This window comes from Floridaenema flaviceps BLCC-F50 (assembly GCF_041929275.2).
Classification (GTDB): Bacteria; Cyanobacteriota; Cyanobacteriia; order Cyanobacteriales; family Aerosakkonemataceae; genus Floridanema; species Floridanema flaviceps.
Genome location: NZ_JBHFNR020000002.1, coordinates 1,342,455 through 1,457,797, shown reverse-complemented (window position 1 = coordinate 1,457,797; position 115,343 = coordinate 1,342,455). Strand labels below are relative to the sequence as shown.

Genomic DNA, 115,343 nt, shown 5'->3' with positions numbered 1-115,343 from the left:
TGTATACAACGTCTCTACAATCTTTAACTAAATCAGAGTTGTAATGACAACGAGTAATCGTGTTAAGCTGGATGAAGAACTCCCAATAGTACAGGGAAGTTAGCGGTGTGAACAGAAGCTTGCTTTAAAGAGGCAGCAAAAAGTCTGAACCAAAAATCCATATCCAAACCTAAATTTCTCCTATTAAAGTTTCAGAAATGATATCCACATTACCCAATTCTCCTAATGTAGACTTGTCTCGAATTCGCCTAGAAATTCGACAATTACAGCCTCAGCTTGTGGCATGGCGCAGAAGTATACATGAACGTCCTGAACTTGCCTTTAAGGAAAAGTTGACATCAGAATTAATCGCGAAAAAGTTAACCGAATGGGGAATTGAGCATCAAACTGGGATTGCACAAACAGGTATTGTTGCAATTATTAAAGGGGAAAAAGATAGTTCAGAAATAGCTGGAAAAGCGAAAGTTTTAGCTATTCGGGCGGATATGGATGCTTTGCCGATTAAGGAAGAAAATGAGGTGAGTTATCGATCGCAACATGAAGGCATTATGCACGCTTGCGGACATGATGGACACACTGCGATCGCATTAGGAACAGCTTATTTTCTTCAGCAACATCGACAAAATTTTGCCGGAACAGTAAAAATTATTTTCCAACCCGCAGAAGAAGGGCCAGGTGGTGCAAAACCGATGATTGAAGCGGGAGTATTAAAAAATCCCGATGTTGATGCCATTATTGGTTTACATTTGTGGAATGTCCTACCAATGGGGACAGTAGGTGTGCGGACTGGGGCATTAATGGCAGCTACCGAAGCATTTAGTTGTACAATTTTTGGCAAAGGTGGACATGGGGCAATGCCTCATCAAACAGTAGATTCAATATTAGTTGCTGCCCAAATAGTTAATAACTTACAAAGTATTGTCTCCCGCAATGTTAACCCCATTGATTCGGCAGTAGTAACAATAGGAAAATTTCATGCTGGTACTGCATTTAATGTAATTGCAGACAAAGCAGAAATTGGGGGAACAGTGCGGTATTTTAATCCAGCAGTAGGCGAAATAATTCCCCAAAAACTTGAACAAATTATTGCCGGAATTTGCCAAACTTACGGCGCAAAATATAAACTAGATTACCGCAAACAATATCCTGCGACAATTAATGATGCTGCAATTGCAGAATTAGTTAGGTCTGTAGCTGTAAATGTGGTAGAAACTCCAGCAGGAATAGTGCCAGAATGTCAAACAATGGGCGCAGAAGATATGTCTTTCTTCCTGCAAGAAGTGCCGGGTTGCTATTTCTTTTTAGGTTCAGCTAATCCGAGTTTAAATCTAGCTTTTCCCCATCATCACCCCCGGTTCGATTTTGATGAAACTGTGTTAGGAATGGGTGTAGAAATCTTTGTGCGTTGTGTGGAAAAGTACTTTTCAGAAGAGTATTAATTTTGAGGCGAGATCCCCGACTTCTTCAAGAAGTCGGGGATCTATTCGAGATCCCCGACTTCTTCAAGAAGTCGGGGATCTATTTACATAACTAACTAGGAACTTTCATTCCTTTTTGTACTGCTGGACGTTGCTGCACTGTTTCCACCCAACGTTTAAGATTTGGATGATTATCTAAAGTTAATCCTTGAAATTCATAAACTGCTACCCAAGGATAAGTAGCAATATCAGCAATAGAGTAATCACCGCAGATAAATTCCTTGTCTGCTAATTGTTGATCTAAGACTCCATAGAGGCGCAAAGTTTCTTTTTCGTAACGATCGAGCGCATAAGGAATCTTTTCTGGCGCGAACTTTTTAAAGTGGTTTAATTGACCAAACATTGGCCCAACACCACCCATTTGAAACATTAACCATTCCAAGACCTGAAAGCGATTTTTGCTGTCAGTTGGTAACAATTTCCCAGTTTTTTCTGCCAAGTAAATGAGAATAGCCCCAGACTCGAACACAGTTATATTAGTTTCTTGATCTACAATGGCAGGAATTTTGCTATTGGGGTTAATAGCAATAAATTCTGGTGTAAATTGTTCTCCTTTGGTAATATCAATTTTATGCACATTGTAAGGAAGACCGACTTCTTCTAACATAATAGAAGCTTTGCGACCGTTGGGAGTTGTAAAGGTGTAAAGGTCAATCATATATTTTCCTGGTGATTTGTCATTTGTCATTTGTCATTTGTCATTTGTCAGGAGTAAATATTTATTTACCAATGAACAATGATTAATAACCAATGACTAACATGGTAGTGTAGCGAAAAAGTTTGTTAATGAAAATTAAATTTATTGCAACCGTTGCTTTAGTTAGTTTCATAAGTTTTGCTTGCGCTGTGGGTATTCCAGCAAACTGTAAACTACCTATTAAGCAAGATAATTATTTAGTAGCAATACAGGGGAATTCGGTAACAAAAGAAGAGGCTGCTTTTGCCGATCGCAGTCTTGCCATTCGTCAAAAAATCGCCGCCCTAAATTTAGATGAGTTGGATGCTTGGTGGCGCAGAGAAAAGATTGGTGATCCTCATAAATACTTGTTACCTGTTATTTTAGCGCGGTTGAGTTTGGGGGATAAGTACGATCGCCAACACAGTTGGGATATCTTGCAAAACATGGATAAAGACCAATCCGATCTTTATCATTTTCGCAGCGTTTTTGATATACCAATTTTCTTTTATTTTCGAGATCAAATGCCAGCTAATGTAATAGCATCTTATCGAAGTATGCTGGAATTACCGCGCATCAAAGAATGGCTAGAAACTGGCACAGAAAATCACATGATGATGCAACGTTTATCCGGTTTAGCATTAATAGATGGTAGTGGATGGTCAAATAGCGATCCGGCGACTGCTGCATCTATTGAAGCTTGGTTGCGTACAGAAATTAATAAATTTCTAACTATTGGACAAGGTGAATTTCACTCTTCTACTTATTATGGATATAGTATTGGTGGGTTATTAAATCTTTACGAATTTGCCAAAACTCCCGAATTAAAACAATTAGCGAAAGCTGGTTTAGATTGGTATGCTGCTAATATGGCAGTGCGCTTAAGTTGGGGAACTGCGGGAGGTGCGGAAAGTCGAGGTTTCGATCGCGGAACTTGGGATCAAAAGGGATTATCAGCTGTTGCTTGGATGTGGTGGGGAGATGATGTAAAAGTTGCCGAAAGAATGGATAAAAATGTTGCATCTTTGGCGCTGCTTGCTGGTTTAAGTAGTTACCGTCCGCCAGCAGAATTTAAAGCTTTAGCTAGAAAAGAAATTCCTTTACCTTTTCAACTTTTAGCCAGTCATCCGGCATATTACAGCTATCACCAAGATAACCAATTTTGGGAAAGTTTTTATATTACTAATGATTACAGTTTATCTACTTTATTAATACCAGGGAAATCCTATCAAACCAAAGGCACAATTAATGCCCAATATGCCACTTATAAATTAGTAGTGCGTGACCCAAAAGGGGAGAAAAACGCTGTTATTAGTTTAGGGGGAACTTATCATAATTTAATGGCAACTGGGCGGAGTCCGGGAGATCAATATCTGCAAAAAAATGGTGTTGTGATTTATGAATTGCGATTGAATGAACAGGACAAAAAAGCTGGAGTGCCAAATCGATCGCATTTAGTTTTACCTGCAAGTTTTGGGGAACCAAAGCAATATAAATCTTGGTATATTTGGCGAATTTACGAAGTTTGGTTGTGTGTTCGTCCTTGGGGAGAAATGAGTTTACTTTCTCCAGTATCAACAAGTCGCCGGGAAAAAGATTATCAAGCTTTGGTAGCAAAAGGCGATCGCACAGCTTGGATTACGGATATAGCTAGAGTTAGCGATTATCCAGATTTTCAGCGTTTAACTGCGGCGTTGGATCGGAGTGAGATAGGCGATCGACAATGGGAAAATCTCGGCAAATTGACATACACTAGTTTAGAAAGAAATCGCTTAGAAATGACCTATCAACCAAATGAAGGTATCGGTCACGCTGTTATTAATGGTCAGGAACGAATATTAAAAGATTGGTCAGTTTTAGAAAGTCCTTATTTGCGCGAAAGTTTAAAAAGTGGGGTTTTAGAAATGTTTTCTCCGGGAAAAACCTGGCGTTTACGCAATACTTTAGTCAGTCCAAAATGGGAGTTAATATCAAATCCAAATTAAGCAAACTCTAGATCTTGCACTCAAAGGAGGTTCCACCTCCTTTGTCCTCGTTCCCAGGTTCAACCTGGGAACGAAGAATGGAGGCTCTGCCTCTAGGTGTAAGATCTGAGAAGAAGATAAAGGAGTAGTTTTGCTAATATTAAGAGAACCATTTGAGATAGAAAGGGTAGTTAGTACGATCGCTCTCCTGCGCTGTATTTTCTAAGGGTAATTTAATAGTAAAGGTGCTACCTTTGTTTGGTTCGCTTTGTAGTTGTATGCTACCTTTGTGGGATTGAACTATTGCTTTGGCGATCGCTAATCCTAATCCCGATCCGCCTGTGTGACGAGAGCGATCGCTATTGACGCGGTAGAAGCGATCGAAAATTCGTTTTTGCTCAAAAGCTGGAATACCAATACCTGTATCTTGAATTTGAATTAATGCTTGATTGTCAATACTATCTAATATAACTGTTACTTGACCTTGAGCGGGAGTGTATTGAATCGCATTAATAATTAAGTTAGAAACTAAGCGATAAAGTTGTTCTTCATTCCCCATAACATTGAGTGAATTATTGACTCGGATATCAGCAGTTAAACTCACCGATTTCGAGATTGCTAAAGCGGCAAATTCTTCGACTAAATCGTTAACAATATCATTTAAACAACAATTTTGAAATAGCTTTGGTGTAGCTTGTTGTTCTAAACGAGCTAATAGTAACAAATCAGCGACTAACTGAATCAGGCGTTGATTTTGCCGACTGATTGTTGCGAGGATATCTTGGACTTCTTTTTCATCTAAATCAGGGATGGAATGTGCAGATTCTATTGTTGCTTGTGTTGCTGCTAAAGGTGTGCGTAACTCATGAGCAGCATCAGCAGTAAATTGTTGGATTTGTTGGTATGACTGATAAATTGGTTGCATTGCTAAACCAGCTAACCACCAACTGGAAACAGCTACCAAAATCAAAGTAGTTGGCAATCCCAACTTCATAATCCATTTCACATTATTTAGGTAATCATTAAAATCTTTGAGACTCCGCCCGACTTGAAAGTAACCCCAATCTTGATTATCGTGGGTATGCAAAGATATAGAAATTTGCTGATAAAAGTTGCCTTTGCTATCTTTAAGAGTTTGCCAGGTTTCCTTATTTAATACTAAGGGTAATCCCTCTGGATGAGTACCAGCTATAGCAATCAATTGTCCTGAAGAATCAAAAAACCGGATATAATATTTGCCTTGATTAATGGCGGTGAGAATGTGGCGAGAAGAATTGACTTTGTTTGTCATGCAGCTAGATTTTGCTAAACAAAGATTGGGTAAAAGTTCCTCAACGATCGGTTCTAAACGTCCGGGTTGATTTAATTTTAATTCAATGCTGTCATGGAGAGTTCCGGCTACAGATTCTAACTCGCGGTTAATAGCAACGTGATGAGCGTGAGCGATCGCTTCATACACACCAAATCCTGACAAACTTAAAATTATTCCCATCACTCCAGCATAAGATAAAGCCAAGCGAGTGCGAGTTCGATTAAATAGTTTATTTTGATTCATAATTAACTCAAGTTCCTATTTTTAGATCCCCCTAAATCCCCCTTAATAAGGGGGACTTTGAATCGGGAAGCTTCTGCTTAGATCCCCCTAAATCCCCCTTAAAAAGGGGGACTTTAAATCCGGTTCCCCCCTTGTTAAGGGGGGTTAGGGGGGATCGAACCGACAATATTTGAACTAACAAATTGCCTTTTATATCCCCCTAAATCCCCCTTAAAAAGGGGGACTTTAAATCCGGTTCCCCCCTTGTTAAGGGGGGTTAGGGGGGATCGAACCGACGAGATTTGTAACTAACAAATTGCCTTTTATATCCCGCTAAATCCCCCTTAAAAAGTGGGAATTTCAATCCAGTTCCCCCCTTATTAAGGGGGGTTAGGGGGGATCGAAGATGGGCGATCGAACCGACAATATTTATAACTAACAAATTGCCTTAATTAGGGTTAAAACGATACCCCATACCATGTAAAGTTTCAATCAAATCAGGACAACCGCTAGCAGCTAATTTGCGCCGCAACAAACGCACTTGCGCCGCCACAACATTACTAATAGGTTCTGCACTCATTTCCCACAACTGATTACGAATCTGATCGGTAGTGAGAACAAAATTAGGATGCTTCATAAAATATTCCAACAGTTGAAACTCTTTAGTAGTTAAAGAAATCACCTGCTTTTCGTTCCTAGTATTTTGAAAACAAACAGTGCGAGTGTTGTATTCTAAAGTTAGATTACCAACAGTTAATTTTTGTGGTTGGAGTTGAGGCGATCGCCTTTGCAGAGCCCGCAACCTTGCCAAAAGTTCCGCCATTCCGAAAGGTTTCACCAAATAATCATCAGCACCAGCATCCAACCCAGCAACTTTATCTTGTTCCTGATCTTTAGCTGTCAGCATTAAAATTGGTAGGGGGTTGTGTTGCGATCGAACTTTTTTGCACAACTCTAATCCTGAGATTCCTGGTAATAACCAATCGAAGATAGCCAGAGTATATTGTGTTTGTTTATCTGACAAATAATTCCAGGCTTCAATCCCATTTTGTACCCAATCAACCACATACTTTTCTTGGTGCAAAACTCGCTTAATCGCTGCACCTAAATCTGGCTCATCTTCGACTAGCAAGACTCTCATAAAATCAGAATTTACCGATTAAAACTAAACCGTCCGTCTACCTTTTTTCCGTCAATATCCGCAGTAATTTTCAAATTATACTGTCCAGATGCTGTTTCAGAAAGTACAGCTGCATAGTGTTTTCCTTCAGCATCATAAGTGAGAGGAAGAGTTTTTTGGGCTCCATCAGGCAATTGAACTTGAGCCACTACTTTAGCATTAGGAATAGTTTCGTGATTGTCACCTTTTTGTAAATAAAAATCCAGATGAACACCCTTATTTTCCTTCTCTGGGACAAACTCTAAATGATAAGGGCCAGACTCGACAACTTGACCACCTTTTAAAGGTGTTGCTGCATGACCAGAAGACTCTGTTTTGGTTGCATTAGTTTGTTGTGCAGTTGATTCAGGTGAACTCGCACTTGTTGGACTACTCTTTGGGCTTGTAGCTTGGTTATTATTACTACAAGCTCCTAACAAAATCAAACTTAGGCTGCCTATAACTATTAACAAAGATTTAACAGATTTCATGATTTTTGCTCCTAAAATAACACAATTGAACCTTTAATACTCTCTTCTTCTTCTTTGCGCTCTTTGCGTTCTTTGCGGTTTAAAAAATTTTGAAACCGCAAAGGACGCAAAGGACGCGAAGGAAAGAGAAAGAGATAAGCTATTTCATCAGACCTTAATTTCATCCCTGACGATCGCTTTATCCTCTTGCTGATTTTGTTTCGGAATTAATAATTTACCAAACTGGGAGTAAAGTGCTGGGAGAACTAATAAAGTTAACGCTGTTGAAGTAAACAATCCACCCAAAACGACAATTGAAAGCGGTTGTAAAATTTCTTTACCTGGCCCTCCTTCTACTACTAAAGGTACTAAGCCCAAAGCTGAAGTTAAAGCGGTCATTAAAATGGCATTAAGCCGTTCCATTGAACCTTTAACTATGGCATCTTTAGCAGACATTCCTTCGGCAAACTTGGTATTGTAGTTATCTACTAATAACAAACCATTGCGGGTAGCTACGCCAAATAATGTCACAAAGCCAACTAAAGAAGCTACAGAAATCACGCTTCCAGTTAAAGCTACAGAAACGATTCCTCCTACCAATCCGATCGGCAAATTAATCATAATCATCGCTGTTGAAGCAATAGATTTAACCGAAAGGTACATCAAGACGGTAATGATAATAAATGCGATCGCACTAAACACCAAAATATTTTGTGAAGCTCGTTGTTCTGCTTCAAATTGACCTCCATACTGAATAAAGTAACCAAAAGGCACTTGAACATTTTGCTTAACTTTGGCTTGAATTTCATTGACAACCGATCGCAAATCCCTCCCTTTAGCATTCGCAGAAACGACAATCAATCGAGAAACATTTTCGCGGTTAATTGTATTTGGGCCAGTTCCATATTGAACTCTAGCGACTTGAGCTAGAGGAATTTTATTACCTGTCGGAGTATCAACTAACAAGTTTTGAATTGTTTCCAAATTATTTCGAGCTTCCGGCTTCAGCCAAACAACTAAATCAAAGGTTTGTTGCCCTTCTAAAACTTGGGAAACTACTTGCCCATTCAAAGAAGTTTCAATAATTTCTGATAATTCTCCCACATTTAAACCGTATCTGCCAGCAGCTTGGCGATCGAACTTTACTTGTATTTGTTGAATGGGTACTTGCGGCTCAAGTTGCAAATCTACAATTCCTTCAACTGTTTTCATTTGCTCCTCAATTTTGGCACCAATTTGACGCAGTTGCTCTAAATCAGAACCGAATATTTTCACCGCAATTTGACTCCTCACACCCGATAAAACCTCATCCATCCTGTGCGAAATAAACCCACCGATATTGGGTACTACTCCGGGTAATTTGGCAAATTCTTCTCGCAGCAATTCTAAAGTTTTTGTCCGGTTTTTCATTCCCGCTTCACTAATACCCATATCGATGTGTGCTGAATTGACTCCTGCTGCATCGCTGTCTCCAGGCGCACGTCCAGAACGTACCTGAACATAATCAAAATTCGGGTCATTTTTGAGCGCATCTTCGATCGCAAATGCCGCACTATTTGTCGCCTCAAGAGAAACGCCGGGATAGAGAAGTATGGTATTAACTAATGTTTGTTCTTGAAACTCAGGTAAGAACGATCGCCCAAATGAAGGCAAAATAATTAATGCTGCCACCATTGCCGCACTAGCCAAACCTAAAATGATGCCCGAATGACGCATCGAAAAATTTAAAAAGAAACTATAAACTCGCTTGGAAAATCTCGGCAACCAAGGTTCTCTTGCTCTCATTTTTTTGCTAGGTAAAATGATGGCGCACAATGCTGGAGAAATTAGCAAAGATTCCAGGCTAGAAATTACCACAACTACCAGATAAGTTATTCCCATTGGTGTAAAAATTCGACCTTCTACACCGGGCAATGTAAAAATTGGGGAGAAGACGACAATGCCAATTACCGTAGCACCAATTAAAGAGTCTCGGACTTCATTACTGCCATCAAAAATCACATCCATTATGGGACGGGGATTAAGAGATAGTTTATTTTCTCTCAAGTTGCGGTAGGTGTTTTCGGCATAAACGATCGCATCATCAATAGCTGTACCAATTGCTACTGACAACCCGCCCAAAGTCATCGTATTTAACCCCAATCCCATCCAATACATGAATAACAATCCAAATAGCCAAGTTAGAAAAAAATCTAGCAAAACTACAGTTAGAGTTCGCCAATTCATCAAAAATGGAATCAGGATTACAGCAACAATAATGCTGCCTTCAACTAATGCCGATCGCACATTTTCCACCGAAGATTTAATATATTCTTCCTGACGAAATGTGACAGTAACTTTAATATCTTTGGGAAGAGATTGTTGCACTTCTTTCATTGCCGCTTCTACCGCCCTCGTCACAGTGGGAGTATCAGCATTAGGCTGTCTATTTACCAACACAACAACAGCTTTTTGACCATTTAAACTACCATCACCTCGCTTAATAGCCGCACCAATTTGCACATCTGCCACATCAGCAATTCTGACGGGCGTTCCTTGACGCGAAGTAATGGCAGAATACTTCAAATCTTCCAAAGCTTCAATTCGCCCAACTCCTCTGATTAAAGTTTCTTTATCAGGTGTGATTAAATAACCACCGGGAGCGTTAGTATTAGCCGCTTGTACTGCTTTAGTGACATCCTGCAACGACACATCAAAAGCCTTCAACTTTGCAGGATCAACTAATACTTGATATTGCCGCACATCGCCACCATAAGCTACTACTTGCGCGACACCGGGAACAGCTAAAAGGCGATTTGTTACTTGCCAATCAACGATGCGCCGTACTTCCATTAAAGGTGTAGTTTCGGAAGTAAAAGCATAAGTAAGAATGGTGCCGACAGGAGAGGTAGTTGGCGAAAGTTGCGGTGTTTCCACTGCTTTTGGCAGTTTGCTCATCGCTTGCTGCAATCGTTCTGTCACCAATTGCCGAGCTTGATAAATGTCGGTTCCCCAGTCAAAAATAACTTTAACAACCGAAAGCCCTACAGCGGAGGACGATCGCACTGCTGTTACCCCCGGCGTTCCGTTAATTGCACTCTCAATGGGTAATGTCACTAAAGATTCGATTTCTTCGGGTGCGAGTCCGGGTGCTTCCGTCTGAATTTCCACTTGGGGAGGTGCAAAGGGCGGGAAGACATCCAGCTGCATTTGGGGAATGACGTAAATCGTCCACAGAGTAATGATAACGGTGGCGATAACGACTAGCCATCTGCGATCGATTACCCATCTGAGAATTGTGCTGAACATTTATCAGGTAATGGTGTCAGTACGGAGAATTCCTTTTTTAATCATTCACACAGCCCAATGAAATCAGGATGAAATGCGATCGCCAAAAGGGAAAATTCAGGTAAAGTGCAAATTGTGAACGAGTGAAAGGAAAAGGCAAAATTGAATTACGACAACGCTTGTAAATATTTAGCTGAACAATATCCTAACGAGTTTGTTAGTTGGTTGCTTGCGATTCAGTCCCAAAACATTCAGGTACTTAAAACTGAATTAACTCTAGAACCGATTCGCGCCGATGCAGTTACCTTCCTGCAAACAGCTAACCAAATTTTACACTTAGAATTTCAAACTTTACCTGGATCTAATCCACCCATTCCCTTCCGAATGCTAGACTACTCAGTGAGGTTGAAGCGGCAATATCGCTGTGATGTAGAACAGGTAGTAATCTTTTTGCAAACCACTACCAATGAGATAGTCTTTACTGAAGAATATCAAGACCGAACTACATCCCATCGCTATCGAGTTGTTCGCCTTTGGGAACAAGATCCAGCCCCATTTCTCGCTAATCGAGGTTTATTGCCCCTAGCTACTTTAACGCAAACCAACTCTCCTCAAGGATTGTTGACACAAATAGCCGAACAAGTAGCTAGAATTTCTGATAGGCAGCAGCGACAAAATATTGCTGGTTGTGCTGAAATTTTAGCTGGATTGCGGTTTGAAAAAGATTTAATTCGCCAATTTTTTCGGGAGGACATTATGCGCGAGTCTGTAATCTATCAAGACATCTTGCAACAAGGAAGACGACAAGAGGCACTTTCATTTATAATGCGCTTACTCGATCGCCAATTAGGTGAAATTAACCCAGCAACAATTGAGCGAGTTCAAGCTTTATCGATCGAACAGTTGGAAGATTTGGGAATAGCACTTTTGGATTTTTCTCAAGTCGCTGATTTAATGACTTGGTTGGAACAGCAAGAACTTAGTAATTAATGATGATATAAATATCATCCACCACCGATCCGATCGCCAATCATGTACCTCTACCCTAATTTTTGTGTCTACCTATATTCCTGAAAGGTTAAAGGCTCAAATTGAACAGTGCGATCGCGATCTAACAATTTAGAATGACATTGAGAAATAAAATTAAGATGAAATCTATTGCTCCTCCCAATATTTTTTAGATAAAAGTACATCAGTTTCAATATCAAATATCCAACTTTCAGGAAAATTGGTTTGTTTATACTCAAGTTCAACTTCCTCTAGAGCATCTTCATATACTCCTGAAAATATTTGTGCTAGATAGGGTTTTAAACTAGGAGAATCTTGCAATAAATTCTTAATTTGTCGCCGTTGTTCGAGAATTGTTAATTCCCAACCATTAAAATTTTCAGGACTATTGACATACATTCGCTTGAGAATATGAGCCAACAGTACTGTTAAGCGATTTTTTAATTCTCGTCGATCGCTTTTACCCAAACTTTCGATCTCCTCAATTAAATTATCAACATCTAGATTATCAAACTGCCGTCTTCTAAGTTTAGCCACAGTATCTTCACACCAAGCCACAAAATCTCGATCGTAAAGAGTATCAGTTTTAGGAATTATTTTGGTCATAATCTTACTCCTAATCAAATACAATCCCTTCATACAAAAGCTCGATCGCACACTCAAACTCAATGCTTTCTAATGCGATCGTATCCCCGTTGGTGTAGGCATAGTAAAGCCACATTTTACCTTCCCCTCGCTGATAAATCTCAACAGCTATTTCTTCTGAGTCAACTAAGATATATTCTTGCAAGCTTGGAATCTGGCGATAATATCTCAGTTTTTTCGTGCGATCGTAATTTGCTGTACTAGGAGAAAGTACCTCAATAATAACTTTAGGGTGTTGAACAAAGTCACGGGATTTCAAATCTTCTGGATCGCAAGTGACAACTAAATCAGGATAGAAATAACGACTATTTTGATTTGCCTGAACTTTCACATCCGATACATTAACTCGGCATCCTCTTTGACGCAGATGGGGATACAAAGCCCTATAAAAACTGAGAGCAATGTCGTTATGAGGAATAGTACCCCCTGTCATCGCCAAAATTTCCCCATCAACATATTCATGCCGAAATTCCTGCTGAGATTCCCATTTTAGGTATTCTTCAGCCGTCATTTTTTGATAGTCTTGAGGATTAGCGATCATAATTTTTCCTATTAATTTAAGGGGATTTTATTTGCTCATACTTCTTCCCAAAATTCTTGAATTAAAACTACATCAGCATCGCTACTAAATTGCCATTGCTCAGGAAAGTCAGTTTTCTTGTATTCCTGCTGAACTTCTGATAATGCTGCTTCCCAAACTCCAGCAAAAACTTCTATATAGTAGTTTCTTAAACTAGGAGATTGTTCAAATAAAAGCCTTAATTCTTTGCGTTGTTCTCGAATTGTTCGCTCCCAACCGTTAAAATCTAATGGACTATCAACATATATCCGTTTCAAAATATGTGCCAATAAAGTTTGTAAACGGCTTTTAAGTTCCCGCTTCTGCGATTTTCCCAAAGCTTCGATTTCCTCCAGCAAATTATCAACATCAAGATTACCAAAATCTCGTGCTTTTAATTTTGCTGCCACATCCTCGATCCATAAAGCAAAATCCTGTTCGTAGAGAGATACTTTAGTTTCAGTTTGCATCATTTATTAACCTCTCTAGTATTTGGTGTTCGCTCCTATCTTCTCTATCATACAGATCGATCGCTCTCCCCCTGAACCAAAACACCCAATTCACCTTTCTTATTATTACTACTATAAACTATTGCCTTAGATTTGGCGATCGTAATCTTTCTCTTAATTCAGGGGGAACAAAAAATCAACAAATTCTACAAATATTTGTAACTTTGCAATTAGTATTCTTACTCCATAAAACTTCTTAGTATTCCCATAATTTTACCTATATTACTCAAAAAATATTCATTCGGCTCGATTTCAACTACTTTATCAAATAATTTCATAAATTTCCAGTTAGTTCCAGTGGTTACAGAACCATAAATGCTTTCATTATTTTCATTCTGACGTTGATTATATATTTGCGCTGCTACCATCTCTGCAATACATTGACCCAAACCTGATTGAATATTATCATTTTTGGCTTCGACAATCACAGCTACAGGCGATTTAATCAGCAATTGCGATGGGGATTTACTAATAATAAAATCACAATAACCGATTAATCCCTGTTGAATATCAATATTAAACTCTCTTCCTGAAAACAAGCTAATTGTAGAATTAAATTGTTGTTTAAGTTCAATTAAAATAGGTGTGATAATCATTTCTGACCTTGCTTTCTCTGTAGCAATCTCTAGCGCTAGAGGTGTGTTGTATTCAAGAGATTGCTTTAAGAAATCGCTAATAGGTGCTTCTGGTATATTGCTAAACAGATCAAGCTTTTCTATGATACTTAAACCAAAAGCTTGTTCGACTGTCTCTAAGGTAAACTGGCTATAAGGCATCTGATTACCTCCACTTCATATATCATAAAGATCAATCGCCCTCCCCCTTCCCCAACACAGATAATTTACCTTTCTCATTATTACTACTATAAACTATTGTATGAGATGGTGATGTTAACTGAGGTTTGGTTCTTCTACCTAACCAAAAAGCAGCAAATGCGATCGCACCAACCCCCGGAATCATCCACCAAAAAGGCGCAACATTTTGGATATTAAATTCTAAATTCTTACTCGCAGAAACTTCATCTTTACTTTTAACTTCTTCCTTTTGACTTTTAGCTTTCAAATTACCACCGCGCAAAGATTGAGCATAAAGTTGCGGCGCACGCTGAGTAACTAACAAATCTCCTTCAAATAAACCAGTTTTTACCTCCACCAAATCCCCTGAAGTTTCACCCAAAGTAACTTCTACTCCTTGAAAAGCATCACCATTCTGCACATAAACCAGTTTTTTTCCATTAGCATCAACGATTGCTGAACTAGGAATAGCTGTCACAGGATTCGCTGTTTGGTTTGTGAATACTTCTAACTCTGCAAACATTCCCGGTTTTAACTCTTTGCTCGGATTTTCTAGTTCAATTTTCACAGGCAAAACTCGCGTTTCCCCTTCCACTACCGAGCCAATAACTGTTATTCTGCCGTTAAAAGTGCGATTAGGTAAACTGGCGAATCTTGCCATTGCCCGTTGACCTAATTTAACTTTATCTAAATCTTTTTCATAAATATTTGCAGTGGCAAAAACTTGGCTATCATCTGCGATCGTCATCAGTTTACCACCCGCATCCTCAAAAGCTTGACCCAGCGTAGCTTCCCTATCAACCACCACACCAGAAATCCGCGCCGTCACCACCACCAAACCTTTCTCATTAGCGCGAGTTCCCAGTTGTTGCAACCTTGTCTGATAAGCAGTTTCACTCAACCCCAAGCGCGACTTAGCCACCTCAACCGCAGTTTGCGATCGTTTCAGTTCCGCCTCTGCCGCCAAAACCTCCTGACGACTCATCGCTTTCACCAGTTGCGCCTCCCCTTCTCGCAAATGCGCCTCCGACTCCAACATTGTGCGTCGCGGAATCGCCCCCGCAGTCGCCAAATCTTTATCACGCTGAAACTTTTCCTTCGCCACCCTAACTTCAGTGCTAGCTTGTTGAATCTCAGCCGCAGCGATTTGACGTTGTTGTACTAAATTTTCTTGCGCCAGTTTTAAATCCGCTTGCGCTTTTTGCAAATCCCCTTGCGCCTCAACTTGTTTTTCCTGAGAATTAACCCGCAGTTCCACCAAATCAGGTGCAGCTAAAACTGCAACAGGTTGACCAGCTTTTACAAACGCACCCGGTTCAACCAATAACTCAACAACTTTTGCGCCAGAAATCGGCGTAGTTACCTCAACTTTTTTACTAGGCAAAGTTTCAATTTGCCCAGTAGTTTTAATGCTAACAGCTAACAGTTGGCGTTTCACTGGTTCTACTTTAATCGACAACCGTTTTGCCGTTTCTGCATCAACTTGAATCGCCTCAGAAGATGGCGCAGTTTCATTTCCAGTTTCAAATTCATGTCCACCATGTCCAGCATGAGCTAAAACAACAGTAGGGGTAGTTAGTATCAGCAGACTCAAAAGCGGTGCATAAAGTTGGGAACGGTTAGCTCGGCGCATCATAGGAAATGTTCTTGACTACAAGGGAGCAACTGAACTTTAAGTTTTTCACATAAAAATGAAACCAAGATGAAATAGGCGATCGCAAAACGACAAAATTAACCTCTACTTGTAGGGTGCGTTAGCGACAGCGTAACGCACCATAAGCATACTGGATATAAGCGTAACGCACCATAAGCATACTGGATATATATATCTATTAATATTAACCCGATCGCGGCGATCGGTTAATTATATTTGGTAACATATTGTACCTATGATAAAAACTTAAGTTACTTTCAGGTATGGTCAAATAGGAAAGCAAATAAGTTCAGAAACCACATTACTTTCAACTATTTGATATTTGAACTGTTTAATTTTTACTTTTCGTATAAGTTGAGAAGTTTATTGATTATTATACTGCTAACAGCGTTTTAGATAAAGTCGATCGCCTTAATCTTCTGAGTGACAGGGCTTATTTGTGTTATAAAATACGCTTACGTATTTTTTCTTGACATTTTTTAGATAATTTGGGCTTTCCTGATTATATAATTTGAAATCTGAAATCATATAATACATATCCACCCAGAGATAGTTGTCAACTATGAAAAAAACTACAGCCTTGTTTGCTGGCTTGGCTTTATTCCTGTCAGCCTGCACACAAACTAACTCAAACACACAAACAAGTTCGCTTTCTCAAGGCATTCCCATTGGAGTCGCTTTAGCCCAAACAAGTAACGTCGCCTTATTAGGACAAGAAGGCATTCAAGGTGCCAAAATTGCTGAAAAATATTTTAACGACAAAGGCGGCGTTGATGGTACTCCTATTAAATTAATAGTACAAGACACAGGCGGCGATGAAACAGGAGCAATTAACGCTTTTCAAATTCTAATTAATCAAAATAAAGTTGTGGGAATTGTTGGCCCAACTTTATCCCAACAAGCCTTTAGCTCTGACCCTATTGCTGAACGGGCAAAAGTGCCAGTAATTGGGGCTTCTAATACGGCTAAAGGTATTCCTGAAATTGGTGATTATGTTGCTCGTGTTTCTGCTCCTGTTTCTATTGTCGCCCCCAATTCCATTAACGCAGCTTTAAAGCTAAATCCTAATATCAAAAAAGTGGCAGTTTTCTACGCACAAAATGATGCGTTTAACAAGTCTGAAACCGAAATTTTTCAAAAAACTCTCAAGGAAAAAGGGCTAGATATTGTCACTATTCAAAAGTTCTTAACGACTGATACTGACTTTCAAGCCCAAGCAACTAACGCCATTAACTTAAAACCAGATTTAATTGTTATTTCCGGTTTAGCTGCCGATGGTGGAAATTTAGTGCGACAATTGCGAGAATTGGGTTACAAAGGCATTATTATTGGCGGAAATGGTTTCAATACTTCTAATATTTTCGCCGTATGTAAAGCAAGTTGCAACGGTGTATTAGTCGCCCAAGCTTATAGTCCCCAACATTCCAATGCAATTAATCAAGCTTTTCGTGCTGCTTATCTGCAACAATATAAGAAAGAACCACCCCAATTTAGCGCCCAAGCTTTTGCGGCTGTGCAAGTTTTTGTAGAAGCCCTCCAAGCGGTAGATAAAAGAAGCGATATTGCCAAAATGCCCTTGGAAAAATTGCGTTCTGAGTTGAACAAGGAATTACTGACTCGCAAGTACGATACTCCCTTGGGTGAAATTGCCTTTACGCCTGTTGGTGATGTAATTCAGAAAGATTTTTATGTAGCACAATTGCAAGTTGATGCTAATGGTAGTAATGGCAAGTTCGCCCAGGTGAAAAAATAGTTATCTGTCATTGGTGATTGAGTAAATTTAACCAATGACCAATGACAAATGACAAATAACAAACTAAAAATATGAACTTAACTCTGTTTATTCAACAATTTCTCAACGGTTTATCCATTGGTAGTATCTACGCAATTTTTGCCTTGGGATACACTTTAATTTTCTCTATCTTAGGCATCATTAATTTTGCTCACGGGGCAATTTTTACCCTTGGTGCATACTTAACTTATGCTTTGATGGGAGAAGCTTTTGGTTTTAATGGTTTGTTAGCTAATGCTGCATTACCAATTAAATTACCTTTTCCTGTGGCATTAATTTTAGGTAGTATCATTGCAGGTTTGGTGGGAGTTGCGATCGAAAGAATTGCCTTTCGTCCATTACGCCGTAGAGGTGCAGATCCACTTTTAACCGTAGTTTCTAGCTTAGGTGTAGCCTTAGTAATCGTCAATTTAATTCAGTATTTAGTAGGTGCAGAAAACTACACTTTCCCAGGAAATACTTTTGGTAATTTACCTGCATCTATTAACTTTGGTACTGGGGAAAATCCCATTCCTATTCGCACGGTACAAATAGTAATTTTTCTGGTTTCTGTACTAGTTTTAGCCATCCTTACTTACTTTATTAATTACACAAAATATGGTAAAGCAATGCGGGCTGTCGCAGAAGATCCTACTACTTCTAGTTTGTTGGGAATTAATACCGATCGCTTTATCGTTATAACATTTTTTATTAGCAGTTTCCTCGCTGGAGTAGCCGGAACTTTAGTCGGTTCTAGTGTGAGTATCGCAGGCCCATATTTTGGCATTGCTTTCGGTTTAAAAGGTTTAGCAGTAATTGTTTTAGGGGGGTTAGGTAGCATTCCCGGTGCAGTTTTAGGAGGTCTATTAATTGGGGTAATAGAAGCATTTGTTCCTGGGCAATATTCCGCTTATAGAGATGCGGTAGCTTTTGGCATATTATTTATTATGCTGCTAGTTAGACCCCAAGGTTTATTAGGGCGACGTTTAATTCAAAAGGTTTAATTAATAATGGCTGAATTTCTGAACACTTATGGCCCTTTAATTGTTTCGATGGTACTAGGCGCATTACTAGGACTATCGCTTTATTTACCATTAATGACTGGGCAATTATCTTTAGCTAGTCCCGGTTTTTATGCGCTAGGTGGATATATTGCCGCTATTTTATCGACGCAAGTTTTTCCCAAAAACGACGGTTTATTTCCTCTTCCTTTGTTGTTATTGGAAATGCTAATTGCTGCCATAGTTTCTGGCATATTAGGCATTTTAGTAGGAATTCCGGCATTGCGACTTAAGGGAATATATTTGGCATTAGCAACGATCGCTTTTGTAGAAGTATTGCGGGTTTTATCCCTAAATTTAGAAATTACAGGTGGCGCAGTGGGAATTTTTGGAATTCCTCAACCTTTTGCTTCTCCTATTGAGTATTTATGGGTGGCTTTGCCTTTACTTTTAATTAGTATGTTTTTATTATATCGATTAGAAATTATCCGAGTTGGTCGGGCATTTGTAGCAATTCGAGAAGATGAGTTAGCCGCAGGTGCAATGGGAATTAACCCCACTAATTACAAGGTTTTAGCTTTTACTTTAGGGGCAATTTTAGCTGGGGTTGCAGGGGCAGTTAGCGCTCATTTTTTGAATACTTGGAATGCCAGACAAGGTACTTTTGATGCTAGTATCATCTATCTAACTTCGGTGTTAATTGGTGGTAGTAGAACTTTTGTCGGTCCTGTATTAGGAGGAATGGTATTTACTGCTTTACCAGAGATTTTAAGGGCTGTTGCAGATACTCCGGGCTTACCCCTTTGGTTGGCTCAATTATTAAGAGATGGTCGTTTAATTGTTTTCGGTGTGTTAATCGTTTTGGGAACAATCTTTTTCCCTCAAGGTTTAGTGACTCCCGATTTATTGAAGAAGCTTAAATTAAAAGCATAGTTAACTATATTTTTAATAGGTCATTAGTTAAGGTATGTAGTTGCGCTTCAGCGCCTTTCGTTCGCGCTGAAGCGCAACTACGTACCTATTTTGCTTGTGGCAATTTATAACCAGCTTTTTCCGCTGAAGCAACATCTTTAAAACAGATAGTAGGTTTCACCTGTTTGTAATCTGGATAGGTAGTAGCATGGTAAATTTTGCCCCGTTTTTTAGTATCTACCCCTTTAATTGGTGCATCACTAGGACAGTCATTTCCTTTTGGTGGAACCCCTGCGGTAGTAGCAGTTGTGTTTGCGGCAGGAGTTGCGGCAGGAGTTGCGGCAGGAGTTTCGGCAGGAGTATTTGTTGTAGCAGGTGTTTCAGCAGCAGGAGAAGTTTCAGCAGCTGGTTGATTTCCTTTTCCACAGGCTGTAAGTGCTAAAACTCCTAATAATACCAAAGATGCTGTCAGTTTTTTATGATTGCATGGAAATTTCATTTTTATTCCTCCAGGTTTGAAAATTTTATTTAACAAATAATACTACAGCAGAGTTACTCAAAGTCGTGTTAATTAGCAATATTTTTACACAAGCATTTAGTGTTAGACTGCATCAGTCTTAAGGTATACTTACTAGTTATGAGCCAACAAGATTTAGCGAAAGACAAGCCAATTCTAGAAGCCAAAGGTTTAACTCGTCGCTTTGGTGGTTTAGTAGCGGTAAATAATGTTTCCTTTTCTGTGCAAAAACATGAGATATTTGGTTTAATCGGTCCGAATGGTGCGGGAAAAACGACTTTGTTTAATTTGATTACCTGCTTGTTACCGCCTTCTAGCGGACAATTGATTTATCAAGGTGAGGAAATTTCCCAACTTCGTCCCTACCAAGTTGCCAGTAAAGGTATTTCTCGCACTTTCCAAAATATTCGCTTGTTTGGTGAACTTTCGGCGCTAGAAAATGTGATGATTGGGCGACATATTCATAGTAGAAATAGTCATCCTGTACCTGCGTTAGTTGCGGGAATGTTGGCTTTACCTGTGGCTAATCAGCAAGAGAAGGAAACGAAACAAAAAGCTTTAGAATTGTTAGAAATGATGGGTTTGATCGATCGCACCACCGAAAAAGCCAAAAACTTCCCCTACGGCGATCAACGTCGCTTAGAAATTGCCCGCGCCTTAGCCTTAGAACCACAAATATTACTATTAGATGAACCCGCTGCTGGGATGAATCCTAATGAAAAACATCAACTGAGTGAATTTATTCGGCAAATTCGCGATCGCTTCAACCTAACTATCATTTTAATTGAACATCATGTACCTTTAGTCATGGGTTTATGTGACAGAATTGCTGTCTTACATTTCGGTCAATTAATTGCTTTAGGTGAACCAACTTTAGTCAGAAATGACCCTGCTGTAATTGAAGCATATTTAGGAGATGAGTAAATCTAGATCGTCGAGATCCCCGACTTCTTGAAGAAGTCGGGGATCTGGGGGATCTGGGGCAGATTACATTTAATTAACAGGATTAAATTAATTATGTCAAGACTTTTAGAAATCAACAATCTTTCGGTTAACTATGGCGGAATTCAAGCTTTAAAAGATGTAAATTTAGTTGTCAATACTGGCGAAGTTGTCACTTTAATTGGTGCGAATGGCGCAGGAAAAAGCACAACATTAAGGGCAATTTCTCGGTTAATTAATATTAAAAATGGCGAAATTATTTATGAAGGACGCAACATTAACCGCCGCCAACCTCATGAAATAGTACAACTTGGGATCGCCCATTCTCCTGAAGGACGGCGAATTTTAGCTAGACAAACTGTGTTAGGTAACTTAGAATTGGGTGCATATATTCGTTCCAATAAAGCAGAAATTAAAGCAGACATTAAGCATCAATTTGAAATCTTTCCGCGTTTAGCAGAACGCCGCCAGCAATTAGCAGGAACTCTTAGCGGTGGAGAACAACAAATGTTAGCGATCGCACGCGCCCTAATGAGCCGTCCCAAGCTACTATTATTAGATGAACCTAGCTTAGGACTTGCACCCGCAATTGTCCGAGAAATTTTTACAATTATCCAAAATCTGCGTTCTACAGGAGTCACTATCCTGTTAGTTGAACAAAATGCTAACTTAGCTTTGGAAAATGCCGATCGCGGATATGTTTTAGAAGCTGGTTGTATTACCTTATCAGGAAAAGCTGCTGACTTACTTAAAAATGAACAAGTGAAAAAAGCTTACTTAGGCTAACACTTTTATAGTAGGAATCAGAGGTTAGAAAATAGAACCTAACATCTCTAAATTCCCACTCCTGACACCTACTATAAAGAGAATATAATACAGCGAATTAACTGTCGTAAATTACAGATTTATTATTGTATTTGTCCGATCGCTTTGCTCACCTCGGTCGGAGTTTCATATTCGCGATCGGGTAACTTTTCTAAAGTCGCACAAACCTTTTCATCAGCACCATTTTTCTGAGCGTGCTTAACTAAATTTTCCTTGCTTACAGGGTAATTAATTCCTTTCAAATCTTTTTGTATTTGCACAGGGTTTACTTTAGCCATTATGATTCTCCTCAAGGTATTAAAAAAGCTTTCAAACTTGCTTCTTTAGACTACCTCTGCGATCCCATTGACTCATCATACTGGCGATACACCCCTACATAGAATTTGTCTGTCCAAAGGAATACAAAAAGGCTATAGGCAGTTTTGGGTTTTGAGCTTTGAGTTTTGGAGTTGGGACTAGGGACTGGGAACTAGGCAAGTAGGGGCAATTCATGAATTGCCCCTACTTGCCCCTGGAGCCCTTCTGCTCCCTTGTCCCTTGCAGAGGCAAGGGAAATATTAAGTTTTGTAAAATTTCGAGGGGGGTGAGGGGTTTCACCCCTCAGTGAGTTAAACTAATAATTGTAGATGCACCCTGATGATTGACGCCCCCAAGTTTCGGGCGTTTTTTATTGTCTATTTACACGCCCAAAAAAAAGCACCTGAAAAAAAGAAAGCTACTAGAGTAAAAACTCGATTGTCTTTACCTCTAATAAGTGTTCCTAAATCCCAATAAACCACAGATTTGAGCAACCGGGGTGAGGTGTCATTCCCTACACCCCAGTTTCAGCTTTCAATATTACTCAATTAAGAGAATTCGAGGTTCCCCCTTTGTCTAGCTTCCACAGAAGACTGGAAAGTAAGTTAGTGAAAATGTGAGCGACGATCGGCACCAACAAATTACCTGTGGAGAGGGCGCAGAAGCCTAAAAGTAACCCTACCACTGTTGCCCAAATTGCGTAAGGCCACTGTTCCCAGCCACTTAAATGGAGAATGCCAAAGCAGAGGCTAGAAACTACTAACCCGGAAGTATCTAAACCCAAAGCAGGCAACATTACGCCGCGAAACAACAACTCTTCACTTAAACCGGGCAATAATCCCAGCCAAATTAAATCAGGCCATAATAAGGGTTTTAGCACCAAATTCAAATATAAATCAGCACTTTTGCGATAAGCAGGCCATAGGCGATAAACTAAAGAACTTGCGCCACTAATTAAGCAGCCTACACCTAAGCCTAATAGTGCGTCTAACCCTGTTAGTTTGATGGATAAAAGGGAAACAGAACCTAGTTGCAGCCATAGTTTAGCAACTACTAGTAAGATTACAGCTGTTACTCCCATAGCTACTAGTAGTTGGGAGCGAGTCAAGGGTTCAATTTCCGGTTCGTTCGGTAATGGATCTTTCACACAGTTTTTTTAAACACTACGAATGGACGAGATGGCTGGGCTAAGAGCAGATGGACTAATACCTGCTTTATGAGCGACTAAAACGCCCAGAGCCTCTAAGTATGAGTTTACTCGCAATACTTTCATGCCCAGCGGTTCTGGAGGGACTTGAATCTGGGTTTGGTTTTCTGCAACAGCAATGATTTGCACCCCCAATTGGCTGAAACTAAGTATAGCACTACCCCCACAAGCCGTAGCGGGTATGACTACTGCATCTACTTCGTTTGCCCAAATGTCTGTGGGGGACTGGGGACTGGGGACTGGGGACTGGGGACTGGGGGACAAGGGGACAAGGGGACAAGGGGACAAGGGGACAAGGGGAATTTTCACTCTCTGCTCCCCTGCCCCTCTGCCCCTCTGCCCCTCTGCCCCTCTGCTTACAAACTGCGGGGCGCGACTTAAGCCGACTAAGACGCAAGGTAGGAAGGTGTAGCCTAGTTCTTCGGCGGCGGAACGGGGGGAAAGTTGCGGATCGGGGGGGTAGGAGTTGAGGGCGGGGGCGTGGGCGCAGGGTATTTGAAATGTTCTCACTATTAAATGGCTGATAACGGCTTCGGCACCTGCGATCGGATCTACACCTTTGCCTTGGCGGTAGTTGTCTTGGGCTTCAGTTGCGATATCTTCGGGGAAACGGGCGACAACTGCGATCGCTTGTGCCCCTGCTTGACTAATCAATTTTTCTGCTGCCCTTAATAAACTATCAGGGTTAGCGATCGTCCCCCATGATATCCCCGATCCAGAAATTCGCAGTTCCACACCTAAAGGTGCATCGGTAACTATATATTCTGTAAGATTTAATCCTAAAGTAGCCCTAGCAGCATCAGCGGCTTGTAGTTGTCTGAGTTGGAGTTCTGGTTCTATGGCGCGATCGAGAATTAACCCAACTCGGTTTTGATGTACGGGGCTCAGTCCCCAATTTCCGGCAGCGAACCGATCTAAAGCGTAGCCTTCGACGTAGAAAGCATTAGGCAAAGGCCAATATAACATGGCTCCGTTGAGGACGTTGGGATGGGTGATGAGGCGATCGCAACAAGAAGCGATCGCCCTCGCCACTGGTAAAGCATCCCCCGCATAGCCACCTATTGCCGCCCCAATTCCGGTAGGGACAAGCAATACAACAGTATAAGGACGCTGAAACAATGTTAGACTTTCTCTGATTCGGTGGTTGTGGTGACGATCGCTTCGACAGTCGCTTTCTCTTCCTTAACATCTACATTAGTAATTGCCCAACGTAGAGGTTCCCCACGTTTTTCTAACTCTGCAACAATTTCTTGATGCAGTTTAGCCGGAGATTCTTGGAGATCGATTTCGGCAGTGATAAAGTGCGTAGTCATTACTTTCTATTTCTTCTGTGGCTGTCCAAATTGTAAGTCATAAACTTCGTCTTCTTTCTCAGTCACAATCTTTAAATCCGATCGTGGATAAGCGACACAGAGTAAAACATAGCCTTTTTTCTGAAGTTCGGGACTAACACCCATTCCATCCCCCTGCTCCACTTCCCCTGATAAAATCTGCCCTGCACAAGTAGTACAAACTCCCGCATTGCAAGAGCTTGGCAAGTCTATTCCCGCAGCATAAGCAGCGCGAAGAATCTGTTTATCTTCCGGTACTTCCAGAGTATAAGTCTCGCCTTGGTGTTGAATTTCAACTGTGTAAGTTTTCGTCATTGGATAAATTTGACAATCTTTTTATTATTGACAGGGTAGGTTTTACCCCAAACAAGCATTTTACCCTGGTTTTGGGGACTAGGGACTGGGGATTAGGGATTGGGGATTGGGGATTCGCGATCGAGTTGTAGTTGTAGGGTGCGAAGCGAGATAACGTAACGCACCATAACACTCAGGACTTACGCAAAGCCTAATTCCGTAGGGTGCGTTAACTAAGCGTGTAACGCACCATCCCACCATCCGCCTGGGACTCAAGTCCCAGGCTAATAGCTAAACTCCTCTAAAGAGGACTAAATACTTAGAATTCTTTATGATTTCAGTCCATTTTAATGGACTTGAGCTATTAGCCTGGGACTTGAGTCCCAGGCGGGCTAAAACGCAGCTGCAAGATCTCAGCATAACAACGTCAGTGCGTAAGTCCTGTTCCCCCTTCCCTGTTCCCTAAAACCAGAAATTCTCTACCTAATTACCTGAAAACTGCTGTATCACATTTTGGCAATGTGTTCTTGCAAGATTTCATGGACAAAACGATATTTATTACCAACTCTTTGCAATAAAAAACGCTCGCTGGCATAGTTGTAAAACTGGGAATAGTTCCAGGGCATAGCTTTATTTTTGCTGAGAATTTTGCGTAAAATAAACTTTTTCATTCCCAAAATTCCGCCAAAAGTTAAAATCATCCCTAGTCGATATAAAGACTTTTGACCATAACTTTGCAGCCAAGTTTGGTCTAATTTATCGGGCAAAACTTCAGTTTCTTTAGCAGCATTCATTTTTGTAGCTAAATAAACTAACCAAGGTCTAGCGGTTTCTGGTCTTGGTTCCTTTCCTTCCCGATAGTAAAGAGATTTCAGATTCCAAGTTAACATTCGCCGGATATATGCGTTTAACAAATATTCCCGTCTTTCTTGCTCCGAATTCAGCCGTTTCCAAGCTTGAATTAGTAACTCTTCATAAGCCAAAATCATTATATTTAATAATAGAGGATTTTTGGCTAACTCAAAAAATTCTGGTTCATCTTTGAGGACTTCCCACAGTTCTTTACTTCTACAAGCAACCAGATATTTTTGGATCTGCTGTTCATCTAAAGGGTGTAAAAAAGTAGCGCCATGCAAACGTAACTTAGTCCGGCATTTTTTGTAATCTTCTAACTTAGTGCAAACAGCAATATTTTTCGGTCGATTTTCGGCAGTTAGCCATTGATTAATTGCTCTAAGACATAACTCCTGTTGTCCTAAATCTAGTTCATCTACTCCGTCTAATAAAGGCGAAATTAATTGATTGTTAACTAATAATTTAATGGAGTTGAGAGAAATATTGTATTTAGATTTTATTTCGGCAATTAACCAATCAGCAATAGTTTGTTTACTGTTCTTCCATGAACCAAAATTCAAAATAACCGGAACAGGCTGTTCAAAATCAGCTTGAGCAATTTCTACTAAATCTTGTGCTAATTCTAACAGAGAGGTAGTTTTTCCGGCACCTTGGCTACCCAAAATTAGTAATTTGCCGCTACTCTGTCTAAAGACTTGAGCAATGGTGATTTGAGGCGATAATCTGACAGTTGGACGTTTGCCAATTTTGACATCGACATCCCAAAGTCGCTGTATTTGTTGCGGTTTTTCTTCTTTGAGAATGTGAATCTGGATGGCTTTGTGCAATGATTGTTCCAGCCGTGCTTGGATTTCGGTGTTGACGGTTTCTAGCAACTTATTGCGATCGCGAACGCTTTGCTTAGAATGTTTCATTGCGGTAAGCAGGGGATAACTGGGAAAAGGTAAACGTAAAACTTAGGGATATTTTGCCATGAGTTAACCAAAATGTTACTACCTTAGTCAAAATTAATTTACTCCGATCGATGCCTAACTGATAATGCAAGTGATAAGTAAGACTTTTCTCCATTACCCAAAGCGCCGATCAGGATAAATAGCTAATAGACTTCTCCAGAAACTAAAGTTGCGTTAACTAGAATCCTTGTAGAGACGTTATATATAACGTCTCTACATTATGTTATATATAACGTCTCTACATTATGTGTAATAAACCGAACATGATATGAAAACAGATCACATCTTTTATCGCATTTTCAAAGAGTTACCCCAAACTTTCTTTGAGTTGTGGGGAGAATCACCAGAACTGGTAAACGATTACCGTTTTGATTCAGTAGAATTGAAACAAACTGCTTTTAGAATCGATGGAGTATTTTTACCCGAAAACCTCGAAAATCCGATTTATTTTACCGAAGTCCAATTTCAAAAAGACCCGAAAATTTATCTGCGTTTATTTTCCGAAATATTTACCTATCTCAGAGACAACGACCCAGCTTTAAAGTGGCGTGCTATGATTATTTTCAGGAGTCGTAGCATTGAACCGACAGCTAAACAAAGAGAGTCTGTTCAACCGTTATTAGATTCTCCCCTGGTTAGGCGCATCTATTTGAATGAAATAGAAGTCAGTGAAACCACTCCTTTAGGCGTGCAAATCATTCAATTAGTTGTTGCGACAAAGAAACAACTTTTAGAGAGAGTAACTCGGTTAATTGCCCAAGTCAAACAACAATTTGCCGATGAACCTTATCGATTACAATTGTTAAATTTGTTGGAAGTTATTGTTTTAGCGAAGTTACCCGAAATGAGTCGTCAGGAGTTAGAAGCTATGTTTGGCGTTGAGGATTTGCGAAACACCCGATTTGCTCAAGAATTGATTGAAGAAGGTGCAAAAATTGGGGAAGAACGAGGGGAAGAAAAAGGAATCATTGTAGGTAAATTGCAAACAATTCCTCGCTTATTAGGAAAAGGTTTTTCTGTTGAGGAAATTGCCGATGTTTTACAATTAGATATTGAGCAAGTGCGACAAGCTATTGCTAATTTGAATTGATTTGTAGGGTGCGTCAGAGTTTTTAGGGAAGGGTTGAAATCATTATTTTCTTATTTGACGCACCTTACACCTAACATCTTGGAGTTATCGCCTAAGATACCCCAAATGAGTCATCAGGAGTTAGAAGCTATGTTTGGCGTTGATGATTTGCGAAACACCCGATTTGCTCAAGAATTGATTGAAGAAAGCAAAACTGAAGGAATTGTTGAAGGAAAATTGCAAACAATTCCTCGCTTATTAGGGAAAGGTTTTTCTGTTGAGGAAATTGCCGATGTTTTACAATTAGATATTGAGCAAGTGCGACAAGCTATTGCTAATTTGAATTGATTTGTAGGGTGCGTCAGAGTTTTTAGGGAAGGGTTGAAATCATTATTTTCTTATTTGACGCACCTTACACCTAACATCTTGGAGTTATCGCCTAAGATACCCGAAATGAGTCGTCAGGAGTTAGAAGCTATGTTTGGCGTTGATGATTTGCGAAAAACCCGATTTGCTCAAGAATTGATTGAAGAAGGTGCAAAAATTGGGGAAGAAAGAGGGGAAATCAAAGGAAAATTACAAACAATTCCTCGCTTATTAGGAAAAGGTTTTTCTGTTGAAGAAATTGCCGATGTTTTACAACTTGATATTGAGCAAGTGCGACAAGCTATTGCTAATTTGAATTGATTTGTAGGGTGCGTCAGAGTTTTTAGGGAAGGGTTGAAATCATAAATTTATTGTCTGACGCACCCTACATCTACACCTAAGATTTTGGATTTGTCGCTACAGTCGCCCGGAAATCAATTTTCAGGCTAATAGCTGAAGTAGGGGCGGGTTTTGTTGTAAGGTTATCTGTAAGAAGCAAAGAATTTTTGCTAAACCCGCCCCTACAAGTGGACTGGAAAAAATATTAGAATGATTATGTAAGGACTCGCGCTTGGGCAATTTCTCTGTCTGTGATCGCACGCACTTGAGAACTAAATAAGGAAATAATTGTAATCGTTTTTCCTGTGAGTGTCATAAATTCTACTTCATATCCCAAACCTTCCTGATGTACTAATACGACAGTGCCAATATCGCCTGTTTTTAAGTTATATTCTGGTAAATCAGTGGTTAAAGCAACTCGGTCTAATTCAGTAATCATTTTAGTTAATTTGAGGAATTTTATTCTAGTGGGTAGGCGCTAACAAGTCTGGGGATTTCATCTCCAGTAGCGATGAACCAAACAGAACGAACTTCTGGGTTTCTGTCATCAGGGGTGATGAGTGTACCTTCAACAACGTACCTTGTCCCGAAAGGAGATGCTTCTATTTTAGCTAATTCATGGTCAGCAGCATGATTGATGAAAGCTGTAGCCATAATTTCCCAGTTATCAACTGTAAACCCAAACTTGAGAAAAAATTTGGCTTTACTTTTGCCATCGGGATGAGTTAGCGACAGTAAATATTGTGTAATTTTTTTCTGCGGAACTATGGCTTGCTCATAATTGGGTAATTTCAAGCTATTTCTCCTATATAGTTTTTGAGTAAATTAAATAAATAATATTACTTTTATCATAATTGTTTGGTTTCAATTTACTTATAATATCTTACACCGATCGCCACAGCTGAAGTAGGGGCGGGTTTTGTTGTAAGGTTATCTGTAAGAAGCAAAAAATTTTTGCTAACCCCGCCCCTACAAGTAGATTGGAAGAAAATATTAGTCCGTTTTAACGGACTTTCGCTATTAGCCTGCGATTTGAATCGCAGGCGGGTAGAAAACGCAGGCGCAAGATTTAGTTGCGGCTAGTGACTGATTTTGCTTACCCTACATCTAACTGCTAATTTATACTAACTATTGCCTTTGTTTACGAGGTGCAGCAGCGCCACGTAATAATCCTTCGGTACTAATATCTTCATCTATTTCTTCCCAATGAATCCCATAACCACCGCCACAAATTTCCCATTTTTGTAACTGTTCGGAAGTAGCTTTTAAAAGTCGGGGAAACCAAACTAATGGAACTGTAATAATCCGTCCGTCCATTAATTCCACACTGAAAGAATCTTCATGGATTAGAACATTGTTTACGCGGATATCAGTTTGAATATCGTATGTATGATATATCACCTGGGCAAACTATCTTGTTGTAGCTCTGTACCCGCTTTTATTAGAAATTGAGAATATCTCCCCCTACAGCGAATTTCCATACAAGCGATAATTATAAACCTAGCCTCTGTCATAGATCTAGCATCGTCTTGTCCTCCTAAAGCTCTACTAACAGCAGTTGCAAAATCGGTGGTATCTTGTCCTGAATATGAGCTACAAATATTCTCCGCTAACTGAACTATTTGTCTCGGAGAGAAGTTGTTCCACTCGGTTAAATTATTAATATAACCATACTGCCGTACTTTCCCGGTAATTTTTTCTGCCTCCATTAAAATTGGGTCACTTGGAGAAGAAGTAGATGGCCTTTCAGAAACAGAGGGCTCTGGTGAATAATATGAGGAAGTATTAGAAGATGTACCTGACTGCGAACTACAACTTGGCAATATTCCTACAGTTGCAATAGCTATGGCAATCATTGAAATTATTTTTAGATAAGAATACATTTTTTAACTCATTAAATTGGTTTAGAACTTGCATCGATTATTTTGTTTCGCAACCAAATAGAATATTTGAAGGTAACGAACTAGACACCTGAAATTAAACAGTTACTCTAATATCAATGATGGGGATAATGATAATGACTTGACGAATGTCTTTCTAATTCAAAATGTATTGTATAGTCAGAAGAATTTCCTACATCAACTAAATACCAACCATGAACCCATTTACCTCCGTTAAAAACATTATCAAAAAAACGCTCAAATCCGCCACTTGAGTATTTAGCGTTAGACTTTTTAAAATTACTCTCACTCAACCAAAAACAACTTGAAGCTACTGAATATTGATGAGATAAATGATAATGAACACGAGTAAAGCCAATTCCCGTGTCAAGAGCAAGCATTCCCATATTTTGTTCTATATAATAATAGTAATATCTCTCCTTAAGAGACTGGTTCAAAAGTACTTCAGTAGAGTTTGGCTTTAAATGTGTCCATCCTTCAGAAATCCATTGTCCATTATCGTAATAAGCAATAGCAATAGAAATAGAGTATCCTCGATCAGAGCGACCGAATAAAGAAAGCACGGGAGCAGAAAGATGAGCTTTTAACATAAAAATCAAATGAAATGGTAATAAGCTAATAAAGTGTTGATTATCAGCACTTTTGCAAGCACGATCGCACCTGCTTCCCTAATTTTATTTTCTCAACTTTAGCTTTGCCCACTCAAAATAGTAGTATTTAGCACCCAATTTTCCTAAGTATCCCGAAGAAAATTAGTAGGATTTGGTAGAATTCAGTTGACAAAGTAGGATTCGGTAGGATATATTACATCAAATATCTATTTGTATCTACTTATGGATAATGTTAAAGATGTTTTACAGTGGGCTGATGACTTGATTTTTGACAAAACTGGAGAGCATCTTACATCTGTACAAGAAGCAATATTAACGGGTGTTTGGCAAAGAAAAAAATATCCTCAAATAGCTAAAGATTATAATTGTAGTGAATCTCATATTAAAAAAGAAGCAGCTAAGTTATGGGAAAAGTTGGCTGAAGAATTAGGAGAAGACCTGAATAAATTTAATTTTCGTTCTAAGTTAGAGAAAAGACATAGTGTTTCTCAAGTTTCTAACTTTGTTGAATGTGTACAAGTTGGTAACATTAATATCTGTAATGAATCTCTAAAAAATATTGAAGATACACAAAACCGATCGCACTCTCCCCCCCCCAACATCCCAAACAAAAGATCGATCGCCCATCATCAATCTAACAGAAGCACCAGAAATAACTAAGTTTTACGATTCGCCTAGCGGCGATAGCTTCGCTTCACGCACCACCGAACTCTCCACCCTGAAACAATGGATATTAGAAGCAAACACCCGCTTAATTACAATATATGGATTAAGTGGAATTGGAAAAAGTGCGATCGCCCTCAAACTAATCGAACAAATCCAAACCGAATTCGATTATATTATTTGGCGAACTCTCAATAATCTTCCGACACTTTCCACCCTACAAACTGAACTCAAACAATTCTTTTCCCAACCCCTAGAAAACCCATTACCTACAGTTATTGATTATTTTCGCACCTCTCGCTGTTTAGTAATTATTGATGATGTGCAAAGTATTTTTAAAAGCGGTCAAATAGCCGGACAATATTTAACAGGTTATGAAGATTATGGCAAATTCTTTAAACAAATAGCCACATCATTTCACTATAGTTGTTTAATCCTCCTCTCTTGGGAAAAACCCAGAGAAATTACCGCATTAGAAGCAGAAAACCGACCTGTACAAACATTACATTTGCAAGGGTTGAGAGAACAAGCAGAAGAAATATTGCGAGAAAAACGATTAACTGATGAAGATAAATGGTCAGAATTAATTGCAATTTATCAAGGTCATCCTTGCTGGTTAAATATTATAGCCGCAACAATTAACGAACTATTTAACGGTAGCGTTTTCCAGTTTTTAGCACAAAATGATGTATATTTAGGTGACATAGAACCACTTTTAGAAACTCACTTAGAGCGTTTATCCGAATCAGAAAAGAAAGTGAGTTACTGGTTAGCAAATCAAGCTGAAATTGTAGATATTTCCCAAAAACCTGCTAATCTTGAATTATCAAAATCAGAAATTTGGCAAGCTATCCAATCATTAGGGCGACGGAGTTTAGTTGAGAGAAGGGAAATGGGAGAGCGATCGTACTTTCAAATCAATCCCATATTCCAACAATACATCCAATCCCAAAAAATATCTGCTCACCCACAGTAAATCTATATCTACATCTGTGTTTATCTGTGTTCATCTGTGGTAAAAAAAAGCTTTTTGATTATCAATTATTAATTCCCAGAAAATTACTCTGCCAAATTAGAAATTACTTTCGCTAAACCGCTGACAACTCGCGTCAGTTTATCAAAATTAATTTTATCACTTGTATCTTCTTCTTTGTGGTAGTAAACATAACGGTAAGGAGCGGTATCTGTCACCATAATTGCTGGATAACCTTGTTGCCAAAAAGACCAATGATCGGACCAACCAACACCAGGAACGCTGCTAGGAAGTACAGCACCTTCGGAAGGGAATTGAGTATGGCGACGAAAAGAAGCGATCGCCTTTCGTACCAAATCCCCCGATTTAAGATTGCCAACAAAAGCGATAAAACTACCTTGATTAGGATAAAATAAGCCGATCGGAAAAGGATATTTTTGGCTATCTACGCGATCGGAAAAATATCCCATAGTTTCCAGACTCAACATCGCCACAACATTTTCATTTTGTGCTTTTAATTGCTTGGCAAATACCAAACTACCCATATCTTCTGTCCAGAAAAAGGGAGGTTCTTCATTAGTAAATTCAACAAAGCGAATAGTACGATTAGTTTTCTGTTTAGCAAACATCCGTGCTAATTCTAAAGTAGCCGCTGCACCCGTACCATTATCATTAGCGCCAGGACTACCAAACACGGAATCGTAATGACCACCAACCACTATAATTTCATTAGGCTTTTTAATTCCTATTTTCTTCGCCACTAAATTGTAATAAGAATTACCATTAATTTTGTATTCTTGTTTTTTCACTTCATAGCCTGCTTGACTAAAAGCAGTTTTCAAAAAATCAACTGCTGCATTAAGCCGTTTATAATTATTAGCGTTACGTTCACCTATTTCATCAGCCAACTTTTTGACATCTTCTTGTAACAAGTTTCGCAAAATAATTTCTTGTTGATTTAAAGGTTTCAGTTGTCCGCTATAACTTTTTTCCGGCATCCAAAATAGCGCAAACCAACCCCAAACACATATAACTATTAATGTGCCCAGAAGCACACCTAAGCGAATTAATGCAGATTTATTAATCAGCTGAATTTTGGCTTGACTGTTTCTTGAAGATGACGGCATACTGGCATAATCTTTTTAATACAGAGTAATAACCAGAATATTCCAAGAATTAAGAACTTTCTAATTAAGTAGGTAGATCTAAATAAAGTAAAACTCTCGTCGGGCAAGATGCCCACCCCACAAGATTTTCAGCTTTCTTGTGGGGTGGGCATCTTGCCCGCCCCATTGATAGATAACTATTTTCACTTTATTTATTTGCACCTACTTACCTTGAAGGTTGCTATATCTTTACCAAAAATTTTGTTTTTGAATTATAACTCTTGGAACGGCAACTTCAAGTTAATTAATTTTAAGCCAATCCCGACAAAGCCCAAAACAAAAAAGCGCCTTCTTTTTGAGAAGACGCTTTTTTGTTAAAGATTAATTATCTCAAAGCCTTAGCCATTGATCGCAGGAGCGCTCAAAGCAACAGGAGCAACTTCAGCAGAAGCCAAGTCGAGTGGGAAGTTGTGAGCGTTGCGCTCGTGCATTACTTCCATACCCAAGCCAGCACGGTTGATTACGTCTGCCCAAGTACCAATTGTCCGACCTTGTGAGTCAATTACAGATTGGTTGAAGTTGAAACCGTTGAGGTTGAAAGCCATTGTGCTTACACCCAAAGCGGTGAACCAGATTCCGATTACAGGCCATGCACCTAAGAAGAAGTGCAAGCTGCGGCTGTTGTTGAAAGAAGCATATTGGAAAATCAAACGGCCAAAGTAACCGTGTGCGGCTACGATGTTGTAGGTTTCTTCTTCTTGACCGAACTTGTAACCGTAGTTTTGAGATTCGACTTCGGTGGTTTCACGCACCAAGGAAGATGTTACCAAAGAACCGTGCATTGCACTGAACAAGGAACCGCCGAATACACCAGCCACACCTAACATATGGAAGGGGTGCATCAGGATGTTGTGCTCTGCTTGGAACACCAACATGAAGTTGAAGGTTCCAGAGATTCCCAAAGGCATTCCATCAGAGAAGGAACCTTGACCCAATGGGTAGATCAAGAATACTGCGGTAGCTGCGGATACTGGTGCGCTGTACGCTACGCAGATCCAAGGACGCATACCTAAGCGGTAGGACAGTTCCCACTGACGACCCATGTAGCAGAATACACCGATCAAGAAGTGGAAAATTACCAACTGGTATGGGCCACCGTTGTACAGCCATTCGTCTAAGCTGGCTGCTTCCCAAATTGGGTAGAAGTGCAAGCCAATGGCGTTAGAAGAAGGTACAACTGCTCCAGTGATGATGTTGTTTCCGTAGATTAAGGAACCAGCTACGGGTTCGCGGATACCATCGATGTCTACTGGAGGTGCAGCAATGAAAGCGATGATGAAGCAGGTGGTTGCGGTTAGCAGGGTGGGGATCATCAATACGCCGAACCAGCCAATATATAAGCGGTTTTCGGTGCTGGTGATCCAGTTGCAGAACCGTTCCCAGACGTTAGCGCTAGAGCTACGTTGAATGGTTGTGGTCATTGTTGGATAATTGCGATGATTTGATTTTCTAGGTTCTGAGCGGTTTGTTTGCCCGCCTAAATATACATTAAGGGATTTGTTGCGGTTTGTAAAGGGGGGTAAGGAAAAATTTTTATATTTTAATAAAAGAATTTTTGAGGCAGCTTCAGCTTGACGGGAAAGTGTCAATCGTGGCTAGTTTGCTTTGGAGTCTATACATAACTAGAAGTTGTAATAATTCTTATGAAGAAAGCTCTCAGCTTAGATGGAACTTGGTTTTACTGGATATTCAGAAGAAGTAGATAAATTTAAATTACAAAATTTAAAATTAGTATAGTGTACTACAACTTACCAATCACTCAATACGCTTAACGTTATCTTTTTAAACAAATAATGTTTCAGAATCTATCGTTACGAAATAAAGCTATTGGCTTTGCGATCGCATTAGGCACACTTCCAGTGATACTAATTGGTACTGTAGCTTATTACTTTGCCAACCGTTCCATTACGCAAGACGTGATGCAATATCAAAAAGCATACACAGTAGAAGTTGCGGATAAACTCAGCCGTTTTATGTTTGAACGTTATGGGGACATTCAAACAGTAGCTAACTTAGCTATTATTAACGATCCAAAACTTAGTCAGATTGTTTCTCAGCAACAAAAAGAAGAAACTCTGAATAGTTACCTGAAAGCTTACGGTGTTTACGACAATATTACTATTTTTAATTTGGATGGCAGCGTAAATGTTAAATCGAGAGGATCAGTTGACCAAAACCCTACAGAACAAGATTACTTTCAACAAGCAATCAAACAAAATCGCCCCTTTGTTAGTAATCCAGAAATTTCTCCATCTACCAATGAATTAGTGCTTTATTTAGTTGCACCAGTTAAAGATACAGTAACAGAGAGAACTATTGGCATAGCCCGATCGCGATTACCGCTACATCATATTCAAGAACGCATCAAAAGTTTTGATAATCAAGAAAAGCAAATTCATGTAATTGATCCTACGGGTAAAATATTTATCGCCCAAGATCCCAAGAATTTAGGGCAAGATATATTTTCCGAATATTCTGGGTTAAAACAACTACAAGCGAATAAAGAAGCAGATGTAGAAGTAGCATTTTCGGAGGTTGATAAAACTGATAAAGTAGTAGCTTTTGCTAATACTCCTACATTAGCAGGAATGCCTAATTTAAACTGGCTTATTTTAGTTGACAATAGCACAGCAGTTGCTTTTCAGCCCCAAAGAGAATTACTATTTACGCTGTTAATTGGTAGTGGAATTACGGCTTTAGTCGTTAGTGCGATCGCAGTTATCCTCGCCAATCGTACCACAAAATCTATTAATTCGATTGTGAATTCTATCACCACTTCCACATCAGAAATTGCCGCAACAATTGAACAACAAGAACGAGTTGCTACTCAACAAGCAGCTTCCGTAAATCAAACTACTGCGACAATGACTGAGTTAGGTACATCATCGAGAGTTTCCGCAGAACAAGCAGAATCAGCAGCAGAAAATGCCCGCCAAGTACTAACTTTAGCAGAATCATCCGCAGCCGGATCGCGTCAAGTTTTAGAGTTGGCGGAACGGGGAACGCAGACAGTAGAACGGACTTTAGTAGGGATGTCTACACTTAAAGAAAGAGTTGGATCGATCGCGCAACAAACCTTCCAATTAACCGAACAAACAAATCAAATTGGCAGTATTACTAACATAGTTAGTGACTTAGCTAGTCAAACAAATATGTTAGCTTTAAACGCCGCTGTAGAAGCAGTGCGTGCAGGCGAACATGGCAGAGGATTTGGCGTAGTTGCTACGGAAATTCGCAAATTAGCAGACCAAAGTAAACAATCTGCACAAAAAATTAACGCTTTAATTTTGGGTATTAAATCTGCCATTGATTCTACAGTTATGGCAACTGATGAAGGGAGAAAAACCGCAGAAGAAAGCATCAAACTTTCTCAAGAAACAGCAAAAGCTTTTACAGAAGTAACTCATGCAATTAATGAAATTGTTTTGAGTAAACAACAAACTTCTCTAACTGCAATTAATGATATTGTTGTTGGTTCTCAGCAAATTTCTCTTAATGCTAAACAACAAGCGATCGCCATTGAACAAGTAGTCGATGCCATGAACAACATTAATCAAGGTGCATCCCAAACTGCCAGCGGCATCACTCAAACAAAAGTTGGCATTCAAAAGCTTAATGAAGTCGCCCAAGATCTTAAAGCAATGGTTTAGGGACTGGGGACTGGGGACTGGGGACTGGGGACTGGGGACTGGGGACGGACAAGGGGACAAGGGGACAAGGGGACAAGGGGACAAGGGGACAAGGGGACAAGGTGACTGTTTAATCTTCCCCATCCCCCCATCTCCCCATCCCCCCATCCCCCCATCCCCCCATCCCCCCATCTCCCCATCTCCCCATCTCTTCTAACCGGGAGGCCACGCCATTTGTCTGCCGCCTAAAATGTGTAAATGGAGATGGTATACTGTTTGTCCACCGTCTGGGCCATTGTTAATTACTACTCGATAACCATTTTCTAGTCCAGCTTGTTCAGCAACTCGCTTGACAATTAACAGCAGATGACCCAATACTTTGTGATCTTCGGGTTCTGCGTCAGCAAGCTTAACAATAGGTTTTTTGGGAATGACTAAAATATGAACAGGCGCTTGGGGATTGATATCTCTGAAAGCGAGTGATAAGTCGTCTTCGTAGACGATATCTGCGGGAATTTCCCGACGGATGATTTTGCCGAAAATCGTGTCTTGTGCAGTCATTGATAATTTTTCATTCATCAATTGTCAATGATAAGAGAGGATAGACAAAGAACAACTAAATTAATTGCTAAGGAAAAGAACTGTGTTAGCTAGAGTTTGGAGTGCATCGCTGGTAGGCATTGACGCTGTGAAAGTTGGGGTGGAGGTGGATGTTTCGGGCGGACTTCCGGGAATTGTTGTGGTTGGTTTACCGGATGCTGCTGTGCAAGAGTCTCGCGAACGGGTAAAGGCGACGATTAAAAATGCGGGGTTTGCTTTTCCGATGCGAAGAATTGTAGTTAATTTAACTCCGGCTGATTTACGCAAGGAAGGGCCAAGTTTTGATTTAGCAATTAGTATTGGAATTTTAGCAGCGTCGGAGCAAGTTAACCCGGAATTGTTGGGGGATTTTCTTTTTTTAGGCGAAGTTTCTTTAGATGGTAGCTTACGTCCGGTTGCTGGTGTTTTACCGATCGCAGCTGCTGCCAAACGTTTAGGAATTGCAGGTTTAGTTGTTCCAGCTGATAATGCACAGGAAGCGGCAGTTGTGGAAGATTTGGCGGTTTATGGGTTGGAAACTTTAACCGATGTAGCTAATTTTTTGGATAATCCCAAACGTTATCAACCTGTGAAGATCGATCGCACAAAACAGAAAGATCGATCGCTATTTTCCGGCTTAGATTTAAAAGATGTGAAAGGACAAGCACACGCTAGACGCGCTTTGGAAATTGCCGCTGCTGGTGGGCATAATTTGATTTTTGTTGGCCCTCCCGGAAGTGGTAAAACAATGTTAGCTAGACGTTTACCTGGGATTTTACCGGAATTAAGTTTTGAAGAATCGCTTGAGGTAACTCAAATTTATTCGGTTGCTGGATTATTAAAAAATAGAGGTAGTTTAGTTAGCGATCGACCTTTTCGGAGTCCTCATCATTCTGCTTCTGGCCCTTCTTTAGTTGGTGGTGGCAGTTTTCCTAAACCTGGAGAAATTTCTTTAGCCCACCGCGGGATCTTGTTTTTGGATGAACTCACAGAATTTAAAAGAGATGTTTTAGAATTCCTCCGGCAACCTTTAGAAGATGGATATGTGACGATTTCTCGTACTAGATTATCTGTGATGTTTCCGGCACAATTCACATTAGTTGCGAGTACTAATCCCTGTCCTTGTGGTTATTTTGGGGATACGATTCAACCTTGTACTTGTTCTCCCGGAAAAAGGGAACAATATTGGGCGAAACTTTCTGGCCCTTTGATGGATCGCATTGATTTACAAGTAGCAGTTAATCGATTGAAACCGGAAGAAATTACTAATCAACCTTTAGGGGAAGATTCTACCTCAGTTCGGGCTAGGGTGCAAGCGGCTAGAGAGCGATCGCAACACCGTTTTAAAACCGAAACAAATTTACGTTCTAATGCGGAAATGCAAAGCCGTCATTTAATGCAATGGTGCAAGTTAGATGATGCTTCTCGGAATTTGTTAGAAGCGGCGATTCGGAAGTTGGGACTTTCGGCTAGGGCTAGCGATCGCATTTTAAAAGTAGCCAGAACGATCGCCGATCTAGCAGGTGATGAAGACATCAAAACTCAGCACATTGCTGAATCAATTCAGTATCGCATAATTGATAGAATGCAGTGATTAAAAGGATGTAAAATTATGAGCAAATTACAAACAAAATTACTGACTGATGAATGGGTAATAGCGACTTGGGATGAGTACATTCAAGCTATTGAGACTCAACAATTAGAAAATGCGAAAACCTATTACTATAAAGGACAACTGAGAATTGAAATGGTACCCCAAGGCTACGATCATTCCTACGATAACTTTTCTATTGGTTCTGCGATCGCTATATTCAGCGGTATTACAGGCATTCCCATTAGTGGAGTAACTAACTGTACATTTAGGAGAGGTAATGAAGCAGAAGCTCAACCAGATTTAGCGGTTTATATTGGTGAAAATGCTGAAATTATTCCCCATAATACAACTATTGTGGATCTAAATGTTTATCCGCCACCAGATTTAGTTATTGAAATTGCCAAAACTTCTTTTTCCGATGATATCGGTAGCAAGCGAATGTTATACGAACAATTAGGTGTGAAAGAGTACTGGGTTGTTAATGTAGTGCAGGCTTTATTGATTGCTTTTGCTATTGTTGATGGTGGAAGTAGGCAAATAACACAATCTCAACTTTTACCAAATTTACCTTTTAGTTTATTAGAAGAAGCTTTGCGGCGAAGTCGGGAAAGTGGTAGAAGTCAGTTATATAGTTGGCTGATTTCTCAAATGCAGATTCTTGGTAATTAGTCCCAAAATCTGCCTGCGAATCAATTCGCAGACTAATAGCTCAACTCCTCTTTCATAGGACTAAATACGGAATATTCAAAAGTTTTCAGTCCATTTTAATGGACTTTAGCTATTAGCCCGGAAATTGATTTCCGGGCGGGGTAAAACGCAGGTGCAAGATCTCAGTATAAGTCGCGGTGCGATCGCTAAGATGCCAGCGAACCAAAATAAAACATATCAGTCGATGGATCTACAGCAAAACGAACTCTTTCTAATAAACCACCAAACCCAATAAAAGAAGGAAAATTTCCCCAATATTCCTCACTATCTGGCACAAAAATAGTTGCCTGTACATCCAAATCATTGCCGAATGTAGCTAACAGCTTCATATTAAACCGATATATGTTACCATCTAGTCGCATTCCTCTAATTAACATTCTCTCTCTGGCTATTGCCGAAGCGGTATTTAACTCTATAATTCGGGCAACTGTAGGTGCTAAGACTACATAAGGTGCGCCCGTATCAACGACAGCTTCTATAGGATAACCAGCAATTTCTACTCTTAAAAAAATCCGATTTGTAGCTTCACCAAGAGTAGCTGGCTGGTACTGATAACGAATAGCACCAGTGGCAAAAGAATCGCTGTTAGGAAAGAGCAATAGCATTAATAAATGACTGTGAAAAATATACCTTTTAGATCTCCCACTTGCGCTGCTAATTCGTCAAGGGAAGCTGCATCAGCTAATAGCTGACCATTGCGGAGTGCTACCCAACGACCTATATATTTAAACCGATTTTTGTCCATCCATTCTTGATCGGCTAAGATACTTTGACGGCGTTCTGGGGAACTGGGACTAACTGTTGCTTTGGGAGGGGCAAGAATATGAGCGTAATTCTGAATTTGTTCGCGATCGGGGTATAATTCCAGTGCTCGGAAAGCTAATTGTCTTGCTATGTGTAAACCTCCGCGATCGAAGTCTAATTTGATCGCTCGAATGAAATCTTCAGGTGAGTTATAAGTTGTTGGGAAACCTTTTGCTGCTAATTCAATCTTTAACTTCTCCCAAGGGGTAATTTCTTCAGTTTTCATTGTTAGGTTTGCTAATGGAAATTTGTTTTTACTTGTTATGAGTATATCTCATGATTTTATCTATTTTACTACTACCAAATGACGGAGGTAGTAAAAGCGATCGCTCTAATCAATCCATCATTCTATTAATGGCTTTTCTGTCAAGTTAATTTCTTCTGGCGGTATCCAAACAACTTTGCCATCACGCCAAGCAGCCACCGGATTACCAGTTTGTTTGTGTTTACGTAAAGCTTCTTTTACAGCTTTAGCTAAGGCTTGGGTAACTTTTTCTTCATCGGAAAGGCTGATTAAAAGTTGGTCTTTTTTAGGTTGATCTTCCATAATAGTTTTCCTCTATTTGTTGCCAAGTTTGAGCGTCTGCTATATTAATATTACTTCCTTTTTCACCTGCCGCTAAAAGACGGGGATTTGCTGTATTAGAATTATCGTAGAAAAACCAAGAGTTTGCTAGAGGTCGATACAATTCAAAAAAGTTTCTTATCCCTGCCTCATAACGCCTTTGGATAGTTTCTTCTGGGACGTTATGACCGCCTTGGGTAACTCTTTGCTGGACACGGGCAAGTGCAATTTCTGCACTAGGCAACCACAGGAAAATTAGATTAAATAGATAACCCGTTTGTTGTAAATTAGCAATCCAAGGAGCAAAGGTTCGACTAGCTAAGGTGGTTTCAAAGGCAAAATTTACCCGTTGATTCGCTAGTTGTTGTAATCGTTCTAGCATTATTCTTCCGGCTTGAAAGGCTACTCTTTCTGGTGCAAATGCTGATAATCCTTGCGCGATCGCATCCGCATTGACAAATTCATTTACTCTGAGTGTTCCTTGTAATAATGCCGGGGCTACTGTCGATTTTCCCGCACCATTTGGCCCTGCTATAACAATTAGGTTTGGCATATTATCGGGTTTTTTATTTTACTGGTAAATCGCGGAGGTAGTAAAAACGATCGCACTCAAACCAACACTTCTATTTCTGACACATTTACGATCGAATTTGAGTTAATAACCAAGCTATTACTTGCGAGTGTGGCATTTGGCGACTGCGCCGCAATGTTTCTTCTAATAAACTCATCTCTAATCCTGGTAATCTTTGAGATTGAGTTATTCTTCTACTTCCGCCTGTGGGGAGAATTTCAAAAGCAAATATTTCTGGCTTTTGTACATCTACTATCCAGTATTCTCCTACTTTGACTTCTTCGTAAAGTAACCGTTTTTCACCTTTATCATCTGATAAGCTTGTGTCGGAAATTTCGATCGCAATATCTGGCGGTGGCGTAACATCGAGGTTGACGATCGCACTTCCTGTGGGTGCAAGTTCCGCTCTTTCTCCAACATAATAAGATATATCTGGCTGACACTCCAAAACCCCAGGTTTTCGATAGCTACAATTATCTAAGCAATAGAGAGGTATAGTCTTGATAGCACTGAACAAGTTAACGGTAGTAACAATAATTCCATTATCTTTGGCATGATTTGGGCCTACTGCCATTGCTTCAATCCTCATTTTTTCTTTGTAATAGTAGCCTTTAGCTTTTTGATAAGCTGGGTTTTCGATGGTTCTGATAAACTCATCCCACGTCGCTACTACCCAGGAATCTGTTAATACTTTTGTTGTCAGACTACTCATTGGGTTCTCTGTATATAGGTAGACATTGGATCGGGTTGTTATTTTTCATTCTATTGAAGTTTCTCCTCTGTATCCACTACTAAATTGCGGAGGTAGTAAAAGCGATCGCTCCCATCACTCCCTTTTTTTCGCCCCAAATATCCTGTTAAAGGTGAAGAAAGTTCTACAAGTAAATCGTAAACTAGTTTATCCGTTAGATTAAAACCTGCGGCGAATTTAGCATTGTATTGGACTTTAATTTCTGCAACAGTTGGCAGTTCACTATCTGATTCGCAAAGTTGTTTAACTGATTCAACGATGTGCGATCGTAGCTTAATGCTTTTTTCTACATTGATTATGTAATTATTTACTTTTTTGTCTGCATCCTCACCAAATGGTGAATTTTCCAAGCAGATTTTCAATTCTAATAAATTGATAGAGCCTGGATAGTCTGCTTTTACTTGTACCAACTTTTGCAATGTTTCAGGGCGAATTACGTTCATTTTGTTGCCTACAGCAGTTTGATTAGCATGATCGTTCAATTTACCAGCAGCCATAATTAATTTGATACAATTGTTATACTGATTTTGAAGATGTTTATATCCCAATTTAACAAGCTGTGCTGGTGTTCCATCAGTTACACTTTCACCGCCAGTAGCTTTACACTCTGCCACCACTGGATATGGTTTTTCACAGTACATATCTAAACCGCCAGCGCCCCCTGTGCCATCTGGATTGAGACTAGCTTTAGCATTAGTATCGCTATTAGAAAAACCGAGCTTTATAAAACTCTTACGAACTAACTTTTCAAAGCTGTTACCATCAGGCGACTTACCAATATTAGTAATTGTTTTAATCCACGCTAGATCAGAATCAATTTGTGGAATGCTGCCAACTTCAGACCAACCCAAAAATATTTTAAGTTCTTCATCCAGTTGTTTGGCTTTTGGGTTAGTAATGGCTATTTGGGCAACTTGATTTTGCAATTCTTCCAATTCTGGATATAATGGCGGAATTCGATTTTCTATCTGATGGCGACGTTGAGAGAATGCAGTATCGCTCAAAATTGGCGAATTATCTGTAACACTCAAAGATCGAGGTAAAGCTGTAAATTGTCCTTGAGTATTTGCAGATATTTCCGAAGGTTCAGGTAATAAATAAACCCGTAAGTGAATTAAGAAAATGTAGGGACGCTGCAAGAGCATCTGTTGTAATGCTTCCTTTTTCCAGATTGTTAGCTGAGAAAATATTTCTAACGGCTCCGACTGATCTAACATCTGGCATAATTCACACTTAGCCCAAGCTTTTATTGTGGCTTTTTCCGAATTTAATTGTGAAATGGCACTTTGGGCTATTGGCAAAAAGTTTGAGCGATAGTATTGCTCAGGAGGCAATAAATTACTAGAAACATCGGTGGGACAAAGAGCAAATACCCGCCCCGGATCTATGAACATTTTGGGCATAGCGGTAATCATTCGCCCTTGAATTAATGCTTCAACGTCCGGGACAGGTAATCTAATAGCAGTGTCAAGATTGATTTGCATTGTGGAATATTACAGACAGTACCTTACAGAAACTTATTCTTGTAATTGGATGCTTATTTAAGCACCCAATTACAAGTGTGCCATCTTTATTAGGAGATTATTTTGTTGTCCAAAGCTTCAATTGCATCTAGGTAATCTGAATTAGATACATCAGCTAAAATTGATTCTGCTACAGCTACAGGCTCATTTTTAATTAGTTCTGGAGGCACTTCGTAAGATGGATCGCTGAGAATTTCTTTAAGTAAAGGGTTATTAGCTCCTAGCATTCTTTCAGCACCTTTATCAGCAATAAATTTTAAGATTTGCTCCTCACTTAATTTGTAATCAACTTCGCGTTTTTTGTGAACCTCTCGAATGGCTACCAGTGGTCTTATCTCTTCTTCTTTTAGTTCAACATACTCACCACCTTTCTCTTTAATAAGTGGTACAAGATATTTGTCTTCTAAATAAGAAGTAAGTGTTTTATCTTTGGAACGTACTAGACAGCCACGAGTCAAACCGAAAATTGTATATTCATTTAACCTTTTTAATCCAGCACCCAAACTTTTACCACCAGCATCCTGAAGTACAGCTACTCCAATGCAAATATTGTTTCCATTTTCCTCCTTTCCAATTATCTTAAATTTCATGTAATTATCTTTATCACCCCTTTTCGTTACTTTATTAGTAACTTCTTTAATGGTCACTCTTTCTACTGTTTGACCAATTAAAGCTTGAAAACCAAAGAAAATAGCATCAGCTAAAAAGGAATTATCTTCTAAGTAATTCTTTGGATCTTCCTTTAGTTCTGTGGTAAAAGCATCTTCTACTGGGTCAAGTTCTATTATAAGTGGATTAATGATTCCTGAAGGCTTACAGTTATCTTTGCACCACTTCAAAACTTCTCGAACTGTTGGTTTTCCTTTGCCAAGACTGTGAAGCTGATCTTTACTAAATGGATAGATCGGTTCTGGTGGAACTAAGCTTCGCTGATTGTAGTATTTGTTTAACCAAGAACTTACTAAGTTAACTACAGATTCTCCATCCATGTACTTTAGGTCAAGTGGATTTCCCTGAGCAGAAAGTTTATTATGAACTCCCCCAGGTAGTTGTTTAATTTTATTACTCCACTGAGCAGGCATCATTACACTCAAAATGACACCACGACTTAGATTTTGAAACAAATCTTTAATTAATCCAGCAACAATTTGACTGATGTGTAAGCCACTAATTTCATCATAAGCATCAGGCGTATCTAATTCATCGAAGCAAATGACTAATTCGTTATATTGACTAATCAAATCTAGGATTTGTAGAACTGCATCGAAAGACTGACCTTGGCTAGGTAATCCAAGTTCATCAGCTTTGTATTGAGCTAGTTCTTGACCCTCTAACCATTTGATTGCGTAAAGTGATTGCTCATTTGATAGCGTCCATATAATGGCTTTCACAATATCAGGATCGCTAACATCTTTGGCTTTAAGAAATGCCTTTGTTAAACCGTTAACCCATTTATGTAGTTCCCCCGGTTGACCTGCTTGAAATTTTTCAAACAATTCTTGAGGAGAATATATTTTCGGATTCGATTTGACAGCATTTAAAGCGTCATTGGTCATCGCCGTTGCTAGTTCTTGCCACTGAGTAACTTTTTGACTGCCAATTTTTCCGAGACTTTGGGCTAATAACTTCTGGAATTCTTGTTTAATTGTTTGACTGTCAGCAGGACACTTGTTGGCATAGACAAATAATCCACCACCATTTTTTTGCAACCTATGACGAATGCGGCTAATAATGTGAGTTTTCCCAGTACCGTCCTGAGCAGTTATAGCAATTGAAGTTGTGGAGTATTGACCACTACGAATTTGCTCAAGTGCTTGAAAGACAGCATCAGAAGCATGAGCGTTGATACTTTCAATATCAAAAAATTCCTTACCCCAAATATCACTGGCATTTAAATAAGGAGGTTTAGCAAATGGATTTTGGCTTAAAAGAGCAGCATTAATGTCTTCAATAGAGGAAACAGGTTGATTAGTCATGATTGTTTATCCGAAATAGAGAATTTACAAAAGTAAAGAGGTCATCAGTAAGACAGTAAAAATTCAAGTCAGACGTTTAGTGTAATAACGTAACGCGCCTAATTCAGTTTTGATCGAGTCTTCAGCTTTATCAGGTGTGATATCTGTCATCTCGCCGCCAATGAGTTGGATTAGGTCATTCGCCTGCATTTCCAACATCCAGTCATTAAACTGCGATCGCGTCACCCTCTCGCCAATCTCTCGCCGAATGCGATAAATTGGCACCAAGTTATCTAAGTTGTAATCCCGATTCAAATTGTCGTAGACTTCCAACGCCACTTGCATGAACTCCTCATAAGAATTGATTTGGGTAGACAAGCCGCTAGGCGGCTTCTCCACTGCTGCATTTTGGTTAGATGCAACTGCGGAACTCCCCTCATTACTTATAGTTCCCATTTCCCGAATCCACTTCAACAACGAATTGCCAGTTTTTGCCCCAATTTGGGTTTTAAACTGAAATTCAGGATTGTTGATCTCAGCTGATAAATATTCCATACCCTTAGCAGGCAAAAATACCTTCTTCCCTGAAATCTGCATTAAATCTTCAGTTATCAATTGCTCCAAAACCTCCTGAAAATCCCCGATTTTGCCCCCTTTTGGCACAATCCGCTTAGTCAACACCCCCTTATTTACTTGCTGTCGCGCTGCACCAATATCCCATAAAGCCAGTAAAATCAAAATTTTGGCATGAGGATCTGTCGCTTTTAATGGCATTGTATTGTTCCCTTTAAAAACCTTAAAGTTACGTATTTAATCCAATAATTATGTTGTCCGAATAACTATTATTATCTATTCATGCCAAATCTTCAATTGCCAAAACATTATTTACAGAAAATCCAGTAATTACCGTAGCTTCTCCAAAATTTCTACTGTACTTAGATCAAGTATTACTTAAGAAATTTTGCATAAACCTAATCATTCGCCCTGACAGCATTTAGGGAAAAATACCACTCAAACCTTCCTCTCAAGTGGTGCGATGCCCGCTTGTTAAAATATCTCTCAAGTGGTGCGATCCCGGCTTGTCAAAATATCTCTCATTTAAAAATTCTTAATGGTAAAAAATTAACCAAAACAAATACAGTAAAATTACTGAAAATCTAGATTTATGAGAAATAGGTAATGGATTCCCTAGCAAAAAAAAGGGAAAAAGTCGGTAAGAAGCATTAGCAAATATTGAATAACCGCTCGGCTAGAAAGGTTGTAATACATTATTAATCAATTCTAAACTTCAATTAAATCCAAAACAAACCCAGGCAAAATATCTTTTTTCGATCGACTTAAAGGATGCTCTAACACTTCTACATCCCGATTTTAGCGATAAATTTCTACTTTTTTGTTTTGGCGATCGCTCAATTTGTTTATTCTAGCTGGACAAGGTGAAGATATAGAATTTGAAATTGAACCAGATGGGAGTATTGAACCATGACTAAAGTTAATTATGCTGCAATGAGCGATCGCGAATTAAAGCAATATATTCTGAGTCATCGAGACGATCGAGAGGCATTTTACGCTTATATCGATCGACGACATTCCCGCCCTAATAAACTTACAATCAAATTTGAAGATCCAGCCTGGGAAGAGAAAATAGTATCAGCAATTCAAACACAATTAAATTCAGAACATTAACAGAATTTTATTTATCAATTCCACACTTCAGTTAAATCCAAAACAAACCCCGGTAAAACATCTTCCCCTGATAAAGTTAAAGGATGATCTAACACTTGCACATCCCGATTTTGGCGATAAATTTCTACTTTTTGGTTTTTGCGATCGATCAACCAACCCAAACTAGCCCCATTTTCCAAATATTCCCTCATCTTAGCTCGTAAAGGTTCCATTTTGTCATTTTTAGAACGCAATTCCAGCACAAAATCAGGACAAATAGGCGCAAAAGTTTCTTGCTGTTCTTTAGTCAGTGCATCCCATCTTTCTCGACGTATCCAAGCAGCATCGGGAGAGCGATCGGCCCCATTTGGCAGATGAAAACCACTGGAAGAATCAAATGCTACACCTAGTTTAGTTTGACGATTCCACAACCAAATTTGCCCAGAAATATCAAAGTTTTTGTTACCAGTTTCACTCCCCGTTGGTGGCATAACAATTAACTCTCCTGTAGCAGTTCGTTCCAGTTGTAAATCGCGGTTAGCCAGTGCCAATTCCACAAACTGCTCATGGGAAACTTGCAGCGTTAAATTAGTTGGAATATTGACAGTAAATACTGAGGATAAGTTAGTTTTTATCATTTCAGGTCAACGGATTTGGCTATTACTATACTGAGGGTAACTTGTCATTTGATTCTGGCTCAACATCTGGGACTTTTGCTAAGACAGCCTCATAGTTCGATCGATTTCCTCGCTTTGCTCTCTCTTGTAAATAACTTTCAGTCGTTAACGCAGAAATCTTTTCCGCAACAGCTAGAGCAACAAACTGATCGACTGAAATTCCATCTCGTTCTGCAAGTTCCTGTAAACTTCTATATAGAGAATCTGGTAATTGAACATTAAGTGAACTCATGGCAATGCTCCAATAGATTGTAAAAAATCCGCAGGTGTAATTACTGTTAAACCGAATCGATCGACACCAGCAAAATCACGAATGTTATACGTTACTACGCTATCACACCCTGCTTTGACTGCTAGTTCCAAAATCATATCGTCTTTAGGATCGGGTAAATAAGGTCGCCAAAGAAAAAATATTTGATGATGGGTAGCAACTGAACAATAAAAATCAATTAGATCTTGGACATCCGTTGCGCTAATAGATAAATTTGGCAACTGCCGCAACAAAACTTCTTCGTATTCTAGAACAACTGGTACAGAAAGATGAATATCAAATTGCTCTGATCCAACAAGCTGCAACAGCCGAAAAGCACTACCATTTCTGGAACGTAGCCCAGCGACTATTACGTTAGTGTCGATAACAATTTGTGGAATAGGCATGAAGGCATCATATAAAGCTGATTTGTAAATTGTATCTTTGAAGCAGATGGGAGTATTGAATCGTCAAAAACAGCCGTCTCATGCTTCTGGCTCATCCAAAGACTGACGCAATGCTAAAATCACATCCTCCGCTGACTGCTGGGGAAATTTGCCAGCATGAAAATCGGCTAAACTTTGTTTCGCATCCGCAGCTATTTCTCCACGCCGACTTTCGTGTAGGCGATTTTGCAAAATTTTAATTAGCATTTCCTGCTGTTCATCAGGCAGTTGCAAAGCGGTTTCTAGCACTTGGTCAAGAGTAGTCATAAAATTAGGCTATTATCCAGTAAGTAACATCTCTATAATATTGCCTGAATCACAATATCATCGATCGCCACAACTTTTCGGAGAACCCCACTTTTTGTATACTCACATCTTGGATAAGTCGCAACATCCGCCTGCCTTATCAATTCGCACCGCGAGTAGCGAAACTCCTCTAAAGAGGACTAAATTTTTGCAATTCTTATGCTTTCTTTTAGTCCACTTCAGTGGACTTGAGCTATTAGCCTGCGAATTGATAAGGCAGGCGGGCTAAAACGACAGGTACAAGATATAAGTAAAACTCTGACACAATCTTTTCCTGAAATGTTAGGTAACTTACTCACACCACTACCAGAAAAGTTTCAAAATTTTCTTCAGGAACAGGTAAGCCATCTGATTCTAAAGCAGCAATATAACCCGTAATTGCCTCTTTAATATTTGCCAAAGCTTCTTCCTTAGTCTTACCTTGGCTAACACAACCCTTGAGACTAGGACATTCTGCAATCCAATAACCGTCTTTATCCCGGTACATGATTAGCTGTCTCATTTTCCAGATATTCCCCAATCTTTTTTCTCAATATGTTCTATACCTTTCTAATAAAGTCTCATGTTCCTTTGACCCTGGAGCGGGACCAAAAAGGACTGCTTCAATAAATTCTTCTGGTGGTTTGTAGCTATGCAATACTACGTAGTGGTAAATGAGGCTAGGGGCTGCATAGATAGCAGATTGACCAATGATCCTGATTTCACCATTACCTATGCCCAAACAATAAGTATTCTCCCCGTAACTATTGCACAGTTCAGACCATTGCTGCCGATCTGAAAAGCTGCAGAACTCGCAGGTGTGAAATCCACGGGTTACATTAACGGCATACTTATCTAAACAAAATTCAAATAGCTTTGCCTTAAATTCCTGGGATGTCTCACCTTTGGGAAACAGTTCGCCCTCACCCAGCCAACCTACATTAATCAGTTTTAGTCCCGGTGGATCATATCTTCCAAAGTATGCGTAAGGGGACAAATCTTCATAATAAGTCATTACTTACTCCATTTCCCTTTCTAAATCAGGTACTTTTTGAAACAGATACTTTCATAGGGGGAAAGAAATCACAACTTCCTTCCCCCAACCTACAACTAAATACTCAACCGTTGATAAATCTGATCCAAATGCTTTAAATGCCTTTGTGGATCGAAACACTCCTCAATTTCCTCATTCGATAACCTTTCAGTAACACGAGGATCGCTGCTAATTAATTCTCGGAAATTACCTTCTGGTTTATTCCAAGCTTGGTGAGCACAAGATTGGACGATCGCATAAGCCTCCTCCCGACTCATCCCTTTTTCCACCAAAGTTAACATCACTCTTTGGCTGAAAACTACACCGCCGTAAACATTCATGTTTCGCGCCATGTTTTCGGGATAAACTAACAGATTCTTCACCAAATCAGTTGTTTCTACTAACATGAAATGAGTCAGAGTGCAGCTATCTGGCAAAATCATTCTTTCTACAGAACTGTGGGAAATATCCCGTTCGTGCCACAGCGCCACATTTTCCAAAGCTGCAACCGCATTACCCCGCAAAATTCGCGCCATTCCGGTTAATCTTTCCGATCGAATTGGGTTACGTTTGTGCGGCATTGCGGAAGAACCTTTTTGTCCTTTGGCGAAGTATTCTTCTACTTCTAGAACATCGGTTTTTTGCAAGTTGCGAATTTCTACGGCGAAGCGTTCAATTGATGCGCCAAGTAATGCTAATGCTTGGACAAATTCCGCGTGAATATCTCTGGAAATTACCTGAGTTGAGGCGGTATCTGGTTCTAATCCTAGTTTTTGACAGGCGATCGCTTCTACTCTCGGTTCAATATTAGCGTAAGTTCCCACTGCACCGGAAATTTTCCCCACTGCAACTCGCTGACGCACATTCACCAATCTGTCACGATGGCGCAAAACTTCTGCTAACCATCCTGCCAGTTTAAATCCAAAAGTAATCGGTTCGGCATGAATTCCGTGCGATCGACCAATCATTACCGTGTTACGATGTTGCTGTGCTTGGTAACGAATCGCTTGAATTAAATCTTCCAAACGTTCTAAGAGCACATTGGTACTAGCCACCAATTGCAATGCCAAAGCGGTATCCAGCACATCGGAACTAGTTAAACCCAAGTGAATGTAACGTCCCGCATCTCCCACATATTCGTTAACATTCGTCAGGAAGGCAATCATATCATGGCGGACTTCTGCTTCAATTTCTAGCACCCGCTTGGGGTCAAAGTTTGCCTTCGCCTTAATTTCCTCTACCGCCTCAGTCGGAATATATCCCAGTTCAGCTTGCGCCTCGCAAACTGCAATTTCAACCTGAAGCCACGTCTTTAATTTATAATTTTCAGTCCACAAGTTGCCCATCTCAGGCAACGTATAACGCTCAATCACAGTCTGCTACACAGTACGACTGTCATATTTTATCGCTATCTGCCCCCAGCGAAAGCCGAGAAAACCCCGATTTGATAAAGCTTTGTTAAGCAATGACAACGCCTGTGCAAAGTATATCCGTTGCTTTACCTAACTCCTCGCAAAAAGTAAAAGAAAGTTTCAGGAATCTTACGGAGCTTGTTGTAGTAAAACAATAGTTTGATTTAACAGTTGAATTCTCGATTATGAGTAAGATAGTTAATTTGGGGCAAGCTCTATCAATTATTACTTTGGTATCTTTATCTTTAGCCAGTACCAAGGCTATTTCTGCTACTCAAACTAATTTAAATCCTAGTCAAAATAGCAATGAATTTCTGATTGCACAGCGACGTTGTAACCAGCGATTTATGATGGTAATGACTCCCGAAGGTGGGCCTTTACAAGTGCGCGATCGCAATGACATTAACGCCAAACCTTTCGGTACTATTCCTAATCGTTCAGTCGTGTTGCTCAAGAAGTTCGATCGATCGGGAAATTGGGCAAACATTGTTACCGACAGAGGCAACGGTTACGAAGGTTGGGTATGGGCAAATTACCTAACTTGTGGCGCTGATTGATAGTTTATTGCCTTGAAAACGAAAACTTTTATTTGGTTTACTTAAATTAATAAGATGCTTCTACTCGTGATTAAGAATCGTTATTTTTCACGAGTTTTTATTATTTGCAAACACTTCTATTTTTCCAATCAAAACAATTATTTAAGAGTTTCCCACCAAATGTGACACATCGACCGTAGACTGATCGACCACAGACGTTGACAATTGGCAGATGAACGAATCGAGGAAAAAGATCCTGCGTGCCTTGGGTCAACTTGTCAAGCAGCGGCGAACAGCACTTGGTATCTCTCAAGAGGAACTTGGACTACGCGCTAATTTAGACCGCACTTATATATCAGGTATAGAGCGTGGAGTAAGAAATCCTTCTGTTACTGCGCTTGTCAGTCTTGCTATTGGCTTAGGTATCACAGTTTCCGATCTGCTCAAAAATCTGGAATTAGAAGCGGATAGTATAGAGTGACTGACAAAAATGTAGTAGAAACTATTAAATCTCAAATTAAAAAAGATTCAACTCAATACAAAGTTTTTAACCTTTTATCAGACCAACAATGGCACTGTCGCGAGTGTGAGGGGAAAAAAATAGGTTCAGGGCAATATGCAGGAGGTGGAGGAATCCAAGGCTTACAACGTGGGACAAGAAATCGTCCCGGTCTTGCGATCGAAACAGAAAAGAGATACTGTGAAAATTGTCAGGCGATGCGTATAGGCGATCGCTGGACAGGAGAAATAAAATCAGCGAATTCCGCTGCTAATATACCCGCCTCTTTAGTACAAAAAATTTTAGAAGTCTATTCTTATATAGATGTTATCGAACAAAGGCAAAGACAAGCCCATGAATTAGTAATAGATCATCGCTTTCCAATGGAGCGTTGGGGAGAAAGTGAATCACCACACCTTACTTCAATGAGCAATGATGAAATCAAAAAAAAGTTCCAGTTACTAAAAAAGGATAGTTCTGGCAATCATAATCTTCTTAAATCTAGAAGTTGTGAACGTTGTATCAAAACTGGAAAAAGAGGTACACCTTTCGGCATTAGATTTTGGTATAAAGGAGGAGAAGATTGGCCTTCTGCACATCAGCGAGGTGCTGAGGCTGAAGAAGGCTGTGTCGGATGTGGCTGGTATAATTTTGAAGCTTGGCGTGATGCACTCAATCAAAAGTTAGCGGAATCTGCTCAAAACGATTAACAGAAATTTTAGTTTGAGAATTAGATTCTATTGCATTCAAATAAGGTATCAGTCCATAACTTATACACTCTGCTAATCTTGGTGGCACAGCATTACCAATTTGCCACATAGCTTTTTTCATCGAACCTTTAAAAATAAAACTATCGGGAAATGTCTGCAAACGAGCCATTTCTCGCGCTGAAATAACCCTATTTAAATAAGGGTGAATGTGTGTACCACCATGATTTTCTTTCACAGTCATACTTGGTTTACCAGGGTATTGACGCTTAAAAGCATCGACATAACTTTCATATAAAGAACCACCAGGCGGAACTTTAGCTATTCTCTCCATATATTCTGGCGAATGGCGAGTCCATTCATGATTTATTTCTGGGATAGCTGTATACTCTGGCAAATCGGAAATAGCTGATTCAATAGGTTTGTATTCATGAGGTAATAATTGAATTTTTGGATATGGATTTTCCATGCCAAATCGATTAGCAATGAAAATAGCTCTCGGTCTAATTTGCGGTACTCCATAAGCAGCAGATTCTAAAATTGCAACAGACATATTTGGATAGCCAATGGCAGCAAATTCTTCACGAATAGCTTTCAGAACTGCACCTTTTTTCATGGTGATAATTCCCGGTACATTTTCCATTACCACGTACCAAGGACGAATTTCTGAGACAACACGCACAAACTCTTTAAATAATCGATTGCGAGGGTCGTTAGGATCGCGTTTTCCGGCAACTGAAAAACCTTGACATGGTGGCCCACCAATTACAAGATGAATTTCGGGAGAACCTATTTCATTTAGCCAATTTTGGGGATTAAAATTTGCTATATCTCCGTTAAAATGATGACATTGAGGAAAGTTAAATTTATAGGTTGCTGAAGCGATCGCATTTACTTCTACACTTGCTATTGGTTCAAATCCAGCTTTTACTAAACCTTGTGTAATTCCTCCTGCACCGCAGAAAAGATCGACAAATTTATAGGTTGATATTGCTGTAGGTGGTGTATTTATATCAATAAATATTTTGTAAGGATCGCGATCGCTTTCGTTGAGTTCCTTTTGGATGCGTTCGTAACGTCCTAATTTAGGTTTCTTCTGTTTCTTGGCGGGGTTTTGATTTTCGCGATCGCAAAACAAAGACAGTTGTATTGCTTCCATACTTGGTTGCTTGCTTTTATACCTATAATATTGTGGCATATCTAGTACTTGAGGGCTTATGCAGCAATTAAGTTGATTTTTTGATAAGTTAGATTAGGTTTGCGAAGTGTAATAGCTAAAGGTGTGAAGGAGAGAACTACCAATGAAAGATTTAACTCGTCGGGAATTTATTATTGTTTCTAGTTTAGCTGCTGGTTTTGCTTTAGCAGTTCGCCCCATTTCCGCGCAAGTTATCAACACAGATAGCAAAGGTTTAATAGCGGGAGAAGTGAAAATTCCAGTTGCAGATGGTCAAATTCCAGCTTATCGCGCTATGCCTGCAACTGGAAAGGATTTTCCTACTATTTTAGTGATACAAGAAATCTTTGGTGTTCACGAACATATCCAAGATATTTGTCGCCGTCTTGCTAAGTTGGGATATTTAGCGATCGCACCCGAAATGTTTGCCCGTCAAGGCGATGTCTCCCAAATGTCTGACATCCAAGAAATCATTTCCAAAGTCGTTTCTAAAGTCCCCGACTCTCAAGTAATGTCTGATTTAGATGCTACCGTAAAATGGGCAGCACAGTCAAGTAAAGGCAACATCAAAGAATTAGGAATTACAGGTTTTTGTTGGGGTGGCAGAATTGTTTGGTTATACTCAGCACATAACCCAAATGTCAAAGCTGGTGTTGCTTGGTATGGACGTTTAGTAAGTCAACCTACTCCATTAACTCCTAAAAATCCTATTGATATTGCAGCTAATTTAAAAGTACCAGTATTAGGACTTTACGGAGGTAGTGATAATGGAATTCCTAATGATACAGTTGAGAAAATGCGGCAAGCATTAAAAGCCGGAAGCAGCGGTTCACAAATTGTGCTTTATCCCGATACTCCTCACGCTTTCTTTGCTGATTATCGTCCAAGTTATCGCAAACAACAAGCTGAAGATGGCTGGAAAAAAATGTTAGCTTGGTTTCAGAAACATGGAGTTGCTTAAATAATTACTTGTTTTGTTTAAAAGTTACCTGCAAAGGAGGAAATGAATTATTGTTAATGAAAATGATTCTGTTTTTGAACCAGCGATCGCAATTGTAGAACAAGACATATTAGACTCTACTATTGAAGTAGGAAGTGGTTGCCAATGGAAAGGTAGTGGAGTCGAACCTCAGTGGGATAATCCTAAATCCTACAAAGCTTACGATCATATTGCACGTCATCATGGCCCTAAAAATAAACCAAGTCAATTTCAAGGGAGAGCTAGTAGTACTGGAGATAAACAAGGACAATGGTTAAAAGCTGAGTACTGGATAGAGGCGGAAAAATTAATACCAAAATATTATGGTCGCTACATAATTGATTTTAAGCGACCTATTGGTAGAGTTTATTACCCTAATGGAAGTATTACTGAAGGAGTAACTCGCGCAGTTGTAGTAAGAAATCCTGATGGCACTCTAAAGTCAGCTTATCCTGTAGATAATACTGTAACTTTGAAGCAAATTAAATAGGAGTAAAATCAATGAATTATTCTACCAATTTTAATCTCAAAATAGAAGAACCTTGGATATGGGAGGGTTTAGAAGCACCTGACGATCCACTTAATGAACTTTCGGATTTAGAAATGGGGTTGAGACTTTTTTGTTTTGAATGGAATCATAAAGTTTCACTAGAAGTAGGAGATACGAAAAAAGATATATTTTTAGACCCTGATGTTGTTCTGATAATAGAGGAATTACCAGATAAAATCGCACAACTATCTAAAGGTAAAAAGGGTGATATAGATTTTCCCGAAAGCTATTTAATTCTTGAGTTAGTCCCAATGGGAGATACAATTAACTGCAACCTAAGAAACTTCGGATACTCAACTGAACAGAAAAACTTTCAATTGAATAAATTTCAAGTATTGGAAGTTTTAACCAGTTTTGTGGAAGAAATTATTAGCAAAGCAGTAGCAGGCGGTTACATAAAAGCATCCGAAGGGGAAGAATTTCTCAAACCAATACATCAGCAGGCAATATTGCCACAAAATACCTAAGTAATCAGCTGTTTGGGTAAAAAATCTACTCGATTCAAATAACACAACCTAATTTTGCCATTTTCAAAGTCAATTCTACTAATGGCAGTGTTGTTAAGAATGAAAGAATAACAATGTCCTAAAGGGAAGTTTAAAACCGTTGCTAAAAAGCAATTATAAAAACCTCCGTGACTGACAAAGGCTACTCTGTCATTAGTATTACCATGTTTTTCTAATAGTTCTTGAAAAACCCTTTTTGCCCGAATAAACCATTGTTCTGTTTCTTCAACTTGACCATGCCACCAACCTTTTTCTCCTAAGTAATCTGGGAGGATTAATTCGGGGTAATTTGTGGTAAAATAAGCTCGGTTTTTACCTTCTGTAGCTATAGGTTCATCAGTTCGATCGTCCCGGAAATAAGGGCCTCTACATTCATGAATATCAACCCACGCTGTTAACGGTAAATTTATTGCTTGAGAAATGAAAGTTCCCGTAATAACCGATCGAATCATCAAACTGGAATATAGATGAGTAAAGTTAAAACCTGTAGCATTTTGAAAGTCTCTTTCTGGGACGGGTGTAGGAGAATAATTGTTCCTGAGAAATTGAGCTAAAACTTGAGCTTGTTCTTTACCTGTAGCGGTTAATTCTGGATCGTCCGATCGACCTTTACTTGAACCAGTCACTCGCCTATTGTAATTATTTGTAGATTCGGCGTGTCTAATAAAATAAAGCTGCATACTGGAGTAGATATAAGCAAACAATTAATACCTTTAATTACAGGATATCATAGATGGAAAGGCAAAAAAAATACTTTTGTGAATTAGCGATCGCCTACCCTTCACTAAGTATTTTTACAACCTACCAACAGCTAAAAACAAAGTACCCCGATCGGGTACTGACGAAGCTTTTTTCGGAAACTTAAGATAAACATATTCGTCAGAAATATCTAGAAAGATTTAAAAACGAATTCCAAAATTAACTTCTAAAAAACTGGAGTAGTTTATGAAGAACATTGCAGCCTTGGCTTTAGTTGGTTTAACAGTTAGTTCTTTAGGAATTGGCAGTACAATTGTTAAAGAAAACGCGATCGCACAAGAACAACCCAGCATCCAACAACCAAGTTCACAACCCAGCATTCGCAGCGTTAATCCTAACGTTGCCCTTGATGGAAATTGGCGATTACAATGGCGGTTAAGTGGCATTAACCATCAAGCTAGACTTTCAATGGATGGCAATTTCGGCACAATGACAGTGAATGCCAGAATGCCTAATGGAAATTTAATAGCTGCGGAAGAAAGAATGACACTGACACCAACGCAAAATGGCTTTATATTGCAGGGGAGTAACCCAACTTACCCTGGAAGCAGAAGACCAGTTCCTAACTATAATGCTGACACATTTCGCATTCAACCAGTAGGACGGAATCAATTAAGAGTGACAAATTGTAGCAGTGGTTCCTGTGTACCCGTTAGTATGAGAAAATACTAAGGCTAGAAAAATTGCTGATTGTTTGTGTTGAATAAAATCTGCACTACAGATGTAGAGACGTTTCATGAAACGTCTCTACATTTGATTTAGGGAACACAGATTTATCAATAAAGGAAGAGGCAGGGGGTGAAAAAGCTTGATAAACTGAGCGTTGTAGAATTTCGAGGTGAAACCATTGTTAGACGAACAGGCAAAAAAGACGGTACTGCGGATGATTCCTCATGGCATCTACGTTTGCGGCGTTAAAGAAGGTGAAGAGGTTAACGGTTTCACTGCTAGCTGGGTAATGCAAGCTTCTTTTGTGCCCCCATTGGTAGTAAACTGCGTCAAGCAAGATTCTAAATCCCACGCCATGATTAAAGCTAGTGGCGTGTTTACCCTCAGCGTTTTGGAAGCAGGACAAAAAGAGTTAGCACAGAAATTTTTTAAACCCCAGCGACGGGTGGGTGATAAATTTGAAGATGTCGAATTTTATCTGGGACAAGAAACAGGTTGTCCGATTATTTCCGACGCATTGGGTTATGTAGAGTGTAAAGTCGTCGGTGCAGTGGAACAAGGAGATCACACCGTTTATGTTGGCGAAGTGATTGGTGCAGGTGTGCATCGGGAGGGAAGTCCCCTGTTGCTGGAAAGCACTGGTTGGCAGTACGGTGGTTAGAAAATTTTGAGTTTTAAGTTTTGAGTTTTGAGTTGTGAAGGCAATTAAGTTAACACTCATAACTAACTCTGTCACCAGAAAACGAGCGGGAAGCCCCTGGCTTTAGACATGGGGAGGAACGCGATTAGCGGTTTTAACCGCAGTCAAGTTTTGTGATCTACTCATATTTGTGAGTTTGTTGAGGTTATGGAACAAGTATTGACGCTAGTTGTAAGACTTGATGTATCCGAAGAACAACATAAATTGTTGGCGGATACATCAAATGCTTTTGCGTCAGCTTGCAACTGGATTAACGAAACAGTTAATCCAAACCTAACCAACAGAAACTCGATTCAAGCAGTTTGCTACCGAGATGTAAAGACAAAGTTTGGATTAACGGCAAACCACGTAGTTAGAGCTTGTGCCAGGGTAGGAGCAAATAGACTAACAGCCAAGCAAAAAGGCAGGAAAATTAAGGGTTTTAAACCCACCAGTTTTGATTGTGATGCTCGAACATTCCGTTTTATCGAAAAAGATTGGAGTGTAAGTGTTAGCACAATTGGTAAAAGAGCTACCATCCCATTAAAAGCAAGCAATTATCATCGTGGTAAGTTAACAGGACAAGAGCCAACATCGGCCCAAGTTTGTTTGCACAAAGATGGTAAATGGTATGTCCATATCCAGCTAAAATCAGAATCTCCAGAACCATTAAAAACAAATAATGTGATTGGGGTTGATTTTGGAAGAAGGGATATTGTGCGATTCGTTGACTAGAAACCAGTTCATACCAAGGATTCGGGGGATTAGTCGCTAGGTTAATTATACCTTGACAACTTGATAGACATGAAGGTGAGAGGAAGTATCCTAGAAAACTCAAGTCCTTTCCCACAGGTGCAGTGGTGAAAGCACTTCCCCTACGGTAGCGACTAGCCATCAATCCGTAAAGCGGGGATGAAAGGAGGTAAAACTGACAGCCTAAGTTGGTTCCCTTCGAGCAAGAACCCATGAGTAACATAAGGTGAAGACACGGTAAACATCGTCAGGCTGTAACCAGCGAAATAAGGCTTATGCGCTGGAGCCAAAAGGCAAAGGATAAGGGAAATGGCAGTGATATCCTGACCATTATGCACTTCCAATAAACCCGGTGTACAGTGTCACTCTAAAGGTTCAAACAATGTCTATCAGGAACGAAGTAACCTCTCGTATGCTCTCAGGATGGTCGATTTCCTGAGTAGGTGCTAACCGGATGCCGCGAGTAGGAAAGATAGAGTCAGAAGCGAACGCCTTGGGTAACTCTAAGGATATGCAGACAGACTCACGGTGAAATGGAAGATAGAGGTTCAAGTAGTAATGGAAATGTCAAAAGCACGGGGATTTTCTCCGATGATTGAATGGAAGGCGATACCTTGGCGCAAGCTGGAGCGTAAAGTCTTTAAATTACAAAAACGCATCTATCAAGCCTCTCAACGTGGCGATGTGAAGTTAGTTCGTGGACTCCAGAAGATACTGATGAAGTCCTGGTCAGCAAGAGCATTATCGGTTCGTAGAGTGTCCCAAGATAACCAAGGGAAAAAGACGGCAGGTGTGGATGGGCAGAAGAGTCTAACCCCAAAGCAACGTCTGACTCTAACAGGTGAATTAAAACTGGGGACTAAGGTCAGCCCGACCCGACGAGTATGGATTCCAAAACCGGGAACGGATGAGAAACGACCTCTAAGTATACCTACAATGAAAGACCGTGCCTTGCAAGCGATAGTCAAGCTGGCATTAGAGCCAGAATGGGAAGCGCGATTTGAACCGAATTCATACGGGTTCAGAACCGGACGCTCATGCCATGATGCGATAGAGGCAATTTACAAAAGTATCCACTGCAAGTCTAAATTTGTGCTGGATGCCGATATTGCCAAATGTTTTGACCGCATCGACCATAAGGCACTGCTCAACAAATTAAATACATTCCCCACCCTTCGCCGACAAATACGAGCGTGGTTAAAAGCGGGAGTGATGGATGATATACAGTACCTTGATACATCTGAGGGAACGCCGCAGGGGGGGGTCATATCTCCACTATTGGCAAATATCGCCCTTCACGGGATGGAAGAACGAGTAAAAGAATTTGCCGATACTTTACCCACCAGAGGTGGTTTTGGCAAAAGAGACAACCGAAAAGCTCTCAACCTTATTCGTTACGCCGATGACTTTGTGATTCTCCACGAAGACATAACCGTTGTCCAAAGATGCAGGGAAATTATCTCTGAATGGTTAAAAGGCATGGGACTGGAATTAAAGCCAAGCAAAACAAGGCTTGCCCACACCCTTAGTCAATGTGGGCAAGAGCAACCAGGATTCAACTTCCTCGGTTTTAATATACGTCAGTTTCCAGTGGGAAAATACCATACTGGGAAAACCTCAAGAGGAAACCGACCTCTAGGCTTTAAAACCATCATCACCCCAAGTAAAGAGAAGATTAAGGTACATTACAAAAAAATAGCAGAAGTAATTGAAGCCCATAAGACAGCACCTCAAGCGGCGCTCATCAGTCGAATAAACCCCATCATCAAGGGGTGGGCTAAATATTACTCAACCGTAGTAAGCAGTGAGGCATTTTCAGATTTAGACAACCTCGCCTACCTTAAACTTACCGCTTGGGCAAAACGCCGACACCCAAACAAATCATTAGGATGGGTGGCAAAGAAATATTGGCAAACAATAGGAGGCGTAAATTGGGTATTCGCAACCAGGTCAGAGGGTAAAAACCCAATGCGGTTACTAAAACATAGCGCCACCGAAATCAAGCGCCATGTAAAAGTTAAAGGCGAATCGTCACCATACGACGGAAACCTGGTTTACTGGAGTACAAGAATGGGAAACAGCCCTGAAATACCCAAGAGGGTTTCAACACTCTTGAAGAAACAGAAAGGGAAGTGTACCTGCTGTGGACTAACATTCCGAGAAGACGATGTAATGGAAGTTGACCATAGAATCCCCAAATCGCAAGGTGGAAAGGATTCATACGATAACTGGCAACTTCTACACAGACATTGCCACGACACAAAGACTACCAACGATAGTAGTCTGGGCAAAAAATCCGGTTGCAATAGTACCGAGCCTAAGCCCACCAGGAGACTTGAAAAAGTCGAGGATAAATGGGTAATGAGGTATGCGTGAAAAGCACCATATCACAGAGGAGCGGAATGAAGGGAAACTTTCACGTTCCGTTTTGAAGACCAGTGGGACTGGTGACAGTCTCACTGAGTTTAATGCTGTTACCAGTACAGGCAAATCTTGGTCAGGTAAACATATTCAAAGTGTGCGAGATAGATATAGTCGAGCAAGAACTTCTTTGCAGAAAAAAGCTTCCCAAGGCACAAGAACAACACGGCGTAGATGCCGTCAAATTCTGCAACGGTTATCGGGAAGAGAGAGAAGATATCAAGCTTGGCTAAACCATAACATCAGCAAGGTAATCATTTTAGAAGCTAGAGATACCCAATCCTTTGTAGCCATTGAAGATCTGACTGGGATTAGAGAAGATTTGAATGAGTTGCCAAGAAGTAAAACTGAACGCCGAAGAACTAATTCTTGGGCGTTTTATCAGTTAAGAACTTTCTTGGAATACAAAGGCATTAAAGAAGGGGTAAAAGTTATTGCTGTTAACCCTGCTTACACTTCTCAAACTTGCAACTGTTGCTTGCATATTGGAATCAGAACTGACAAAAAGTTCAAATGCAGCAACAAAGTTTGTGGTTGGATCGGGGATGCTGACGAGAACGGCTCTAAAATGATTGCGCTATTGGGGCGGAGTGTAAGTCTGCCTAGAGGCTCAGAATTACTATCTTGCGATATTAATTCTAGGGCTACTGAAAGCCCCGCGATTCCATCGCTGGGGTAACTTACCTTGTCTGAGCTTTGGTTGGTAGCTTAAAAAATTTTATTGCTGGTAGCGGCTCTATCATCTCTCAACTTTGGTAAAAAAGGGATGGATGGTAGAGTCGAATTTTAATATAAGATTTTAGTTTGTTCGATCGCTTAAATAACCCGTTTGAGATTTAAGTTATGCCTTTAATTAAAGTCCAAACTTCTGTAGCCGCACCAGAGAAAGCCAAAGTAGAATCCTTGCTCAAAACCCTCTCATCTGGATTAGCCAAACACTTGGGAAAACCAGAATCTTATGTAATGACGGCATTTGAACCAGATGTCGCCATGACTTTTGCTGGCACCACAGACCCCGTTTGCTACATTGAAATCAAAAGTATCGGTAACATGACTTCGGAACAGACAAAATCGATGAGCCAAGATTTTTGTCAGCAGATTAATCAAGCGCTGGGTGTACCAGCTAATCGCATCTACATTGAATTTGCCGATGCTAAAGCTGCCATGTGGGGTTGGAATAACTCGACATTCGGCTAATCACTTAGCTACATTGCCAAAGGAAATTAGAAACTAATTTTAGGCTCATCGCTAGAGGCGTGAATCCAGCTGGATGGGAAAAAATGCCCTCGCGAATTTTTTTCACTTATAGAACAACTCAGTTACCCCAGACTAGCTTATAATCTCGGTGAGTAATTCTGAAACCCCTTTGTTCGTGATTGCAATTTATCCCGGCAGCTTCGATCCAATAACCCTTGGACATCTGGATGTGATTTCCAGAGGCAGTAAGCTGTTTGAGCGAGTCATAGTAGCTGTGCTGCAAAATCCTAGCAAATCACCTCTGTTTACCATGCAAGAACGAATCGACCTCATTCAACAATCTATTAGCCACATTTCTAATGTGGAAGTAGATTCTTTTGATGGTCTGACTGTAAATTATGCCCAACTGCGAGGAGCTAGCGTTATTATCCGAGGTTTGCGGGTGCTTTCTGACTTTGAAAAGGAGTTACAAATGGCTCACACTAATAAAACTCTCTTTGAGGAAATCGAGACAGTTTTTTTGGCAACCTCGACAGAATATGGCTTTTTAAGCAGTAGCGTGGTAAAAGAGATAGCAAGATTTGGTGGCTCAGTCGATCATCTTGTCCCTAAGCACGTTGCTATTGATATATACAAAAAATGTTACGCCAAGATACATCCAGAACCGACCCCGACAGTGACGAACCCAACACCGAAGATCAATTAAACCAGCAGGGAACCACAGGTGTAGACATTCAACGAGAACTCAATCGCCTAGAGGAGATGATTCTCGATAGTCCGCGCATTCCCATGTCTCGGCGCACTTTGGTGGATGAGGAACAGTTGCTAGAACAATTAGATTTAGTGCGGCTGAATTTGCCAGCGGCTTTTGCGGAGGCGGAAACTATTGTCCGTCACAAAGACGAAATTATTTTGGCGGCAGAACAGTACGCTCAACAAATAGTGGAGGCTGCCGAACAACGTGCTACCCAAATTTTGGAGGAAAGCAGTGTTGTCAGACAGGCAAAGTCAGAAGCGCAGCAACTCTGGCAAACTGTGCAGCAGGAATGTCAGTCAGCACAAGAGCAAACTTTGGCTGAAATTGAAAGTATGTACCGACAAGCACAAGAGGAATTACAGGAGATACGTGCAAGAGCGATCGCAGAAGCCGAAGCAATTCAAAATGGTGCCGATGACTATGCTGACCAAGTTCTGTCTAATATTGAACAGAATATTGGCGAAATGTTGCGGATCATTCGTAACGGTAGACAACAATTGCAACCACCTCCTAATCTACCTCCTTCCTCTTCAACTCGGTCTTCTCCCATTCCACCGAAGAAGATTTGAGGCTCTCGGAGTCGGATCTAAAGAAGCTAAAGAAGCTAAAGGAGCTAAAGGAGATAATTACAAAACTCTCCTTACGAGAAACTTCCCAAACTCTCTCTAACTCAAAACTCTCCTTACGAGAAACTCAAAACTTTAATATTAACTCTGCTTTATGCTTTGATTGGGAACATTAATAGGGTGCGCGAAGGGATGGTGATGAGGTTACTTTGTTTGAGTAATGGTCATGGGGAAGATGCGATCGCAGCAAGAATCTGCCAACAATTACAACAACTTCCTTCTTCCCCGAAAATAGCAGCTTTGCCGATCGTCGGTGAGGGTCAAGCTTACATAGACCGGGGAATTCCGATTATTGCACCGACCCAAAAAATGCCCTCTGGTGGCTTTGTTTATATGGACTGGCGACAGTTGTGGGGCGATGTTCAGGGTGGTTTATTGCAACTGCTGTGGCAGCAATTTCAAGCGGTGAAAGCTTTTGCTCAACAAGGTGGGGCGATTATCGCCGTTGGTGATATTGTGCCGCTGTTTTTTGCTTGGTTGAGTGGCGCTCCTTATGTGTTTGTGGGTACGGCGAAATCGGAATATTATTTGCGAGATGAATGTAGAGACGTTGCCAGCAACGTCTCTGGGCGCAGTTTTAAACGGCGTTGGGAAGGTTGGTCTGGGTCGGTTTATTTGCCTTGGGAACGTTGGTTTATGAGTCATCCTCGCTGTAAGGCGGTGTTTCCAAGAGATACTTTAACGACTCAAGTTTTACAGCAATGGTCGATCCCAGCTTTTGATATGGGAAATCCGATGATGGATGAATTAGAATCTTTAACTCCTGAGTCGGTGTCTTTAGTGGGGGAAATAGAAAATTGGCAAGGTCGATCGCTTAGTGTTTGTCTTCTCCCAGGTTCTCGCACTCCTGAAGCTTACGAAAATTGGCAGCAAATTATAGAAGCTGTGGCAGGAATTGTGGATACTTTTCGCGATCGCACGGTGTTGTTTCTGGGGGCGATCGCTCCTAGTTTAAGTTTAGAACCATTAAAAGAAACCTTGGAAAGACTTGGCTGGCGATTGAGATCTGCTCAATTTTCCGCTGCCAAATTGCCAATTTCCGATCGGACAGCTTTAGTGTTTAGTCAAGGAAAATATCAGTTAATTTTGACGCAGAAAGCTTTTAATGATTGCTTGCAAGCTGCTGATTTTGCGATCGCAATGGCAGGAACAGCAACAGAACAATTTGTCGGTTTAGGTAAACCTGCAATTACAATTCCCGGAAAAGGCCCTCAATTTACCTACGCCTTCGCTGAAGCCCAAAGCCGTTTACTCGGCCCTTCTATATTATTAGTAGAAAAACCAAGACTGGTAGCTAAAAGCTTAAAGTATCTGCTGAAAAATCCCGATCGTCTCCAATTAATAGCCGCTAACGGCCCTCGTCGCATGGGAAAACCCGGTGCATCCCGTCGCATTGCTCAATGTTTACTGGAAAAATTAGGTTCGTTGTCCCCACTTGGGTGGGAACAGCGCTAAAGCGCAGACAACAAACCATGTTCCAAATTAGGTCTGTTGTCCCCACTCTCGCGTGGGAACAGCGCTAAAGCGCAGACAACGAACTTTTATTTTCCATCTTTGCCAAAGCAAACTAAAATCATTCTCGGAGTTGAAGTCACAGTGCTGATGTCAATTCTGAATTTAATTGTTTCTTAGGCCAACTTATGACCATAACATCTTGGCTACTGGATCTTCCCATCTTGCCCTTAGCATTTGAATTTGCTTCTCCAGGGCCAATAATCGTGAAAATAGGGCCATTGACTTTGCGCTGGTACGGTGTATTAATTGCTTCAGCAGTTTTGCTCGGAGTTGCTCTTTCCGGTTACTTAGCTAAACGTCGTCACCTCAACCCAGAAATTATCGGTGATTTAGCAATTTGGTTAGTGTTGGGGGCAATTCCTAGCGCTAGACTTTATTATGTGTTATTTGAGTGGCAACAATATGCTAACAATCCAGCAGATATCTTTGCTATTTGGAAAGGTGGAATTGCCATTCACGGTGCAATTTTAGGAGGACTTATCTCCGCTTTAATTTTTGCCAGAGTTCGTCAAGTTCCCTTCTGGCAATTAGCAGATATAGTCGCGCCTTCTTTAATTCTCGGTCAAGCCATTGGCAGATGGGGAAATTTCTTTAACTCAGAAGCTTTTGGTGCGCCAACAAATTTACCTTTAAAGTTATATATTCCTCCAGTACAACGTCCCATTGAATACGCCAATTTTGACTACTTTCATCCTACTTTTCTCTATGAATCTGTTTGGAATTTAATGGTTTTTAGCATTTTAATATTTTTGTTTTTTCGCGATCTTCAGGGAAAACCGCGTTTAAAATTGGGTACTATATTTTCAACTTACCTGATACTTTATAGTATCGGTCGGTTTTGGATTGAAGGGCTAAGAACTGATAGTCTAATGTTAGGGCCATTGCGAATAGCGCAAGTAGTTAGTTTAGTCGAAATTACTCTGGGTTTAGCTGGGTTGGCTTGGCTTTACTTGGTTAAACGTAAGTTGCCTGATGTGGTTTCAGCTAACAGAAATAATTTAGAATCAGACTCGGAAAATTACTAAACTCAGTATCAATAGATTTTCTTTCAATTAAGTTTACACGCACTCTCATGACTTATTGCCTTGGCATCATTACCAAATACGGGTTAGTTATGGCTGCTGACTCCCGAACTAATGCCGGAGTTGATTACATTTCTACTTACCAGAAACTTTTTGATTTTTCCCAACCGGGAGAAAGAGCAATTTTATTATGTAATTCTGGTAATTTGTCTTTTACTCAGGGTGTAATTACTTTGATTCGTAGAGATTTAAAAGCGCAGGAAGAATCAAATATTCACTCTTTGCCAAGTATGTATGAAGTTGCTCGTTACCTGGGCGACAAAATTCGCCAAATTCAAGAACAAGACCGCAGTTGGTTACAAAAGGATAATATTGATTACAAATGTAGCTTTCTTTTGGGTGGTCAAATTAAAGGCGAAGATATGGAACTTTATCATATCTATAGTCAAGGTAATTTTATTCAAGCTACTCCCGAAACGCCGTTTTTACAAATAGGAGAAACTAAGTACGGTAAACCAATTTTAGACCGGACTCTTAAGTATGATACTCCTTTGGAAGCTTGCGCGAAATGTGCGTTGCTTTCTATTGATTCCACGATGAAATCCAATATTTCTGTTGGCCCACCAATTAATATGATTATGTATGAAAGGGATAGTTTGGTGGTGGAAAATAAATTAATGTTACGTTTAGGAGATCCCTATTTAGTGAAAATTCGGAAATGGTGGGAAGAGTGTTTGCGAAATGCTTTCGATCGAATGCCGAGTATTGAATGGGAACATTATTCGCCAGAGTGTCAAGAAAATGTGGAACTAGATTAATTGGTCGATCGCACTTGAAAAATTAATCAAAAGAGTTAAAATCAACCTAGTAACTTTTGGGAGCATCGTTCCCTAATGCCACGCAAAAAATCACAACCCAAAAGCAAAACCCCTACCCCAACTTCCGCAGCATCAGCAACATTGGCGTTGTCGGAACTTCATTTTCAGGTTGATGCTTTAGAGCAAGAAAATCAGCGGTTGATGAAACAGATTAAGAAAAAGCGCACAGAGTTGAATAACTTTGTTGAGCAAATGCGATCGGTAGCTACACAGATGTTCCATCGAACTATTCCAATTATGAAACAGCTAACGGAGATCGATCGGCAAATTCATCAGCTATTCGATGAAGTTTTTCAGAGGAAGTTGGGAAAACAAAGTAAGCGAGAAATTGAAGGGGTTTATCAAACACTGCAAATGCAGGGGTTTATCAGTCCCAAATCATCAGAATCTCAGGATATGCCTGAATTAGATGAACTTTTTGGCGCAGCAGCAAAAGAAAAAGGAAAAAGACAAGGACAAAATGACTTTTCTGATGATTTTGCAGGTGGCGAAAGGCAAGAAGAACAACCTCCCTCTCCCCAAGCATCTGTCAAAACTGAAGATTCTAAAAAAATCAGACAAACCTTTTTGAGATTAGCAGAAATCTTTCATCCTGATAAAGTGACAGACAGCGAAACGCAAATGCGTCATACGGAAATTATGAAAGAGCTAAATAAAGCTTATCAAGAGGGAGATTTAGCGAAACTGTTAGAGATTGAAAAACAACATTTAGCTGGCGAGGATATCGCTAATTTCTCAGAAGATGATTTAACGCGAAAAATTCAAATTTTAATCCAGCAAAATTCCTTATTAAAAAAACAATATGAAAATCTAAAACGGGAATTAAGATTAGCCAAAAATACGCCGGAAGGGTCTTTAATTTCGGAATATCGACAGGCAGTTAAAATGGGAATCGATCCGATCGAACTTCTCTTGCGAGAGATGAAAGAAAAAGTCGAAATTAGTGAAGAGATTAGGGATTTTGTGAGAGATTTTCGGGATAAGAAAATCACAATTAAAGACTTTCTGGAAGGGCCGAGTTGCTTAGAAAAAATCGGTCAGTCTCTCCAAGATAAAATGATGGAAGAATTGTTTTAAATGGGAGTAATTAGGTTTTAAGTAGATAAATTAGGTCCGTTGTACCCACTTCAGTGGGTGTAGCGCTCAAGCGCTCACAACGAACCTAATTGGTTTGTTGTACCCACTTGAGTGGGTAGAGCGCTCAAGCGCTCACAACGTACCTAATTTTGGTTGAATTTAATGGAGATTTTGGGTGTCATGGAAAAGGGTGTTCCGGGTGGGGAAAAACTGCCGGAAATGGGTGCAGTGTAGTTGGGAAAGGCGCTGGCAACTAAGGGGATGTGTCGATCGCCAACTGCTAACCCATGCGTCGGATCGTAACCTCGCCAACCTGCTCCCGGCAAGTAAACTTCAACCCAAGCGTGTAAGTCTCTTTCTTTTTGATCTAAGTCTCCTTCTTGATAACCACTCACAAATCTTGCCGCTAAACCAACAGCACGACAAACTTCCATAAATAAAACCGCAAAGTCTCGACAAGAACCAGATTTTTGTTGCCAAGTAATTCCTGCTGGTAAAGGATCGCCTGTTTCTCTAATTACATATTGACAAGTTTCGTAAATTTGTTGATTCAGTTTACTTAAAAATGTAGTTGTTTGATGGGAACTCGCAACTAAAATTTCTTGCGCTAATTGGGTTGCTACTGGGTCTATATTTCCCGGATATTGTGTTTGCAAGTAAGGGGAAAGTTGCGCTAATAGCGATGCTGAATAATCAATTGGTAACTTTAAAGCGTAAGGTTCTAAAAGGTAATCAAAGGGATTTTTTCGGAAAGTTTCTACCTCTGAATTAACTTGTATTTTCAAAAATTCTGTGGGTTCGTTGAACCAAGTTTGCAATACCACATTGCCTTCCAAATCATCATTATAGCAAATTCCTGTTGGTTTTGGGTCAATTTCTAAGGAAAATTTGTGTACTTTTTGTGCCGCATCGCTTCGGGGAATTAATCTAATTGTGTGCGGTCTTAAAGTGACAGCTTGCTGATATTTGTAAGTGGTTGTATGGGCAATGTGGTAAAGCATCCTATCCTGATTCTATTTAAAATTGTTGTTGTAATTCTGCACTGCGAAACTTGGGTTCGGAACTCCTTTCATTAATTGGTTTTAGGGCAAAGAAGGTTTCAAAAATATCGTTGCCTACGCCATAAATTTCTTGCAGTAAGTGAGTGAGATATTCATGTAATCCGCTTTGAATTATATCTTCAATAGTCACATAATCTAATTCAGAACGCAAACGACCTAAAGAACGTTCAGCGGCATTTGTCCAATTACCTGAAGAAATTCCTGTGATGGCGTGAAGCGATCGCTCTCCATGAATTATACAAAACCGGATCGATCGGGGAAACTCCCGGTCTAAAATTAAAAAATCTGCAATACCAAAAGGCGTAATTCGATGTTGACCACGTTTCCGATACATCTCATAAGCACTCGCAGATCTCAGCAATGCCATCCACTGCAATTCATCCAAAGTACTACCTACATCTTTCACCGAAGGTAGTAACACAAAGTATTTTACATCCAAAATCCGCGCCGTCTTATCTGCACGTTCTAAAAATCTGCCAATTCTGCCAAAATGCCACCCTTCATTGTGACTCATCGTAGCATCAGTCACCCCAGCAAATAAATGGCTAGCCATTTTTACTTCCGAAAAAAACTTCTCAGCATCAAAGCTTTCTTGCTGTTGATAAGCATCTTGCACCATGAAGTAAAAAGAGTTGACTTGTTCCCACATTTCCGAAGAAATAATCTCTCGAATTGAACGAGCATTTTCTCTTGCTGCTCGTAAACAAGAAAGAATAGAATTAGGATATTCGCTATCAAATGTGAGAAACTGAATTACACTTTCTGCTGTAGCTTTGCCATATTTTTCTTGAAATTTCGGCAAGTCTCCAGTTATGGTAATTAATGGTTCCCACTGTTGGGTTATTCCTGTGGAAGAATCCAAAATCAATTTTAAATTCACATCAATGAATCGGGCAATATTTTCTGCCCTTTCCACATAACGATTTAACCAGTAAATAGCATCAGCAACGCGACTTAACATAGTTTGGTAGTTGGTAGTTGGTAGTTGGTAATTGGGGGGACTGGGGATTGGGTACTGGGTACTGGGGACTGGGGACAAGGGGACAAGGGGACAAGGGGACAAGGGGAAATTTTTTCCTTCTGCCTTTCTTCTTTCCTTCTGCCTTCTGCCTCCTGCCTTCTGCCTTCTGCCTTCTGCCTTTCTTTTAACAGAGTACCCAGGTATCTTTACTGCCGCCACCTTGGGAGGAGTTAACTACTAAAGATCCTTTTTTCAAAGCGACTCTAGTTAAACCACCGGGATGAACATAGATGTCTTTGCCATATAAAATGTAGGGGCGTAAATCTACGTGACATCCGGTAAATTTTTTGTCTACAATTGTGGGAACTCTTGATAAGCAAATTGTAGGTTGGGCGATGTAATTTCGGGGGTTTGCTTTGATTTTTTCGGCAAATTCTTGCCTTTGTTCTAGGGTGGATTGAGTACCGACTAACATTCCATAACCGCCTGATTCGTTAGCAGCTTTGACTACTAAACTTTCTAGATTTGCTAATACATGACTGATGTCTTTTTCGCGCCAACAAAGATAGGTGGGGACGTTTTGTAAAATGGGGTCTTCTTGGAGATAATAACGAATCATTTCTGGGACATAAGCATAGATGACTTTATCATCAGCTACTCCGGTTCCTAGTGCATTGGCGATCGCCACTCTCCCCGCACGATAAACTTCCATTAATCCCGGTACACCTAAAGTAGAATCTCGCCGGAAAGTTAAGGGATCGATAAAGTCATCATCGATGCGTCGATACACCACATCAACTCTTTTTAAACCCTTAGTAGTTCGCATTTGTAAATAACCATCAACGACTACTAAATCCCTGCCTTCCACTAATTCCACACCCATTTGTTGCGCTAAAAAAGAATGTTCAAAATAGGCAGAATTGTAAGTTCCCGGAGTTAACACTACTACCGTTGGATTCGGTAAACTTTCCGGGGCTAAATTCAATAAAGTATCTAACAAATGACTGGGATAATCATCCACAGGTCTAATTCCCATTGTCTCGAAAACTTTGGGGAAAGCAGACTTCATTACCCGCCGATTTTCCAAAACATAAGAAATTCCCGAAGGACAACGCAAATTATCTTCTAAAACGTACCATTGTCCATCTTTATCTCTGACTAAATCTGTACCAGTAATATGGCACCAAATTCCCCCAGGCGGTTTTAATCCAATACAAGGTTTCAGCAATCCTTTGGATGTGTTAATTACTTCAGCAGGAATCACGCCATCATTGATGATTTTTTGCGCGTCGTAAACATCAGCAATAAAGCAATTGAGTGCATAAATCCGTTGCTTCAATCCCGCTTCTAAAACTTGCCATTCCTGAGCAGAAACAATTCGGGGAATCACATCAAAAGGAAAGATTCTTTCCGTACCTTGATTATCACTATAGACATTAAATGTAGCTCCCAATTTAAACAAAGCTTGCTGTGCTACTTCTTGTCTTCGTAAAATCTCATCTGGTGGTAGAGAATTAATCCTTTCTATTAACGGAATCACCTCCGGGCGTGGTTGGTTTTTGGCAATAAACAATTCATCGTGAAAATCCCCTGGTTCGTAATGCTCAAAATTCATAATCTATTCAGTAGTTTGTTGTTAATTTTTAACTGTCCCCGCCTAAAAAGCGTCCTTTTCTTCCCAGTACCGAGTCGTAGGGGCGATTCATGAATCGCCCCTACCCCAGTCCCCTAATATATTGTTGCTGGTTTGCCCCACAATTAGTATACAGCGATACATTTTTCTCAGGTAAATGTAACATTTTGCTACTTAGTGACTGACCATTTCAGCTTAAGGTCAGAAACGCCAAGATTAGATTATGTTAAAAATGTCTTAGCTTTCTCTAACTGTTGTACCTTGCTGCTTTGGCAATTTAAGGATTTTTGGGAATGACACTGACGCAAGTTTGGGGTGTGCTGTTAATTTTCGTCCTTTGTCCCTTGTTGGGGGGAGTACCCCTTATTGCTTGGATTACTTATGCACTCACGGGACGGAACTTGGCGAGACTGGGTACGGGAAATATTGGCGTACAAGCAGCTTTTTATCACGGGGGAACTGTTGTTGGAGTTTTAGCAGTTCTTTCGGAAGCTTTTAAGGGAATTTTTGCTGTGGTGTTGGCGCGGCTTTTTTTTGCACCGGAAATTTTTGCTAAAGCATCAATGGGATTTTTTGCTTTTTGGCAGGAATTTTTTCAGACCTACCCATCAGAGTGGGAAGTAATTGCTTTAATTGCTTTAGTATTAGGACGTTATGGGATTGGGAAAGGCGCGGGAACTACTAATGTTGTTTGGGGTTTTATTGTCCATGATTGGTTAGTATCTTTTTTAGTGTTTGTCATTGGGGGAATTAGCTTTACAATTATTCGGGAAAGAAAAGCGGGGAAACTTAGTGTTTTGGTTTTACTGCCTTTGCTGGTAATTTTGTTGTATCCCCAGGATCAACCGCGAATTATGGCAACGATCGCACTAGCTATAACGATCGGTTGGATCTATCAGAAACTCCCTGACGATTTAGACCTTCCGACTTCGGAAGGAAGACCTGATTCTCAAAAAGTGTTTCGCTTTTTTCGAGGCGACCGATCGATGATTTCTTTAGACCAAAAACTAAATGCGGCAAAAGTTGGACAAAAAGCTGCCACTTTATCCCAATTAAAACGCTGGGGTTATGCGGTTCCTGATGGTTGGGTATTGTTACCAGGAGACGATCCTGAAGTAATAGTTGATACGCTGCAACCAAGTTTAGAAAAACCTTTAGTTGTGCGTTCTTCTGCTATTGGTGAAGATTCGGAAACTGCTTCAGCAGCAGGACAATATGACACAATTTTAAATGTTAGCGATCGCACCACCCTAAGACAAGCAATTATTAGTTGTCAAACTTCTTACGATCGACAAAGCGCAGTGCAATATCGCTTAGACCGAAATTTGCCGGAAGCAGCAATGGCGGTGTTAATTCAAAAACAAGTGCGCGGCGCTTTTTCCGGTGTTGCTTTTAGTCGCGATCCGATCGCGCGATCGGGTAATGATATTATCATCGAAGCTTTACCAGGTGGTGCTTCGCAAGTAGTTTCAGGACAAATTACGCCGGAACAATATCGCGTCACAATTAGCGATTTAGCAACCGCACAAAACTCGGATTTATCATCGATTCCCGTCCAAGGAGAGGGAGACGTTCCATTAGGATTAATTCGCCAAGTGGCAATTTTAGCCAGAGAATTAGAGAATCGTTATCACGGGATTCCCCAAGATATTGAATGGAGTTACGATGGCGATCGCTTATGGCTCTTACAATCTCGCCCCATTACTACTTTAGCGCCAATTTGGACAAGAAAAATTGCCGCCGAAGTGATTCCCGGATTAATTCGCCCCTTAACTTGGTCGATTAATCGTCCCCTAACTTGTGGCGTTTGGGGAGAAATTTTTACCATAGTTTTGGGCGCAAGATCTCAAGGATTAGACTTTAACGAAACTGCGACTTTGCACTATTCCCGCGCTTACTTTAACGCTTCACTTTTAGGGCAGATTTTTCTTAGAATGGGTTTACCGCCTGAAAGTTTGGAGTTTCTAACTAGAGGGGCGAAATTTAGCAAACCGCCTTTAAGTTCCACCTTGCGAAATGTGCCAGGTTTACTCAAATTATGGGGAAGGGAAAGAGCTTTAGAGGTGGATTTTGCCAAGGACGATCGCCAACACTTCACCCCTGGTTTAACTAGGTTGAAAAATCCCGAAAGTTCCCCTGACTCGCAAGCTTTGTTAAACCGGATAAAATTTATTTTGGAATTACAACGCAAAGCAACTTATTATAGTATACTTGCTCCATTAAGTTTCGCCCTCAGAAAAGGAATTTTCCGGGTAACAGATGCCGAATTAAATACAGGAAAAACGCCGGAAGTTGGTTCTTTACGAACTTTGAGTGCACTCGCTGCGATCGCCAGAAAATTACTAATTAATCAAGGCATTAACCCGGAGGAAACTTCCAATATATTCACCGTTTTAGCAACAACTGAAGCTGGACAAGGAGTTTTACAAGAATTTGAGCAAATCTTGCAAAAATATGGTTATTTAAGTGATGTCGCCACAGATATTGCTGTTCCGACTTGGAAAGAAGAACCAAATCATGTCAGAGAAATTTTCGCTCAATTTATTGTTAATCCACCGCCAGCAGTAAGCTTACCAAAAAATCAAAATTGGCAAGCAAAATTAGTGCAACGTCGGTTAAATTTAAAAGGCAGAGTTACGGAAATATACAGCCAATTGTTAGCTCAATTAAGATGGAGTTTCCTAGAATTAGAAAAAATCTGGTTGTCATCAGGGTTACTTAAAGAAGCAGGTGATATATTTTTCTTGGAATTGTCTGAAATTGAGTGGATTATTAATGGTAAAGACCAAGAGTTACTCAATCAAGTAACTCAGTTGATTGAAAAAAGGCGATCGCAATTATCCCAAAATCAACAATTAGAAACAACACCCTTTGTCGTGTACGGAAATGCACCAGCTATGACGATTCTCAAAACTGCTTCCTTACTACCAACAGAACTTTTACAAGGAATAGGTGCAAGCGCCGGACAAGCAGAAGGAAGAGTCAAAGTGCTGCGAAATTTGCAATCTGTACCGGAAATTAATCGTGAAACTATACTCGTTGTGCCCTATACTGACTCTGGTTGGGCACCACTTTTAGCTAGGGCGGGTGGACTAATTGCCGAAGTAGGAGGGCGTTTATCTCATGGTGCGATCGTCGCTCGTGAATATGGTATCCCAGCGATCATGGATGTGCAAGATGCGACTCGTCTGTTAAAAGATGGTCAGCTAGTGCGAATTGACGGTCAACTCGGAACTGTGGAAATCTTATAATCTAGATTTAGCATTTTTAATTAATCATGGCTAACGATAACATATCCCTGCAAAAAACTTTACCAACAACTTCAGTAAGTGACTCAAAAACGGAAACCGAATTAACGGTAAAAGACCCAAATATTTTAAAACAAGCATTATTAGAAAAAGTCAAAAGTCTCATGAGTGTTCGCGGGGAAATTGCATTACCCTGTGTGCCAACAATGTTAGATGAATACTTACAGTTAGTGCAGAATTTACTCAAAACATTAGGGCAAAATTTAACAGGAGAAAATTATGATAATTTAAAACAATTAATTATTAAAGGTTTGGCAGAAGGATATAAACTTTCACCCCACGCACGTTTATTAGTGAGCTTTTTACCTGCGGAAGAAGCCAAAGGATTGGCAAGTGGGATTACAATTAATACCAAAGTTTTAGTAGAATCAGTTGCCGATAAATATCAAAAATGGCCGGAAATTCGCCCAGAACCTTTATTTGGGAGTCATCCTGATGCTAAAATAATGGCAATTGCTGCCCAAATAGGCGAGCCAAAAACTACGACAATTTTAGATATTGGTGCGGGAACAGGTCGCAATACTATTCCATTAGCAAAGTTAGGTCATCCAGTAGATGCGATCGAACTTACACCCGCATTTGTGGAAAAATTGACCGCAGAAGTAAACAACCAAAATTTGCCAGTAAAAGTGTTTCAAGGAGATATCTTAGAACCACTTTTAAGAATGAAGGTAGCACATTATAAATTAGCGATCGCCTCAGAAGTATTATCCCATTTCCGTTACACAGATCAAGTCCGCTTATTCTTCGCCAAAATGTGCGACACTTTACGCAGTGGCGGGTTACTTTTATTCAGCGTCTTTTTAGCAGTTGATGATTATGAACCAGATAACTTTGTTAAAGAAATGTCCGAAGTTTCCTGGTCTTATATTATCACCAGAAAAGAACTACAAACAGCAATGGAAGACTTACCATTAGAGCTTGTTTCCGATGAATCAGTAATAGAATACGAACAAAAACACTTACCCCCTGAAGCATGGCCTCCAACTACTTGGTATGTTAATTGGGCAATGGGACGCGATTTATTTCCTATTAGTAAAAACCCACCAATGGAACTTCGTTGGATACTTTTAAAAAGGATTTGAGGGAAGGCAATTTAGAGCAATCTTGATTTGGAAAAAGACTTCAGGACTATTCAATCTCTCGATCGAGATTGGACAAAATACCTTCTAAATCCCTTGCACCATGCAAAACACGGATAATTTCCACCCTATCGTCCTGAATCCGGTAAAAAATCAGGTAATCCTGAAAATCTTTAATTCGCCACTGACGAATCTCTCCCATGCGAGAGGAAACTAATCGCACGACTTTGCCAATGCCTGGTGTTGTTGCTAACTGGGAAAAGGTAATTTCTGCCGACTCAAAAAACCGCAAGGCAGCATCAGAATCTCCATTAATCAGAATATAGTTTGCCAGTTGCCTGAGATCCTGAGTTGCTCGATTTTGGACGATTAACTGATAACTCATGTTTCTTGCTGATTTGCATTCAACACTGATGCCCGCAAATCCTGCCAATAAGCAGGTGTTACTAATTCCCTATCTGAGTCTAAGCCCTCTTGCAGCAAGCTTTCTAGTTTTTCTTGTGCCTGTTTTCGCAGGCGGTCTTGTTGAGCTAAATCTAGAAAATACTCTCCCGCACTTGCATAAGTTCCAGCTTGAATCTGAGCCTCAATATATTTCTGAAGGTCTTCTGGTATATCAAGAATAACGTTCATGTTCCTAGCAGCGATGAAATTGGGGATGACTCGATTGTATCAATATGCTACCCCAGTTTTGGTATGACAAAAAAATCACCTGAAAAAGGTGATTTTAATGGCAAAAAGGTTTGATTGACTTGGCAAACTTTGCTTGATAAATTACTTTATGGATTGTAAGTGCCATTGTAAGTACGAGGACTACGAGCACCTACAGCTGCTCCACCCATTGATGCTAGTAAACCTAACAATGAACCAAATAAAAATGACCAACCAGCTTTAGCTGCATTAGCTGCAATTGCACGAGCTTGTTGAGCACTTACGCCTGGTACTTGATTGGGAACATTGCCAGTTACACGCGCTTGGTTAATTACTTCTCCAGCGTTAGAAGCAGCAATTCCAAATGTACCTGCTACACCATTTGCTATTAGCCAAGAACCAATTGCTAGGGTTGCTGCCCAAAGAATTGCACCGTTTAAAAGGGCTGTATTTCGATTCATTGGGCCACTAACACGGGCTGCCATCCAACCGCCTACAAATAAGCCAATTAATAAACTAATAATTGACCAAATACCAACACCACCTGCCACATCACCTGCATTCGATCTGGGAGCTCCTGAGTTAGCTATACTACTCAAACCAATAGCTGCACCCAAAGAGCTTAATACTAATTGAGTTGCTAAGGCAATTAAAATACCTGCAATTATGGGACCCCATCTAACGCGATCGTGATAATCAACTACTCGATTTGTTACCACTGGTTCCACAACATCAGGTCGATTTCCATAAGCCATAATTTATTCCTCCCTTCATTCCTTTGTGATAGAGTTTTAATCCAGAAACTATCAGCTAATTTAGTTACACTTTAGGCTCATCAATGCTAAACAATATCTATCAGGAGTAGGAATTAGCCACTCTATCGAAAGAAGTAGGAAAAAAGCCATAGATTTTCAGGAGCTTGTTAATAGTAATTAACAACACTATTTATCAAACTCCTGAGAATTTAAAAATTTAATTGTGAAGAATTATTCAGCAAACAGGTAAAGTTTATCGCAGTTTAACGGCAGTACCGATCGCCGTAATCAGCAGCAAAGCTCCTCTTTGATCGACATTAATTGTACCTGTATCCACTTCCACACCGATCACCGCATTAGCGCCCATACTTTGAGCGCGTTTTTGCAGTTCTGCGATCGCCTCCCGCTGACCTTTCTCAAAAATCTGCTCATAACTACCAGTACGTCCCCCAACAATATCGCGAATTCCCGCAAAAAAATCACGCAAAGCATTAGTGCCATAAACTACTTCAGCCGTTACAATTCCCAAGTAAGCATCAATCTGAGCGCCTTGAATTACATCAGTTGTAGTAATAATCATTCTTTTACCTCTGCAAGCAAAATGATACAATAAACGGTTTTGGTAGTTGCAATAATTAAAATTAATTCCTTCTTTAGGGTATCAAATTTGCCCAATTTCTGATTCAATATCCCAAAGTGATATAAACTCTCTCGCAATGGCAGAAGCCCAGGAAAAATCTACTATGCAAAAGCAAAAGCAGAACTACTTGATAGTCAGTCTCTTGCTATTGGGAGGGTTAGCGGTAACGACACCGCTATTAGCAAAAGCAAATGAAGACCCCCCAGTTCCAAACAACCAAACTTCCGCAGATAGCGAAGTGGAACGACTGTTGCGTGAAGCCCAAATGTTGCAAAGGACAGGGCAAGTCGATCGCGCATTAACCACATACCAACAAACCGCCAAACTAGATGAGAGAAATCCCCAAATTTATGCGGCAATGGGTTTTATTCAGGCGCGACGGGGAAATTTCCCAGAGGCGATCGCACATTATCGCCAAGCAATTTCTTTAGATAAAAAAAACCCACAATTACACTCAGCACTCGGATTTTGTTTAGGTAATTTAGGCGACAATAAGGGTGCAGCCGAAGCTTACCGACGCGCCACAGAATTAGACAAAAATAACGTCAATGCTTATGTAGGATTAGCAACTGTGTTGTTCCGTAAAAAAGATTTTTCAGGAGCAACAGCAGCCTATCAACAAATAATTGCTCTTGACCCCAGAAACTGGCAAGCTTACAAATTAATGGGAGCAATGCTAACAGAGCAAAACCGTTTACCAGAAGCAGTGGAAATTTTACAGCGAGGTGTTGCTTACGCCCCCAATAATCCAGATTTACAACTTAAATTAGGGTCTGTATTATTTAAACAAGGCAATCAAAGTGGAGGAATCGCAGCATTACAGCGAGCAACGCAACTAGCCAAACGCGATCCTAACCTTCATTTAGAAATAGCTGATGTTTTCTTTGCCAATAATCAATGGGCTCCAGCTTTAGCTGCTTATCGGCGCGTCTTAGCCATTCAACCTAGATCGGTAGCAGCACTTTCTGGAGTTGGTGACATTTACTTACAACAAAATAAACTTCCCCAAGCCATTACTATTTATCGGCGCGTCATCACTTTAGACAAACAAAATGCCAACGCTTATTACAATTTGGGCGTAGCTTTCAGCAAACAAAGAAAGCTCAAAGAAGCACTCACATTTTTTAACCATTCCCGCAGTCTCTATTTAAGCCAAGGCAACAACGAAAAAGCCCAACAAGTTGAAGCTGCTATTAAGCAGTTACAACCTTGAAGATCTCTCGGAGATGGGGAGATGGGGGGATGGGGGGATGGGGAGAATTAAATTGTCCCCTTGTCCCCTTGTCCCCTTGTCCCCTTGTCCCCTTGTCCCCTTGTCCCCTTGTCCCCTTGTCCCCTTGTCCCCTTGTCCCCTTGTCCCCTTGTCCCAGTCCCCAGTCCCTAGTCCCCATTCCCCTGGCGTTGGTGCAAAATGTATTGGGCGATCGCTAAATCTACAGGCGTTGTCACCTTCAAGTTTGTCTCTTCTCCCTCGACAATTCTTACAGGTAAGCGGCACTTTTCAAATAAAGCCGCATCATCGGTAACTTCCCAACCTGATTTCAATCCGATTTCGTGGCATTCTTTTAACAATTGAACATCAAAACCTTGGGGAGTTTGGGCAGCCCAGAGGTTACTGCGATCGGGAGTATCTTTAACTAAACCAGCTTGATCCACAACTTTAATCGTATCCTTCACGGGCACAGCGGCAATCAAACCCTGACATTTTTGTAAAGCTTGGGCGCATCTGTCCAACAAATCAGGCGTGGCTAAACATCTCGCGCCATCGTGAATTAAAACATGACGAGCATTCTGGGGTAATGCTTGTAAACCGTTGTAAACTGACTCTTGGCGGGTTGTTCCGCCTTGGATAAACTGCACTGGCTTACTTAAACCCATTTCTGCGACAATAGCCTTTAAATCGGGCAAATCTTCCAATTGGCACATTATCCCAATCCAGTTAATGTGGCGAGAGGCACAGGCGGCTTGCAGAGTCCAAAAGATTAACGGTTTGCCTAACAACGTCAGGAGGAGTTTGTTTCGACTACTCCCCATCCGACGACCCATTCCGGCTGCTGGAATCAATAAATGCACTGCTTTCTCGATTTTTGCTCTACTTTTTACTATCTTCCTCTAAAATGAGGTGCGGATAAGCCTATCTAAATAAATATGCGAATAGTAGCCCTTGTCCCTGGCGGGATTAGCGATCAAATACTGTTTTTCCCCACTCTCGACGACCTCAAACAAAATTACCCCGAAGCTGAAATTGATGTGGTCGTCCAACCTAAGTCAGTGGGTGCCTATCGAGTCTGTAAGTCTGTCAAAGATGTGTTTGCCTACGATTTTACTGACCGCAATAGTTTGGCAGATTGGGGCAATATCTTAGGTACGATCCGCGATCGCGAATATGATATCGCCATCTCTTTGAATCAAACTTGGTTATCAGGTCTGTTACTCTGGTTGACTGGTATTTCTAAACGGATTGGTTTTCGTAGTCAAGGTCAACTCTTTTTCACTACTTCTGTTCCCAAAAAGTCAGAACAATATGCTGCGGCAATGTACCATGATTTGCTACAAGGATTAAGCATTACTTCTGCTTGTCCACCAGTAGAAGTTAATGTACCAAAGCAAGACATTCAATGGGCAGAAGCAGAACAGAAACGGTTGGGAATTTCTGATAGTGGCTATGTTTTAATTCAAATTGGTCAGGGTCAAAATTCTTACCCGGTGCAAAACTGGCGGCAAATTATTCAAGATTTTCAACAACGTCAGCCTTCTTTGCCAGTGGTGTTAATCTTGGATACTGATAGCCAAGCTGTAGTTAGTCAATTGTTGCAATCTTTCCCAGATTTGAAGGTAACAGCCCCAGAAGATTTGGGTAAACTGGCAGCAATGATTGCTGGATCGAGTTTGTTGCTTTGTACTGATAGTGCAGCAATGCAGTTAGGAGTAGGAGTACAAACTTATCTGATCGCTTTATTTGGTGCTAGCGATCCAAAAAAAGTGTTGCCTTCGAGCGATCGCGTTCTCGTCATTCCATCCCCTAGTGGCAAAATAGCCGATATCTCACCAAATACCATTTTGGAAAAGGTTTGGGCAGGATAAACTGATTTTTGATATCGGTTCTGTCGCCCTTGCGACTAAAGTCGCGGGCTATACAGACAAAACCTGCATCGGCAGGTTAAGAGTCCTTGTCAAGCGGACTTTGTTTGTGTAGTCGCGGTTTTAACCGCCAAAACCTTTTCAAGCATCTTCATGAATCCCAAGTCCGAAAGCCAAAATTCCCACCCCTCTCAACCAGCTGTTTTTCTCGATCGCGATGGCGTATTAAATGTCGAAGCAGGTTACATTCACAACGTTACCGATTTACATTTAATTCCCGGTGTCGCTAGCGCAGTCCGTCGCTTAAACGATTTAGGCATCTTTTGCTGTCTAGTTTCTAATCAATCTGGCCCTGCTAGAGGTTATTATCCAATTGACCACGTAGAAGCATTACATCAGCGATTGTGTCAATTATTGCAAGCCGAAGCAGGTGCTTATTTAAATGCTTTGTATTATTGCCCTTACCTGAGTCCACCAGAAGGCGGAACTAACCCAGAATTTAGCCTTTGGAGTACCTGGCGCAAACCCAACACTGGAATGTTAGTCGCCGCAGCTTGGGAACACAATTTAGACTTGGGTCAAAGTTTTATGGTTGGCGACAAAGCTACAGATGTGGATATGGCGCATAATGCTGGTTGTCGTGGAATACTGGTACAAACTGGCTTTGGTCGCAGCGTGTTAAGTGGCGCGTACCAACACCATACTCAACCGGATTATATCGCTCCAGATTTACCTGCTGCTGTGGTATGGATCTGCGAGCAATTGGGTAACTTATAAGTATAGGCATAATTAAATAATTTCCCCATGAATACTACCACAAATCTTCATAAAACAACTCCTGCTGGTACTTGGACAATTACAGCAGCAGAAACGATCGATCGAACCCCTTATTCCGGTACAGTCCAAATTCAACAGATGGGGCAACTTTATAGTATGTCTTGGTTGACTAGTTTGGGCGATTATCCGGGTATGGGATTTTTTGAGAATGGCAATCTTTACGCCGCTTGTAGTGCTCATCCAGCTTACGGAATTAGCCTTTATCAGATCAATTCTGATGGCACTTTAGATGGGAAATGGGCTGCTGCTTATAATCCCCGAATTGTGGATACAGAAAAGGCTGTTGGTGGTACACCTAACCAAGTTGCAGGTACTTATAATGTTCAGGGTACTTTTAACAAAACTGGCAGTTACGAAGGTGTTCTCCAAGTAACTCCATTAGGGGAAATTTATCAGATTTCTTGGTTGGTGGGAACTGAGTATAAAGGTGTAGGTTTGCAAGTGAATGACCAGTTAATTGTCGCTTGGGGTGAAGGTAGCGTTTTTGGTTTACACTACCAAATTCAAGGCGATCGAGCTATCGGTAGTTGGGCAATGCGTGAACATTCTACCCTGGCTACAGAAACTTTATACCGGATTTGTTGAAATTAAATCAAAAAAGGCATCATCCATTTCAATTCCAAATGTTAATGCCATTGCTTTTAATTTGGATTTACTCGGTATGCCTTGACTGTTTAACCAATCTGTTAACACAAAGATTTTTTGGACGATAAAAAGTTCTAAGGCTTGAGGATTATATTGAATTTCATGGCTACGGGGATGGAATTCATGGGGTACTAGCATAGCAGTGTAACGTGCTAGTTCTCCATTTTGCCAGTTTAATAAAAAGGGTAGCCAAGGGTAAAGGGTATCTAAACGAATAAACCACAATCTTACTTCGTCAATTTCAGAAAGTTCTCTCGGATCGTCATCGGGGCGATCGTAGTTGATTTGAAACGAAAGTTGTTGTTCGGAAGTAGCGATCGCACCTGTTTGCAATATCTCTTCGATCGCTCTTTTGGCGGGTGACAAGTCTAATTTATTTATTTGATCGGTGTTGATGGTAATGGCGATCGGCATAACAATAATTTACCTAAAATTTTACTCCAAAATTTATTATCTATCATTTATCTTAATGGAGCTAGAAGACTCCGGTTACAACGTAGTTTAACGGGAGATGAATGGCGACCAACGTTCCTCAGACCTCGCTGTGCGAATCCTTAACATTCCATTGAATGTATGCTAAGATGTCGGAAATAGATTTTCGGAATGATATGTTTAAGGCGTTCAAGTACAGAATCTACCCAACAACCGAGCAAAGAGACTTACTAGTTAAGTCTTTTGGTTGTTGCCGTTGGTTCTACAATTACAGCCTTAATTTGACAACCGAAACTTACAAACAGACCGGGAAGGGATTGAGTAGAAATGATTTAATCAAACTGCTCCCACAACTCAAGAAAGAGTATGAGTGGCTAACAGAAGCACCTTCCCAAGTTTTGCAACAGGTAGGATTAGACTTGTCGAGTGCTTTTCTCAACTTCTTTGAGAAAAGAGCAAAGTATCCTAATTTCAAAAAGAAGCATCAAAGGCAGTCAATTAGATTCCCTCAAGGGATGAAGCTAAACGGCGACTATTTAACACTCCCTAAACTAGGAAAAGTTTACTCTAAAGTATCCAGAATTCCAGAAGGTGAGTTTAAATCTGTCACAGTTTCCATGACTCCGGCGGGTGAATTCTATGCCAGTTGTTTGTTCGATGACGGGAAAGACTTGCCAGAATCAATCAAGGAAGGTAAAGCGGTAGGAATTGATCTAGGAATTACTCACTTTGCCATTACATCAGATGGGAATAAACTTTGTGAGGCATCGTTCTGTGAAGGAAGAATCACACCGTAAAGCGTCAGCTTAACGGGAGAGTGTCAAAGTGTATAACGAATCCCAGTCCCCAGTCCCCAGTCCCCAGTCCCCAGTCAAGAACTTTGAGAATTAATCGTAAAATAAAAAGTTGTTCCCTCACCTAACTGCGACTCAACCCAAATCCTACCACCATGAAGTTCTACAATCTTTTGACAAATTGCTAAACCAATACCAGTACCAGAATATTCTTCAGGAGTATGCAAGCGTTGAAAAATCTGGAAAATCCTTTCAAAAGATTTAGGAGCGATCCCAATTCCATTATCCTTCACCGCTAATAAATATTCATTTTCCCTCGATTCCACAGTAATCTCAATTTTCGGTGATTCTTCTCGACGATACTTAATTGCGTTATCAATTAAATTTTGAAATAGTTGCACTAACTGAGAACTATCACCTATTACCGTTGGTAAATTATGATAAATAATTGTTGCTTGATTTTTGCGGATTGTTGAATCTAAGTTGCTACAAACAATCGCTATTATGCTATTCAAATCTACTGGGTAAAAAGTTTTGGGATTTTTATTGAATCGTGAATATTCTAATAAATCTTCAATTAAATTTTGCATTCTTAAACAAGCATTAATTATATATTGAATATATTGATTAGCTTGGGTATCGAGTTGATTTCCGTAGCGTTGCTCTAAAAGTTCCGCGTAAGTAGTAATAGTAGCTAGAGGTGCTTGTAAATCATGAGAAGTCACATAAGCAAATTGTTCTAATTCAGCATTAGATTGCGCCAATTCTTGATTAGCTTTTTGCAATGCTTCTTCGGCTTGTTGACGAATGGTAATTTCTTGTTTAAACAAGACATTTTGTTCTTTTAGCTGTTTTTGTAATTTGCGTAAACTTAAATGATTTTCAATTCTGGCTAACACTTCATCAACATGAAATGGCTTGGTGATGTAATCTAATGCTCCTAAACCAAAAGCTCTAACTTTATCTATTGTTTCATCTTTCGCACTAATAAAGATTACAGGAATCTCACGAGTTTTAGGATCGGTTTTGAGTAGTTCGCAAGTTTCATAACCATCCATTTCTGGCATCAGGATATCTAACAAAATCAAATCTGGTTGACTTGATTTAGCAGCTTTGATTGCCATTGTGCCGTTAATTACCCCGCGAGGTTCATATCCTCGTTCACTTAACAAAGCTGATAAAAGCCGTAAGTTGTCCGGTTGATCGTCAACGAGTAAAATATATTCTTTATCTGCTGCTGTTTGATTGTCCTTCATTATAAATTGTCTCGGTTAATTAGCTATTTTTGGTATTTCTATATCTATCTAATTGAAAGTCGGATTTAGCAGTTTTCTCATCTTGGTGGACATCTGGATGAAAATTAAGCTAAAGTGGAAATGAGTTTGTTTTAGTTGAGCAAACGCCTTAACCAAGCCAAGGACAGCAAGCAGAGTTGGCAGTTGGCTGGTTATATTAGCATAAGTAAAGTAGAAGACATAGAGTAGATATGAGTGATTTACCCAAAGAGGTAAGATCGGAAAATATGCAAAATCAAGCGACGGTTAAACCAATTCGGTCTTTAGAGGATGCCCTAGACAAGTGTCAAGCAATGGGAATGCGCTTAAGTCGTCAGCGTCGCTTTATTTTAGAATTGCTTTGGCAAGAGCAGGAGCATTTATCAGCCCGTGAGATTTACAATCGGTTAAATCAACAGGGTAAAGATATTGGTCATACTTCAGTTTATCAAAATTTAGAAGCGTTATCTGCCCAAGGGATTATTGAGTGCATTGAGCGATCGGACGGTCGTTTATATGGTAATGTTAGTGATTCTCATAGTCATGTTAACTGTGTGGACACTAATCAAATTTTGGATGTTCACATTGAGCTACCAGAAGAGATTATTAAATTGGTAGAAGCACAAACTGGTGTAAAAATCATCGATTACACAATTAACTTTTTTGGTTATCGTTCTGCTGAGTCTTCCGAGTCTTAATAACTAACAAAGTTGACTGAGTAGTTGATTTTTATTCCAAATACATGGTTTCATCGTTATCGTAGTCTCTTTCTTTGGGGATCATGGTCCGATCGCCTGGATCGTCATTAATTACCAATAAAGTTGAGTCAGGCTGTGCAGGTTCAAAATTCACATTAGCATTAGGAGTGATATTGCGTCGCATTCCTGTATCTAAGTTAGCCAAAGCTAGTTGATAAGCGCGATATTGCTGTAGGGAGAACAAAGCACCACTTTTTTCTGCTAAATCTTCAGTTTCTAGATCCATTTTGGCTTCAAAGACACAAGCATTAGTTAAACTTGCCAAATGAAGATTTGCGCCTAACAAATTTGCGCCTGAGAGATTCGCGCCTGTGAGATTTGCCGCTGAGAGATTCGCGCCAGAAAGATTAGTTCCAGAGAGATTTGCCCAAGATAAATTAGCTTCTTGTAAGTTAGCTTTGGATAAATCTGCGCCGACTAATTCGGCACCAAAAAAGTTAGCTTTCCAAAAGTTTGTTTCCGAGAGCATGGCATTTTGCAGACAAGCTCCGGCGAGATTAAGTAATATTAAGCTATGGCGCGATCGCTCCCAGAATGCGATCGGAGATAACACCGCAGTCCGACCGATTAATGTGAGTAATTGATCTGGATCGAACTCTTCAGGAATTGCGGGATCTCCACAAGGCCAAAATGGGATTTGTCCTTCTCTTTGACAGGTAGATAACAAGAGAAATACATTCAATCCCACAGCAGCATCGATTTGCAGGACATTTAAAGTATTACCTAAAGATTGAAAATGGGAACGAGTATTGTGAGCGATCCCTTCATCTAACCAGCGACCACGACTATAGTAACGGTAGAAAGTGTAAAGACGTTCTGCAAGTATTTGAAAAGAAAAAGATTGAGGATCTCGAGCTTCTTCTCGACGCAAACGTTCCCCGATCAATTCTTCTATTTCGGTGCTGAGAATCCCGAAACCTAATAAGTTGTAAAGATGTTGAGCAAGGCTAACGGGTGAGTTGAGGGTAAAAATAGTTTCCCCATAAGCATCGGCGACTTTTTGGGTTATCAATTTTAACTGTTGGGCGATCGCTTCGGCGCAGAGATAATCTCCTAATTTGGCATGGGAAAATTCCACCGAAATCTCTGGCTCTTCCTGACTCGAATTACTCGAAAATTGCGGATTAAAGTAATTAAAATAAAAAGGTGGTAAGGGGTAATTAGGAAGTAAGTAATTAGATAAATCTGTAATATCTTCTCCTTCTATCTTTTCGGCTATTTGGCTTTTCAATTCCAGGGTAACAGGATGGGAGTAACGACCACTTTGGAGCAAAGTTAAAGCGCCTGTTTGCATTAATTGACGCACTTGTTCAGGAGTACGACCTTGGAGTAAATTAGCGATCGCTTCTGGAGAACGACAAATGGTAGCCAAACGATCTCCTGATTGGATCACCTGATCTCCGGGAGACATTCCATCGGGAGATTCACCTAACAACCAACGACAAAGGCGATCGTAAATTTCAAACCGTAATTGAGACATCCTACCTATTGGTAGCAAACTTTCATTAATTCTGCCACTGCGATACAAAATACCTATTAATAATAACTTTAAAGGTTGATGCACTAATGTAGCAAAAGCTTTGCTCTCCAAGCGAAACTGAAACACTCCATTTTGCTTTAAAAAACTAAAGAAAGCTTGAGCTAATGATTTAGATTGCAATTTAGACCAACGCTTAAACCATTCTTTGAGTTGTTCTTGGTCTAATTGAGTAATTGCCATTCGCTCAAAAGAAGCAGGCAAACTATGAGCTAAATTGCTCAGAATTAAAGAACGACAAGTAATAAAAATTTTGTGACGCGAGCGACCAGAAGCACCCGAAAACTGTTTTTGAAATTCCTGCACTTGGTCAAAAAAAGCGGAAAATTGTCGTTCCGCCACTGGCGTTGCTGGTAACTCATCCAAGCCATCTAAAATTAACAAACAAGGTGGATTTTGTGGCGAAAACCCAACCATCAGCACTAGTGAATTTAGCTAAAGGAAAAGCACTATCCAGGGTTTGTACTAAATTTCTCCCCAAAGTAGCATCGCGCAAGCGAATTACGATCGGCATCCAAGAAGGATAAATTTCTTGAGCAATTTTTGCTGCCCAAATTTGACAGAAACTAGTTTTACCCGTGCCGCTTTCACCTTCGATAATGGCAACGCTATCCAAATTAGACAGCTGATTCATTGCCCATTCCATTAAATCAACAGCTGATACAGAATTGGTTGGAGGATTAAAAGAATTTCCTCCGGTTGTGTAGCGCAACTTAGTTTCTAATTCTGCTTCCACTGGTGTGGCTTTAGGATTAACAAAAATATCCTTTAAAGCAAACAGTTCTCCTAACAGAGGTTCTGATAAAATTTTTAGTAGACTAGCTCGGTAGTTTTCCCGCCCAAGATTAATTGTGGTAGTAACAGCTGGACTTACAGAAGGAACCACAGAGAAAGTATGATCTTGTTCCAGGATTTCTAATTCTTCGCTCTCAACGATATCACTGCTTTCTAACTTATTCGATAAATTACCCAAACGGACAAATCTTTGTAATTGTGCCAGAGGTAAAGGATTTTCGGCAATTACTGTGAGCAAATGTCCGGGAAGCGCGTGGATTAAACGTTGGGCGACGAGTTTAGCGGGAGTTTCTTCTAAACCATTGCTGACAAACCAAGCGATCGCTAAATTATTCATCTGCTGTACTAAAAAAGACTCCCCAATTAAGGTGAGTGCTTGTTCTGCTTGCGTATCTGTCAATCTCCCCGGACGCAGAGTTTTAATTAAAGCTTGCAACTGGGGATCGGAGATAGTAGATAATCTGGTATTATCTCCCGTCGCCGTAATCGGAACACTTGCTCGGTCTAACCAAGGTCTTTTTTGGATATTTTCTTGTTCTAAAATCTTGCCAAACGATTTAATATAAGCTATTTGGAAAGCTAACCATGTGCCCTCATTGCGCTTTAGTGCGCGTTTGCGGCTCCAATTTCGTAGCAGTTGAACGCTCAACTCAGAAATTGGCTCAATTTGTTGCCAAACAATAGTTAACGGCAGTTCCAGAAGTTCCGTTAAAGGACTAATATCAAAAGGCGTGAGGCTTTTCACCTCCATATCCTGCACCATGCGAAAAGCAATACCTGCGGTTTGCGCTTCTGGAGTTTGCAGTTGAGAAAGTTCAATATTGTGTTCTGTCAGCCAGTAACGAATGCTAAAGCTCATCCAACTCCTACGCCTACTCGGAAACTGCTCGCTATGGTTAACGTTAATAGATGAGATATCTTTTTCAAAGATAAATGCTAACCATAGAACCATTTAGTATGTTAGAAGCCTGGAGTCTCAAACAGAATCCAGACCGAATGAAAAGAAGAATCGGAGAAGTGCCAAGTATGAGATTTCATTTCTCTAGATTCTCCCAATCCATCGCCCTATCCAGTTTAGCCTTTAGCCTTGGGAAAATGGCAATTAAAGCATCATGACCGAACTGGCACCTGAGCTGACATCACCCGATCGCCAAATTAACTTAATACTGGTAGATGATGAACCAGTCTTTCGTACCGGACTGCGCGTTGTTATAGAACGGTTTCCCGATCTACAGGTAGTTGCAGAAGCTCAGTCGGAAACCCAATTAGGGGAAATTTTGGCGCTTCCTAGCACATCAGTTGATTTAGTCATTTTAGATCTAGACTTGGGTCGATCGCTACCCCCTGGACAATCAGGGTTAGAACTTTGTCAACAGTTGAAAACTTTATATCCTCAGTTACCAATTTTGTTGTTGAGTTCGTTTCAAGAACCCGTATTACTGGAAGCGGCGCGACAAGTAGGTGCAGAAGGTTTTTGTCTCAAGGGAACGGCTATTTCTGAGTTAGTCAATGCCATTCGCTTAGTAGCAGGGGGTGGAACTTACGGTTATTCGTCCCCTGTTATGGGGCAAGCACCTACCTTCGGAGCTCCAGAGAGGAAAATTAGCCCAAAACCGGGTTTGTTCACTAGTTGGTTTGAGAGAATGCGCTTGTCTGGAGTGCAACAAATCGAAGCGGCTTTGGCCCAAGTCAACGAAGAGTTAAAAGATTCTCGCTTGTCGGTTTTGGATCGGGCAATTTTGGCGGGAAGGCGGCGAGAGTTGTTGGCAGCAAGGCGGTTAGTAAATAGGTTGTTAGCGCCTAGAACACCCGCTAGTATCCCACCAACGCCAGCACCGAGAAGCCGGGGAGTAGCACCGCAGCCGGGTGGGGAACAGCGCCGGGATAAGAGTTCGGCTATAGTGCGTCAGGAGATCAGTTTGTCGGCTGGGCGATCGCAAATCTTTGAAAACGTTTTCGCCAAAATTCAATATGGTTTAAAAAATCTCACAGGCGCTCCTTTAGAAATCGACATTTTTCGGGAGGAAAAAAGGCGCGAATTACTCAACATTGTGTTGCATAAATTAGAAGATATCGTCGATGAATTAGGGTTTTCTCAAGTCCAACTTAGTCAATTACCAGAAAAACGTTTTGTGATTTTGTTGGATTTATGGCGCTTGTCGGCTACAGAGTTTTTTGGTAAATACTATACGCTGCAACTGGGAAATCAAGATTTTGAACTTGTGCAGGTAATTCTACAAGATGCCGCAATTGTCGAGTTAGAGATTTTGGCAAAAATTCCCCTATTGACCGATCTATTGTCCCATTTACTGTTTGACATACCCTTAATAATTGATGGGATTCCCTATTCTGTGGGAACAGTGGAAGCAATGGTGAGAGCCGAATTGTTATTGCAAAATATAGTCATTCAAGTGGCTAATGCAGTGGTACAACCTCTGTTAAATCATTTAGCTGATATGGAAGAAGTAAAACAAAACTTTTATGACCAAAGATTAGTTTCGACAAGGCAAATTGAAAAGTTTAGAAATGAATTGTCTTGGAAATATCGAGTAGAAAAATACGTAAATGAACCAACAGCAATTTTTGAAAGTCGCTATAATCTGTTAGTTTTGGATGGTTATGGCATCATTAAAGTTTTTATTTATGCCCCTCGTAATTATGAGTTGCGGGAACTTTCAGGAATTCCTTATGCGGTGACTTTAGCATTAGAAACTAGAGATGCGATCGCCCCCCGCGTGCGATCGGTTGTTTCCCTAGTTGGGAGAGGTGCAGTTTATGTTTTAACCCAAGTAGTTGGCAGAGGTATCGGTTTAATTGCCAGGGGAATTCTCCAAGGAATTGGTAACGCTTGGGATGAGACAAAGGTAGGGAGAAATAGCGATCGAGGGAAGTAGCGCAGAGGGGCAGGGGGGCAGGGGGGCAGGGGGGCAGGGGGGCAGGGGGGACAGGGGGACTCTTGGGACAAGGGGACTCTTGGGACAAGGGGACTCTTGGGACAAGGGGACAACTCAAAACTCTCTCACTCTCCAGTCCCCAGTCTCCTTTTAGAAATTGCCGGGATCTTCTCCCAACTCTCTTAACCTTGCGGCTAGTCGTTCGGCGCGTAAACGTTCCGCTTCGGCGCGTTGAGTTTCAGCTTCAGCACGCAGACGTTCGGCTTCGGCTTGCTGTTGGGCGACTTCGGCTTGCTGTTGGGCGGTTTCTTCTGGTAACAGGACGAGGTTGCCAGAAGTATCATAAAAGCGTAGCCAAATAGCAGTTTCTCGATCGATTGTTCCTTGCCAAGTTCCTAACCAAAAATTCAGCGTTTCACACCAAAGCCAACCTTGCTCATTTGGTGTTAGTTGCTGATATTGAAACTCACTATTTAAACGCCATCCTTGCAGGGAGTCGGGGTTAAAAGGATCGTAAACGAAGTAATCTCTAGTTCTGAATGTTCGCTGATAGATATCTTTTTTAATTCCTGTATCTATCTGAGCAGTAGAAGGCGACATTAGTTCCACAATGACATCTGGGTAACGACCTTCTTCTTCCCAAATTACCCAACCTTGACGTTCTCTGATTCCATCAACATCAAGGACGGCAAAAAAATCTGGCCCCCGAAATTCGCGGTTACGTGCTTGCGTGCTGCTATAGTACACAAACATATTGCCACCTGTGTAAAAGTCGGTACGATCGCGCCAAGCTTGCTGTAGCGATCGAATTAAAACATTCATCGCAATACGATGGCGGTTGCTTTCCAAGGGTTCTCCATCATCAAATATTAAATCAGTGGGAGGCTTATGAAGTTCCCAAGTATCAGCCACCTCAGTTTCGATGATTGTTTCTTGTGTGGCTTCAACTGTCATGGTGCTTTTCTCCCTAATGGCGATCGATACTCTTTAGAGTAGCTTTTTATATAAAACATTCTAGTTACCTCGATATGTAGAGGCGAAACCAGAGCAAAATTAGTTACCATGACTTACTACAATGTACGATATTACCTAGAGAATGAGTTTGCCAATCAAGAAAAATCGCCACAAAATTCAAATGGAGATGGTGCGATCGCTCACCAAATCTTCTCAAGAATACTTCCGGGGCGTAGTTGGTGGCGTAATGTTTAGTTTGCCAATTCTCTACACAATGGAAGTTTGGTGGGCGGGTTTTTCTATTGAACCATTGCGGATGTTTCTTTATGTCCTCGCCACATTTTCTCTACTACTTGGTTATAACCGCTATGCGGGTTTAAGAAGAGATGCTAGCCCATTAGAAATAGTAATCGATTCTGTGGAAGAAATGGGATTAGGATTAATTGTGGCAGCTGTTTTCTTGTGGTTATTAGGACGCATTACCGCAGAAATGACCTTTAATGAAATTGCGGGAAAAGTGATTGTTGAAGCCATGACTGTTGCGATCGGAGTTTCTGTAGGAACCGCCCAACTTGGGGATAACAATAATAATAAACCTGATACGGGAATGCACGGCGACCAAAACGATCCAGGTATCCCTAGTCCAGGAGAAAAACATATTGATTTTTGGGGACAAGTGGTAATTTCTTTATGTGGTGCAGTACTATTTGCCGCTAATGTTGCACCCACAGAAGAAGTAATTGTCATTGCTACACAAATTACTTCGGAAAGATTGCTTGCTTTAGCATTAGTCTCTATAATTTTTGGAGCAGTAATTTTATTTTATAGTAACTTCGTGAATGCCGAAAAGTTTACTCGCTCTTATAGCTTATTTACTATAGTTTCAGGTACTATTGTTACTTATGCAGTAGCCTTAGTTGCTTCCGCATCAATTCTATGGTTTTTTGGGCGCTTTGATGGACTTCCACCAATTATAAATTTAGCAGAAACAGTAGTTTTAGCATTACCAGCTACATTAGGCGCTTCCGCAGGGAGGATATTACTACAATGAGTAAACTAGAAAAAAATTGGTTAGAATGGCTCATTTTTGCAGTGGGTTTTGTTTTGGTTGTCAGCACTTTAGGATATTTAATTTATGATGCTAAAACTACTAGCGAAGCACCGCCTAATATTGAAATTAAACTAGGAGAAATTCAGCCCCAAGGACAAAATTTTTTAGTTCCTGTTGTCGCGGAAAATAAAGGGAAACAAACTGCGGAGACAGTGCAAATCGAAGTAGTATTAGAAAAGGGTGGGAAAGAAGAAGAAAGCGCCGAGTTGCAGATTCAATTTTTACCCAGAGGTGCAAAGCGATCGGGTTGGGTTACATTTGAAACAGATCCCCGCACTGTAGAAAAAATTAAAACTCGTGCTGTAGGATTTGAAAAACCGTGATTTCTTGTCAAATGCCTGGATTATGAGAACGCTGATCATTGATAATTACGATTCCTATACTTATAATTTGTATCAGGCGATCGCACAAGTGAATCAAGAACTTCCTTTAGTAATTCGCAACGACGAAATTTCTTGGGAAGACCTGCCAGCATTGAACTTTGATAATATAGTAATCTCTCCAGGCCCCGGTCGTCCAGAAAAACCCTCAGATTTTGGCATCTGCAAACAAGTAATTGAAAACCTAAAAGTACCCTTATTAGGAGTTTGTTTAGGACACCAAGGAATAGGTTACTGTTATGGTGGTAGTGTCATTAATGCCCCAGAAGTTAGACATGGTAGACTCAGTAAAATTTATCATAATGGATGCGAATTATTTCGCGGAATTCCTAATACATTTAAAGTAGTGCGCTATCATTCTTTACTAGTTGCCAATAATCTCCCAGACTGCTTAGAAAAAATAGCATGGACAGAAGAAGGATTGATAATGGGATTGCGCCATAAAGATTTACCATTGTGGGGCGTACAATTTCATCCAGAATCAATCTGCACAGAATATGGGCAAATTTTACTCCAAAACTTCCGAAATATCACCCAAGAATTTACCAAAAAATTCAAAATTCCAAACCCAAAATTTTCCCAATCTTGTAGGACAGGCATCTTGCCTGTCATTCCCAATACCTTGCCTGTCATTCCCAATACCTTGCCTGTCATTCCCAATACCTTGCCTGTCATTCCCAATACCTTGCCTGTCATTCCCAATACCTTGCCTGTCATTCCCAATACCTTGCCTGTCATTCCCAATACCTTGCCTGTCATTCCCAATACCTTGCCTGTCATTCCCAATACCTTGCCTGTCATTCCCAATACCTTGCCTGTCATTCCCAATCCCCAATCCCCAAAATTTAAACTAAAGATACGAAAACTAAACATTTGCCCAGATTCCGAACAAATTTTTGTTAATTTATTTCGGGATGAAACAAATGCTTTTTGGTTAGATAGTAGCTTGGTAGAAACAAATCAATCTCGTTTCTCGTTTATGGGAGATGGAAACGGAATCAACAGTTTATTAGTACGCTACTACAGCGAAAAGCAAGAATTAATTATCACCCAGTCAGAAACAGTAACCCATCGCAATGAAAGCATTTTTGAGTATTTGAAACAAGAAATAGAACGTCGAAAATGTCATGCTGATGAGTTACCTTTTGATTTTAACTGTGGTTTTGTTGGCTATTTCGGTTATGAACTTAAGGGGGAATGTGGTTCTAAAATCGTGCATTCTTCACCTTTGCCAGATGGGATGTTTTTACTTGCCGATCGCTTAATTGCGATCGATCACCAAGAACAAAGCATTTATCTATTGCAACTAATTGAAAACGGACAAACAGAAACAGCAGAAACTTGGTTTAATCAAGTACAACATCAACTAGAAAACCTCGCCCCACTTCCACCCATTGTTTGCCAGAAAAGAAACAAACCTTTAGAATTTCGCTTGAGTCGTCCCTACTCAACTTACATTGAAGATATTCACCAATGTTTAGAAGAAATTCATCAAGGTGAGACTTACCAAGTTTGTTTGACAAATCAGCTTTATACCGAAGCTATTCCCGATCCTGTAGAATTTTATCGCGCATTAAGGCGGATAAATCCTGCACCATATTCGGCATTTTTGCGCTTTGGGGAAATTGCGATCGCTTGTTCTTCCCCAGAAAGATTTCTCAAGATCGATCGGCAAAATTGGGTAGAAACAAAACCAATTAAAGGAACCCAAAAACGGGGAACAACACCCGAAGAAGACTTAATTTTACGGGAATCATTACGCAATAGCGAAAAAGATAAAGCGGAAAATTTGATGATAGTCGATTTGTTACGCAACGATCTGGGAAAAGTTTGTGAAATCGGTACGGTTCATGTTCCTAAATTAATGGATGTGGAAACATTTGCCACAGTACATCAGTTAGTAACAACAATACGGGGGAAATTGCGATCGGATTTACAAGCAATAGATTGCATTCAAGCATCATTTCCCGGCGGATCGATGACAGGTGCTCCGAAAATTCGGACTATGGAAATTATCGATCGCTTAGAACAAGAAGCGAGGGGAGTTTATTCGGGTGCGATCGGCTTTTTAGGACTAAATGGTTCAGCTGATTTAAACATTGTAATTCGCACCGCTATTCTAACATCTGAATACACCTCAATTGGCGTTGGTGGAGGAATTGTCGCACTCTCCGATCCTGAAACAGAGTTTCAGGAAATGCTACTCAAAGCAAAAGCTTTAATTCAGGCATTAGAGTTGACAATTGAGTACACTTATGAACCAGTTGATATCATGTCTGGTTGATTAAACAAAATGTAGAGACGTTATATATAACATTTCTACAAAGTTTTTGGTTACGGATAGTGATGATGGTGCGTTACGCTGCGCTAACACACCCTACAGATCAGCTGTTTGTAATTTGTAGTGATGGTGCGTTACGCTGCGCTAACACACCCTACAGATCAGCTGTTTGTAATTTGTAGTGATGGTGCGTTACGCTGCGCTAACACACCCTACAGATCAGCTGTTTGTAATTTGTAGTGATGGTGCGTTACGCTGCGCTAACACACCCTACAGATCAGCTGTTTGTAATTTGTAGTAATTTGTAGGGTGCGTTAGCGAAAGCGTAACGCACCATCCAACTAAGTAATTTGTAGGGTGCGTTAGCGAAAGCGTAACGCACCATCCAACTAAGTAATTTGTAGGGTGCGTTAGCGAAAGGCGTAACGCACCATCCAACTAAGTAATTTGTAGGGTGCGTTAGCGAAAGCGTAACGCACCATCCAACTAAGTAATTTGTAGGGTGCGTTAGCGAAAGCGTAACGCACCATCCAACTAAGGATTAAATCATTGTGAAATTAGTGCTTGTGAGAGGAGATTGTAACCCATTTAAAGCAGCAATTACTTCATCTTGAAACCTGATTTCTATGCCGGAATCTCCCGAAGTGATTGTTAATTTATCGAAAGTCAAACCTCCCGTTAAACCAATCAAATCTTGACCAATAGTGAAGTCCGTAATTACGTCGAATTCAGTGTAATTTCCTAACACAAAAATATCTTTACCAACACCACCAGTCAAGGTATTTTGTCCAAGTCCACCATTCAACAAATCATCACCCTCACCACCTTGGAGAATATCATCATAACTTGGATAAGAGAAAGGATCGTCTTCGGTAATATCATCATCATCCGAGTCGTCATTTTTCAAATCATAAGCTGGTTTAATGGCAATTAAATCATCATCATCATCATCCTCATTAAAGGTATCATCTTCTTCGTCGCTAAAGAGATTGTCTTCCCCATCCTTAAATTTGAGGAAGTGCTTACCATCACCAAATAAGGAATCGTTACCTGCATCTCCTCTGAGATAATCATCACCAACTCCACCCAAAATTGAGTCGTTACCTTCACCACCACGCAGGGTATCATTACCACTTAAACCTCTCAAAGTGTCATTGCCACCTTGACCATTGATTACATCTTGAGAATCCTTGTAACCTTTGGTGTTGTTATCTAAGTCGTTCAGGAAAGTAACATGGTTTTCGTGATAAACTCTGGTGATTTGTGAATCGGCATTGATGACATCAAAACTATCGTGTTCCCAGAGATTGTGGTCATCATCAAAGTTAGCGATATCGTCATCATCATCGAAAATTTGATCGTCATCATCAAAGTTAGCGATATCATCATCATCATCGAAAATGCGATCGTCATCGTCAAAGAGAGCGATATCATCATCATCATCATCGAAAATGCGATCGTCATCATCAAAGTTAGCGATATCATCATCATCATCATCAAGAATTCGATCGTCATCAAACCGATCGCTACGATCGAAGATGATATTGTTGATATCGATCGCGTCATCTTCGCCAGTGTCCAAGTTATCGATATTTTCTAAAGCAAAGTTTTGTAAGATGACTTTGGTATTGTCGATTCCCTCGAAAGTAATTGCTAAATCTTTACCTACTTGAGTTAGCAGTAAATTGACAGCATTTAAACCGCTACCAATGAATTTGATTGTATCAACTTCGGCAATGATTTCTGGTGCAGGAGAAATACCTCTACCGACACCGCCAAAATCAGTAATAACATCGCTACCCTCGCCAAGTTTAACGACAATCAAATCTCGATCGCCACCACCAGTAAAGGTATCATTTCCGGTTTGTCCGATTAAAGTATCTTGGTTTAAACCGCCATTGATGTAGTCATTTCCTGCGCCACCATTGAGGGTGTTTTCTCCACTTTGTCCAAACAAAGTATCATTGCCATCATCACCGAAAATGCGATCGCTTTCCGTTCCCCCATCTAAATAATCATCACCTTTACCACCAGAAAGGATATCTCGATCTTCATTACCGAAAAGGCGATCGTTTCCATCTCCACCTGTTAAAAGATCTTCCCCAGAGCCACCGATCAAAGTATCGTTATTGTTACCACCTCTGAGAGTATCATTGCCTTCGCCAGCATTGAGAAAATCATTGCCATTTCCCCCATCCAGCTTATCGTCGCCAGCTTGTCCCAACAGCGTATCATCATCATCGCCACCGGAAAGCACATCATTCCCTAAACCTCCATCCAGGGTATCATTGCCAGCTTCACCGTAAAGTTGGTCATTATCTTCGCCACCATTGAGGGAGTCGTTACCCGTTCCGCCAACGAGGGAGTCAGCGCCAGTTTGTCCGAACAGGATATCCTCGTTATCGCCGCCGAAAAGAGTGTCGTTATCTTCGCCGCCATCGAGGGTGTCGTTACCCGCTTGTCCGAGAAGTTGGTCATCACCTTCGCCACCGGAGAGGGTATCATTTCCTAAACCACCATCGAGGATATCATTGCCATCATTGCCGAAAAGGGTATCTTCCCCAGTTTCCCCATAAATTAAATCCTGATCTCCTTCCCCAAAAATCAGGTCATTATTACCCCGTCCATTAATGATGTCATCTCCCCTACCACCAGTGATGGTATTGGCATTATCATCAGCATAGATTTCGTCGTCATTTTCCGAACCAACTACATTTTCGATTTGTGAAATAGTATCTAAACCTTCAAAACCGTCTTTGGCGTAACCTTCTTTTAGTTCCACATAAACGCCATCAATGTCACGGCGGAAACTGATAACATCAATGCCATCTTGTCCCTCGTAAATATCATCGCCTTTGCTACTAATTATTAAGTCATTTCCTGCACCAGCTTGGATGCGGTTATCAGCATTGTTACCGATGAGGATATCGTTAAAGGCAGTACCGATGATATTTTCCAGGTTGCGGAGTTTGTCTACAGTACCGTATCCATCTAAACCTGTGCCAGCGTCGATCGCAAAATTAGGTTCTAAATCAAATATTCCAGGGTTTTGTTCGTTGTTATAGTCCCGGTTTTCGTTAATGTTAACTACAACCCCGCTGGGAGATGTGCTGTAGTCGATCGTATCTGAACCTGCACCACCATCGATCGTATCAAAACCTATTTCTCCCCAGATCGAATCTTCACCTTTTCCGCCATAAATTTCATCAGCACCTTCCCCACCTTTGAGAATATCTTGTCCTTGGTTGCCGTAAAGTTTGTCATCACCTTCATTGCCTAACAGGGTGTCTGTTCCATCGCCGCCGTAGAGAATGTCGTTGCCAAGGTTGCCTTCCAGTGAGTCATCGCCTGCTTCACCGTAAAGGTTGTCGTCTCCTTCATTGCCGTAAAGGTTGTCGTTTCCTTCACCACCGTAGAGGGTGTCGTTTCCGGTGTTGCCTGAAAGAATGTCGTTGCCTGCATCGCCTTTGAGTAAGTCGTTGCCTTCATTACCGGAGAGGGTGTCTGTATCATCGCCACCAGAAATAACATCGTTTCCACTGTTTCCTTGAATACTGTCTAATCCGTTATCACCAGAAATGTTGTCATCTCCAGCATCTCCTGTAATTGTGTCGTTATCATCATTACCATGAATTTCGTCACTGTGATTACCGCCAGAAATCTGATCGTTTCCTGTACCACCAAAGATTAAATCTCGATCATCCTCTCCAAAGATTAAATCATCACCACCATTTCCAGTAACAATATCGTTACCAGTACCAGCATAAATCACATCACCTTCATCATTATCTGAAGAGTTAGCTTCAGCTATTGTAAAACTGGCTTCACCAATGATATTAGAGGAAGCAGAAGAATTGTTGATATTAGAAATAGGAGAAGAGTTAGCCGTATTATTTCCACTTTCTAAACCAGCTATGGAAAAACTAGCTTCACTTGTTAAAAGTTGAGTTGTCTTGCTAGTTTGTGTAACTTTTAAAGGTTGGGTTATCTTGCTAGGTTCTGTTTTTGGCCCGTCATCATTAGCATCTTGTGTGACTTCTCCATCACTCCACCAACCCCAACCTGAGCTATTTTCACCAGATCCACCTGCTATAAAATCACTATCTGATCCACCATAGATATAGTCTTTACCGTTCTCACCATAGAGTGTGTCCTTGTCAGAACCACCATAAGCGGTGTCACTACCATCAGCACCATAGAATTTGTCATTCCCTGAACCACCTTCAAAGTAATCATCCCCAGACCATAAAACACCATTTCCGCCATCATCATCAAAGGTATCATTGCCGGAACCACCCCAAAAGTTATCGTTTCCTAAACCACCTTCGGCATAGTCATCACCAGCTTCACCAATTAAATTGTCATTGCCACCTTCACCATAAAGGTTATCGTTATTATCACCACCAAAAGCTATATCATTTCCATCAGCACCATAGAATACGTCATCCCCTGATTCACCTTCAAAGTAGTCATCACCAGACCATAAAACACCATTTCCACCATCATCATCAAAGGTATCATTGCCGGAACCACCCCAAAAGTTATCGTTTCCTAAACCTCCTTCAAAATAATCGTCTCCACCATCACCGTAGCCAGTGTCGTTGTCATCTCCTCCGTAAAACTTGTCGTTTCCTCCCTCTCCTTTAAAAGTATCGTCACCTTTTCGACCGTAAAAAATATCTACTCCACGACCACCTTTAAAATCGTCGTTATGATTTGAACCTGAAATTTTCTCAATGTCAACGAGAATGTCTTCTTGTCCGAAACCATCTTGAACTTTGTAAATATCACCAGCATAGCTCTTTGAATCTTGATTTACACTAATTCCGTTAGGACTATCTTCATAGTCTGCTTCATCATTATCTCCATCACCACCATCTAAAATATCCCATCCACTGCCGCCGTATAAACGATCTCCTATTCCAAATGGATCACCATATCCACGAAGAACATCATTACCTTCTTTACCCCAAATTATATCTACATCTCCAGTTCCATCAATCCAATCACCAAATTTATCTGTAGTCAAATTTGATAGAAGAACATTCTCATGTCCATCTGGAAAATAATAGCCCATTCGATTAACTTCATTGAAAAATTTAGCAAATAGGTCTTTTGCACTTTCCCCTAATACTAAAAAGTCATCTCGAAGATATCCATTAAGATCATGTAATAAACCTCCATCAATGGTCTCAAACCATTTTTTTACATCAGTAATAACATCTAGTAAATGATCAAGTCTGTATTTTAAAGCATCATTTGTATCACCAACTTGATCTTGAGGTATTTGAAGATGTGTAACTATATCATCATTGCCAGTAAATACTCGAACCATAGAAGCAAGAGATCCAGAATATTGACCATTTAAGCTAAAGTAATTAGTAGGAGAACCTAAACCTAAAATTCTGATTTTGTCTGCATAGATTCCAAAGTCAGAAGATTTGCTTAACAACCCATCTTCAACAAAAAAGTTACCTTGAGAATGTGGAATAAAAATGGCGGAATTATAAGTCCCTTTAATAGAATTTCCCTGACTGTCTGTGCTGCTATATTGATAGCTTAAATGTTCTATCAACCCATTTAACCATTCCTCATTGACTTTAGAATCTAATTTGCTAGAAACCTCACCATAGGAAAAGTATTGAGCCAATGCTTCCTGTAAATCTGTATTTTTATCAGTAATTACATTTTGAACAAATCCCTCAAGATCATTTTTTGCCAAATCGCCAACAAATTGAGACAATAAATCTTTTTGGTCTTTGGAAAGCCCGATCAATTTGTCAATGCTTGTTGCACTTAAAAAGCTCCTCGTTATTTTGTATGCGTCATAATATTGTTGTTCAGTTGAAGACTGAGTTTTAATCCAAGTTTCTGCTTCTGTACCAAAAGGTTGACTAGGTTTATCTGGCTTTTCAGGTGCATCAATGAGAGTTTTCCAATGTGTTTCATAATTCAATTTAGCTTTTTGAAAAAGAAATTCATTGAGATTTTGAAAAGCTTTATCCAGATTTTCTTGCTTCGATCCTTCAGTTTTATTATACACTGACTGAAAATCAATTGAAGTATTTGATGTTAAGTTCCACCAATCTTTAATAGTCTTTACAGTTGGGTCAAAACCATCTTTTTTTTTTGTTAATATTCCATTAATAAATATTACTTTTGTCTTAGGACGTGATTTTAATATAGTGTCATAAAGGCTATCAAAATCTGCCCAATTATAACCATTAGAACTCGATTCCTCAACCTTAATCAAGTTTTGCCCCAAATTAAGAAAAACAGAATTATTTCCTGAATTTACAGCACTACTACCCAAATTCAAAACAACAGAATCATTCTCCTGTTTCATCTGCTGAATCTGATTTTCACTCAAATTCACCCCACGCACCTCTACCGAAAACAACTCACCTTCATCCCCCGGAGTATCAACACTATTAATCTGCCAATCAACATAATGCCCAATTTCTTCTAATAAAACCGCACGAATCGCTTCACCATTACTCGCATACTTATTCAAGAAATCTTGAGAGAAATAAATAGTATTAGTTGACCCCGCATAAGCAGCATTTGCCCCTTGTAACTCTGCACCTGTGCGAATTTCAATAGCTGGAAGTGATGCAAAATTGCTACTAATCCACTGCTGACGTAAATCTTCTAACTTAGTAGCATCAAAACTTTCACCAAAAGCAGTTTTAATCTTGCTCAAAAAATCTTCACTACCAGCAAAACTATTTAAAGTGTTGTAAGCATTTTGAAGTGCATCTTCAACTAAATAATTGGTTACTTGATTAGCAGAATTAGTAGTAAACATGGCTTTCTCCTTCAATCCTTGATATTGCAATTAACAAAATTAACTACTTTGTCTTTTCGTCAAATTTTCAGCACGCAAAATCCCCTGACAATCACATTGCCAAAGTCTCAAGCTGCCAAAATTTCAGCGCACTATTTCCAAAAAATCTCGCCTGTTAAATCAAAATCTTGCACCAGTCCCAACATCCGCCTGCGAATCAATTCGCAGGCTAATAGCGAAACTCCTCTAAAGAGGACTAAATACTCACAAGTAAAAGCTTTCAGTCCACTTGTAGGGGCGGGTTTTGTTTTTTTTTAGGTTATCTGTAGGAAAGAAAAAATCTTTGCTAAACCCGCCCCTACTTTAGGTATTAGCCCGGAAATTGATTTCCGGGTGGGCTAAAAACACAGGTGCAAGATCTGAGTTAAATCAAAATCTTCATCATCCTCACCACCACCTTTTCACACTCAGTAAAAACCTCTAACTACCTCTTGGAATTGACTTGCCATTTTTATGCGAAACCCCGGAATTTGTAACATAAATTCATAAAAAACCAGTGAATAAACCGCGCAAACACTGATGCAGATCCCCCCTAACCCCCCTTACCAAGGGGGGAACAAGACTTGATTTTAAGTTCCTGGCAAAAGAGGGAACAAAACTGAATTTTAAGTCCCCCTTTTTAAGGGGGATTTAGGGGGATCTCCAAATCGAAGTTGATCCCCCCTAACCCCCCTTACCAAGGGGGGAACAAGACTCGGTTTTAAGTCCCAAACCCAAGGGGGGAACAAGACTCGGTTTTTACTCCCTGGCAAAAGAGGGAAAAAGTCTGAATTTTAAGTCCCCCTTGGTAAGGGGGATTTAGGGGGATCTCCTCATTACTAATTCCAGTAATTTCACAATTTCTTTATAGAAACTTGATGAAAAATTCATGAACTCTACGTAATTCAACATAGCAAAACAATAATTTGTAGTCAGCTAATTTAATTAGCTAAATCATTAGCAAATAGATTAAAATATCACTGAATATCAAACGTAACCTTTATTACCAAAGTGCCATCTACTAATAACAATACTGATAATTTCTTCTTAGAAGCTGAGAACATCTGGAACCTAAATAAACTGTACAGTGACTTAGCTTGCGCCAAAGGAAACAGCCTCACACCCCGCGAAAAGGAATTTCTTAGAGGGTTACTCTGCGGTTACACGCCAGTGGAAATATGCGCCAAAGTTAATGTTAATGCTAATTCTCTGCGCGTTTCCCTCTCCAGAGGTTTGTACAGGTATATTGAAAGGTTACTTTCGGAAAACTGCGAAAAGTCGGTTAAAGTTAACGCAACTCGCATACCTCTGTTACTTGCAGAAGCGGGGTATAAGTTACAATCTTCTGTGCCAATAACATCTATTCCGCAAAAACTTGCTTTTATTCCACCTACTAATAAACGCCAAAATTGGGGAGAAATGATTGATACCGATCGCTTCTCCGGCAGAACACAAGAAATCCAGCAATTGCAACAATGGATACTAACAGATCAATCTCGCATTGTGGTAATATTGGGAATCGGTGGATTAGGTAAAACTGTATTAGCTGCTAAATTAGCCCAGGAAATTCAAGAAGAATTTGATTATCTAATTTGGCGCAGTTTGCGTTCCGCTCCTTCCATCTCTGAATTAGTAATTAACTTAATTCAATTCCTCTCTCAGCAAGCTTTAACCGAAGCAGAATTATCATCTTTAAACTTAGAAGCTTTAATTTCTCAATTATTAGAATGTTTGCGCCAACAAAGATGTTTAATCATTTTCGATAAAGCCGAATCTATTCGCATCAACTATGATGATTTTCATGAGTTACTCCGACGCATTGGCGAAGAACGCCACCACAGTTGCTTACTTCTCACAAGTCGGGAAAATCCCAAAGAGATTATCTCATTAACTGGGAAAAAACGCCCAGTGCAAACATTACAATTATCTGGGTTAAACCAAACTGAAGCTAGGGAAATGTTAGCCGCCAGTGGTGATTTGATTGGTACAGAAAATGAATGGAGGGAGTTGATCGATCGCTACTCAGGACACCCTTTCGCCTTAAAATTAGCCGCCAGCAAAATCCAGCATAAATATCATCATAAAATATCCGCGTTTTTAAATCAAGAATCAGGACTTTTCCCGGAACTCTGCGAACTATTAAAACAGCAGTTTGATTTGATGTCTAACTTAGAAAGAAAAGTCCTGTATTGGTTGATCGTTAAACCAGATCCCATATTCTGTTGCGCTATTACCGAAGGTGTGTTACCATTTGGAACTCAGCAGCAATTTTCCCAAGCTTTGGAATTATTGAGAGAGCGATCGCTAATCACCAAAAATACCACAGAATTCTCCCAACCACCCATTCTCACCAAATACGTCACCAAACGGCTGGTTGAACAAATATTTAGATAAAGAACCAGAAAATGTAGGGACGTTGGATACAACGTCCCTACATTTTCTGAAAATTATCCTGTCTGGCGCACCCCACAGATTCCTACAAGCTTCTCTGTGGCAAATTATTTAAGTGTTTTTACTGATCGGCGATCGCCCAAATTAAATTAGACCGTAATTTTACATAATACCTGATTAATCGTACTGCTAATTAGCTAAAAAAGTCACTGACTTTAACTGCAAATTTCACCTATTACTTCTAAAAGGTTATATTAGCTGGATGTGATAAAAAGTAATTTTACTGAGATTTTCTCAGGCTGACAATTTATGAAAATTTTGTAAAAAAAACTTTCCGGATCGGATATTAACTTTAAGAAAAAGATGTGTAGGTCACATTTATCGATTCTGGACTAGTTTGGCTACTGAAATTTGGACAGAAAAGATGAATTGCCAAAACTACAAAATTTGCGGCAAAGCTCAAGCATTGTCTATCTACTAACTTAATTTACCACCAACCTGTTCATTAATAAAAATCGACTGTGCAGAGATTTGCTGGCTACCAAAAATGGCTAAAGGAACGCACTAATCCTTTAGTCCTGAGTTTAATTTGTGCTTAATTCCTCAATTCATTGAAGGAGAAAATATGGCTATTACCAATATTTCAGGTACTCTGGGACAATCTTTTGATTTTACCACCGTAGACGAACTAAAAGATAAATGGATTACAAAGGCTAACGAGCAAGGAATAACACTGACTGGAATTGCCACTGACGGTTTTGCCACTACTTATAATAATAATCTTACTGCCCTTAATAACCTTACCCTAGAAACCAATCCAGCAGGTGGCAAAGGATGGCAGAGTTTTGGCTACAGGTCTGGTATTGGCGTTCCCAGTTCTTATGATGGCTGGTTCACCAATGACAGCAAAGTTCGGGCAGAAATTAACTATGACCCGATCACAAATAAAAGTCAGGCTTTGGATGTAAAATGGGGACTCAACACTACAGTCAATAGTGCCACAATTGACCTCAGCTTATTTGCTCCTAAGAGTGCGGAGAAACTTGGTGATGAAGTAGGTTTTCTCCAAGCATTTAAAGATGGAAAAGAAGTAGATATCACAGCTACTCGCATTGGTGGTGGTGTTGCTTCTTCGATCGACAATTCTGGAATAGGCGTAAAATTTAGAGCCGATGATGGCGTAAATGGCGACTACAAATTTACAATTTCCGGCGGATTTGATCAACTGAAATTTACCGCCAGACCCTACGATAACCCAATTGGTAGTAGTACTTCTGATAGTTCCGATTACCTAGTTCAGCAAATCACCTATTCGGGAACAGTAGACACGCCAGTTCTTCAGTTTAGCAACCCACAATACGTTTATAACGAAGATGGCACAGCAATTTTAGCCGTCACTGTTGTTCGTACTGGTGGTAGTGAAGGCGCAGTTTCTGCCACTGTTAACCTCAGCAATGGTACTGCTACCGCCCCAGCTGACTACAGCAACACCCCGATCACAGTTACCTTTGCAGATGGGGACACTACACCAAAAGTTGTTCCTATTTCGATCGCTAACGATACCGTAGTAGAACCATTTCCACCGGAAACCGTAAATTTAACCTTAGTTAACCCCACCGGAGGGGCAACGATTGGCACACAAAATACCGCAGTCCTAAACATAATAGACAACGACGTGCCACCACTTCCGAAACCGCTAGTATTTGTTGCTGCCCTTGACCCAACTGCCGGAGAACCAGGTCGCGCCGATAACGCAGGCGATGGCACATTTGTGTTTGCCCGCACCGGAGGCGACACTTCTCAAGCTCTAACTATCCGCTATACCACCACAGGTACAGCAACCCCCGGCACTGACTACACAGCTTTAACTGGCACTGTCACTATTGCTGCTGGTCAGTCTGTTTCCGCACCAGTTGTAGTTACTCCTGTAGCAGATGGTCGTAACGAACCAGTTGAGACGGTGACTGTCAAAATCTTAGAAAACCAGCCTTACCAAGTAGGGTCAGCTGACACTGCTACGGTTCGGGTATTGGACAGCGATGCCGATCGATTAACAGGAACACCTGTGGGTGCTGGGCGCGTTCTTCGCTACAACTCGTCAGGCGTGTTTCAGCAAAGCTACAACACAATTACTGATGCGGTAGTTGCAGCTTCCGCCAATGATATCATCACGCCACAAGCAGGATTTTACTCAGAAGGCACCACCGTCACTATTAACAAACCTTTAACTATCCGGGGAACGAATGCGGGTGTAAGTGCAGGTAATGGTTCCTCAGTTAGTCCTACCATAATTTCGACTGCGTTCGGTGCTCCAGTTTTCACTATCCTTCCCGGTGTCAATAATGTCACTATTGAAGGAATGACAATTCAAGTAAATGGCGAAAACGGTATTCGACTGCAAGGTGTTAGTAATAATTTGGTAATTCGCCAAAACGTCTTCAATGGTTTAGGGCCAACCAACGGCGGTGTAATCTTCTTGGATACTGGTGTTGGCGGTGGAAGTGTAAGTGTAATCGATAACTTAATTCGTGACGTATCCACAAGTCCTGGTAGTGTTACTAGTGGCTTGCAAGCTTTCAGATTCGCTGACGCTACAATCACAGATAACGTGATTGCTAACCTAACTGGCCCAGGTATTGCAGCTGATTCAATTACAAACCCCACCAGCATCATTACTAACAATAGAGTCACTAATGCAGGAGAACAGGGAATTCAGTTGGCAGGTGGTAGCGCCTTAATTCAAAATAACGAAATCGCCGATACTAACCTTAGCCAAGGCGTTGATAGGGCTGGTATTCGTCTGCGGAATTCTGGTTTTGTCCCTGCTCTGGGAGGTCTGGAATTGGGAACTGTCAATGTCAGTGGCAACTTGCTCATCAATTCCTACAATGGTATTGCGATCAGACCGGGACAAAGCACCGATGCCATTCCCACAAATACCAACCTCGACGGTACTGTGATTAATTTCAATAACTTTGTTGGCAACACAAATGCCGCTCTGTTCTATGGTGGTAATACCGCTTTGGGCAGTTTAGATCCACTCAACGCTACTAACAATTGGTGGGATGATATCACTGGGCCTGTTGCCAATCCGACTGCTACTGGCAAAAATGCTATTTCTGGGCAAGGTGCTACTCTCGTCGCCGCCAACCCATTCTCTACTACACCTTTCTAATACTTGTAGATAGTTAATCCCAAATCTCACGGCTTTATTTAGCTGTGAGATTTCTCTATTTATTCCCTAATTTGTTCCAAAATAGATCTAGCAAAGGACTAAAAAGATTAGGAATTTCAATATGGCTGCCAAGAAAATTTTAATGCTCGTCGGTGACTACGTGGAAGACTACGAAGTGATGGTGCCTTTCCAAGCATTACAAATGGTCGGACATACCGTTCATGCTGTTTGCCCAGATAAAAAAGCTGGCGATAAGGTACGAACTGGAGTGCATGATTTTGAAGGCGACCAAACTTACATAGAAAAACCCGGTCATAATTTCACTTTAAATGCTAATTTTGCTGAAGTAGATCCCACAACTTACGATGCTTTAGTTGTTCCTGGGGGAAGAGCACCGGAATACATTCGTTTAAATCAAAGGGTGTTGGAAATTACTCGCCATTTTGCCCAAACAAATAAACCCGTTGCTGCTATTTGTCACGGTTTACAACTTTTAGCAGCTGCCGGAGTTTTAGAAGGCAAAAGTTGCACTGCTTACCCTGCCTGTGGCCCAGATGTTACTTTAGCTGGCGGATTTTATGTGCATATTCCGGTTGACGAAGCAATGGTTGATGGTAATTTGGTAACTGCACCTGCTTGGTCTGCACATCCTCGATGGTTGGCAGAATTTCTTAAACTTTTAGGCACTCGAATTGAACATAAAGAAATGGCAAATGTTTAAATAAGGTAGTGGGTAGTTTAGAGTAGGCATTTTCCAAAAATTTAAATACTGACCCAATAAGTCTAAGAAACTCTTCTACCCGCTTGCCTTCTGCCTTTTGTCTCATGTCTTTTACTATAGGTGACAAAATGGAAAAGATTTTACTGCGCTTTGAATCTAAATTCGCTGAATGTCGGGAAGATTTATCAGCAATGACAATGACTCCTGGGGACGTTTTGTGGTTAGGTTGTGATGAAAATACTAATATTGAAAGGTTGATTAAAACTGATGACAAAACTTTTGCCGACCATCAAAGATTTGATTTAATAGATTTTCTGGAATTGCCAAATGGCTGTGATGAAGAAATAGATATTGAGGGTATGGATTATGCAAACAATTATATCTGGTTAGTTGGTTCTCATAGCTTAAAACGTTCTAAGCCTAAGTCAAAGCGAACTGATTTAGAAAATATTCAAAAACTGGAGAAGATTAACCGAGAAGATAATCGTTATTTATTAGCAAGAATACCAGTTAAAGGTGGGGAGTTATATAAGTATTATGACGATCCACAAAATCCCCAAACCAAACTAACTGCTGCCAAGTTAGAGAGTACTAAAAATGGCAATTTGTTGATGGATGCTTTGCTAGACGACCCACATTTAGCGCCTTTTTTGGCTAGTCAAATTCCTTCTAAAGAAAATGGGTTTGATATTGAGGGTTTAGCAATTTATCAAGATAGAATTTTTCTCGGTTTGCGGGGGCCTGTTTTACGTGGTTGGGCAATTATTTTAGAAGTTTCTGTGGAGGAAAGTAGCCCGAATACTTTAAAGTTGAAAAACTTGGGAAATAAACTGTATAAAAAACATTTTGTTTATCTTTCTGGGTTAGGAGTTCGGGAACTTGCTGTGGATGGAGAAGATTTGTTAGTATTAGCGGGACCGACGATGGATTTAGATGGTCCGGTGAGACTTTATCGCATCGTAAATGGGGTAAATTTGTCGGAAGAATCTCTGTTAAAACCTGCGCCAATTTTAGATATTCCATTCGGTGAAGGGGTAGATCATGCTGAGGGATTGGCATTTTTACCCAATGGAAAAAGTCAAAAATCGCTGTTAGTACTTTATGATTCTCCAGCACCGGAAAGACTGCAAGGAGATGATGGAATTTTAGCCGATCTTTTCCCACTTTAAAATTTTATATGTACGTTGTTGCGCTTGGGCGCTAAAATGTGGCGCTAAAGCGCAACAACGTACTTTTTTGAAGTTTATAAGTTAGTAGAGATTGCTTGAACGGGACAAGTAGGAATACATTGTTCGCAAACTATACAACGCGATCGCGAAAATGTCAATTTAAATGTTTCCGGTTCCAATGATAATGCTTGTGAGGGACAAACGCCAGTACATAAACCACAATTAACGCAAACATCCTCGTCAATTAATATTTCTCGACTGGCAAGGGAAATGCCGATATCTTGCGATCGCATCCAGTCCATTGCTGCTTCTAGTGCATCAATATCTCCCGATAATTCTACCACCAATTTACCAATTTGATTCGGCGCAACTTGGGCACGAATAATATTAGCAGCGACATTGAAATCTTTCGCCAGTCGATAAGTTACTGGCATCTGTACGGAACGTTTGGGGAAAATTAAAGTTACTCGTTTTTTCATAATGGCGATCGCTTTTAGCAACTTCAGTTAAATTAAAAGTAGTGTGTAATCTTTTTTTAGCTATCCGATGATTAAAAATTCACCTAACTCTACTATAGAGTCTTCCGAAAAGTCAGCTTCAACCGTTGGCGCCAGAGTCAGAAATTTATTAATTGTTTTAGCAGCTATTGCCCTTTCAGTTTCTTTGGTTTTGGGACTGCGAACTGAAACAAGTACTGCTACCTTAACCACTTTAGCAGAAAATTCCATGCCGTTAGACATAGCGATGAGCAATGGGAAACCAACATTAGTAGAGTTTTATGCTAATTGGTGTACAACTTGTCAGGCGATGGCGAGTGATATGAATGAATTAGAACAGCAGTATACTGACAAAGTGAATTTTGTTATGCTCAATGTTGATAATAACAAATGGTTGCCAGAAGTTGAGCGTTATCGAGTCGATGGAATTCCCCATTTTGTCTTTTTTGGGAAAGAGGGAAATGCGATCGCCCAAACTATAGGCGAACAACCTAAAACCATTATGGCAGCAAATTTAGAAGCCTTAGTTGCAGGTGAATCTTTACCTTACGCTAAAACTACCGGACAAGTTTCCAAATTTACCCCATCCGTCACCACAAACAAAACTAATTCTGACGATCCTAGATTGCATGGTAGCCAAGTAAAAAGTTAAAATAAGTGGTCGTTCTTAGTTCTATTAACAAATTAGAACTGGAACACCACTTAATAGCTTACTTCGGGAACTATTTGATAACTATCGCATACTATCTCTAGGCAAAGATCTCCTACTAACCGGAAATAAATCAGAGAGGAAGAATTTACATCAATTGTGCCATTTTGATTTTTAAAAGGATAGGAGAAAGTAGATAATATTTGTTTGCCATCTGACTCTAATTCTCTTAGTTCTACTTCTCCCACCCAGAAACAAAACTCTTCGTTGCTGGCATTGATAGGTTGGGAAAGGACGAGGTGGATGATGTGGGAGAATGCGATCGAAACATCGTTAGCTTCCGGCCCAAAAGTAAAGTCTAAGCGCAGTCCCAAATTTTGCGGAAGTAAAGATATCCCAACTAAGTCTGCACTTTTTAAATCTTCTAGAAAGGTCTGCAAATTTTGAGTAATGCTGAGAGTCATAAACTCAGTTGTTCTCCTGTACTATGGGTATTTGCTCCTGGGACAAATTGAATTTGATTGCCATTTCATCATCGAAACTTCGTTCTAAAAATTTAGTAATTGCACCATGTTTCCCAGTTCCTAAACTCATGGTTATCAATTCTCCATTGACTAATTCATACTTCCTATCAGTGCCATCATTATACTTGACATATTCAGCAAAAGTTATTTTTTTGGTGGTTGTAATCATTGCGATCGCTCTCCTTATTCCCCAATTTTAAAAATTTGTTCTGCTGTTAAATTCAATTCTGGAAAAATCGCCGATTGTATCCGTTCTTCACCTCTAAACTGATTCACCATATACTCGCCTTCAACCATTTTGTAAACCGAAATAGTCGGTTGTTTCGGGTTTCCAATATAGCGTCTACCACCCAAACCTAAATAATCAACAATCCAATATTCAGGAATACCTAGCTTTTCGTATTCTCCTAACTTCAGGAGATAATCATCTTGCCAATTAGTGCTAACTACTTCTATAACTAATTTTGCTGTTTCGCCTTTGGTAATTGTGGCACGTTTCTTCCATAATGGTTCATCTTTTAACGCATTTTCATCCAAAACAATAACATCTGGATTATAGCCTGAACTGTCGGAATCAATGGGTTTAACTATAGTTCGCTGACCAACAAAGTAAGGAAGTTTTAAGCGCCGAATTTCGATTAATGACTCAGCGGCTAATTCTGATACTACCTGTTCATGTGTTCCTGTTGGTTGCATTTCGACAACTACTCCATCATACAATTCAAAACGACCGTAACCATCTGGATACCAATCCAAAAATTCCTCCAGATTCATGGTTTTTGATTCGGTTTGCAACATGGCAATTTTCCTCGGAAATCCTGACTTAATTGTAGCAAGGTGCGATCGATCCTAGTGCCATCCAGTAAATTTTTTAGAACGCAGATGAAAGCAGATGAACGCGGATAAACGCAGATGTTAGCGTTAACTCTTCTGTCGGTTACTTAGATTTGGTTTTTTTTACCACAGATGGACACAGATAAACACAGATCTTAGCATTAACTTTTCTGTTAGCAGCAAAGATAAAAGTAGAAAGATATCAGTTTTTTAACAGATACCCAACTACTCTTTCCCAGTCCCCAATCCCTAATCCCCAATCCCCAGTCTATTCAACAAATTGCCGGACTAATTTTGCTAACCTTTCGGCACTATCTTTGACTGCTAAACTCAACGCAGCTTCAGACATTTGCTGTAATTTATCCGCTGATTCTAATAAAGTTAAAACTTGTTGTCTTAAAATTTCCGGCGTTAATTCCGATTGCTTAAATACTAAAGCTGCACCAGCATCAGCAAAGGTTTTAGCATTGTATGTCTGATGATCTTCTGCGGCAAAAGGATAGGGAATTAAAATTGCAGGTTTCCCCATTACTGCTAATTCTGTTAAAGAACCTGCACCTGCACGACTAATTACTAAATTCGCTCTTTGTAACAGTCCCGCCATATTGTTGTAAAATGGCATCGGGAAATAATGGGGATTTTGTAAAGTTGCTACGTCTGGATCGTTTTCTCCGGTTTGATGTACTACCCAAGCGCCTTTTTCAAACCAACTTTTTGCACTTTGACGAATAAATTTATTCACCGCTACTGCGCCTTGACTACCACCAATTACAACAATTAAAGGCACATCATCAGGAATGGGTAAATCGTGTTTTTCGGGGGCGAGAAATTGCGATCGCACAGGCGTATTCGTGTAAACTGTCTTACAACCGGGCAATAACTTAGCCGCAGCTTCAAAACCTACCGCTACAGTCTGACACCAACGCCCAAAAAAGCGGGTTACTTTACCCGGAATCGCATTCGATTCATGTAGAATAACAGGTAAACCGAGCGATCGGGCCGCAATAATCGCAGGTGCAGCAATATAACCCCCAGTCGTGAATACCCCGTTAAACTTTCCCCGTTTCAGCAACTCCCGACAACTGCGAATAGCTGTGGCAAACTTACCCACAATTTTCAGCGTACCTAAACCAAAACGTTGTTGAAAGCCTTCCACTGCGATCGTATTTAAGGCATACTTAGCAGGAACCAAATCTTTTTCTAAGCGATTTGGCACACCCAGCCACTCA

At 40.3% G+C, this 115,343-nt stretch carries 109 protein-coding genes and 3 pseudogenes (1 of these 112 only partly in view); 51 read left to right on the top strand and 61 right to left on the bottom strand.

The genetic code is table 11. The features are described 5' to 3' along the window. Positions 1-197 precede the first annotated feature (197 nt). A complete protein-coding gene (locus ACE1CI_RS26640) occupies positions 198-1,439 on the top strand; it encodes a M20 metallopeptidase family protein (protein ID WP_413263238.1) in 1,242 nt (413 codons plus the stop codon). A gap of 91 nt (positions 1,440-1,530) precedes the next feature. Here ACE1CI_RS26640 and ACE1CI_RS26635 read toward each other — a convergent pair whose 3' ends face one another. After that, positions 1,531-2,136 carry a glutathione S-transferase family protein gene (locus ACE1CI_RS26635; RefSeq protein WP_459564028.1) on the bottom strand — a complete coding sequence of 202 codons (606 nt, stop codon included), beginning with the start codon at positions 2,134-2,136 and terminating at the stop codon, positions 1,531-1,533. A gap of 128 nt (positions 2,137-2,264) precedes the next feature. Here ACE1CI_RS26635 and ACE1CI_RS26630 point away from each other — a divergent pair, with 128 nt between their 5' ends. After that, complete coding sequence (locus ACE1CI_RS26630) at positions 2,265-4,139, top strand: hypothetical protein (RefSeq protein ID WP_413263240.1); 1,875 nt, start codon at positions 2,265-2,267, stop codon at positions 4,137-4,139. Between the two features lie 139 nt (positions 4,140-4,278). On the opposite strand, the gene rppB is transcribed toward ACE1CI_RS26630, so the two are convergent. The 4 genes from rppB to ACE1CI_RS26610 form a co-directional block, all read right to left on the bottom strand. Next, positions 4,279-5,673, bottom strand: coding sequence for a two-component system sensor histidine kinase RppB (gene rppB, locus ACE1CI_RS26625; protein WP_413263241.1), 1,395 nt, complete (start codon positions 5,671-5,673; stop codon positions 4,279-4,281). A gap of 427 nt (positions 5,674-6,100) precedes the next feature. Next, positions 6,101-6,793 (bottom strand): two-component system response regulator RppA, encoded by a 693-nt coding sequence (gene rppA / locus ACE1CI_RS26620; RefSeq protein WP_413263242.1) that lies wholly within the window; start codon positions 6,791-6,793, stop codon positions 6,101-6,103. Positions 6,794-6,804: 11 nt separating this feature from the next. Continuing rightward, positions 6,805-7,302 (bottom strand): hypothetical protein, encoded by a 498-nt coding sequence (locus tag ACE1CI_RS26615; protein WP_413263243.1) that lies wholly within the window; start codon positions 7,300-7,302, stop codon positions 6,805-6,807. 147 nt (positions 7,303-7,449) lie between these two features. Continuing rightward, on the bottom strand, positions 7,450-10,569 hold the full coding sequence (locus ACE1CI_RS26610; RefSeq protein ID WP_413263244.1) for an efflux RND transporter permease subunit: 3,120 nt from the start codon (positions 10,567-10,569) through the stop codon (positions 7,450-7,452). Between the two features lie 141 nt (positions 10,570-10,710). Between ACE1CI_RS26610 and ACE1CI_RS26605 the strand changes: the two genes are divergently transcribed. Beyond that, positions 10,711-11,538 carry a DUF4351 domain-containing protein gene (locus tag ACE1CI_RS26605; protein ID WP_496615841.1) on the top strand — a complete coding sequence of 276 codons (828 nt, stop codon included), beginning with the start codon at positions 10,711-10,713 and terminating at the stop codon, positions 11,536-11,538. A gap of 165 nt (positions 11,539-11,703) precedes the next feature. Here the strand turns inward: ACE1CI_RS26605 and ACE1CI_RS26600 are convergent, their stop codons facing one another. The 5 genes from ACE1CI_RS26600 to ACE1CI_RS26580 form a co-directional block, all read right to left on the bottom strand. Further along, on the bottom strand, positions 11,704-12,162 hold the full coding sequence (locus ACE1CI_RS26600) for a DUF29 domain-containing protein (protein WP_413263246.1): 459 nt from the start codon (positions 12,160-12,162) through the stop codon (positions 11,704-11,706). Between the two features lie 10 nt (positions 12,163-12,172). After that, positions 12,173-12,742 (bottom strand): Uma2 family endonuclease, encoded by a 570-nt coding sequence (locus tag ACE1CI_RS26595; protein ID WP_413263247.1) that lies wholly within the window; start codon positions 12,740-12,742, stop codon positions 12,173-12,175. A gap of 35 nt (positions 12,743-12,777) precedes the next feature. After that, positions 12,778-13,233: a DUF29 domain-containing protein gene (locus ACE1CI_RS26590; protein WP_413263248.1), complete on the bottom strand. Its 456-nt coding sequence runs from the start codon at positions 13,231-13,233 to the stop codon at positions 12,778-12,780. A 215-nt stretch (positions 13,234-13,448) separates the two neighbouring features. Further along, the gene (locus ACE1CI_RS26585) at positions 13,449-14,045 is read right to left on the bottom strand and encodes a hypothetical protein (protein ID WP_413263249.1); all 597 of its coding nucleotides are present in this window, start codon (positions 14,043-14,045) and stop codon (positions 13,449-13,451) included. A gap of 31 nt (positions 14,046-14,076) precedes the next feature. Further along, positions 14,077-15,696: an efflux RND transporter periplasmic adaptor subunit gene (locus tag ACE1CI_RS26580; RefSeq protein WP_459564029.1), complete on the bottom strand. Its 1,620-nt coding sequence runs from the start codon at positions 15,694-15,696 to the stop codon at positions 14,077-14,079. A 583-nt stretch (positions 15,697-16,279) separates the two neighbouring features. Between ACE1CI_RS26580 and ACE1CI_RS26575 the strand changes: the two genes are divergently transcribed. The 3 genes from ACE1CI_RS26575 to ACE1CI_RS26565 all read left to right on the top strand — a co-directional run bounded on the left by ACE1CI_RS26575 (position 16,280) and on the right by ACE1CI_RS26565 (position 19,422). Continuing rightward, a complete protein-coding gene (locus tag ACE1CI_RS26575) occupies positions 16,280-17,470 on the top strand; it encodes an ABC transporter substrate-binding protein (protein WP_413263251.1) in 1,191 nt (396 codons plus the stop codon). 71 nt (positions 17,471-17,541) lie between these two features. After that, positions 17,542-18,492: a branched-chain amino acid ABC transporter permease gene (locus tag ACE1CI_RS26570; protein WP_413263252.1), complete on the top strand. Its 951-nt coding sequence runs from the start codon at positions 17,542-17,544 to the stop codon at positions 18,490-18,492. Positions 18,493-18,498: 6 nt separating this feature from the next. Continuing rightward, positions 18,499-19,422 carry a branched-chain amino acid ABC transporter permease gene (locus ACE1CI_RS26565; protein WP_413263253.1) on the top strand — a complete coding sequence of 308 codons (924 nt, stop codon included), beginning with the start codon at positions 18,499-18,501 and terminating at the stop codon, positions 19,420-19,422. An 85-nt stretch (positions 19,423-19,507) separates the two neighbouring features. On the opposite strand, the gene ACE1CI_RS26560 is transcribed toward ACE1CI_RS26565, so the two are convergent. Further along, a complete protein-coding gene (locus tag ACE1CI_RS26560; RefSeq protein ID WP_496615839.1) occupies positions 19,508-19,900 on the bottom strand; it encodes a sunset domain-containing protein in 393 nt (130 codons plus the stop codon). A 138-nt stretch (positions 19,901-20,038) separates the two neighbouring features. On the opposite strand from ACE1CI_RS26560, the gene ACE1CI_RS26555 reads away from it, so the two are divergent. Next, positions 20,039-20,842 carry an ABC transporter ATP-binding protein gene (locus ACE1CI_RS26555; protein WP_413263255.1) on the top strand — a complete coding sequence of 268 codons (804 nt, stop codon included), beginning with the start codon at positions 20,039-20,041 and terminating at the stop codon, positions 20,840-20,842. Positions 20,843-20,935: 93 nt separating this feature from the next. Further along, a complete protein-coding gene (locus tag ACE1CI_RS26550; RefSeq protein WP_413263256.1) occupies positions 20,936-21,646 on the top strand; it encodes an ABC transporter ATP-binding protein in 711 nt (236 codons plus the stop codon). A 122-nt stretch (positions 21,647-21,768) separates the two neighbouring features. Here the strand turns inward: ACE1CI_RS26550 and ACE1CI_RS26545 are convergent, their stop codons facing one another. From ACE1CI_RS26545 to ACE1CI_RS26520, 6 genes are all read right to left on the bottom strand, one after another. Continuing rightward, positions 21,769-21,963, bottom strand: coding sequence for a DUF2795 domain-containing protein (locus ACE1CI_RS26545; protein ID WP_413263257.1), 195 nt, complete (start codon positions 21,961-21,963; stop codon positions 21,769-21,771). A gap of 563 nt (positions 21,964-22,526) precedes the next feature. Continuing rightward, the gene (locus ACE1CI_RS26540; RefSeq protein ID WP_413263258.1) at positions 22,527-23,129 is read right to left on the bottom strand and encodes a CPBP family intramembrane glutamic endopeptidase; all 603 of its coding nucleotides are present in this window, start codon (positions 23,127-23,129) and stop codon (positions 22,527-22,529) included. Positions 23,130-23,138: 9 nt separating this feature from the next. Then, positions 23,139-24,308 (bottom strand): DUF3326 domain-containing protein, encoded by a 1,170-nt coding sequence (locus ACE1CI_RS26535; RefSeq protein WP_413263259.1) that lies wholly within the window; start codon positions 24,306-24,308, stop codon positions 23,139-23,141. 2 nt (positions 24,309-24,310) lie between these two features. Continuing rightward, a complete protein-coding gene (locus ACE1CI_RS26530; protein ID WP_413263260.1) occupies positions 24,311-24,502 on the bottom strand; it encodes a DUF8621 family protein in 192 nt (63 codons plus the stop codon). A 6-nt stretch (positions 24,503-24,508) separates the two neighbouring features. Beyond that, a complete protein-coding gene (locus tag ACE1CI_RS26525; protein WP_413263261.1) occupies positions 24,509-24,835 on the bottom strand; it encodes a 2Fe-2S iron-sulfur cluster-binding protein in 327 nt (108 codons plus the stop codon). Positions 24,836-25,320: 485 nt separating this feature from the next. Beyond that, on the bottom strand, positions 25,321-26,583 hold the full coding sequence (locus ACE1CI_RS26520) for an NACHT domain-containing protein (protein WP_496615838.1): 1,263 nt from the start codon (positions 26,581-26,583) through the stop codon (positions 25,321-25,323). A 307-nt stretch (positions 26,584-26,890) separates the two neighbouring features. On the opposite strand from ACE1CI_RS26520, the gene ACE1CI_RS26515 reads away from it, so the two are divergent. The 3 genes from ACE1CI_RS26515 (at position 26,891) to ACE1CI_RS26505 (ending at position 28,378) form a co-directional block, all read left to right on the top strand. Next, complete coding sequence (locus tag ACE1CI_RS26515) at positions 26,891-27,712, top strand: Rpn family recombination-promoting nuclease/putative transposase (RefSeq protein ID WP_413263263.1); 822 nt, start codon at positions 26,891-26,893, stop codon at positions 27,710-27,712. Positions 27,713-27,817: 105 nt separating this feature from the next. Continuing rightward, positions 27,818-28,039 (top strand): hypothetical protein, encoded by a 222-nt coding sequence (locus ACE1CI_RS26510; protein WP_496615837.1) that lies wholly within the window; start codon positions 27,818-27,820, stop codon positions 28,037-28,039. A gap of 105 nt (positions 28,040-28,144) precedes the next feature. Next, complete coding sequence (locus ACE1CI_RS26505; RefSeq protein ID WP_496615836.1) at positions 28,145-28,378, top strand: hypothetical protein; 234 nt, start codon at positions 28,145-28,147, stop codon at positions 28,376-28,378. 232 nt (positions 28,379-28,610) lie between these two features. Here the strand turns inward: ACE1CI_RS26505 and ACE1CI_RS26500 are convergent, their stop codons facing one another. From ACE1CI_RS26500 to ACE1CI_RS26480, 5 genes are all read right to left on the bottom strand, one after another. Next, the gene (locus ACE1CI_RS26500; RefSeq protein WP_413265799.1) at positions 28,611-28,835 is read right to left on the bottom strand and encodes a DUF4926 domain-containing protein; all 225 of its coding nucleotides are present in this window, start codon (positions 28,833-28,835) and stop codon (positions 28,611-28,613) included. 20 nt (positions 28,836-28,855) lie between these two features. Further along, positions 28,856-29,191 (bottom strand): DUF6883 domain-containing protein, encoded by a 336-nt coding sequence (locus tag ACE1CI_RS26495; RefSeq protein WP_413265798.1) that lies wholly within the window; start codon positions 29,189-29,191, stop codon positions 28,856-28,858. 333 nt (positions 29,192-29,524) lie between these two features. Further along, entirely contained in the window at positions 29,525-29,797 is a 273-nt protein-coding gene (locus tag ACE1CI_RS26490; RefSeq protein WP_413265797.1) for a DUF2442 domain-containing protein, read from the bottom strand. Beyond that, positions 29,794-30,279, bottom strand: a complete 486-nt coding sequence (locus tag ACE1CI_RS26485) for a hypothetical protein (protein ID WP_496615834.1) — start codon at positions 30,277-30,279, stop codon at positions 29,794-29,796. The genes ACE1CI_RS26490 and ACE1CI_RS26485 overlap by 4 nt, the downstream gene beginning before the upstream one ends. Before the next feature lie 113 nt (positions 30,280-30,392). Continuing rightward, on the bottom strand, positions 30,393-30,887 hold the full coding sequence (locus ACE1CI_RS26480; protein WP_413265795.1) for a DUF1036 domain-containing protein: 495 nt from the start codon (positions 30,885-30,887) through the stop codon (positions 30,393-30,395). A gap of 243 nt (positions 30,888-31,130) precedes the next feature. Here ACE1CI_RS26480 and ACE1CI_RS26475 point away from each other — a divergent pair, with 243 nt between their 5' ends. Further along, a complete protein-coding gene (locus ACE1CI_RS26475; RefSeq protein ID WP_413265794.1) occupies positions 31,131-31,568 on the top strand; it encodes a helix-turn-helix domain-containing protein in 438 nt (145 codons plus the stop codon). Next, positions 31,468-32,547 carry an NB-ARC domain-containing protein gene (locus ACE1CI_RS26470; protein ID WP_413265793.1) on the top strand — a complete coding sequence of 360 codons (1,080 nt, stop codon included), beginning with the start codon at positions 31,468-31,470 and terminating at the stop codon, positions 32,545-32,547. Before ACE1CI_RS26475 ends, ACE1CI_RS26470 begins: the two co-directional genes overlap by 101 nt. An 83-nt stretch (positions 32,548-32,630) precedes the next feature. On the opposite strand, the gene ACE1CI_RS26465 is transcribed toward ACE1CI_RS26470, so the two are convergent. Together ACE1CI_RS26465 and psbA are read right to left on the bottom strand one after the other, a co-directional pair. Then, the gene (locus ACE1CI_RS26465) at positions 32,631-33,671 is read right to left on the bottom strand and encodes a M28 family peptidase (RefSeq protein WP_413265792.1); all 1,041 of its coding nucleotides are present in this window, start codon (positions 33,669-33,671) and stop codon (positions 32,631-32,633) included. 377 nt (positions 33,672-34,048) lie between these two features. Next, positions 34,049-35,131 carry a photosystem II q(b) protein gene (psbA, locus tag ACE1CI_RS26460; protein ID WP_496615897.1) on the bottom strand — a complete coding sequence of 361 codons (1,083 nt, stop codon included), beginning with the start codon at positions 35,129-35,131 and terminating at the stop codon, positions 34,049-34,051. A gap of 372 nt (positions 35,132-35,503) precedes the next feature. On the opposite strand from psbA, the gene ACE1CI_RS26455 reads away from it, so the two are divergent. Further along, positions 35,504-37,360, top strand: a complete 1,857-nt coding sequence (locus ACE1CI_RS26455) for a methyl-accepting chemotaxis protein (RefSeq protein ID WP_413264184.1) — start codon at positions 35,504-35,506, stop codon at positions 37,358-37,360. A 192-nt stretch (positions 37,361-37,552) separates the two neighbouring features. Here the strand turns inward: ACE1CI_RS26455 and ACE1CI_RS26450 are convergent, their stop codons facing one another. After that, on the bottom strand, positions 37,553-37,900 hold the full coding sequence (locus ACE1CI_RS26450) for a histidine triad nucleotide-binding protein (RefSeq protein WP_413264183.1): 348 nt from the start codon (positions 37,898-37,900) through the stop codon (positions 37,553-37,555). 82 nt (positions 37,901-37,982) lie between these two features. Between ACE1CI_RS26450 and ACE1CI_RS26445 the strand changes: the two genes are divergently transcribed. Both ACE1CI_RS26445 and ACE1CI_RS26440 read left to right on the top strand, forming a co-directional pair. Continuing rightward, positions 37,983-39,512 (top strand): YifB family Mg chelatase-like AAA ATPase, encoded by a 1,530-nt coding sequence (locus tag ACE1CI_RS26445; RefSeq protein WP_413264182.1) that lies wholly within the window; start codon positions 37,983-37,985, stop codon positions 39,510-39,512. Positions 39,513-39,530: 18 nt separating this feature from the next. Further along, complete coding sequence (locus tag ACE1CI_RS26440) at positions 39,531-40,181, top strand: Uma2 family endonuclease (RefSeq protein WP_413264181.1); 651 nt, start codon at positions 39,531-39,533, stop codon at positions 40,179-40,181. Between the two features lie 185 nt (positions 40,182-40,366). On the opposite strand, the gene ACE1CI_RS26435 is transcribed toward ACE1CI_RS26440, so the two are convergent. The 8 genes from ACE1CI_RS26435 to ACE1CI_RS26400 all read right to left on the bottom strand — a co-directional run bounded on the left by ACE1CI_RS26435 (position 40,367) and on the right by ACE1CI_RS26400 (position 47,163). Continuing rightward, positions 40,367-40,825: an aspartyl protease family protein gene (locus ACE1CI_RS26435; RefSeq protein WP_413264180.1), complete on the bottom strand. Its 459-nt coding sequence runs from the start codon at positions 40,823-40,825 to the stop codon at positions 40,367-40,369. Beyond that, the gene (locus ACE1CI_RS26430) at positions 40,825-41,250 is read right to left on the bottom strand and encodes a hypothetical protein (protein WP_413264179.1); all 426 of its coding nucleotides are present in this window, start codon (positions 41,248-41,250) and stop codon (positions 40,825-40,827) included. Before ACE1CI_RS26430 ends, ACE1CI_RS26435 begins: the two co-directional genes overlap by 1 nt. 117 nt (positions 41,251-41,367) lie before the next feature. After that, a complete protein-coding gene (locus tag ACE1CI_RS26425; RefSeq protein ID WP_413264178.1) occupies positions 41,368-41,571 on the bottom strand; it encodes a hypothetical protein in 204 nt (67 codons plus the stop codon). Then, positions 41,555-42,142, bottom strand: coding sequence for an ATPase (locus ACE1CI_RS26420; RefSeq protein WP_413264177.1), 588 nt, complete (start codon positions 42,140-42,142; stop codon positions 41,555-41,557). Before ACE1CI_RS26420 ends, ACE1CI_RS26425 begins: the two co-directional genes overlap by 17 nt. Positions 42,143-42,227: 85 nt before the next feature. Then, entirely contained in the window at positions 42,228-42,872 is a 645-nt protein-coding gene (locus tag ACE1CI_RS26415; RefSeq protein WP_413264176.1) for a Uma2 family endonuclease, read from the bottom strand. Positions 42,873-42,922: 50 nt separating this feature from the next. Continuing rightward, positions 42,923-44,395 carry a DUF1802 family protein gene (locus tag ACE1CI_RS26410; protein ID WP_413264175.1) on the bottom strand — a complete coding sequence of 491 codons (1,473 nt, stop codon included), beginning with the start codon at positions 44,393-44,395 and terminating at the stop codon, positions 42,923-42,925. An 89-nt stretch (positions 44,396-44,484) separates the two neighbouring features. Then, positions 44,485-46,410, bottom strand: coding sequence for a P-loop NTPase family protein (locus ACE1CI_RS26405; protein ID WP_413264174.1), 1,926 nt, complete (start codon positions 46,408-46,410; stop codon positions 44,485-44,487). A gap of 63 nt (positions 46,411-46,473) precedes the next feature. Beyond that, on the bottom strand, positions 46,474-47,163 hold the full coding sequence (locus tag ACE1CI_RS26400) for a hypothetical protein (protein ID WP_413264173.1): 690 nt from the start codon (positions 47,161-47,163) through the stop codon (positions 46,474-46,476). Between the two features lie 708 nt (positions 47,164-47,871). On the opposite strand from ACE1CI_RS26400, the gene ACE1CI_RS26395 reads away from it, so the two are divergent. Continuing rightward, positions 47,872-48,075, top strand: a complete 204-nt coding sequence (locus ACE1CI_RS26395) for a DUF6887 family protein (protein WP_413264172.1) — start codon at positions 47,872-47,874, stop codon at positions 48,073-48,075. Positions 48,076-48,089: 14 nt separating this feature from the next. Here the strand turns inward: ACE1CI_RS26395 and ACE1CI_RS26390 are convergent, their stop codons facing one another. The 7 genes from ACE1CI_RS26390 to purB form a co-directional block, all read right to left on the bottom strand. After that, positions 48,090-48,692 carry a Uma2 family endonuclease gene (locus ACE1CI_RS26390; protein WP_413264171.1) on the bottom strand — a complete coding sequence of 201 codons (603 nt, stop codon included), beginning with the start codon at positions 48,690-48,692 and terminating at the stop codon, positions 48,090-48,092. Positions 48,693-48,717: 25 nt separating this feature from the next. After that, positions 48,718-48,963: a toxin-antitoxin system HicB family antitoxin gene (locus ACE1CI_RS26385; RefSeq protein WP_413264170.1), complete on the bottom strand. Its 246-nt coding sequence runs from the start codon at positions 48,961-48,963 to the stop codon at positions 48,718-48,720. Beyond that, on the bottom strand, positions 48,960-49,388 hold the full coding sequence (locus ACE1CI_RS26380; protein WP_413264169.1) for a putative toxin-antitoxin system toxin component, PIN family: 429 nt from the start codon (positions 49,386-49,388) through the stop codon (positions 48,960-48,962). Before ACE1CI_RS26380 ends, ACE1CI_RS26385 begins: the two co-directional genes overlap by 4 nt. 78 nt (positions 49,389-49,466) lie before the next feature. Further along, the gene (locus tag ACE1CI_RS26375; protein WP_413264168.1) at positions 49,467-49,694 is read right to left on the bottom strand and encodes a hypothetical protein; all 228 of its coding nucleotides are present in this window, start codon (positions 49,692-49,694) and stop codon (positions 49,467-49,469) included. A gap of 334 nt (positions 49,695-50,028) precedes the next feature. Next, positions 50,029-50,235 (bottom strand): type II toxin-antitoxin system HicB family antitoxin, encoded by a 207-nt coding sequence (locus ACE1CI_RS26370; RefSeq protein WP_413264167.1) that lies wholly within the window; start codon positions 50,233-50,235, stop codon positions 50,029-50,031. Between the two features lie 27 nt (positions 50,236-50,262). Further along, entirely contained in the window at positions 50,263-50,727 is a 465-nt protein-coding gene (locus tag ACE1CI_RS26365; RefSeq protein WP_413264166.1) for a DUF7919 family protein, read from the bottom strand. Between the two features lie 95 nt (positions 50,728-50,822). Beyond that, positions 50,823-52,118, bottom strand: a complete 1,296-nt coding sequence (purB, locus tag ACE1CI_RS26360; RefSeq protein WP_413264165.1) for an adenylosuccinate lyase — start codon at positions 52,116-52,118, stop codon at positions 50,823-50,825. Between the two features lie 224 nt (positions 52,119-52,342). Here purB and ACE1CI_RS26355 point away from each other — a divergent pair, with 224 nt between their 5' ends. The 3 genes from ACE1CI_RS26355 (at position 52,343) to ACE1CI_RS26345 (ending at position 53,902) form a co-directional block, all read left to right on the top strand. Next, positions 52,343-52,714, top strand: coding sequence for an SH3 domain-containing protein (locus tag ACE1CI_RS26355; RefSeq protein WP_413264164.1), 372 nt, complete (start codon positions 52,343-52,345; stop codon positions 52,712-52,714). A 211-nt stretch (positions 52,715-52,925) separates the two neighbouring features. Beyond that, a complete protein-coding gene (locus ACE1CI_RS26350) occupies positions 52,926-53,174 on the top strand; it encodes a helix-turn-helix domain-containing protein (protein WP_413264163.1) in 249 nt (82 codons plus the stop codon). After that, positions 53,171-53,902: a restriction endonuclease gene (locus ACE1CI_RS26345; protein ID WP_413264162.1), complete on the top strand. Its 732-nt coding sequence runs from the start codon at positions 53,171-53,173 to the stop codon at positions 53,900-53,902. Before ACE1CI_RS26350 ends, ACE1CI_RS26345 begins: the two co-directional genes overlap by 4 nt. Here ACE1CI_RS26345 and ACE1CI_RS26340 read toward each other — a convergent pair. Then, on the bottom strand, positions 53,865-55,058 hold the full coding sequence (locus ACE1CI_RS26340) for a DNA cytosine methyltransferase (RefSeq protein WP_413264186.1): 1,194 nt from the start codon (positions 55,056-55,058) through the stop codon (positions 53,865-53,867). The two genes, ACE1CI_RS26345 and ACE1CI_RS26340, sit on opposite strands and share 38 nt — an antisense overlap. A 142-nt stretch (positions 55,059-55,200) precedes the next feature. Here ACE1CI_RS26340 and ACE1CI_RS26335 point away from each other — a divergent pair, with 142 nt between their 5' ends. Further along, entirely contained in the window at positions 55,201-56,037 is an 837-nt protein-coding gene (locus ACE1CI_RS26335) for a dienelactone hydrolase family protein (protein ID WP_413264161.1), read from the top strand. 519 nt (positions 56,038-56,556) lie between these two features. Then, entirely contained in the window at positions 56,557-57,072 is a 516-nt protein-coding gene (locus tag ACE1CI_RS26330; protein WP_413264160.1) for a hypothetical protein, read from the top strand. Here the strand turns inward: ACE1CI_RS26330 and ACE1CI_RS26325 are convergent. Further along, a complete protein-coding gene (locus tag ACE1CI_RS26325) occupies positions 57,069-57,791 on the bottom strand; it encodes a histidine phosphatase family protein (protein WP_413264159.1) in 723 nt (240 codons plus the stop codon). The two genes, ACE1CI_RS26330 and ACE1CI_RS26325, sit on opposite strands and share 4 nt — an antisense overlap. 265 nt (positions 57,792-58,056) lie before the next feature. Here ACE1CI_RS26325 and ACE1CI_RS26320 point away from each other — a divergent pair, with 265 nt between their 5' ends. From ACE1CI_RS26320 to ACE1CI_RS26265, 12 genes and pseudogenes are all read left to right on the top strand, one after another. After that, positions 58,057-58,542 carry a hypothetical protein gene (locus ACE1CI_RS26320; RefSeq protein ID WP_413264158.1) on the top strand — a complete coding sequence of 162 codons (486 nt, stop codon included), beginning with the start codon at positions 58,057-58,059 and terminating at the stop codon, positions 58,540-58,542. A 175-nt stretch (positions 58,543-58,717) separates the two neighbouring features. Continuing rightward, positions 58,718-59,200 carry a flavin reductase family protein gene (locus ACE1CI_RS26315; RefSeq protein ID WP_413264185.1) on the top strand — a complete coding sequence of 161 codons (483 nt, stop codon included), beginning with the start codon at positions 58,718-58,720 and terminating at the stop codon, positions 59,198-59,200. A 186-nt stretch (positions 59,201-59,386) separates the two neighbouring features. Beyond that, a pseudogene (locus ACE1CI_RS26310) lies at positions 59,387-59,935 on the top strand (nuclease/transposase family protein); the annotation flags it as partial. A 600-nt stretch (positions 59,936-60,535) separates the two neighbouring features. After that, entirely contained in the window at positions 60,536-62,347 is a 1,812-nt protein-coding gene (gene ltrA / locus ACE1CI_RS26305; protein ID WP_496615598.1) for a group II intron reverse transcriptase/maturase, read from the top strand. A 94-nt stretch (positions 62,348-62,441) separates the two neighbouring features. Further along, positions 62,442-63,071 (top strand): annotated as a pseudogene (locus tag ACE1CI_RS26300) (RNA-guided endonuclease InsQ/TnpB family protein); the annotation flags it as partial. 164 nt (positions 63,072-63,235) lie between these two features. Further along, a complete protein-coding gene (locus ACE1CI_RS26295; protein ID WP_413265255.1) occupies positions 63,236-63,589 on the top strand; it encodes a phenylpyruvate tautomerase MIF-related protein in 354 nt (117 codons plus the stop codon). Positions 63,590-63,764: 175 nt separating this feature from the next. Next, positions 63,765-64,295 (top strand): pantetheine-phosphate adenylyltransferase, encoded by a 531-nt coding sequence (coaD, locus tag ACE1CI_RS26290; protein WP_413265257.1) that lies wholly within the window; start codon positions 63,765-63,767, stop codon positions 64,293-64,295. Beyond that, the gene (locus ACE1CI_RS26285; protein ID WP_413265254.1) at positions 64,229-64,915 is read left to right on the top strand and encodes a DivIVA domain-containing protein; all 687 of its coding nucleotides are present in this window, start codon (positions 64,229-64,231) and stop codon (positions 64,913-64,915) included. The genes coaD and ACE1CI_RS26285 overlap by 67 nt, the downstream gene beginning before the upstream one ends. 195 nt (positions 64,916-65,110) lie before the next feature. Then, on the top strand, positions 65,111-66,427 hold the full coding sequence (locus ACE1CI_RS26280) for a lipid-A-disaccharide synthase-related protein (protein ID WP_413265253.1): 1,317 nt from the start codon (positions 65,111-65,113) through the stop codon (positions 66,425-66,427). A gap of 185 nt (positions 66,428-66,612) precedes the next feature. Beyond that, positions 66,613-67,512, top strand: coding sequence for a prolipoprotein diacylglyceryl transferase (gene lgt, locus ACE1CI_RS26275; RefSeq protein ID WP_413265252.1), 900 nt, complete (start codon positions 66,613-66,615; stop codon positions 67,510-67,512). Between the two features lie 47 nt (positions 67,513-67,559). Then, complete coding sequence (locus tag ACE1CI_RS26270) at positions 67,560-68,327, top strand: proteasome-type protease (RefSeq protein ID WP_413265251.1); 768 nt, start codon at positions 67,560-67,562, stop codon at positions 68,325-68,327. A 75-nt stretch (positions 68,328-68,402) separates the two neighbouring features. Beyond that, positions 68,403-69,464, top strand: coding sequence for a J domain-containing protein (locus tag ACE1CI_RS26265; RefSeq protein WP_413265250.1), 1,062 nt, complete (start codon positions 68,403-68,405; stop codon positions 69,462-69,464). Positions 69,465-69,607: 143 nt separating this feature from the next. Here ACE1CI_RS26265 and ACE1CI_RS26260 read toward each other — a convergent pair whose 3' ends face one another. The 3 genes from ACE1CI_RS26260 to ACE1CI_RS26250 form a co-directional block, all read right to left on the bottom strand. Further along, positions 69,608-70,465, bottom strand: coding sequence for a transglutaminase family protein (locus ACE1CI_RS26260; RefSeq protein ID WP_413265249.1), 858 nt, complete (start codon positions 70,463-70,465; stop codon positions 69,608-69,610). Between the two features lie 16 nt (positions 70,466-70,481). Continuing rightward, positions 70,482-71,486 (bottom strand): alpha-E domain-containing protein, encoded by a 1,005-nt coding sequence (locus tag ACE1CI_RS26255; protein ID WP_413265248.1) that lies wholly within the window; start codon positions 71,484-71,486, stop codon positions 70,482-70,484. A 184-nt stretch (positions 71,487-71,670) separates the two neighbouring features. Then, positions 71,671-73,101, bottom strand: coding sequence for a circularly permuted type 2 ATP-grasp protein (locus tag ACE1CI_RS26250; RefSeq protein ID WP_413265247.1), 1,431 nt, complete (start codon positions 73,099-73,101; stop codon positions 71,671-71,673). Between the two features lie 311 nt (positions 73,102-73,412). On the opposite strand from ACE1CI_RS26250, the gene ACE1CI_RS26245 reads away from it, so the two are divergent. After that, positions 73,413-76,370, top strand: a complete 2,958-nt coding sequence (locus ACE1CI_RS26245) for a glycerol-3-phosphate acyltransferase (RefSeq protein WP_413265246.1) — start codon at positions 73,413-73,415, stop codon at positions 76,368-76,370. A gap of 26 nt (positions 76,371-76,396) precedes the next feature. Next, a complete protein-coding gene (locus tag ACE1CI_RS26240) occupies positions 76,397-77,512 on the top strand; it encodes a class I SAM-dependent methyltransferase (RefSeq protein ID WP_413265245.1) in 1,116 nt (371 codons plus the stop codon). 46 nt (positions 77,513-77,558) lie between these two features. Here the strand turns inward: ACE1CI_RS26240 and ACE1CI_RS26235 are convergent, their stop codons facing one another. The 4 genes from ACE1CI_RS26235 to ACE1CI_RS26220 form a co-directional block, all read right to left on the bottom strand. Next, positions 77,559-77,894 carry a type II toxin-antitoxin system RelE/ParE family toxin gene (locus ACE1CI_RS26235; RefSeq protein ID WP_413265244.1) on the bottom strand — a complete coding sequence of 112 codons (336 nt, stop codon included), beginning with the start codon at positions 77,892-77,894 and terminating at the stop codon, positions 77,559-77,561. Beyond that, complete coding sequence (locus tag ACE1CI_RS26230; protein ID WP_413265243.1) at positions 77,891-78,142, bottom strand: ribbon-helix-helix domain-containing protein; 252 nt, start codon at positions 78,140-78,142, stop codon at positions 77,891-77,893. Before ACE1CI_RS26230 ends, ACE1CI_RS26235 begins: the two co-directional genes overlap by 4 nt. A 146-nt stretch (positions 78,143-78,288) precedes the next feature. Beyond that, positions 78,289-78,915, bottom strand: a complete 627-nt coding sequence (locus ACE1CI_RS26225; RefSeq protein WP_413265242.1) for a hypothetical protein — start codon at positions 78,913-78,915, stop codon at positions 78,289-78,291. A gap of 253 nt (positions 78,916-79,168) precedes the next feature. Next, a complete protein-coding gene (locus ACE1CI_RS26220) occupies positions 79,169-79,495 on the bottom strand; it encodes a YbjQ family protein (protein WP_413265241.1) in 327 nt (108 codons plus the stop codon). Between the two features lie 136 nt (positions 79,496-79,631). Between ACE1CI_RS26220 and ACE1CI_RS26215 the strand changes: the two genes are divergently transcribed. Beyond that, positions 79,632-80,768: a tetratricopeptide repeat protein gene (locus ACE1CI_RS26215; RefSeq protein ID WP_496615833.1), complete on the top strand. Its 1,137-nt coding sequence runs from the start codon at positions 79,632-79,634 to the stop codon at positions 80,766-80,768. 167 nt (positions 80,769-80,935) lie between these two features. Here ACE1CI_RS26215 and ispD read toward each other — a convergent pair whose 3' ends face one another. Next, entirely contained in the window at positions 80,936-81,628 is a 693-nt protein-coding gene (ispD, locus tag ACE1CI_RS26210) for a 2-C-methyl-D-erythritol 4-phosphate cytidylyltransferase (RefSeq protein WP_413265239.1), read from the bottom strand. 75 nt (positions 81,629-81,703) lie between these two features. Here ispD and ACE1CI_RS26205 point away from each other — a divergent pair, with 75 nt between their 5' ends. The 3 genes from ACE1CI_RS26205 (at position 81,704) to ACE1CI_RS26195 (ending at position 84,058) form a co-directional block, all read left to right on the top strand. Next, entirely contained in the window at positions 81,704-82,639 is a 936-nt protein-coding gene (locus tag ACE1CI_RS26205) for a glycosyltransferase family 9 protein (protein WP_413265238.1), read from the top strand. Positions 82,640-82,789: 150 nt separating this feature from the next. Further along, complete coding sequence (locus ACE1CI_RS26200; RefSeq protein ID WP_413265237.1) at positions 82,790-83,413, top strand: D-glycero-alpha-D-manno-heptose-1,7-bisphosphate 7-phosphatase; 624 nt, start codon at positions 82,790-82,792, stop codon at positions 83,411-83,413. A gap of 27 nt (positions 83,414-83,440) precedes the next feature. Then, positions 83,441-84,058, top strand: coding sequence for a hypothetical protein (locus ACE1CI_RS26195; protein ID WP_413265236.1), 618 nt, complete (start codon positions 83,441-83,443; stop codon positions 84,056-84,058). On the opposite strand, the gene ACE1CI_RS26190 is transcribed toward ACE1CI_RS26195, so the two are convergent. Beyond that, on the bottom strand, positions 84,041-84,532 hold the full coding sequence (locus ACE1CI_RS26190; RefSeq protein WP_413265235.1) for a CRR6 family NdhI maturation factor: 492 nt from the start codon (positions 84,530-84,532) through the stop codon (positions 84,041-84,043). The genes ACE1CI_RS26195 and ACE1CI_RS26190 overlap by 18 nt on opposite strands. Before the next feature lie 194 nt (positions 84,533-84,726). Between ACE1CI_RS26190 and ACE1CI_RS26185 the strand changes: the two are divergent. Continuing rightward, positions 84,727-85,305 (top strand): annotated as a pseudogene (locus tag ACE1CI_RS26185) (RNA-guided endonuclease InsQ/TnpB family protein); the annotation flags it as partial. A gap of 116 nt (positions 85,306-85,421) precedes the next feature. Here ACE1CI_RS26185 and ACE1CI_RS26180 read toward each other — a convergent pair. After that, the gene (locus ACE1CI_RS26180; protein WP_496615832.1) at positions 85,422-86,600 is read right to left on the bottom strand and encodes an ATP-binding protein; all 1,179 of its coding nucleotides are present in this window, start codon (positions 86,598-86,600) and stop codon (positions 85,422-85,424) included. A 266-nt stretch (positions 86,601-86,866) separates the two neighbouring features. Here ACE1CI_RS26180 and ACE1CI_RS26175 point away from each other — a divergent pair, with 266 nt between their 5' ends. Continuing rightward, the gene (locus ACE1CI_RS26175; protein WP_459564078.1) at positions 86,867-87,316 is read left to right on the top strand and encodes a Fur family transcriptional regulator; all 450 of its coding nucleotides are present in this window, start codon (positions 86,867-86,869) and stop codon (positions 87,314-87,316) included. 31 nt (positions 87,317-87,347) lie between these two features. Here the strand turns inward: ACE1CI_RS26175 and ACE1CI_RS26170 are convergent, their stop codons facing one another. Beyond that, positions 87,348-89,330: a pentapeptide repeat-containing protein gene (locus ACE1CI_RS26170; protein ID WP_496615831.1), complete on the bottom strand. Its 1,983-nt coding sequence runs from the start codon at positions 89,328-89,330 to the stop codon at positions 87,348-87,350. After that, positions 89,272-90,567, bottom strand: coding sequence for a hypothetical protein (locus ACE1CI_RS26165; protein ID WP_496615830.1), 1,296 nt, complete (start codon positions 90,565-90,567; stop codon positions 89,272-89,274). The genes ACE1CI_RS26170 and ACE1CI_RS26165 overlap by 59 nt, the downstream gene beginning before the upstream one ends. Positions 90,568-90,820: 253 nt before the next feature. Between ACE1CI_RS26165 and ACE1CI_RS26160 the strand changes: the two genes are divergently transcribed. Continuing rightward, positions 90,821-92,602: a DUF3685 domain-containing protein gene (locus tag ACE1CI_RS26160; protein ID WP_413265230.1), complete on the top strand. Its 1,782-nt coding sequence runs from the start codon at positions 90,821-90,823 to the stop codon at positions 92,600-92,602. A gap of 150 nt (positions 92,603-92,752) precedes the next feature. On the opposite strand, the gene ACE1CI_RS26155 is transcribed toward ACE1CI_RS26160, so the two are convergent. Then, positions 92,753-93,556 carry a Uma2 family endonuclease gene (locus tag ACE1CI_RS26155; RefSeq protein WP_496615829.1) on the bottom strand — a complete coding sequence of 268 codons (804 nt, stop codon included), beginning with the start codon at positions 93,554-93,556 and terminating at the stop codon, positions 92,753-92,755. 148 nt (positions 93,557-93,704) lie between these two features. On the opposite strand from ACE1CI_RS26155, the gene ACE1CI_RS26150 reads away from it, so the two are divergent. The 3 genes from ACE1CI_RS26150 to pabB are packed head-to-tail and all read left to right on the top strand — an operon-like array spanning position 93,705 to position 97,331. Further along, positions 93,705-94,607 carry a TIGR02587 family membrane protein gene (locus ACE1CI_RS26150; RefSeq protein WP_496615828.1) on the top strand — a complete coding sequence of 301 codons (903 nt, stop codon included), beginning with the start codon at positions 93,705-93,707 and terminating at the stop codon, positions 94,605-94,607. Continuing rightward, entirely contained in the window at positions 94,604-94,990 is a 387-nt protein-coding gene (locus ACE1CI_RS26145) for a hypothetical protein (RefSeq protein WP_413265227.1), read from the top strand. The genes ACE1CI_RS26150 and ACE1CI_RS26145 overlap by 4 nt, the downstream gene beginning before the upstream one ends. A gap of 22 nt (positions 94,991-95,012) precedes the next feature. Further along, positions 95,013-97,331 (top strand): aminodeoxychorismate synthase component I, encoded by a 2,319-nt coding sequence (gene pabB / locus ACE1CI_RS26140; RefSeq protein WP_496615827.1) that lies wholly within the window; start codon positions 95,013-95,015, stop codon positions 97,329-97,331. 538 nt (positions 97,332-97,869) lie between these two features. On the opposite strand, the gene ACE1CI_RS26135 is transcribed toward pabB, so the two are convergent. Continuing rightward, positions 97,870-104,136: a calcium-binding protein gene (locus ACE1CI_RS26135; RefSeq protein WP_496615826.1), complete on the bottom strand. Its 6,267-nt coding sequence runs from the start codon at positions 104,134-104,136 to the stop codon at positions 97,870-97,872. A 1,029-nt stretch (positions 104,137-105,165) separates the two neighbouring features. Between ACE1CI_RS26135 and ACE1CI_RS26130 the strand changes: the two genes are divergently transcribed. The 4 genes from ACE1CI_RS26130 (at position 105,166) to ACE1CI_RS26115 (ending at position 111,610) form a co-directional block, all read left to right on the top strand. After that, entirely contained in the window at positions 105,166-106,548 is a 1,383-nt protein-coding gene (locus ACE1CI_RS26130; protein WP_413263001.1) for an NB-ARC domain-containing protein, read from the top strand. A 955-nt stretch (positions 106,549-107,503) separates the two neighbouring features. Further along, positions 107,504-109,720 carry a Calx-beta domain-containing protein gene (locus tag ACE1CI_RS26125; RefSeq protein ID WP_413263014.1) on the top strand — a complete coding sequence of 739 codons (2,217 nt, stop codon included), beginning with the start codon at positions 107,504-107,506 and terminating at the stop codon, positions 109,718-109,720. A 121-nt stretch (positions 109,721-109,841) separates the two neighbouring features. Next, on the top strand, positions 109,842-110,441 hold the full coding sequence (locus ACE1CI_RS26120; protein ID WP_413263002.1) for a DJ-1/PfpI family protein: 600 nt from the start codon (positions 109,842-109,844) through the stop codon (positions 110,439-110,441). Between the two features lie 128 nt (positions 110,442-110,569). Next, positions 110,570-111,610, top strand: coding sequence for a DUF3616 domain-containing protein (locus ACE1CI_RS26115; protein ID WP_413263003.1), 1,041 nt, complete (start codon positions 110,570-110,572; stop codon positions 111,608-111,610). 74 nt (positions 111,611-111,684) lie between these two features. On the opposite strand, the gene ACE1CI_RS26110 is transcribed toward ACE1CI_RS26115, so the two are convergent. Next, positions 111,685-112,089 carry an NIL domain-containing protein gene (locus ACE1CI_RS26110; RefSeq protein WP_413263004.1) on the bottom strand — a complete coding sequence of 135 codons (405 nt, stop codon included), beginning with the start codon at positions 112,087-112,089 and terminating at the stop codon, positions 111,685-111,687. A 67-nt stretch (positions 112,090-112,156) separates the two neighbouring features. Here ACE1CI_RS26110 and ACE1CI_RS26105 point away from each other — a divergent pair, with 67 nt between their 5' ends. Continuing rightward, the gene (locus ACE1CI_RS26105; RefSeq protein WP_413263005.1) at positions 112,157-112,759 is read left to right on the top strand and encodes a thioredoxin family protein; all 603 of its coding nucleotides are present in this window, start codon (positions 112,157-112,159) and stop codon (positions 112,757-112,759) included. A 50-nt stretch (positions 112,760-112,809) separates the two neighbouring features. Here ACE1CI_RS26105 and ACE1CI_RS26100 read toward each other — a convergent pair whose 3' ends face one another. The 4 genes from ACE1CI_RS26100 to murG all read right to left on the bottom strand — a co-directional run. Further along, complete coding sequence (locus ACE1CI_RS26100) at positions 112,810-113,220, bottom strand: hypothetical protein (RefSeq protein ID WP_413263006.1); 411 nt, start codon at positions 113,218-113,220, stop codon at positions 112,810-112,812. A 4-nt stretch (positions 113,221-113,224) separates the two neighbouring features. After that, complete coding sequence (locus ACE1CI_RS26095) at positions 113,225-113,449, bottom strand: Uma2 family endonuclease (RefSeq protein ID WP_413263007.1); 225 nt, start codon at positions 113,447-113,449, stop codon at positions 113,225-113,227. 14 nt (positions 113,450-113,463) lie between these two features. Beyond that, positions 113,464-114,078 carry a Uma2 family endonuclease gene (locus tag ACE1CI_RS26090; protein WP_413263008.1) on the bottom strand — a complete coding sequence of 205 codons (615 nt, stop codon included), beginning with the start codon at positions 114,076-114,078 and terminating at the stop codon, positions 113,464-113,466. 304 nt (positions 114,079-114,382) lie between these two features. Beyond that, a protein-coding gene (gene murG / locus ACE1CI_RS26085) for an undecaprenyldiphospho-muramoylpentapeptide beta-N-acetylglucosaminyltransferase (RefSeq protein ID WP_413263009.1) crosses the window boundary here: on the bottom strand, positions 114,383-115,343 show its 3' portion. Its footprint extends 152 nt past the window's final position; 961 of the gene's 1,113 nt are visible here — the last part of the coding sequence; the start codon falls outside the window, past its right edge — the gene reads right to left on this strand; the stop codon is at positions 114,383-114,385.

Coding starts and splice junctions, on each gene's coding strand:
- ACE1CI_RS26635 (WP_459564028.1), bottom strand. CDS start 2,136: ATGATTGACCTTTACACCTTTACAACTCCCAACGGTCGCAAAGCTTCT.
- lgt (WP_413265252.1), top strand. CDS start 66,613: ATGACCATAACATCTTGGCTACTGGATCTTCCCATCTTGCCCTTAGCA.
- ACE1CI_RS26610 (WP_413263244.1), bottom strand. CDS start 10,569: ATGTTCAGCACAATTCTCAGATGGGTAATCGATCGCAGATGGCTAGTC.
- ACE1CI_RS26455 (WP_413264184.1), top strand. CDS start 35,504: ATGTTTCAGAATCTATCGTTACGAAATAAAGCTATTGGCTTTGCGATC.
- ACE1CI_RS26260 (WP_413265249.1), bottom strand. CDS start 70,465: ATGCTTTACCACATTGCCCATACAACCACTTACAAATATCAGCAAGCT.
- ACE1CI_RS26330 (WP_413264160.1), top strand. CDS start 56,557: ATGAATTATTCTACCAATTTTAATCTCAAAATAGAAGAACCTTGGATA.
- ACE1CI_RS26500 (WP_413265799.1), bottom strand. CDS start 28,835: ATGATTACTGAATTAGACCGAGTTGCTTTAACCACTGATTTACCAGAA.
- ACE1CI_RS26320 (WP_413264158.1), top strand. CDS start 58,057: ATGAAGAACATTGCAGCCTTGGCTTTAGTTGGTTTAACAGTTAGTTCT.
- ACE1CI_RS26145 (WP_413265227.1), top strand. CDS start 94,604: ATGAGTAAACTAGAAAAAAATTGGTTAGAATGGCTCATTTTTGCAGTG.
- rppB (WP_413263241.1), bottom strand. CDS start 5,673: ATGAATCAAAATAAACTATTTAATCGAACTCGCACTCGCTTGGCTTTA.
- ACE1CI_RS26165 (WP_496615830.1), bottom strand. CDS start 90,567: ATGAGCTTTAGCATTCGTTACTGGCTGACAGAACACAATATTGAACTT.
- ACE1CI_RS26195 (WP_413265236.1), top strand. CDS start 83,441: ATGAATACTACCACAAATCTTCATAAAACAACTCCTGCTGGTACTTGG.
- ACE1CI_RS26385 (WP_413264170.1), bottom strand. CDS start 48,963: ATGAGTTCACTTAATGTTCAATTACCAGATTCTCTATATAGAAGTTTA.
- ACE1CI_RS26390 (WP_413264171.1), bottom strand. CDS start 48,692: ATGATAAAAACTAACTTATCCTCAGTATTTACTGTCAATATTCCAACT.
- ACE1CI_RS26115 (WP_413263003.1), top strand. CDS start 110,570: ATGGAAAAGATTTTACTGCGCTTTGAATCTAAATTCGCTGAATGTCGG.
- ACE1CI_RS26465 (WP_413265792.1), bottom strand. CDS start 33,671: ATGCCGTCATCTTCAAGAAACAGTCAAGCCAAAATTCAGCTGATTAAT.
- ACE1CI_RS26225 (WP_413265242.1), bottom strand. CDS start 78,915: ATGGCTTATGGAAATCGACCTGATGTTGTGGAACCAGTGGTAACAAAT.
- ACE1CI_RS26250 (WP_413265247.1), bottom strand. CDS start 73,101: ATGAATTTTGAGCATTACGAACCAGGGGATTTTCACGATGAATTGTTT.
- ACE1CI_RS26350 (WP_413264163.1), top strand. CDS start 52,926: ATGAACGAATCGAGGAAAAAGATCCTGCGTGCCTTGGGTCAACTTGTC.
- ACE1CI_RS26615 (WP_413263243.1), bottom strand. CDS start 7,302: ATGAAATCTGTTAAATCTTTGTTAATAGTTATAGGCAGCCTAAGTTTG.
- ACE1CI_RS26180 (WP_496615832.1), bottom strand. CDS start 86,600: ATGAAGGACAATCAAACAGCAGCAGATAAAGAATATATTTTACTCGTT.
- ACE1CI_RS26440 (WP_413264181.1), top strand. CDS start 39,531: ATGAGCAAATTACAAACAAAATTACTGACTGATGAATGGGTAATAGCG.
- ACE1CI_RS26545 (WP_413263257.1), bottom strand. CDS start 21,963: ATGGCTAAAGTAAACCCTGTGCAAATACAAAAAGATTTGAAAGGAATT.
- ACE1CI_RS26095 (WP_413263007.1), bottom strand. CDS start 113,449: ATGATTACAACCACCAAAAAAATAACTTTTGCTGAATATGTCAAGTAT.
- ACE1CI_RS26475 (WP_413265794.1), top strand. CDS start 31,131: ATGGATAATGTTAAAGATGTTTTACAGTGGGCTGATGACTTGATTTTT.
- ACE1CI_RS26270 (WP_413265251.1), top strand. CDS start 67,560: ATGACTTATTGCCTTGGCATCATTACCAAATACGGGTTAGTTATGGCT.
- ACE1CI_RS26395 (WP_413264172.1), top strand. CDS start 47,872: ATGACTAAAGTTAATTATGCTGCAATGAGCGATCGCGAATTAAAGCAA.
- ACE1CI_RS26090 (WP_413263008.1), bottom strand. CDS start 114,078: ATGTTGCAAACCGAATCAAAAACCATGAATCTGGAGGAATTTTTGGAT.
- ACE1CI_RS26600 (WP_413263246.1), bottom strand. CDS start 12,162: ATGACCAAAATAATTCCTAAAACTGATACTCTTTACGATCGAGATTTT.
- ACE1CI_RS26530 (WP_413263260.1), bottom strand. CDS start 24,502: ATGACTACGCACTTTATCACTGCCGAAATCGATCTCCAAGAATCTCCG.
- ACE1CI_RS26420 (WP_413264177.1), bottom strand. CDS start 42,142: ATGCCAAACCTAATTGTTATAGCAGGGCCAAATGGTGCGGGAAAATCG.
- ACE1CI_RS26585 (WP_413263249.1), bottom strand. CDS start 14,045: ATGCCTTATAGCCAGTTTACCTTAGAGACAGTCGAACAAGCTTTTGGT.
- ACE1CI_RS26170 (WP_496615831.1), bottom strand. CDS start 89,330: ATGGTTGGGTTTTCGCCACAAAATCCACCTTGTTTGTTAATTTTAGAT.
- ACE1CI_RS26325 (WP_413264159.1), bottom strand. CDS start 57,791: ATGCAGCTTTATTTTATTAGACACGCCGAATCTACAAATAATTACAAT.
- ACE1CI_RS26410 (WP_413264175.1), bottom strand. CDS start 44,395: ATGCAAATCAATCTTGACACTGCTATTAGATTACCTGTCCCGGACGTT.
- ACE1CI_RS26220 (WP_413265241.1), bottom strand. CDS start 79,495: ATGATTATTACTACAACTGATGTAATTCAAGGCGCTCAGATTGATGCT.
- ACE1CI_RS26355 (WP_413264164.1), top strand. CDS start 52,343: ATGAGTAAGATAGTTAATTTGGGGCAAGCTCTATCAATTATTACTTTG.
- ACE1CI_RS26485 (WP_496615834.1), bottom strand. CDS start 30,279: ATGTATTCTTATCTAAAAATAATTTCAATGATTGCCATAGCTATTGCA.
- ACE1CI_RS26120 (WP_413263002.1), top strand. CDS start 109,842: ATGGCTGCCAAGAAAATTTTAATGCTCGTCGGTGACTACGTGGAAGAC.
- ACE1CI_RS26245 (WP_413265246.1), top strand. CDS start 73,413: ATGACACTGACGCAAGTTTGGGGTGTGCTGTTAATTTTCGTCCTTTGT.
- ACE1CI_RS26280 (WP_413265253.1), top strand. CDS start 65,111: ATGAGGTTACTTTGTTTGAGTAATGGTCATGGGGAAGATGCGATCGCA.
- ACE1CI_RS26505 (WP_496615836.1), top strand. CDS start 28,145: ATGAGTCGTCAGGAGTTAGAAGCTATGTTTGGCGTTGATGATTTGCGA.
- ACE1CI_RS26295 (WP_413265255.1), top strand. CDS start 63,236: ATGCCTTTAATTAAAGTCCAAACTTCTGTAGCCGCACCAGAGAAAGCC.
- ACE1CI_RS26520 (WP_496615838.1), bottom strand. CDS start 26,583: ATGAAACATTCTAAGCAAAGCGTTCGCGATCGCAATAAGTTGCTAGAA.
- ACE1CI_RS26235 (WP_413265244.1), bottom strand. CDS start 77,894: ATGAGTTATCAGTTAATCGTCCAAAATCGAGCAACTCAGGATCTCAGG.
- ACE1CI_RS26135 (WP_496615826.1), bottom strand. CDS start 104,136: ATGTTTACTACTAATTCTGCTAATCAAGTAACCAATTATTTAGTTGAA.
- ACE1CI_RS26100 (WP_413263006.1), bottom strand. CDS start 113,220: ATGACTCTCAGCATTACTCAAAATTTGCAGACCTTTCTAGAAGATTTA.
- ACE1CI_RS26525 (WP_413263261.1), bottom strand. CDS start 24,835: ATGACGAAAACTTACACAGTTGAAATTCAACACCAAGGCGAGACTTAT.
- ACE1CI_RS26480 (WP_413265795.1), bottom strand. CDS start 30,887: ATGTTAAAAGCTCATCTTTCTGCTCCCGTGCTTTCTTTATTCGGTCGC.
- ACE1CI_RS26570 (WP_413263252.1), top strand. CDS start 17,542: ATGAACTTAACTCTGTTTATTCAACAATTTCTCAACGGTTTATCCATT.
- ACE1CI_RS26560 (WP_496615839.1), bottom strand. CDS start 19,900: ATGAAATTTCCATGCAATCATAAAAAACTGACAGCATCTTTGGTATTA.
- ACE1CI_RS26215 (WP_496615833.1), top strand. CDS start 79,632: ATGGCAGAAGCCCAGGAAAAATCTACTATGCAAAAGCAAAAGCAGAAC.
- ACE1CI_RS26255 (WP_413265248.1), bottom strand. CDS start 71,486: ATGTTAAGTCGCGTTGCTGATGCTATTTACTGGTTAAATCGTTATGTG.
- ACE1CI_RS26365 (WP_413264166.1), bottom strand. CDS start 50,727: ATGACTTATTATGAAGATTTGTCCCCTTACGCATACTTTGGAAGATAT.
- ACE1CI_RS26435 (WP_413264180.1), bottom strand. CDS start 40,825: ATGCTATTGCTCTTTCCTAACAGCGATTCTTTTGCCACTGGTGCTATT.
- ACE1CI_RS26370 (WP_413264167.1), bottom strand. CDS start 50,235: ATGAGACAGCTAATCATGTACCGGGATAAAGACGGTTATTGGATTGCA.
- ACE1CI_RS26450 (WP_413264183.1), bottom strand. CDS start 37,900: ATGACTGCACAAGACACGATTTTCGGCAAAATCATCCGTCGGGAAATT.
- psbA (WP_496615897.1), bottom strand. CDS start 35,131: ATGACCACAACCATTCAACGTAGCTCTAGCGCTAACGTCTGGGAACGG.
- ACE1CI_RS26565 (WP_413263253.1), top strand. CDS start 18,499: ATGGCTGAATTTCTGAACACTTATGGCCCTTTAATTGTTTCGATGGTA.
- ACE1CI_RS26595 (WP_413263247.1), bottom strand. CDS start 12,742: ATGATCGCTAATCCTCAAGACTATCAAAAAATGACGGCTGAAGAATAC.
- rppA (WP_413263242.1), bottom strand. CDS start 6,793: ATGAGAGTCTTGCTAGTCGAAGATGAGCCAGATTTAGGTGCAGCGATT.
- ACE1CI_RS26240 (WP_413265245.1), top strand. CDS start 76,397: ATGGCTAACGATAACATATCCCTGCAAAAAACTTTACCAACAACTTCA.
- ACE1CI_RS26640 (WP_413263238.1), top strand. CDS start 198: ATGATATCCACATTACCCAATTCTCCTAATGTAGACTTGTCTCGAATT.
- ACE1CI_RS26405 (WP_413264174.1), bottom strand. CDS start 46,410: ATGACTAATCAACCTGTTTCCTCTATTGAAGACATTAATGCTGCTCTT.
- ACE1CI_RS26425 (WP_413264178.1), bottom strand. CDS start 41,571: ATGGAAGATCAACCTAAAAAAGACCAACTTTTAATCAGCCTTTCCGAT.
- ACE1CI_RS26265 (WP_413265250.1), top strand. CDS start 68,403: ATGCCACGCAAAAAATCACAACCCAAAAGCAAAACCCCTACCCCAACT.
- ACE1CI_RS26175 (WP_459564078.1), top strand. CDS start 86,867: ATGCAAAATCAAGCGACGGTTAAACCAATTCGGTCTTTAGAGGATGCC.
- ACE1CI_RS26205 (WP_413265238.1), top strand. CDS start 81,704: ATGCGAATAGTAGCCCTTGTCCCTGGCGGGATTAGCGATCAAATACTG.
- ACE1CI_RS26190 (WP_413265235.1), bottom strand. CDS start 84,532: ATGCCGATCGCCATTACCATCAACACCGATCAAATAAATAAATTAGAC.
- ACE1CI_RS26515 (WP_413263263.1), top strand. CDS start 26,891: ATGAAAACAGATCACATCTTTTATCGCATTTTCAAAGAGTTACCCCAA.
- ACE1CI_RS26590 (WP_413263248.1), bottom strand. CDS start 13,233: ATGATGCAAACTGAAACTAAAGTATCTCTCTACGAACAGGATTTTGCT.
- ACE1CI_RS26340 (WP_413264186.1), bottom strand. CDS start 55,058: ATGGAAGCAATACAACTGTCTTTGTTTTGCGATCGCGAAAATCAAAAC.
- ACE1CI_RS26160 (WP_413265230.1), top strand. CDS start 90,821: ATGACCGAACTGGCACCTGAGCTGACATCACCCGATCGCCAAATTAAC.
- ACE1CI_RS26630 (WP_413263240.1), top strand. CDS start 2,265: ATGAAAATTAAATTTATTGCAACCGTTGCTTTAGTTAGTTTCATAAGT.
- ACE1CI_RS26415 (WP_413264176.1), bottom strand. CDS start 42,872: ATGAGTAGTCTGACAACAAAAGTATTAACAGATTCCTGGGTAGTAGCG.
- ACE1CI_RS26430 (WP_413264179.1), bottom strand. CDS start 41,250: ATGAAAACTGAAGAAATTACCCCTTGGGAGAAGTTAAAGATTGAATTA.
- ACE1CI_RS26110 (WP_413263004.1), bottom strand. CDS start 112,089: ATGAAAAAACGAGTAACTTTAATTTTCCCCAAACGTTCCGTACAGATG.
- ACE1CI_RS26555 (WP_413263255.1), top strand. CDS start 20,039: ATGAGCCAACAAGATTTAGCGAAAGACAAGCCAATTCTAGAAGCCAAA.
- ACE1CI_RS26380 (WP_413264169.1), bottom strand. CDS start 49,388: ATGCCTATTCCACAAATTGTTATCGACACTAACGTAATAGTCGCTGGG.
- ACE1CI_RS26335 (WP_413264161.1), top strand. CDS start 55,201: ATGAAAGATTTAACTCGTCGGGAATTTATTATTGTTTCTAGTTTAGCT.
- ACE1CI_RS26200 (WP_413265237.1), top strand. CDS start 82,790: ATGAATCCCAAGTCCGAAAGCCAAAATTCCCACCCCTCTCAACCAGCT.
- ACE1CI_RS26155 (WP_496615829.1), bottom strand. CDS start 93,556: ATGACAGTTGAAGCCACACAAGAAACAATCATCGAAACTGAGGTGGCT.
- ACE1CI_RS26575 (WP_413263251.1), top strand. CDS start 16,280: ATGAAAAAAACTACAGCCTTGTTTGCTGGCTTGGCTTTATTCCTGTCA.
- ACE1CI_RS26285 (WP_413265254.1), top strand. CDS start 64,229: ATGTTACGCCAAGATACATCCAGAACCGACCCCGACAGTGACGAACCC.
- ACE1CI_RS26550 (WP_413263256.1), top strand. CDS start 20,936: ATGTCAAGACTTTTAGAAATCAACAATCTTTCGGTTAACTATGGCGGA.
- ACE1CI_RS26580 (WP_459564029.1), bottom strand. CDS start 15,696: ATGCGCCGAGCTAACCGTTCCCAACTTTATGCACCGCTTTTGAGTCTG.
- ACE1CI_RS26510 (WP_496615837.1), top strand. CDS start 27,818: ATGAGTCATCAGGAGTTAGAAGCTATGTTTGGCGTTGATGATTTGCGA.
- ACE1CI_RS26230 (WP_413265243.1), bottom strand. CDS start 78,142: ATGAACGTTATTCTTGATATACCAGAAGACCTTCAGAAATATATTGAG.
- ACE1CI_RS26400 (WP_413264173.1), bottom strand. CDS start 47,163: ATGCCATTAAAAGCGACAGATCCTCATGCCAAAATTTTGATTTTACTG.
- pabB (WP_496615827.1), top strand. CDS start 95,013: ATGAGAACGCTGATCATTGATAATTACGATTCCTATACTTATAATTTG.
- ACE1CI_RS26375 (WP_413264168.1), bottom strand. CDS start 49,694: ATGACTACTCTTGACCAAGTGCTAGAAACCGCTTTGCAACTGCCTGAT.
- ACE1CI_RS26105 (WP_413263005.1), top strand. CDS start 112,157: ATGATTAAAAATTCACCTAACTCTACTATAGAGTCTTCCGAAAAGTCA.
- ltrA (WP_496615598.1), top strand. CDS start 60,536: ATGTCAAAAGCACGGGGATTTTCTCCGATGATTGAATGGAAGGCGATA.